Below are 97531 nucleotides of genomic sequence, written 5' to 3' on the forward strand. Positions count from 1 at the left end.
ATTCGGGCTCGTGTTGCCACCTTAATCCTTCCAGATATCCAATACAGGCTTCCTGAGTTGAAAATCTCGTAAATACTTCACTTACATTCATTTGCATAAATATACAAAAATTAAATGTCTATTCATGGGCTATTACTCTCTTGAGAGGGGTCGGGGGTGTGTCATTTAAAACTACACCGCCCAAAACTTTGCTTCGGCCCATAAAAAAGAACAAGCGGTTAAAAAGAGCAGGAAAAACCAAATTTTTGGTACGGGTTGTGTTATTGCCTGTTCTTTTTGTTGTACGTGGGTGTAATTTAGCAAATTTTTGTTCGCGTAACTGTTTGTAACAAAAATCTTATGGAGGTTTTTGATGTTTTTCCAATCATTTTCGCCATAAACATAAACATCGTTCATTTTGGCATCGCCGTTGGCCACTTTTTGCCACCCGGATCTGCCCGGCCAAAACTTTGCCTGCCATAAAAAAGGTATCTCAGCGTTTTGAGCAAAGGCCGGTTGCAGGTCATTCAGTTTTACAGAATCGGGGGCTGATGCGCTTAAAACCTGCAGCGTGGTTTCATGGTTGGTCTGTGGGATGTCCGTTATCAAGCTCAATGACTTTTGAACAGCCGCCTTCCGTGCCGCTTTGTTGATGAGTAAACTCCAGTATGCTGTATAATCGTTTTCATCCCCGCCCAGCATCCAGTTATATGTATTACCAAGCGCACTGAAAACCAATTTCCCGGCACCCGAAAGCGTGCTGCTCACCAATGCTTTACTTTGCCCATCGCTTACCAAAACCTGTGTGCCTTGCTTGTATACAATGCCAACGGGGTCGATCTTCAATTTTTCGGTGGCCGCGGTTTGCCCGGATATTTGCAATGCCGCCGCGTTTTGGGTTTGCCCCGATGTTTTAACCAGCGGGAAACTGCTTTGAAACCAGGAGGTGGTCTTAGCCGCGCTATCCGCCCGCACAATAAGCCCTAAACCCGATTGCGTAACCTGCTGTTTTAAAGCCAATGCCTCGGGAACTAATAATGCCTGTAAGGCCGATGCATCGCTCACCACCACATCAAAGTTTTGCAGCGTGCCTGTGCCGAGGTTAGTTAATGGGATTTGTTTGGCATTAACCGCCTCCGTACTGAACTTATCTTTACTGATGGCCGTGCGGGTATAAACCGTATAACCATTCGCACTAAGCCAGTTCTTTAAAAAACGGTTCTCAAAATCGGGCGAGGAGGAAAGTATCAAAACTCTGACCGGCTTAACCGCTTCAATATGCAAAGGCAAAGCGTTGTTTTCAATGGTGTCTTTCCCATCGGTTACTATCAAATTATAAACTACATTGCCGGTAGTTTTCGGAATGGTATGCAATTCAAAATCGCCGTTTGTTTTTTGGGTGATGGAATCGAGCGTTACGTTCAAACCTTTTAACAGGATGGTGTAGGTTTTACCATCTGGGTTGTTAAACTTGCCCTGTACTTTTAAGCTTTCACCCGCTTTCAGATCGCCGTTCCAGCTGACTGAACTTAGCCCTGCGGGTTTTGCAGGTCGATTGAAAAGCACCGGCATATTTAACCGTTTCAATCCATCCTCATCCAATCCATAACCCAAAACCTGTATTTGCGTTAACTGCGGGTAGCCTGTTTTTATCAGCGAAAGCGTTTGGAGCAATATTGCTTTTGGATACTCCTTTTTCATCGCTGCCGAAGCCGTAAATACGGGCACATCGGGATATTTTTTTAAGCTATCCGTACTAAAACCATCCGTAAGCAAAATACCGCGATGGTTGTCGGCCACGGTTTGGTTAGTTTTATACATCAACGGCAGTATGATACAAGCCAGTGCCGAAACAGCAACCACCACGGCAATTACCCGTAACAGCATGTGCGTTTTGTTCTCGCGCTGGTACTCTTTCCAAGCCGAAAAGAGGAGCAACAAAACACAAATACCTATCACCAAAATATTCCAACTCATTTGTTCAGGTTTTTGTAATACTGTTGCGCCAGGCCCATATCGGCTTGTGTTGCGTTGGCCTTAGGCATGGGTTTAGCGGCTTGCAGGGTAAATTGTATGGCTTTCTCTACACGACCGATATCGGCGGCCTGTACCTGCTTTGGCGATGCCAGTATACGCCGCATCGCGCTTACCGAACTGATATACTCAGCCGGTTGCGCCGTGGCACGACTGCTCAATTGCTGCTCAGCCAGTTGAAGCGCATGCAATGAAGCGCCGTTCATTATTGCCCCGCTTTTTAACTGCTCCAAAACGGGCACGGCGTTTTGCATGGCCTGGTAGGGGTTATCGGCACCCTTCATGGTATAGTGCACGTCCGGCTCAACAATTTTTTTCAGCTCGCCGCTTAAGCGTTTTTCCATTTTCAGGGGCGGCGGGTTATAGCTGGTCTTGGCCACATACGAGCGCGATTTTTGTTGCAGGTCTTTCAACAAGCGCAAGGCCTTGTACTCAAACGGTAGGGCATCCTGTGGCTTGTACATGCGCAGGTGCAATTCGGCGTTCCACATTTCGGTGAGGGTAGCCTTGAGCTGGGCTTTTATCGCCGGTTCGAACAAGCCCGCGTCTTCCGCATTATCGTGCTTGTCGGTGTACTCGTCCATGATCTTGTTGATATTGCTGAAATCCTTCGGGTCCGACACGCCGTTTTGCTCCGGTCCGCCGATGTTCGATTCCGATTCCTCGCCCAAAAACTTGCCGTAACGCAGGCGCAACAGTTTCTGGTCCACCCCCAGGTCATTGCTCAGCCCGTTAAACTTTTCAGCGCTGATGGTATCTTTTTCTTTCAGTAAATGCTCCGAATCGATAATAATTTGCCGCTCGCTGCGGAAGAACTCGGGCTTCAGATCGGTACCGGCTACAATGCCGTTCATGCTCAGCAGGGCGGCGGTATCCTGTATGGTAACGGTATAAGCGTCGGTACGGCTTTGCTGGTTATGGTTATCGGTAGCTAAAATATAGAAGTACAGTTCATCGCCCGGCTCCATATCCAAAGCTTTCAGGTCGACCAATTTTTGCAGATCGTATTTGGGCTTGCGCTCGTTAAACGAATTGGAGAATTGCAGCTTATACTCTTTAAACTTCACCGCTTCGCCGCTGCCTTTGGCTACGGTGGCCATCAGCAAGGCATTGCTCACACCATAATCGTCGCTAACCTGCGTGGTAATGTTTACCTGTGGCTTTTCGCCTGCATCAATAAAAGTATAAGGTTTGGGTGTGATGATGCGGATGACCGGCGGCGCGTCCTTAATCACCTCCACCTGGTACAAATCAGATAGTTTGCCATCGATAGCCACCTGGTAAAAGCCGGGTTTGCTGATGGTTTCCCGACCTGTAAAACCGGTATGGTCGCCGTTTGGTGATAAACGGATATTTTCCGTCTCGTTAAATAATAACGAAACCTGCTTTACCGCGATATTGGTTTTGATATCCCATTTTACCTCGCTGCCTTCTTCCACATTCAGGGTGAACTGGCTTTGTTCCCTTTTTGCCTTGCCTGTATAGGCAGGAGGGGTAATGCTGATGCGCTGCGATTCAATTTCCGGCAGTACCTTTTCGGGAATGGTTTTAACAGTGCTATCAGTCCGATGTGTAGCTATTTTTGATGGGAAATCCAATGATATCCCGCTTTTCGCGATGGCAAAACTTACTCCCAGCAGCAGTACCAGTATAATGCCCGACTGCCGCAAATGTTTGCTGATTTGTTTGGGCTGTTCGTTCAAATGTAATAGTGCCGTTTCAACTTTGGCTACCTGAAAGCGTTCCAACAAGTTGAGTTCATCGTAAGGTTTTAAAACCAGGTCGCAGCTTTCTTCCAGTTGCGGGTAGTAAAGGTTAAGTAGTGAAGATACCTTGTTATCGGTAATTTTCCAGGGTTTGCGGATATAGAGCAATGCGGCGAGGCTTATCACAAACAACACCATCGCGCAAAGCAAATTAATGATGCTGAATGCCAACGACGCAATGGCGAGCGCAAGTAAGATACATGCCGCTACCTCATAGGCCATCCAGCGTCTGCGCAATATCCGGAGTTGTGTGATGCCGCTATCCATTCGCCAAAATAGTTTTCCGATGGGCCAGCCACCGTTCTGTTAAAAACACCAATACCAAAACCATCCATATATAACGCGACAAGTCCACCTCATCTGATAAGCCTGACAAATTTGCCTCATTGGTCTTCGCCATCAAAGGCATTATCTGCGCCACATCCATTACACGTTTATCGTTACGGATGCTTATCGCTGATGGCTCGTGATCGGTCATCAAACCTAACAGCATTCGCGGAAAATTATCGTTCCAAACCAAATCGCCCCATTGCGGGTCGAAGCGGGTGTAAAAACGGTAAAGCGTAAAATCTTTATCTTTTTCGGCACTCAAAACCGCATGTCCGTAACCATCGCGCCAAACCAGGCCGGCATCGCTTTTTGGCGAAGTTATTAATAGGTGCAGGGGTACCTGCCCGTCTTGCCGGCCAATGTCAAATCCATCGCCAACGCTCATCCAGGTGGCTACGTTTTGCGCTTTCCCGGTTTGGTAAATGAACAGGTTTTTAGCGATATCCGTTGCCGCTTTGATGACCGGCCTCCGGGCCAGCCAAAACATCCAATCCTGTTTTTGTTTTAGCCGGATAACATCGTTGTAATTGAGCAGTTGCACTTTTGCATGCAGCATAGGTGCTATCGCTTTTAAAGCCGCGTTCAAATACGCTGCATCGGGCTGGCCGGCATCGGCTATCATCGCTATCCGTAAAACAGAAGTGTCGGCAGTAACCACACGTTCGGGATCGCTTTTTAAATGGGCAACCACATCGCCACCCCGCACGATAAGGGTATTAACCATTCCAAAACCCGAGCCCGGTTGCATAGTCAGTACCGAATACGCTGTACCACGCTCATTGCTCGTGCCTTTCAATACTTTGATGTTATCATCATTGGCTATCCAGGCCTTTTCAAGCCATTCGCTGTCGAAGTCGCCGGGGGTATAGGTTTGCCAGTTGAGGTTAAGGGCCACCATTGGTTTGCTTCCGCTGAAATGCGTCAGGGTGTTTTCGGTAAATAAGCTGACAGGCAGCTTTGACGGCACCTTGCCATTGAGTTGTGATAACAGATCCCAATAATTCGTGATGGTGGTATCGGTAACTTTAGCAGTGTCCTTTACAACATCCATCCATTCCGCCTTTGCAAAACCCTTGTCAAAATAATGGAACTCATAACCTGCGGCGGTTAACGAGTCGACAGGCTTTTTATAAATCTTATAAGCCTCTTTAAAACTTTGTTTAGGAATAAGTACCCAACCTTTTACTTTGCCATCGGCAGGTTTTGTCCAAAAGGGCATGGCCAACAAAGCGGCCAATACTATCAATATCAAACAACGCAAAGCCAGTAACAACAGATCCAACAACCTAAAACTACGACTGCTTTGCCGCGATGCCTCACCCATGAGCGCGATACTCCCCACCTTCAGGGTTTTCCCCTGTTTAATGTTCCACAGGTGTATCACCACCGGTATCAATACCGCGGCAATTGCTGTGAGCCATATGGGGGTGAGGAAGTGCATTTAGTATTGCGATTTGAGTATTGCGTATTGCGGTTTTTTCATGTGTTTTCTTGATTCTCGGATCTTGATTCTTGACTCTTTCTTAAAATCCTTTATTCCGTTGCACCAAAAACTCGCGCAAAACTTCGTCCAATGGTTGGGCGGTACTCAGCATTTTGTAAACGATGTGTTTGCCCAACAAAGCCATGCGCAGGCCTGCGATGTGCTGCTCCAATGTTTCCTGGTATTGTTTTTTTGCCTGCGGGCTGATGGGAATGGTTTGCCCGGTCTCCAGATCTTCCAAAGTAGAGTAGCCCTTAAAATCAAAATCCAACTCGTTTTGTCCCATTAAATGGAAAACAATCACCTCGTGTTTTAAAGCCGCCAGCGTGTCCAACAGTTTTACAATCTCGCCGCCGTTCTGGTACATATCGGTAATAAATATCAACAGCTCCTTGCGCCCGTTACCGGCGAACAGTTCTTTATAATGTATGGGCTTGGTAAACGTACCAGCAGGTTCAATTTGCTGCAGGTTATAATACAGCCGCTGCAAATGCTGCGGGTCGAGCCTTGAGGGCAACGAGAACAAACCCCCGTCCTGGAACACGTTCAAGGCTATCGCATCGCCCTGCAAATTGGCCAAATAAGCTAACGACGCCGTTAAAAACCGCGCGTAATCAATCTTTTTTACCCCGCCGTCGTCATGGTTCATGGATGCGCTGGCATCTACCAAAAAGCGCACGGATATACTGGTCTCAATTTCCGATTCGCGGATATAATACCGGTCGCTACGGGCAAACATGCGCCAGTCGAGCCAGCGCAGGTCGTCGCCGGGCTGGTAGCTGCGGTACTGGCTAAACTCGAGGCCGGGCCCCTTTACCGTACTTTTGTTATACCCGTTCATAAAGCCATCAATAACCGTTTTCGCCACCAGGGGCAAATCTTTAATGGTCATTAAAACTTTAGGATCAAGCACTTCGTTTAGATTTGAGATGTTAGATGTGAGTATTTAGATTTAAATTATCCATTAAAAGTCTCCCCTTCCGGGGGAGATTTAGAGGGGGCTTATATTTTCGGTCGCTCAATTACCTTAACCAACTCCGCCGTCACCTTATCCGATGTTATCCCTTCGGCCTCGGCTTTAAAGTTGGTGAGTATACGGTGCCTTAATACAGGCGTAGCCATGGCGTGTATATCTTCCATCAAAACAGCATACCTGCCTTTTAGCAAAGCACGTGCCTTGGCGGTGAGTATCAATGCCTGCCCCGCGCGCGGACCGGCACCCCAGCGCACCCATTCCTTTACGTACGATACGGTAGTGGTATCGGGACGTGTGGCGCGTATCATGCTGCTCACATATTTGATCAGGTCTTCGCTGATGCTTACCTGCCGTACCAGGGCCTGCGCCTGCTGTATCTCTTCGCCATTGATGATGGCATTGATGGCCGCCTTTTTTGTACCTGTGGTGCGGTTCAATACTTCAAATTCCTCGGCCTCGGTAGGGTAGCCTATTTTTATCAGGAGTAAAAAACGGTCTAACTGCGCTTCGGGCAAGGGGTATGTGCCGGCCTGCTCTATCGGGTTTTGGGTCGCGAGGATAAAGAAGGGCTTATCCAACGGGTACGTTTGCCCGCCGTAAGTTACCTCGAACTCCTGCATAGCCTCCAGCAATGCCGACTGTGTTTTTGGCGGTGTACGGTTAATCTCGTCGGCCAAAATAATATTCGCGAAAAGCGGGCCCTTGTTGAACTTGAAAAAACGCTTGCCGGTGACATGGTCTTCCTCCAATATCTCGGTACCTACAATGTCGGTCGGCATCAAATCGGGCGTAAATTGTATGCGCCTGAAAGCCAGGTGCAGCGCCTGCGACATGGTTTTAACGATCAACGTTTTGGCCAAACCCGGTACACCTTCCAACAGGCAATGGCCACCGGCTAAAAAGGCTACCAGTAATTCGTCGAGTATCTCGTCCTGCCCCACAATTACTTTTTGTATCTCGGTTTTGAGCGAGGGTAGTTTGGCGAGGAGTGTTTTTATATCGGTTTCGGTGAGTTCGGTAGTAGTAGCCATTAATTTTGTTTTGTGATAGTAACGTTTCAGAACACAATATATAGCGGTTTAGCGTAACACGCAATATTTTCGCAATATTTGCAGTAAAGTATCCAAATCTTTACAAGATAGATACAATTTCCCGCATTTGGCTTAAAATTTTGTACTACTTTAGGAGTTTACAACACATGGCACAAGGCGCAAAATTCACTTTTACCAGGTTAAGCTACCACAGCGGCGATTGGGATACCGACCAACGTATGCCCGCCAATATGCTCAACTCACTGCTCGAATACACCACCATCCCTTTCGACCCGCACGAAAAGGTGGTCGCCCTGAGCAGCAACGATATTTTTTCGGCCCCGTTTTGTTACCTGAGCGGGCATAAATTAGTTCAGTTTGATACTGTGGAACGCGCCAACTTTAAAAAGTACGTGCAAAACGGCGGTTTTGTTTTTGTGGACGATTGCAACCATGATATCGACGGGCTGTTCGCCAAATCGTTCGAGGCGCAGATGGATGCTTTGTTCGGTACCAACTCGCTAAAAAAGATACCCAATAATCACCCGATATATAATTGCTTCTTTAAATTTGATAAAGGTCCGCCGAATACGGTATTCGAACTGAACGGCTGGGGCGACGACCTGATACACGATTACCTGAAAGCTTACGAAGTAAACGGCCGCATTGCCGTGCTGTATAGCAACAAAGATTACGGCTGCGAGTGGGACTACGATTTTAGGAACAAGCGCTTTTTAGCCGAAGACAATACCAAATTCGCGGTGAACATTGTGGTGTACGCTATGGGGAGTTAAAATTTAAACACACTCGATATGAAAAGAACACTGACCTTGTTTTTATCAGGCATAATTGCGCTGAACACATTAGGCCAAACCAAATCTTCCACCTTACCACCCGCCCTGGCATCCATCAAAGATGCCGACCTGAAAAAAGACATTTTTGAACTGGCCAGCGATGCCTTTCGCGGCCGTCGTGCCGGAACCATTGACGAGATGCGTGCCGCCGTTTGGGTGGCCCAAAAAGCACAGGAAGCGGGATTGAAACCTGCCGGTGCCGATGGTACTTATTTCCAGTTTTATAATATTCGTCGCACGGTTACTTCGGCAAAAAGTTATTTCAGCATTGGTAACCAGTCCCTGGTACTATGGAAACAGTTTTGGCTCACCCAACCTATGGATGCGCACCTTGACGGCCCTGTGCAATGGCTCACATCAATGGCCGATACCACAATGGATTTGAAAGGTAAAATAGTAGCCGTAAAAATTACCGCGCCAAAACCATTGCCCGCCGCCGGAATGAGTTTGTGGGGTTTCAGGTACACGTCTTCGGCCATACGCCAGCAAAGCGCCGCCTTGCGCCGCAGAGGTGTTACCGCCATTATTTTTGTCGCCGACGATGTGGTCGAAAGCTCGCTGGCCTTTATCGGGCATAATTATGAGTCGGGTTTATATGTATTGGATGGTACCCCTGCAGCAAATAACGCCCGCTTTCAACCTTTGCCGGTTATTATGGTAAAGGGCGATATGGCAGCTGCCCTGCAACAAGCGGGCGCGAGCATTAAAGCCGACTTTAGGGCCGAAACTTTTCTATACCCATCGGTTAATGTAATTGCAAAAGCCGTTGGCACCGACCCTAAACTGAAAGATGAATATGTGCTGTACAGCGGCCACCACGACCATGATGGCGTGGGCAACCCCGTAGCGCAGGATTCGATATGGAACGGTGCCGATGATAATGCTTCGGTAACAGTAGGCATGTTGGCTATCGGGCGGGCATGGACAGCTAAGCCCGGCAAACGCTCGGCCCTGTTTGTTTGGCATGGTGCAGAAGAGCGCGGCTTGTTAGGCTCGCGCTGGTATGCAGCTCACCCAACGGTCGGCAAGCAAAGCATTGTCGCCGTTTTAAACGGCGATATGATAGGGCGCAACAGTGTCGATTCGGCAGCATTGCTGGGTACCACGGCGCATAAAAACTCAACTGCGCTCGTTGATATGGCGATGAAAGCCAATGCTGATCTGACAAAATTCAAGGTCGATTTTTCGTGGGATGACCCTAAACAGCCCGAAGGATGGTATTTCCGCAGCGACCACCTGCCTTATGCGCAGGCAGGCATCCCTGCTATATTTTTTACCTCGCTGCTGCACCCCGATTACCATACCCCTAAGGATGAACCCGACCGTATCAACATCGCCAAACTGGCAAAAATGACGAAGTGGATGTATGTTACCGGCTGGCTGGTATCGCAAACCGAAACACGGCCGGCTTTGGATACGAAGCCATAAAAACGAAGAAGCCCTGATAAACATCGGGGCTTTTTCGTTTTAGTTAAATTACATGCTCATCGGGATAATGCTGCGCACCTCAACACTTCCGCCAACTTTTAATACCGGGCAACCTTTGGCCAGTTCAGCAGCCTCTTCAATGGTATCGGTTTTAACAATAATATAACCGCTTACCATTTCTTTCATTTCAACATAAGGGCCGTCGGTTATCACATCGTTGGGTTTTAACACTTTGGCATCAAACCCTAAGCGGTTGCCGGGGCTGGCCAGTTTGTTTTGCGCGGCAATGCTGCCCATCCAATCGCGCCATTGGGTTAAAATGCTTTGCATTTGCTCGGGCGAAAACTGCACATCAGGGTCGTTGGCGTTTCTGAAGATAAAGGTGAATTCGTTCATGGTTCCTAAATTTAAATGGTTTTTTCCTTAATAATGGGCGGGGTATTGATAATTGGACAAGTGGTATAAAAATATTTAAAATAACGTGTAAATGTGCAGGTGTGCGAATGAGAAAAAGTTTGGGCGGCCACAGATTGTAACATTCTGCTACGGCTATCGTCAAACCCATATCCGCAAAAAAAGTATTGACCAACCGAATTTTATATGATGCGACACTTAGCCCTGTTTGTTTTCCTGCTTTGTCTTAACACGAACAAAACCCGGCCGCAAACTGATTTTGATGCTTTCAGCAACCGGTTTGTATCGGGCTACAAGAAGTTGCATTTACCTGCTTTTAGTTTGGGGTATGTGCAAAACCTGCAAAGCATACAGTCTATCGATAGTGTGCGATTACAGCAGGCTTTTTTTGAGCAGGTACAACAGCAGTTGAAAGGTTTCAATCCTGCACAATTAACTGCCCAGCAACAGCAGGATTACCAGCAAATTGCTTACGAGACCGGCCTTAACCTGGAGCGGATAACATTAGAAAAGGAATGGCTGATACAAGCCAATCATCAACCCGGCGACGGGGTTTATACACCATCCCGAACGGAAAACAATGGTACGCATACTTCCTAAAAAAATGGCTGGGTGCCGATGTAACGCCAGACGAGGCATACCAATTCGGCTTGAAGGAAGTAGAACGGGTTAAAGGACATATCGAACAAATACGCATGGGCACCGGCATGGGCAAAACCGCCTTTTACAAGCATTTGAACGATCCGGTATTTTTCACCAATAACCGCGACAGCATACAACAGGCTTTTGAACACACCAAATCGGTTATTTACGCGCACCTGGACAGGCTGTTCAGCCTCCAAAGCATACCCGAATTGACCATCAAACCGGGCGAGAACAAAAACCTGGCACAAACGCCGGGCTATTATGATGGCAAAACCTTTTATTATAACCTGTTCGACCATCCGTACAATAAGCGGCAGTTCGACTGGCTCTTCATCCACGAAGGTGTGCCCGGCCATCATTATATGGAAACACTAAACGAGCGGCACAACAACTCGGAAGTACAAAAACAGTTTTACTATTTAGGATTGAGCGAGGGTTGGGCGGCCTACACAGAGGAACTCGGCAAACAGCTTGGCGTTTATAAAACCCCTTACGACGAGCTGGGCAAATGGGAATGGGATATTGTCCGTTCGGTGCGCGTGCCCATGGAGGTTGGCATCAACTACTATGGCTGGACGGATGAACAAGCCCTTGCCTTTTGGAAAAATAACATCACCGGTCAGGATGATATCGCCATGCGCGAAATAGCGAGGGTAAAACGCTGGCCGGCGCAATCCATCACCTATAAATATGGCGCATTACAAATTATGCAATGGAAAGCCATTTTGCAAAAACGCGAAGGCAGCCTTTTTGATATCAAACACTTTCACGACAGCATATTGCAGCATGGTTCTCTGCCCATATTTATGGTGAAAAAGAATGTATTAGGCTGACGGAAAACCGCCGCGGCTATTTTTTTAACGCCCCTGTATTTGAAGTTGAGTTTATTGTTCCAACCGATATGGTGCCATTTGAATTGGCAGGCAATTTTTTGGCCGAGAACGGATTAGACCCAAACCTGAAAATGATAGAAAAGAAAGGGTTAAAACGGGTAACCTGTTCGTTAAGATCATTTCCTTGCAAACCGGAGTATAACAATTGGCCATTGGTAAACTCACCTTTCAGGTTGGTTACCTGATGTGCCGCCACACCGAAGTTGATACCAATATTTTGGTTGTACAACAGCGAATAACCTGCAATTACTACCGGCGAAATACCTGTAGCGTTACTGCTCAAACTAACACCCAAACCGGCAGTAAAACTGCTGCTCAGCACACCCGAGCTTTTGGTGATATAATGGAAAGCAACCGTAGGTGCATATTGCGCCTGCGATTCGCTCGATCCCGGGGCCACCGTGTAAGTACCCAGCGGTGCACCTTTACTGTCTAAATTTTGCTGAGCGTAATAGGTATGCGGTTTACCAAATACAAAAGGGATATAGGTAAAGCCGTAAACGGTAACAAACTGTCCTTTTTCTTCGGTTTGGATATTGATGGTCCAATCCCTTTTTGTATCAAGGTTTGTTATTGTTAGGGTAAACACCTCATTGTTTAATTTCGAAATGGTGATCGGGTCGGATGTTGTAGCGGTAAGATACTTACCATAAAAATCGCAGTTATTGGTGCGCGCAATGGTCATCAACTGGCCAATTTCAGCTTCTGTTTTGGCATCGTGCAAAGCCTGTTCCAGGCCGGTGCAGGGGTCAATACCTGTAGCCGCAAGGGCTGCCGGTACCGGTAAAGAGCCCGAAAGCTTCAAACTACGGGTTTGGTTTACAGCGTAATGACCGGAAGGTAATAAGTTGTGGATAACGATAACTACAGGTTTATTATTGGGTACCTGATAGGTTGGCGAAATATTGGTGGCCAGATCCAGATAAATGGTATCGACGTTAGAAAGCATTGCCTTTGTCCCTTTTTGGGCATAAGCATTACATGCAAACAGTACAATTAATAAGGTTATAATTTTAGTAAATATTCTTTTCATTTGTAACAGCTTAAGGTTTAAGTATAAACACAAAGTGGTAAAATTAAACTTTTTTACGTATGGTTTCCATTTTCGGTTATAAATATTTTCGATAAGCAACCTTTTTTTTATCGATGCTTACCGTTTTCAATATCATGGGCTATTCCCCTCAGCTGTTCGCGCTCATAATGTCTGGTAAAAAAATTAGTGTTTATAATCAATCATTTATGCTAATTTTAAAATTGCAAAATAAATAGTTCAAACCTTATCGTCTAATAACAGAATGTTTAATACCCTAATAAAATTTGCGCTGAGCTTTCTTTTATTATTCCTGCCCTTTAAGCTGTTATCGCAGATGTTTAGGCCAGACGCCGATTGGCGTTTCGAGAACTTTAACGTGCAAAACCATTTCATCAACAGGGAAATATCCGACATGGCATTTGACAAATATGGATATGTCTGGACCTGCGGCCGGGGCATTCAAAGGTTCGATGGTAACAAAACAAGCTATTTTTACAAGTTCGATATTGCACCCGGGGCGCTGCGAGATAACTACGATGATGTTATTGCCGATAACACAGGGCGCATTTGGGCCTGCGCTGCTGGCTTATGCTATTATGATGATGCAAGCAATAAATTTGTTTACCTGGATGGAGATTCAAAGCACAAAATAGAAAACGCCAATGCATGTCTTGTCCAAAAAAACACGCTGTGGTTTGTCAGCGATTTAGGCTTGGCAAAAGTAGATACACGTACTTTAAAAATAACATTCACCTCCCTGGCAAATATTACCGACCCCTTGGGCACTTATTTGCTCGACGAAAACACGCTGCTTGTTTCAAGTCGCGAAAAGGTTTATATCTATAACATAAAAACAAATACTTACTCAACACGGATCTTAACGTATAAGGGTGGGCTGGTTAAAATATTCGCCGTCAAAAAAAATGCCGACGGTTTTTATTTGGGTACAAATCTGGGGCTGCTCATCAGCAAAAACCTGTCCGATTTTTCTTTGGTAGCGAAAGAAACAGCCGGCGTCGAAATAGACGATTTGACGTTTTTACCGTCCGATAAAAAGGAACAATACCTTTTTATCGCCACAGGCGGAAAAGGTGTATTGGTGTATGATACCGCGCTCAAAAAAATCGAAATCAGTTACACCCATGATGATAACAACCTGTACAGCCTGCCCAGCAACCTCGTCAACAAATTTGTTATCGATAAAGAAAGCCGGTTGTGGATTGCTACGGGTTTAGGTATAAGTATGCTCGATAAGGGGAACCAGCAGTGGAAAATCAGGGCTATTGCCAAAACAAGTACCGATGAGGTAGCTATCAACAAAATTGTAAGGGATAAGTACGACAGCGTAAAAGTTTGGATGGCCACAAACAGCCATAAAATGATGTGTTTTAACTGGGAAACCAAAAAGGTTGACAATATGTTTGCCATTGATAAAAGCCCCGATGTACAACAGATTTATGATTTTGTGCAGACCGATAAAAACAAATGGCTCATTATAACACAAAAAAAGATAGTAGAGTGGAGCGCCACTACGGGTATTTTGCACCAGATGTGGCTGCCTTTGCCCGATTCGACGATATTGAATTATTATATCCACCGAATAATCATGGTGGATGCCGACACCTATTTTATTACAACCAATTTAGGGCTTTTTAAATATCAACTTAGCACCCATAAAGTTGAAGCGGCTTCCGTAAACCGCAGTTCGCCAAAGCCGACCGACCCGCTTAAGTATAATTTGTTAAATGGCTATTATGATAATGGCTCACTTTGGATAGCATCGCGGAATGGCCTCTTTAATTATAACATCGCTGCAAAAAAAACCACATTCTATCGGGATACTGGGGAGTTGCCCCATTACTTCTTTTTTAGTATTGCGCCGGCTGTCAACAATCAAATTGTTTGCGGCGCGGGCAATGGCCTCACCATTTTCAATAAGCAGACCAAAAAATTTACTTTCGTTAACACCATCGCTAATTTATACCGACCCCTTTGCGAAAGCGTTATCACTGTCGATAACATGGTTTGGGCAAATACGGATGCCGGGATACTTACCTATAACCTTGATACACATATATCGTCAAAAGCCGAATATGAAGACCCGCTGATACAAATTTTCCCGGGATCGCCCTTGGCAAAGATTGGAAACGACATTGTATTGGGTTTTAGAAACGGCTTTGCCTATTTTAAGCCGTCAGCAAAAAACACGGCCCTCCCCTCCGATCCGGTAATCGAAAAAGTGAGTATAAACAACCAGCCCGCTCTTCCTTACTATCCCGGCAAAACCGGCAGCAATAAACTGGTTTTAAGCCCTAATAACAATTCGGTGAACATTGCCTTTACCGCGTTTTTATATACCGACCCGGCGCATATTAAATTCAGATATAAGCTAAATACTGCCAATGCAGCATGGCAGTATACCGATCAGGAACGTAACGCCAATTATGCGCAATTGCCACCCGGCGACTATACTTTTTATGTTCAAAGCGGCAATAAAAACGGCCTTTGGAACAATCACATGGCCTCGTTTAGCTTTTTGATTGAACCGCCATACTGGGCTGCGTGGTGGTTTAGGCTGCTGGTAATAGTGGCTATCGGGCTTATTTTATACCAGTTATATAGCTACCGTATAAGGCACCTTTTAGCTATCGAAAGGATAAGGGAAAGGATAGCATCCGATTTTCATGATGATATTGGTTCTGCATTGAGCAGCATTTCTATTTTTAGCGAAGTGGCCGATAAGCAGTTGAGAGAACAAGCGCCGGCCGAAAAAACACGCGAAATCATCAGCCACATCTCGCATTACTCGCGTAGCATGCTGGATGCAATGGACGATATTATTTGGGCGGTAAATCCACAAAACGACCATTTTAACGATTTGGCGGTACGCATGCGCGAGTTTGCCATCCCCTTGCTCGAAGCCGGCAATATCAATTTCGAGATCAATATTCCGGAGGATATCCTCAATACCCGGGTAAAAATGGAGGCCAGAAAAAACATCTTCCTGATCTTTAAGGAATCTATCAACAACATACTTAAACACTCAGGTTGTTCATCTATGAAAGTTAGTGTCAATAAATTGGGCAATAAAATAGAACTTGCCATAAGCGATAACGGAAAAGGCTTTGAAGTTGAAACCCCCAACACCCGCAACGGTTTAAAAAACATGCACAAACGTGTGGCCGAACTTAAGGGTACGCTGAGCATAAAATCGGCACCGGGCGAAGGTACAGAGGTAAGGTTGGTATTCAATATCATATAAACATATTATAGGATAGGCTGATGCACCGCACTATCTTTACAAGCTAAACACACACCAATTTGAGCATCCGGGTTTCCGTATTTGACGATAACAGCGCCTTGCGCGAAAGCTTATACTACCTTATTTCGGGTACGCCGGGTTTTACCATAGCGGGCATTTATCCGGATTGCAACAATGTGTTGGTCAATTTACGAAAAGACCCTGTCGATGTCATCATGATGGATATCGATATGCCCGGTTTAGACGGCATTGAGGCCACAGCGCTCATCAAAAGCCATTTTCCGGACATCAATGTGTTGATCCTCACATCATACGACGACAGCGAAAAAATCTTTGGCGCCCTCCAATCGGGCGCATCAGGCTATTTGCTCAAAAAAACCACGCCTGCCAAGATAATGGAGGCCATTACCGAGGTAAGCCAGGGTGGTGCGCCCATGAACGCCAGTATTGCACGCAAGGTGCTCGATTTTTTCAGCGAAAAGAAAAACATCGCTCAAAACGAATACGACCTCTCGCTGCGCGAAAAAGACGTATTAAAATGCCTTGTACGCGGCGACAGCTATAAAATGATAGCCAGCCACTGCTTTATCAGTATGGGCACGGTTTGTACACATATCAATAGTATTTATAAAAAATTGCACGTCAACTCCAAGTCCGAAGCTGTTGCAAAAGCCATTCACGAGCGTTTGATAAACGACCGGTCTTAAAAAAGCGCTGTCTCAAAAACCATAGACTTCTATTATTGAGTTGCGTTGGATTAATACGCAATTTAGCATCACCGAAAAACGTAAAGTTTATAAGGGCCATCAATTCGGCAAAAAAAGATTAGGCATGAAATCGAACCGTATAAAACTTTTAACAAAACCCGTTCTATCCAATAACCTGCAATTGGCTTTGCAGATTTTGGCTTTGTTCGTGGCTGTTTTATCCACCCTCGTCTACAATATGATCATTATGTTCAACATCATCTTTACCGGTAGATGATATAAAAGCTTTACAACAGGTCCGGCCCAAGCCACGCTGCCATTGGGGAGTGGCAGCGGCGGCACGGCTGACCTGATTGTAATATCTTAAGATGCCGCTGGTTTAGATAGACGCGCGTGTCATTTAAGAATTTTAACGACAAAGCCCCGTAAATTTCTTTACAGGGCTTTTCTATTTTTGCGGAATGGATGGGACTCGAACCCGTCCCCACCATAGTGGGGATGACAGGCATGTATACTAACCAGCTGAACTACCGAAAAACGCTACACAATTTCTATTCGAGAGAATAAGCTTTTCAATTTGAGCATGTGCATACTTCTTCAAGGACCGCTCTCGTATCAAAGCTTCTCGTTTTGTCGGCAATTCTTCAATATAAACAAAAGCCCATGGCATTTTCCTCAACGTGTAAACACACTCCCCGTTGTTGTGCTGCGACAGCCTGTTTATCGGGTTTTCGGAGAAGCCTTTGTAATAGCTGTTGTCAACCTCGCTCTGAATGACATAAACGTAAAACGCCATAATCGAAAAAAGCCTCACTATTGTGAAGCTTTTTTTGCGGAATGGACGGGTCATGAACATCGTTCATAACTGTCTATATTTCACGTATTTATATATTCAAAAAATCAACTACTTTACGAATCACGCAATGGATAAATGATTCTAAATCGTTGAATAAAAATACATAAATTAATAATAATATCAATAATTTTAATTGTAATGTAGTTGTAAACTCACAGTCGTTTCCATAGGCGACGTAGGAAACATCATGGGACCATCTTTTAATTAATAAAAAAGGCGGACTAAGTCTTCATTCTTGAGGAAAATGGTTTATAGGGTTACTTGCTATTAAACTTCCTCAAAGCAATTAAATCTGCTATTTAAGTTATTGATTTAAAACATTTTTCAACAAAAAACACTTATCCATACAGCGTTTACATATTTCAGTAACCTACGCATGTTGCTTATTTATTAAAGGTTGATAATGATTAGGGGGCATGAAAAAAAGCATACTAATAATCGAAGATGATGAAGTGATCAGGGATAGCCTTGCTGAATGCTGGTCCTTGAACGATTTCGCGTGATTACGGCGGATTGGGGTCTGGCGGCAGTGTTACTTGTTCGGGGGCAACTGCCGGACCTGATTATTTGTGATACACAGATGCCGGGCATGAATGGATATGAAGTTTTAAGTTCCTTAAGAGAAAATCTGTTTATCTGTCACATCCCCTTTTTCTCAACTGCAAATTCAGAAAACAGGGAGGCGCAAAAAGCGAAATCCCTTGGTATTCAAAATTACCTGGTCAAGCCATTTGATGGGTTTGAGTTGATGAACTGCGTAGAGAAATGCCTATTAGAGAGCAACCGGAGAGGCCTGTTTTGATGATTAACCCGATAGAAAGTAAACGCATCTGCAAAGCCGCAGGCTTCGCTCTTGATTTTCACCTTTTTACGTGATCATCAACAATCATGATGACAAAATATGAGTGGAAAGTATATCAGGTAAGGGTTTTACTTTTCACTTCAGTTTAATACTTTCCGAAAAATTATAATCGATCAACTATGGAACTTTCTCCGGGTGCACCTCATATCTCTGACCCGAAGTCGGGTGATGGGCAAGGTTCGAAATCTACCTCCTCTGTAGAAACAGTTCAAAAACCGAAAATATCGTCGAATGGGCTTACAACTGCGGAAGCCATTACGCTGCTAAAGAAATATGGCCTAAATGCCATGCCGGATACCAGCGTGCATCCGCTGCGAATGGTACTCCAGAAGTTCTGGGCGCCTGTTCCCTGGATGCTCGAAGCGGCCATCATCCTTGAAATGGTCCTCGGTAAATATGTAGAGGCTTCGATCATAGCCACGCTCCTACTGTTCAATGCTGTCCTTGGCTGGTTCCAGGAAAGCCGTGCACAAGCTACGCTCACGGCATTAAAATCCCGTCTTGCTCTTACTGCATCCGTCAGGCGTGACGGTATTTGGAAAACGTTGGCCGCAACGGAATTGGTTCCGGGCGATGTGGTTAAACTCTCGCTCGGCGGTGTTGTGGCAGCAGATGTAACCCTAACCGGCGGTGAAATATTACTTGACCAATCTATGCTTACCGGCGAATCCGTACCTATCGAAGCAAGCAAAGGCTTTCAGACGTATGCCGGGGCGCTGGTTCGGCGCGGTGAAGCCGAGGCAGAAGTTACGGCAACAGGCGCTAATACTAAATTTGGCCGGACGGCTGAACTTGTCCAAACAGCCCATGTTGAAAGTACCCAACAGAAGGCTGTACTAATTGTGGTGCGTAATCTGGCGTTCTTTAATGGCTTCATGATCGTTGTTTTGATAACCTATTCATGGTTTCTCAAAATGCCGGCGGCAGGGATCGTACCCCTTGTTTTAACGGCTATACTGGCGTCAATCCCTGTTGCCCTGCCAGCCACTTTCACCCTGGCCGCCGCGATAGGCGGAAGCGCACTTGGAAAGCTGGGTGTTCTGCCGACCCGACTTTCCGCAGTGGATGAAGCAGCATCCATAGTGGTTTTATGCGTCGACAAGACCGGTACCTTAACCCAAAATGCGCTGACGGTGACAGTGGTTCGCCCAATGTCCGGTTTCGATGAAGCGCATGTTCTGGCATTGGCTGCCTTGGCGAGTTCTGATAGCGGGCAGGACCCGGTGGAGGTCGCTATCCGTGCAGCAGCAGTAAGTGAAAAGGTGACAGATCCGCCGAAACTGGTGGCATTCACCCCATTTGATCCGGCAAAAAAAATGGCGGAGGCGACCGCTACAGATTTAACAGGGACACTGCAACATATTCTGAAAGGTGCCTATGACACCATTGCCGCGCTTGCCAAGCCTTCACCGGACGCGACAAAGGCAGCAAAGGAACTGGAGGCACAAGGTTATCGTGTAATGGCTGTAGCCACCGGTGTTCCGGCGGAGATAAGACTAGCCGGACTCATCGCCCTTAGTGATCCGCCGCGCAAGGACTCAGCAGCGCTTGTTATTGAACTTGACAGACTTTGTATTCGCACCGTGATGGTAACGGGCGATGCACCGGCTACAGCGGCCATAGTGGCAAAGGCCGTCGGTCTTCATGGCTCGGTATGTCCGCCCGGACCAATTCCTGATCGGGTTACCCCGGACCAATATGCAGTTTTCGCCGGGGTACTGCCGGAGGATAAATACAAACTCGTTAAGGCTTTTCAAAAAGGCGGCCACATCGTAGGTATGTGCGGTGACGGGGCAAATGACGCTCCTGCCTTACGCCAGGCGCAAATGGGTATTGCTGTTTCTACTGCAACCGACGTTGCCAAATCAGCTGCAGGCATGGTACTGACCGAACCGGGCCTTTCGGGCATCGTTGCCGCAGTCAAAGAGGGGCGAACTACGTTTCAACGGATATTAAGCTACACCTTAAACTCCATTACCAAAAAGACGGTGCAGGTACTTTTCCTGACCATAGGGCTGGTTATGACCGGCCATGCGATTTTGACACCGCTACTAATGGTTATTATAATGATCACAGGTGACTTCCTTGGTATGTCATTAACCACAGACCATGTGCAGCCTTCCCCCGCCCCGAATGCCTGGCGTATTAGCAACCTTACTATCGCTGGCGTTACGATGGGGTTAGGGGAACTAGTGTTTAGTCTATCTGTTTTAGCTTTTGGGATCTACGGGATGAAGTTCAGCACCGGGGAGCTTCAGACACTGGCTTTCGTGATTATCGTGTCCGGCAACCAGGCCACAACTTATACCAACCGTGAGCGTCGGCATCTTTGGTCTTCACGACCAAGCAACTGGCTGATTTTTTCGTCTATAACGGATTTGGTGATCGCGTCGGCACTGGCCATCGGAGGCTTTGCAATGCAGCCTTTATCAGGACTGATGGTAGCCGGCACATTCGCCGCTGCAGTAATATTTGCATTCTTACTGGACTTGGTGAAGGTTCCGGTTTTTCGACGGCTTAGTATTACCTGATGATGTTTGTTTGAACATCCACATGTTTTCAACCTAAATATACAATGGAGTTGCATCTATTCATAATAAAACTGTTTAATAGCCTGATTTTCAATCGATGCAGGTTTATATGATGATATGCGTAACTTTAGAGACTCAATTGCCAATTACGTAATATATCATGCCCGGAGATCATAAAATTGTCGCAAGACTGGTAAAAGCCGGAAAGGAATACAAAATGGGTGATACAATCATCACGGCGTTACAGGCTTCCTCTGTCGATTTAAGGTCAGGTGAACTTACGCTCATTATTGGGCCTTCTGGTTCGGGAAAAACGACATTACTCTCCTTGTTTGGCTGTGTTATCTATCCAAGTTTTGGGGAAGTGTGGATCAACGACATCAATGTCAGTCAGCTTAGTGAAAATAAGCTGGCAAAGATCCGGCTGGAAAAGATCGGTTTTGTTTTTCAAAAATTCAACTTAATCGCTCCGCTAACCGCCCTTGAAAATGTAATGATGCCTTTGCAATTGCAAGGCGTTGCTGACAAGGTAGCAAAACAAAAAGCAACCGACGCACTTGTCAAAGTAGGTATGGGCGACCGCTTGAAAAATCTCTCCAATGATCTAAGTGGTGGTCAGCAGCAACGGGTTGCCATAGCCAGAGCTTTAGTAACTAATCCCGAAATAATGCTGTGTGATGAGCCTACTGCATCTCTTGACATCAAAAGCGTAAGTATTGTGATGGACGAACTGAGAACGCTGGCGAAACAAGGTAAGGCGGTTGCCGTGGTAACCCATGATACCCGCCTCAGACCATTCGCAGACCGTATTGTTTATGTTACCGATGGTGCAGTAAGCGATAAACCTATAGAAGAAGAAATAGAACCCCACTAAAATCAGGATATGAAACAGCTTTTTTATTGTTTTACGGTGTTACTTGCGTTGGCCGGATGTTCGGGTAGTCCGAATGACAAAACAACTACTAACGCACCGCCTAAAGCTAGCGTGGCCATAACCCAGGTAGTTGGTATTGGCAAGATCGTTCCGGAACGTGACATCATTCAGCTTTCATCACCAGTAAATGGCATTGTTGAACATATTTATAAAAATGAAAATGACTCTGTTAGTGCCGGGGAGACTGTATTGGAGTTGCAGCATGCGGTTGAAAGCGCGCAGGTAAATCAGCTTTCAAGCGAGGTGAATACGCAGTATGACCAGATAAAAGCAGACAATGCTGCTGTTGAAGAATACCAAGCAAAGTACAATAACAGTGTATTGGAATTACAGCGGCTGCAAAGGTTGCTAGCTAAAGGTGCAGAAACACAACAAGCGGTAGATGACGCTAACACCAGCGTAAAGGGCTTTCAGTCGAACCTTAGCCGTTTGCAGGCTAATGCCCAGGTTTCCAAGAGTAAATTAACAGAGACAAAAGCAGCCCTTGAAGTGTCCAGACAGCAATTGGACCAGAAGATCATTAAATCTCCCGTGAAGGGGAAAATACTTGAAATAAGCACCCTCGTCGGCAGTGCTGTGAATACGCAAACCCCATTCGTCCAAATTAGCCCGCAGGGCAAAACCATAGCCGACTGCGAGATCGATGAATTATTTGCTGATAAGATCAGCAACGGCCTAAGGGCATGGGTGCGGAACACCGGATCATTGGACACTTTAGCAACAGGGACCGTTTATTTTACTTCGGGTTTCCTGAAAAAGAAATCACTTTTTACCGACCAGGCCGGCGAAAAGGAAGACAGGCGGGTTAGGGAAATAAAAATAGTGCTGGATAAGCCTGAAAAGCTATTGCTTAATGCAAGGGTTGAATGTGTGATTGATATTTCGACTAACCAAAAGAGATAATAAAATGCTTAAGACCGCCTGGGAGTTTATCAGATTTGACAAAGCGAAGAGTATCGGCGTGATCGTTGGTATTTTGATCAGCACTTTTTTGATCGGGCAGCAACTGGGCGTATTCTTTTTTTTAACCGGCTTAATGGGATCGCTTGCCACTAACGTTAAGGCGGATATTTGGGTGGTTGACAGCAAAACGGACGATGTGAACCAGTTGGGCAAGTTGGATATCCGTACCCTAAGGGCGGTGCAGGGACTCAGCGGAGTGAAGGAAGCTTTCCCCATATTAATCACCGGGGCATCGTGTAACTATAATAATGGCACCAGTGGTGCTATCACGTTGATTGGCGTTGACATATCCAAATTAAACACCGTATTAGATTCCAGTAAGATCATTGCCGGTAAACCTGCCGACCTGCAAATGGATGGTGCCGTAAGTGCTGAATTTTTTGAGAAGAAAAATATCGGCGATAACATCAATCTCGGAACCGATTTTGAGATCAACGGCAAACGCGCCTTTTTTGCGCTGCAGACTAAAGGATTCCGTGGGTTTGGCAGCAGTATTTCCGTTACTACCATTGAACGCGCCCGGTTTTATTCCAACCAATCGGTTAATAGCGTTAGCGCCGTTTTAGTCAAGCTGCTACCGGGTGCCAATGCCGATGACGTTGTTGCCAGGATAAATAGTACCATTAGCGGCGTGCGTGCCTGGCCTTCGCAAGCGTTAGCTAAATCAACCATCGAAAAAATTCTAGGCTCAAGCGGTATCGCGTTAAGCACCGGCACCCTGATTGTTTTCGCGCTGATAGCCGGGTTTTTTATCATCGGATTAACTATGTATTCTTCTGCGCTTGACCGCCTCAAAGATTACGGCACATTAAAAGCTATTGGTGCAGGTAACGGGTATATCAGGCGGCTGATATTAACGCAGGCTATGTTTTTTGCTATTGCCGGGTTTGTTATCGGTATGCTTTTGCTCGAAGGGTTTCGTATGGGCGTCGCGAAATCCGGCCTAATATTCAGTTTTTCACCGTTGGTCATATCAGGCATGTTTTTAACAATTGCTTTAATTGCTTTGGGCGGAGCATCATTTGCATTACGAAGGATTAGCAGTGTTGAACCGGCGTCTGTTTTTAATTGATCAATAAAAAACTAATATGATCCGTTCAACCAAATTTCTGCTAAAAGTGGTAAGTAATCTAAAAAAACAATTAACAGGTTTTGCTATTATCCTGCTATTGTTGCGTTCCACTATTCCCGCGTTTGCGCAAACTACCGTTTCGTTGCGGCAGGCTATTTCCAGCGCCCTAGCCAACAGAAAAAACATCCAGGCAGGTAAAATGGACCTGACGATTCGGAAACTGCAAACAGAAGCCCTGCTCAAAAAGTACTGGCCGCAAGTATCGGTTGAATATAATTATCTGTACAATCCCATTTTACAGACATCGATTTTACCGATTGGTATTTTCAATCCTGCTTACCCTGTTGATGCAACGAAAAGCATACAGTTTGGTACAAAATGGTCGCAGGCCGCTGGTGTTACCGTAGTACAGCCTTTGCTGGATGTTTCCATATCCAGGCAAAAAAGTGAATCAGAACTTCAGGAACGAATCGCAGTAGCATCACAGTTGCAATCAGAATATGAATTGGTTTACGATGTGGCCCAGGCCTATGCCAATATTGGTTTGCAGCAGGAACAGATTGGAGTAGCCATTGCAGATACCGCCAGAACATGGATAAGTTATCAGTTGCAGAAAAACAAATTTTTAGCAAAACGACTGCTAAAATCGGACCTCAATACCGCCCTGATTAATCATCACAATACCCTGCAAAAGTTAGCAGATGCCGTATCGCAGTTGGTTGAAAATAAAGTGTACCTCTTGTTCCTGATCGGGCAAGATGATGTTGCCCATGCGGACATCGCTATCGACATGAGTTTATTCAAAAACAATAACGCGGAACGATTAGCCCTCGTCCCCATGAACGACTCTATACCTGAATTACAGCAACTGGCTTTACAGAGCAAACTTGCCGCTTTGCAGGCAGAGACAGAAAAAGCTAAATATTTACCAACCATCAGCATGAAAGGATTTTTAGGTGCTAATCAATATACCAACCAGTTTAGCCCAATAGCGGCAAATTCGTGGTTTGGTTTGAGTTATGTGGGCCTGGATGTGAAACTGCCGCTGCTTATTGGCGAAGACAAACAAAATAAATTACAGCAACTAAAATTACAATCGTACCAGTACAATGACCAGCGCGATGATAAATATGCCGGGTACGTTAAAGATGCTGTAACGGCAAAAATAAAAACCGACCGTTTGCTGGCACAACTAAAAACGCTGAATGAAAATATATCGCTGTCAAAGGAAACCATTCAAATCATGCAGGACAGGTTTGATGAAGGCCAGGAGACGGCATCAACTTTAAATACGGAGGAAGTAAGCCTCGAAAGTATTTTGGCAAACTACGCGCTCGGGGAAAAACAATTGTGGATTTTTCAACTGGATTACCTGAAGGCGACAGGCAGATTGAATAAATTATGGCAATAACGTAAAAAAACCTACGAAGCAAACCTCTCAACGGGAGTTATCTTTAATTCTTTCTTTACATTGTGGCGAGGTATACGAACAATGAAATATGCCAGTTTTATCCTGGTTCAGTTGTTTAAATAATTGATCAGCAGTTTTCAGTCTTATTATGCGCAACCCGGGAAATTGATAAGTTTTCTGGCAATTTATTTGTGAAATAACATAACGTTGTTTTAGCGAAAAAGCAACAATATTGAATTAGCACAAGCGTCCATAAGTAGACCTGGTAATTATAACAATCATCATTGATAGCCCATTAGGTGAACATTCTTGGAGATAACTGCGGCGAAAGGCAACAATGCCATTAAATACTTGGCAATAAATAGTAGATAAGTAGCGCACTTATAATCAGGATACCAAGTGTGAGCAATAGTAACAACAAGAAAGATGGGTGATAGTTGTGATCCTGCAACTGCCGCTCTGTCCGCTTGTATCGGAAGAAGGCAAGAAGTGCCATTATTGCGCCTGTCGCCACTAAAAATATGCCGATCTCTGCGGAATAGCCCTTTCCTGGTAAAATAGCTTTCCCTGCTAAAACGATGGAAATTTGTTTGATGAACAAGGCGAACTTAACCACGACAAAGCCGAATGCCATTAACGCAATGCTGGTTCTTATCCAGGCTAAAAAAGTTCTTTCGTTGGCTAAATGATCACTTGGATTATTTAATAGCTTATTTAGTTTGTCGGGATGCATGATTTTTATAAACAAACTACGTTTTTACAATTTTTTTCTATTTGCTGACTAGTGCTTTCAAAACACGCTATGGTTTAGTTCTCTAAATGCTATTGCACAATCCGATGACTTGTTTTACTGAATTTCGTTTTAAGTAAATCAATTAAAGTCTTCATTTTGATGGCGAAGAAGAACGTCAACAGTGATAGAAAGATCAGACCTCCAAGTACGAACCATGTTCTATAGTCCCCAGGTAATATGGGTGTATGCGCGCCCGGAAGATCAATGTAAACAACTTGTCTTACAAAGCCGGATTCGCCTTTATAAGGGTCGTTATCTTCCACCGCCGCCGTTGTTACCGGCAGCTGTGCCACGGCGTTTTTACTTTCCGATCGGATATAGCCGATGATATTTCTGATGTCCTGATCGCTCAGATTCGGGTGGTTTGGCATCACCGTTTGGTTGAATTGGTTAAACAGGCGTACAGCGGATGTGTCGCCGCTTTTGATCACCGTTTGCGAAGCATGAACAAAGCTGATAATCCAGGCTTCGCTGTGACGGTCGAAAACATTGCGCAGTGCGGGCCCAACAACTTGCGTTTGAATAGCATGGCAGGAAGTACAATTCTGCTGAAATACCGCTTTCCCTTCAATATTATCAGGATCGGCAGCATGGCTAACCCTGGCTAACGAAACCAGGATAATTACACTTAAAATGGTTTTTTTCATGTGGGTGTTTTATTTGTTTGGAGGGCTCACTTTTAACCTGCTGATATCCGTTATCAACCTGCTTATTTCATCTTCGTCCGTACCGTCGTAGTAGCCCCTTATATGGTTTTGACGATCTACCAGTACAATTTTATCACTATGGATGAAATCACCCTCGCCGCCATCGCCATCAGTAGCAGTAATAAATAACCCGTTACGTGCAAACCTGTAAAGTTCAGGTTTACTTCCGGTGCCCAGTTGCCACTGCTGCAAATCAATGCTATGCTTTACAGCATATTTTTTCAGCTTAGTGGGTGTGTCGTGGTAGGGATCTACGGTAAACGACAACAGGCGTACTTGTTTATCATTCGGAAAAGCTTGCTGGATAAGCCGCATACCGGCCATCATTTTAGGACATATGGTCGGGCAGGAAGTAAAGAAGTAATTCACCACCCAAACCTTTTCCTTTACAAAGCTTCCTTTAAGCGCACTGCTATCCGTATTCAGAAAGGCAAAGTCCGGCACAGTAAGGTGCGGCACATCAGCATCTTCGATTGAAGTTCCGCTGTGATAATAAGGTAGTCCTTCAATATTGTTCTCGTACCACCGCATCGCTGTGAATACGAGAAGGGGCACAATAATTATCAAAGAAAAAAATAAAATGATTGCCTTTCGGTTTACCTGTTTCATAACAGCTATATTGTGGTCATATTAATGGTCGTCGCCTGATTTGAGCAAATTTTGCGGACTATCCGGCTGAAATTTATTAGGGACTGCTTTTGAGTATTTGAAAACACTGATCAGTGCTGGCACATAGGTGGTCATTACCAGTACCACCATTAAAATAAGCCAGGGCTTCATGGTCAATAACAGTGGCATATCTTTTTCCTCATGCAATTCCTCCGATTCAGGTAAAATCAGCTGAGGTTCGTTCACACGTTTTCCTATGGCTGTCGCAAAAAATACGATGAAGTAAATAATTGCAGCAGCACCCATGATGATGCCGCCAACCAGGGTCGTCGTGGTAGTCGGTACAAAATGCTGGTTGAACTGCGGGCTAGCCGGATTAGTGTAAGATAATCCTAGGTTCGTCCTGCGGGGTTCGCCCATTAAGCCACCAGACATCAATCCATGGGACAGGAATGCGATCCCCACCATCCAGATATAAGGTACCATCACCGCAAACGTTTTAAACTTCAATGCCTTTCCGGAAACGGAACTGTACATGTACAAACTCATACCCAGGATCACCAGGATCACGGGGCCTGCAACGGTCATGTGAAAATGACCGGGTACCCAGTCTGTATTGTGAACCAGCTGATTTAATGTATAGGAGGCATTTACGATGCCGGATAATCCACCGAAAATGAATAGGATAAGGCCACATATAAAGTAACCGAAAAGGTAGTTATCAACTTCAAAATAAGGTTGTTTCCACATCCAGCTAAAAACACCTTTCGCGCCCCGTTTCCTTGCGCCATATTCTAAAGAGGCCGCAACGGTAAAGGCTGTCATAAAGCTGGGAATAGCGACGGCATAAGTTAAAAGGCTTGCCCAAAGCTTTGTACCCGGTGTAAAAACCGGTTCGCTGAACTGGTGATGAACACCTACGGGCATCGATAAGATCAGGAACAGTAAAAAAGCGAGCCTTCCCGCATTACCGGAATAAAGTTTGCTGCCTGCTACTTTGGGTAATATGGTGTAATAAGCTACGTAAGCGGGCAACAGCCAGAAATAGACCAATGGGTGCCCGAACATCCAGAACAGCATACGGGTGAGGGGAACATTGATGCTGTCTGTCCAGCCTAACGACCAGGGGGTTAGAATAACCAGGGTTTCGTAGGCAACAGGCAGCGTGCTGATCAGCCAGATGGAAAAATTAACAAAAGTTCCAAGAACTGCCAATGGCATTTTGGACTTCGGATTTTCCTTTTTCCAGTCATACCATATTTTGGTCCAGCCGAAAAAGGCAATCCAGCTACCGACAATAAGCAAGGCGGTACCCACGTAAAAAAAAGGGGAGGCTTTTAAAGGGGCGTAAAAAGTATATAATGCCTGGGCTTTCCCGGTTGCCATAGCAACCAGATCCAATAAGGTACCGGTCACCATCAATCCCATCGAAATCTGGTAAGACAATTTCGGCGGTTCCCGTTTTAAATAGTAGGCAATGGTGACGTGCCCGAAAACAACGGCAAAAAACGTGGTCAGCACGATAGCATTTATAACACCATGCATGGTTAAACCCTGGTAATAATTGATACCTGCAACCGATGACTGGTGAATAACGCCTGCCCTGTAAATCGTTTGCATTACGCCATTGTAGCACCCCAGTATAAAGAGTGTCATGGGCATTAGTAAGCCGGTCAATATCACCGTCCTGTATGGTTTGCTAATGTTCATCTTAATAATATTTTTTAGGCGTAATGATAATCTTGCCCATCATGTACTGATGTCCGGCACCGCAATATTCATGACAGACTACGCGGTAAACACCGGCATCTTCAAAAGTGACGGAGGTCTTCGTGATCGCCCCGGGTACGGCCATCAGATTGACACCTTTTTTTACGATATTGAACCCATGAACTACGTCGTCCGAAGTAAGGTACAGGTCGATGGTGGATCCTTCGGGAAACGTTAAGTCCTGCGGCATAAATCCCCACATTTTCGCTACAGCATAAACTTCATAGGTTTTGTCATCCAGCTTTTTCACATGTGGAACCTTATAAGTGCCTGAATAGGTCACACAGGCAGGCACATCAATATTCCGGCTGAAGTCGTTATAAAGAATTGCGAAGAAAAAAACGGATAGTAAAAGGCCCGCAAGCACGATTACCCTGATCTCATATTTATTCATTGCGATAGATTAATAGTGTCTTTCTAACTGAAGATTATAAAGACTAAACCAGATCAGTGCGGTAAGCGCCAGTAAGAGTGTGATAAAAACAATGGTACCAACAGGCACGAAATGTTCTTCTTTTTCCTTGAGCTGTTCTTCGTCCATAGTTATAATTATAAGGCAAAAGTAAAATGCCTCATTTATGAAGAGTATTGTTAGTAAGTAAAGCTATACTGCCACAGGGCTTTAGCGCATAATGCTTATCATAGTAATTTCATATACGTCGTAAATTAAATTGGAACACAGAATGAAATAATGAGTCTAATAATCGCAGAAATACTTGACGCGTTCAAAGTTCACCGTATAAGAGTATTTAATGTTACATTATATTAGTTAAAGCTTACATAATTCACACCCTGCAAAGGGTATTTCAGTTTTTTATACAACACCAAATAGTAGCTTTGATAACGTTTGTATGCCAGCTATAACTAAGGAATGCGTCAGATATGAAACTTAGTTATCAAAATCCAGTTTAGTGATTATTATCTGGTTTCCTAGTACTAATCCTAAAAGGATAGTATAAAGGGCAAAAGCTTATGAAGCTGGTTAAAATAAAGATAGCGGCGAAGACAAAGAGAATTATCGCTAATGTGCCCGACACCACGCCAGTATAATACAAAACCGCAATTAAGATAGCCGCGAGGATTCGTAATGAACGGTCAAGAGTACCCATATTCTTTTTCATATCGTTAATTTTTTATTAAAATTACCAGATATAAAAGAGCTTTTCGGTAACAAATGTTACATACAGAAGTAATGTACCTTTTTAAGAATGCTTAGTGCGCATTATTAGATCGATTACTATCTAAAACATTCAAGAATCGAAATCACGCAGTAATTTGATTTCATTGCGGTACAATAAAATCTTACCATTATTTTCTAAGATTTTCAGTAGTCTTGATACCACAACTCTTGAAGTCGCCAGTTCATCAGCAATCTGATAATGTGAAGCCTTGATAACGCTTGAGCCGGAAAGACGTTGTTTTTCTTTCAGGTAAGCAATCAGCCGGTCATCCAGTTTATGGAAAGCTATGCTTTCAATTGATTTCAACAGTTCGGAAAAACGCTCCGCAAAACTGCGCATAATGTAATTTTTCCAGCTTGGGAATTTATGCAGCCATTCGTCCAGTTTATTGTGCGGAATAGCGATGATGTCTACGTCCCCCTCCGCAATCGCTCTCACATCGCTTTTCTTTTCTTCCAGGCAGCAGCTGTAAGCCATGGAACAGGTCTCGTTATTTGAAAGGTAATAGAGAAGGATTTCTTTTCCATTTTCTTCCTTTTTCAGTACTTTCAAGGTTCCCTTGATCACCAATGGCATCATTCGGATATATTTGCCGTAATCCATGATGATGTCGCCTTCTTTAAAATGCTTTAGCTCACCAAAATGTTTAATCTCTTCGATCAATGCAGGCTCAAAATCAAAACCGAGATTAACTAAGTTATCCATAACGCTAAGTTAACAGTATTTCAGGTAATAGTAATGATTAGTGTCAAACGTTATGTACTGTGGCGCGGTAATTAGATTAATTGCCTTAAAGATGGCAAAAACCTTCCGGTATGCTTAATGTAATCGCTGTAGCCTGCAAAGCGCTTTTTCAATAGCTTTTCCTCATAATTCGATTTAAAATAGAATAACAGGAACAATGCCAGCGTCACCAGTAACCGGAAAGCATCCGCAGAATTGAGGCTATATCCTGCAGCCGCGAGCAAAATTCCGCCATAAATAGGATGACGCATATACCTGTAAACACCGTTAGTGATTAAGTGACTATCTTGAGATGGGGTAGGAAACGGGGATAAGTTCACGTTTAACTGAAGCGTGGCAAGGATTAGGATTATAAATCCTGTTATCTTAAGGGATAAACCGACCCCACGCCAAAATGTATTGAGATCTATCTTTATCGCTAACGGGGAAAGGATATAAATAAGAAATAGAAGTAGTTGTATCCCTACAAATACCAAGTCTTTAGATTTGATGGACTTAAACATGCTTACTTCTAATATTACAGATATTTTAAAGCACCCGTGAAAATTTTAAATCTGTCACCGACTTTTATCAATGACAGATATACGCAGAACTCAAGGACTATTTTACAAACTGGCTGACATTGTTCCAGGTCCCACCATTGATCACATTGGCAAACCCATTTTGTTCAAGGATCGTTTTTGCCTGGCTGCTTCTGCCGCCACTTTGACAGAAAACAATGATATTTTTCTTGTTTTTGAATTTAGAAAGTTGTGAACTGACTTTATCCAATGGAATATTTACCGAGCCTTTTACGTTCCCGCCAGCGAATTCACCGGGTGAGCGTACATCCACTAAAAATGCTCCTTGTTTAATGATGTCTGTTAAATCGACTTTTGGCGTACTGCCAAATAATTTTTCAAAAATGCTCATTTTATGTTATTTTAAATCTTTTTAAAGGCGGCAGAAAGCCGCATAAAGTGTAATTATTTGATCTCTTCGTAACTGATATCCTCGCTGACTACAGCAGTCTTTTTTAAAGGAATATAACACCCGCCAGCACCGCAGCAGCCAACATTGAAAAGGGCCATCCCGATAAAAAACAGGCCACCCAAGCCTATCAAAGGATCTCCTGAATTAACCGCTTCGAAAACAATTACAGCTCCAATAATTAGTCGTACTATTCGCGAAAAGTTCCAGTTACTCAATATGTTCGTTTTCATTTTGCTGAGATTATATTACCAGGCTTGATTGAAGATCTGCCTGCTGAAACAAATATAAATCCTATTATCTGCGACTTTGGTAACAAAGGTTACATATGAAAAGAGCAGCCATCGGCTGCTCTGGTTTAAATAGCGTCTGAATGGTCTAACACCGATTTATTTCATGATTGAGGTAATACTTTTTCAATAGCCAATGACTTGGTACAGAAAAACCAATCGTAACACGTCATCTCTTCCGTGTGATCCATCCGCTCCTTTGCTGCACCACAGGAACCTGCGGTCGGAACGATGACATCATCTCCGGGCCGCCAGTCTGCCGGTGTCGCGATGTTATGACTGTCCGCAGTTTGCATGGCGATCAGCGCCCTCTTTAATTCATCGAAGTTCCTGCCCATGGATAGGGGATAATAAATCATCGCTCTGATCAAGCCTTTCGGATCAATAAAGAAAACAGCTCGTACCGCTTTAGTCGAACTTTCACCGGGTTGGATCATTTCGTATTTATGCGCTATTTCCATAGTAATGTCTTCAATAAGAGGAAATTTGACCTCCATGTTTTTCATTCCTTTAAATTCGATCTTGTCTTTGATCGTTCGCAGCCAGGCGATATGACTATAAAGCCCATCGATTGATAGTCCCACCAGCTGACAATTCAGCGCGTTAAACTCCGGTTCCATCTTCGCGAATGTCATGAACTCCGAGGTGCACACCGGTGTGAAATCAGCCGGGTGGCTAAACAGGATCACCCATTTGCCTTTATAATCGGATGGGAAATTTATGTCACCCTGGGTCGTTACCGCCTAAAATTCGGGTGCCTGATCGCCAATTCTCGGCATTGATATTACTTGTTCTGCTGTTTCCATTTTATGTTATCCGTGTATTATTAAATTACTACCCTTTTAGGCATTTAACAATGATGTTGAATCATGTTATATATGATTTGGGTCACAGCCGTCGCCGTTTATAAACCCGTGCACCGTCACGCAGAGTTACCGATTAAGGACAACTTTAAATTACGGCCTGTTTATGCGATGCACTAAATTTTAACACCAGCAAACCGAATGATATCAGCTTTCCCTTCGTGGTATTTTCCCTCGTTCAAACTGGTTTGCAAAAGCTCCGCAAATTCTATTCTCAGACCCTTGAAATCTTCCCGAAGCATCTTTTCCGTATAAAGCATCCCGATGTCCTTCGGCCCGCCAGAGCTATTATGGAGTTGAGTCGGGTTGAAAGCTTCAAGGATCAACCTCCCGCCCGGTTTCAGCCAAGCCACAGACTGTTGATGCAACGGCTTGCGCACATCCGGCGGCAAATGCGCATAAATCAATGCCACAACGTCTGCACTATCATTGGCATAGCTTACTGAAACCGCATCTTCGATGATATAATTAATCTCAACACCGCTTTTTTCTGCCAGTTTCATCGCCTTTGTCTTACCTTTTTCGCTGGAGTCAAACGCATAAACGTTCCATCCGCTTTTCGCGGCAAATACTCCATTTCTGCCCTCTCCGTCACAAGGCAGAATGATTGTTCCGGCTTTAAGTGAGTTGAGCTGTTCAGCGAAGAAAACATTAGGCTCTTCCCCATACGCATAATCGCTGTCTACATATCGCTTGTTCCAATATTCGCTCATCATTGTTAAATTTAATAACTAGTTTCATCCATTTTTACCTTGCCACGAAATGTCCAGAATACAAAGATCGTATAGGCCGCAACCAGCGGCACGCCTATCGCCGCGATAATCAGCATAATGCCTAATGATTTTTGTGACGAAGCGCCATTGTAGATCGTAATGTTGTATGCAGGGTTAATCGTAGAAAGTACAATATTTGGAAATAGATTAATCGTTACAGTGATCAGCAATAAAGCGGATGTTAAAGCAGAAGAAAGAAACGCCCGGAAAAAAACGCCCTTTTCCAATAACCTCCGTGTATTAATGATCGTCAGAATCGTCAGCAAAGGAATTAAAAACAGGTATGGATGCGTACGGAACTTTTCAGCCGTATGAGGCAGGTAGATCAGTGTCGCCATGGTTAAGGCAACATAGGAGATCACAAAAAAGCGGCTGGTATTCTTCGCCAATACCCTTAACTTAGTGTGTAACCTTTTTTCTGTTTTCATGATCAGGTAGGTTGCGCCGTGCATCATAAATAAGGCAACAACGGTAACCCCGGTGATCAAAGCATAGGGGTTCAGCAAGTTGAAAAACCCGCCTACGTATTCAAAATCTTTGTTGATGGGAATACCCTGCATGACATTGCCTAAAACAACGCCGAGTAACAGAGCTATCGTAATGCTGGCAACAGAATAAATGATATCCCAGGTCTTTCGCCACCAAAGCATCGTTTCCTTGCTCCGGAACTCTATCGCAATCGCCCGAAGGATCAGCACGGTCAGGAACAGCATAAAAGGAATGTAGAATGCTGAAAATATAGTGGCATATACTTCCGGAAACCCGGCAAATAACGCCCCGCCGCCGATCACCAGCCACACTTCATTGCCATCCCATACCGGCCCGATGGCATTTAACGCGATCCTCCGGCTTTCGTCTTTTTTAAAAAATAAATGCAGTGCCCCTGCACCTAAATCAAACCCATCCAATATCGCATAGCCTGTAAAAACTGCGCCGACTACCAAAAACCACCAGGTTGGGTAATCAATTCCTAAAAATGTCTGCATGTTAGTTCAGGGTTTGGTCGTGAATAGTTTCAATTATTGGAACAGGTTCCGCTTCGCTGAAACCATATTTGATCTTTTTGTTCAGCAGGTAAATAAACAGCGCAAAAAGCAGGACATAAACAGTAGTGAACAGGATCAGGGAAAATAATACCTGATCGGCCCTTACCGCTTTGGATAAGGCATCACTGGTTCTGAGCAATCCGTATACCACCCAGGGCTGCCTGCCCATTTCGGCAGAGAACCAGCCCATCTGGTTGCCAAGCTGTGGCAATAATACGGAGTAGGAAAATATGGCCATCAGCCATTTATACTGAAAAAGCTTACCACGCCACCACAGAAAAACCGCGAAGAGCGTTAATCCAATTATGGTTACTCCAATAGCGATCATTAAATGGTAAACCTGGAAAATGGCATTGATCTGCTTAGGCCGGTCATTAACCGCAAAAGCATTTAAGCCTTTAACCGGTGTCGTGAAATTCTGATAAAGTAAAAAAGTCAGCCCGCCCGGAATTTTCAAACCGCTTACTGTCTTCTTATCCTGGTTAACAACCCCGAATAAATACATATCGGCAACTTTAAGGCTGTCATAATGCCCTTCAAACGCCGCCAATTTTGCGGGCTGATTTTTGGAGACACCATCTGCCGAATTATGCCCGGTTACCAACTGCAGCAGTCCGGAAATGGTAGCAACAATAAGTGCCAGCTTAAAAGCTTTCTTTGAAATTTCTTCGTGCCTGTTTTTAAGCAGGTAATAAGCGTGAACGCTCAGCACGAGGAATGACCCGGCCAGAAATGCGCCAACCAAAACATGAGAGAGCCTGTCCATGGAGGAAGGATTGAAAACCATCGCCCAGAAATCGGTGACTTCTGCTCTCACCTTCATGCCATGTCCGACCAGATGAAAACCTGCCGGGGTTTGCTGCCAGGAGTTAGCCACTACGATCCAGATCGCGGAAAACATAGATCCCAGGGCTACCATGATCGTGGAGAAAAAATGCACTTTAGGAGATACCCTGTTCCAACCGAATAATAATAATCCGAGGAACCCGCTTTCCAGTGCAAAAGCGAATATGCCCTCGGCAGCAAGCGCGCTACCGAAGATATCTCCGACATACCTGGAGTAGGTTGCCCAGTTGGTACCAAACTCAAATTCCATTACGATACCTGTGGCCACACCGATCCCAAATATCAGGGCGAATATTTTGATCCAGAACTTGGTCATCGTTTCATAGATCTTCTTCCCCGTTTTCAGGTACATACCCTCCATGACCACGAGCATTACGCCAAGGCCGATGCTCAGGGGCGGATAGATATAGTGAAAGCTCACAGTAAAAGCGAACTGTATGCGGCTTAAAATTTCGACATCCATATCAATTGTTATTAATTAGCATTTTTAATATTCAGGAATGGCCTTTAGCCACGATCCTGATAATTTTCCAGTTCAGGATCATAAACCTGATTAGCTGAAAAGGTATAAACCTGCGCCAGAAAAGAGTCGTGTTAGTTGGTGTAGGCGGATAATACTGTTCAGAGTATTTATCAATTACAAGGCGGTTTTCCATGATTGATTTTTCTAAAGTTAACTATTTATTCGGGTATCATCCACCAGAAGGGCTTTCCTTTGGCTTTGTATAAAAACATATAATGCATCAGCCATTTCAGCCAGTGTCCGGCCAGGCCGGGTTCTCCCATGGTGGTATTGATATCTCTTCCCCATTCCGGAAACTTGTCCCAGTCAGGCACAACCGGGCTCACCGTCATCGTAGCCGCAGTTCCCTTACTCATACCGTAGCCTGCCGAGACGATACAGGCCGCGCCCATTTTCCCCATGGAAGCTTTGTGTTTGATTTCTGGATTCCCGGTTTTTATCCAGTTAACAATATTTTCAGCCGTAACCTTACCCATCACACCCGAAGGCATACCCGTGCGGGGAGCTGTTGCATAAATAGCGGTCCCATTCTTATTGGTCATCGGTTTAGAAATAGAATGCGGCGGCGCAAAAGCGATACCCGGCGCAAAAATATTAGGGTAGGAAGGATTCTGATAAGTTTGCGGCCAGTCCGCTACAGACCATTCTTCAAATGGCCTCGGGGTATAGTCAGCATCTACTTTCATTAACCCGTTCGGTGCGAATAATTTCGCGGAGATGTCCGTCCCTTGTTTGTCAAATGCCTGAAATCCATGCCCTGCGAATCCCGGGATGAGCATGGCAAAGTCGTAGGCTTGTTCTAAATATTCGCCGTCGAGGTTTTCATAGTAGATCTTTTGGGCATCTATCTTTTTAACGCCCGCCCTTTTGATCCATTTAATATTCCTTTCCACGAAGTAGGATTCCGCAAATAATTTGGTATTGGAAATGAAGCCTCCTTTTTTGATAAAAGCCCCGCCCATACCGAAATCACCCAGTTCATATTCATTGGTGATCCAGACGACTTCTGCAAGGTCCTGCAGCCCCCTTCTTTTGATCTCGAAATCGACATTTAAAATATATTCAAAAGCGGCTCCCTGGCAGGTGGCGGTAGGGTGGCCGGTGCCGATCACAAACGTTTGTTTCTGGCCGTTTTGCATCTTTTCCAGTTTCTCCTTAAATAATTCCCAGGCCTCCGTTGCGTGAGAGAATGTACAAACTGATGCGATATTTCCTTCGCCCGGATGAAGCCCCTCCGTAGCCTCGAAATTAAGCTTCGGCCCCGTTGCATTGATCAGGAAATCATACGGAACTTTTTGGGTCTGCCCCGATCTATCCGGCGTGGTAAAACTGACCTCTACATAGCCTGAATTTATTTCAGCATCTCCCTCAGGATAAAACCGCTGTGCTTTTGCCTGCAAAAATTCAACGCCCCATTTTTTATACAATGGTTTCAGATCAAATTTGATCTCGTCGGCGGTCATTCTGCCGACACCCACCCATATATTAGAGGGTATCCACTGATAGATGCTTGAAGGTGATATGACGGTCACCTGGTGTTCCTTCGTTAAATACCTTTGCAGATATGACGCGGCAGTATGCCCTGCGACACCTGCTCCTAAAACGACTATTCGTGCCATGATTGAATTAAAATAAGGTTGTGCTTATGTTTTCGATAAGCGTTTTTTACAATGTAAAGTTAAAGGTGTCCGACAACTTACTTCGTTACATTTGTTACATTCAAAAGCCCCTTTTGATAAAAGAAAGCACATTTGCTTGGTTGATGCATCGATTAATAATTCATTTTACTAGCGCAGGTTAGAAATTATAGTTTCAGAACCCTTGCTTAGTTCAGGATGATAATGCAGTCCTGGTGTCAGCCAGTGCAGCAAGATAACCCTGGAATACCTTAAATTGAACGGTGCCAGTATGCCGACAACGCCTAATAAGACAGCCGTATAAACCCAGGGGTTGTCACTGCCGGTTAGTATTGATGTTCCGATTGCTAAAGTGACCAGTTCTGCCACAATGAATGCGTAACTCACATACATCGCTCCGTAAAAATAGCCGGGCTCCCTTTCATAGGTCATGCCGCAATGCGGGCAGTTCGTCAGCATTTTTTGTCCGCTTAGGCTATACATCGGGTTTGCATAAATATTCCCAACCCAGCACTTCGGACATTTGGCATTAACTATCGCCGGCCACATGGTTAATTCTTTTTTTACTACTTTTTTCATCTTTATTGAGTTTCCCTGTAATTAGATAGTTATACCTTTTTCATCGTTACAGGTATGCCACAAGCTATACCCACCGGAAAGATTGTAAACATGGTCGTATCCCCGCTGTTTCAGTATCCTTTGCGCGAGGTATCCCCGAAGACCCGCCTCGCAATAAATAAAAAGCGTTCCTGTTGTAGGTATTTCATCCAGTCGCCCCCTGATCTCATCTATAGGGATATTTATCGCGTTCCCTATTCTCCCTTCCTGATATTCTGCGGCACTCCGCACGTCGATCAGCAAATCACCATCGCCGATCTTAGCCAGCTCATCCCAGTAAAATACATTTAGCTTTTCTGTCAGGATATTTTCCGCAACAAAACCAGCCATATTAACCGGATCTTTTGCGGACGAATAGGGCGGCGCATAAGCGTGTTCGAATTCTGCCATGTCCTCAATAGTTCCATTATGTTTGATAATGCCCGCCAGGATATCCAGGCGTTTGTCCGCCCCATCGTAGCCCGCTACCTGTGCGCTTAATAATTGCCCGTTATCCGGGGAAAAGGCGATCTGTATGGTCATTTTTTCTACATTGGGATAATACCCGGCATGTGATCCGCCACTGGTTGTGGAAACGATATGTGGAATGCCCGCTGCTTTCAAATTTTTGGAGGCGACACCGGAGGTGCCTACAGTCATATCAAAGACCTTTACAATTGCGGTGTTAATAGCGCCTTTATAGGTTTGTTTATTTCCGAAAACGATATTATTAGCGCAGATACGCCCCTGCTTATTAGCAGGCCCTGCCAGGTAAGTGATCATCGGAAGGCCTGTTACCGGGTTGTTGAATTCGATGGCATCACCCACCGCGTAAATATGCGGATCTGAAGTTTGCAGGAATTCGTTAACTTTTATTCCACGTGTATCCCCGATTTTCAGTCCGGCCATAACCGCCAGCCGCGTATCCGGCTTAACGCCAATTGATAAAATAACGATATCCGCCTCCAGAGCGGCTCCCGTATTTAAGAGTACGGCGAGGCCGGTGCCCTCGCTTTCGAATCCCGAAACAGCCGTGTTAAGAACGAGGTTTACACCTTTAGCGCGTATATGCTGCTGAATCAGTGCAGCAATTGGGAAATCTAAAGGAGTCAGTATTTGCGGGGCCATTTCGACAACAGCAACCTCCATACCAATGGCATGAAGGTTCTCTGCCATTTCCAGCCCAATGAACCCGGCACCGATAATCACGGCTCTTTTTGTTCGTTTTTCGATGATGTAGGCCTTAATATAATCTGTATCCGTTACATTTCGCAGTGTAAAGATACCGGCGGTCGTAATGCCAGGAAGCGGCGGCCGTAAAGGTTCAGCCCCCGGAGAAAGCACCAGCTTATCGTAATGTTCGTCATAAACTTCTCCTGTAACCAGGTTTTTAGCCGTTACGGTTTTATATGCCGAATTGATTGCAGTAACCTCCGAAAGAACCCTAACATCGATTTGAAAGCGCTGACGAAACGAGGCTGCCGTTTGAACGAGTAACTTGTTCCTATCCTTGATCACCTGTCCAATATAGTAAGGCAATCCGCAGTTCGCATAAGAAATATGTTCTCCCTTTTCAAAAATGATAATCTCTGCATGTTCGTCAAGCCTTCTTAGTCTTGCTGCTGTACTTGCGCCGCCGGCAACTCCGCCTATAATGATGTATTTCATCTCTTATTTCCTTTGGTTTAATCTGCTTCGTGCAGGTTAAATTCATGAAACAAAAGTCCTTTTTTTTAAAAGCCGGAACGGTTACAAAAGTTACATTCAGTTAAATTTCAGGAGTATTCAAATCAATGATATCAGAATAACTGTCAATTTTTTACACCTGCTGCTTTTAGGATAAGTTCAAGAGGACAAAATCTGGTAAAAGCAGATTGCAGCAGATTAACACCTACAAATACACCCAGCCAAAGCCAGTTGATATTTATGGTGTAAGCCAAAACTAAACTGGTTAAAACGATTGTGCCTGCAACGGCACGAACTATTCTTTCTTTCATGTTCTTAGTTTAAATAGCCTGTTCGACAGGCATAATGAATGCTCTTACCGGAAAATCTTTCTTAATAGATATATTATTAGCCTTTATAAGTTCTAAACCGTGAACGGCGTTTTCAGAGGGAGTAAATGTGAAAATCATCATCGATTCCGCAAGCTCTCCGCCGCTGGCAAACCAGTCCTCCAGATGATTTGATTGATTACCGGTGCGATGACCTGTAATTTCATTGGTGCTGAATACGTCGATATTAGCTTGCTTAAATATCCGGGCAACATCAGCAAGGTGTTCTTTCAGGCAGGTTACGATCAGTAATTTCATATTTCTGATTTTTTAGGATTAATATTTGTTTTGCACATCATTTTAAAGTAAAGCAAAGGCACTACTATCAGCGTCAGGAAAGTGGAGGTGATGGTACCGCCCATTAGCGAGATAGCAAGCCCCTGGAATATCGGGTCGAACAAAATGATCACTGCCCCTAAAGCAACAGCGCCCGCAGTCAATAAGATGGGCGTAGTTCTTACTGCTCCGGCCTCAATAATGGCTTGTTTTAACGGGATACCTTCATCCAGCCTGATATTAATAAAGTCAATGAGCAAGATAGAGTTACGCACCATTACCCCGGCCAGCGCAATAAAGCCGATCATGGACGTAGCTGTAAAGTAGGCATGCAGCATCCAGTGGCCCAACACGATACCTATAAGGGAAAGCGGTATGGCAGCCAGCATTACCAGCGGCACGGTAAAATTCTGGAACCAGCCCACGATCAGGATATAGATCATAATGATCACCACAGCGAAAGCGATACCCAAATCGCGGAATACCTCAAAAGTGATCTGCCATTCCCCATCCCATTTCAGGCTGTAATTGTCTTCCAGTTCCGGTTGATGCGTGTATTCTTCTTTCAGCGAAAACCCTTTTGGAACTGTTACCACACCTAAGTGATCTGAAACATCAGATATAGCATAAGACGGGCTTTCCAGGTTACCGGCCATATCGCCCAGCACGTACACTACTTCTTTTTGATTTTTACGGTAAATACTTTGGGGCTTGATCCGGCGCGTTACTGTTACCAGATCCTTAATAGGTACTGCGTTACCCGACATCCCGATCACTTTTAAATTCAGCACATCGTCAATACTGCTTTTATCCGCATCGCTCAATTGTAGTTTAATCGCCGTTTGATTATAGGCGGCGGGTTGTGAAATATTACCAACAGGCATCCCAGATAATGCTGCGTTTATGGTTGCTGCGATTTGCACCGTAGCGATACCATAGCGCATCGCTTTTTCCTTATTTACTTCTATATGGTATTCCGGCTGGTCGTCTTCCACCATCCAGTCCACGTCCACAACGTTGGATGTTTTGTTCATCAGGTTTTTTACCTGCCGTGCCACTTTGATCTGCTCCTGGTAATCCGGGCCGTAAATTTCTGCTACTAAAGTGGAGAGTACCGGCGGGCCAGGCGGGACTTCCACAATCTTCACATTGGCATTATACTTTCTGGCAATTTCCTGGATCGGGCCGCGCATATCTTTGGCGATGCCGTGGCTTTGGATACTCCGGTCTTTTTTGTCTAACAGGTTAACCTGTATATCGGCTACATTATCTCCGCGGCGCAAATCGTAATGACGAACCAACCCGTTAAAACTGATAGGGGCCGAAGTACCGATATAGGTTTCATAATTCCTTACGAGTGCCTGGCCGGATATATACGAACCGATATCTTTAGCCACCGCCTGGGTCTTTTCCAGCGTGGTGCCTTCAGGCATATCAATCACCACCTGGAACTCGTTCTTGTTATCAAAAGGCAGCATTTTAACGGCCACAGTTTTAGTATAAAACATGGAAAGTGAAGCAAACAGAATAGCCACGATGCTCAGGATAAATGTCCAGCGTTTCCACCGGCTTTCCAGTAAGGGCTGGATGGACGAACGGTATATTTTATAGATCCGTGTTTCTTCCAGCAGTTTCGGTTTGGTTTCGTCGTGATCGACACCATGATTTTCTTTTTCACGTAGGAAAATATAGCCAAGGTAAGGCGTTAATGTTAAGGCTACGATAAGCGACAGGATCATGGCGATAGATGCGCCTATAGGCATCGGGCTCATATAAGGCCCCATCATACCGGACACAAATGCCATCGGTAATACAGCTGCAATTACCGTGAATGTCGCCAGGATGGTTGGGTTACCTACCTCGTTAATGGCATAGATCGCGGCTTGTAATGGTGGCAGCTTTTTCATTTTAAAATGCCGGTGCATGTTCTCAGCAATGATAATCGAATCATCCACCACTATACCGGTAATAAACACCAGTGCAAACAGCGTAATCCGATTAAGGGTGTAGTCCATGAAATAGTAGGCAAACAAGGTAAGTGCAAACGTCACCGGCACCGATAAAAACACCACCAGGCCACCTCGCCAGCCCATGGCTAGCATCACGAATACCGTTACGACCACAATGGCGATGAACAAGTGGAACAATAATTCGCCCACTTTGTCCGACGCACTTTCACCATAATTACGGGTAACAGTTAAATGAACGTCGTTTGGTAAAAGCCCATTCTTCAAGTGCTCCACTTTATTTAGAATCTGCTCCGATAACTTCATCGCATCCGCACCTTTCTTTTTAGCAATGGAAAGGGTTATTGCCGGGTAGTTCGATTTGAAGTTGTGCGCATTTGCTGCGTCAGCTTTTCCGTAACCAAATAACACGTATTGGTTCGGCGTTTCGGCACCTTCATCCACTTTCGCGATCTGTTTCAGATAAACAGGCTGCTGCTGATTAATGCCCACCACCAAGTTGCCGACATCGTCTGCAGAGGTGAGGAAGTTCCCGGTCTCTACGGAAAATGCTGTATCTTTCTGTAGTAAGGTCCCGCCAGGCAATTGCATATTACTGCCCTGAATCTGTTTACTGAGCGATAAAAAGTCTACATGGTTTTCAGCCATCTTATTTTTATCCAGCAATACTTTTACCTCGCGGTTACGGCCACCAATGATGTTGACATCCGATACATCATTTATCTTTTTTACTTCGTTAGCCAGTTCCTGGCCTATCTGTTTTAGTTGGTAATCATCGTATTTATCGCTCCAAAGGGTTAAGCCCAATACCGGCACATCATCGATGGCGCGGGTTTTGATCAATGGCAGCGTAATGCCCTGCGGCATTTTATCCATATTTTTCATCAGCTCACTGTATAGCTTCACCAACGACCGTTCTACGTCTTCACCTACCTTAAACTGTACGATCACCATAGCCTGCCCCTGCATAGAGGTGGAGTACACATATTCCACTCCCTTTATATTGGAGATCATTTTTTCGATCGGTGCAGAAACCTTGGTTTCTACATCCTTAGGCGACGCGCCGGGATACCCGATAAAAATATCGGCCATGGGTACCTTTATCTGTGGTTCTTCCTCGCGCGGAATTAAAAAAGTGCTGTAACCACCGATAAGTAAAAAGGCGATCATCAACAGTATCGTTAATTTCGATTGTATAAATGCCTTGGCTATATTTCCTGCAAATCCGTCTTTCATGTCAATTATTTTATTTTAACAGCTACGCCGTTGTATAATCTGCCTTCTGCGCTCAAAATAAACTGTTCATTTGCGGCGAGGCCGCTCAATACTTCTACGTGGTTGCCCTGAATTCTGCCCAGCCTTACCCAGCGAAGTAAAGCGGTATGGTTACTGCCGATGGTGTACAGACCGGTTAACTGGTCCTTATATTCAATTGCCGATATTGGCACCATTACTTGTGCATTATCCGTATTGGTTTGCTTTTGCTGTTTTAGAGGAATCATTACATTCGCGTACATTCCGGCGAATAGCCCCCGCTTTTCGTCATCCGGGACATGAACTTTGATCAGATATTGTCCGCCGCTCTGCGCCGAGGAGGGATCGATCTGTGCTATTTGGCCACTGATCGTTTTATGGATTGCATCGATATTTATAATCACGGGTGAACCTTCTTGAATTAAGCTGATCTCGCTTTCCGGAACGGATGCGCTTACCTGATAGCTACCACTCTGTTCAATGGTGAGTAGCGGCATTCCGGGATTCGCCATGCTACCTGCATCCATCATTTTTTGGGTAACGGTACCAGCAAATGGCGCAGTCAAATTAGTATAACTGAGCATCGCGTTTACTTCGTTCCGTTGTTGTTTGGCAGCTTCGAGGCCGGATTTGGCGGATTGGTATTGCAGGGTTATATTATCCAGTTCTTTGGCAGAGGCGCTTTGCTGCTTGTATAAAACTGTGAAACGATCATAGTCCTTTTGAGCACTCTTTAAAGCAGCTTCCGCTTGGGCGATCATCGCGTCTGTTTGCGCTCTTTTCGCAAGGATATCATCATTGCTGATTGTTGCCAGTAATTGTCCTTTGTTTACCCGGTCGCCCACTTTAACGTTGATCTTGGTGATATACCCCATTACACGTGTGCTTATGTTAGCGGTCTGGCTAGCTTCTACCTGTCCGCTTACGGTTAAACCTTGTTTACCATCAGTGCCTGGCTGGCTGACCGTAACCAATACCGCGGTATTAATACCGGTTTGCGTTTCTTTTTTTTCATTGGAAGAACAGGAACTGATGATCAGTATCCCTAAAACGGAAAGTATTAGTAAAGTCCTCTTATTGTGAATATATTGTCTCATTTTCAAATCTTTTATTTGGTTGTTGTTGCGGTTAATAATTGAATATAGGCCCTCGTTACATTGGCTGTAAACTGTGCCTGGGCAAGCGAAAATTTCAGTTGGGATAGCTGCGTATCAGCTGTTAACACATCTGTTGTATTGACAAGGCCTTGCTGGTAACGGTTTTGTAATATCCGTAGCGCTTCGCTAGCCTGATCAATGGCCGCTTCGTCCTGACTAATCTCGAATCGGGCATCGGAAAGGTCGCGATAGGCTTTATCCAGTTCCATTTGGCACTGCTCTTTTTGCTGGGCTAACTGAACAGTCAACTTGTCCCGCTCCAACTTTTGCGAAGCGATCACGTGTTTGGTTTTGTTTCCGTTAAACACGTTCCATGACAATTGTACGCCGATCAGATAAGCATTAGCACCAAACCCTGTTAAATGGCCGTCGTTATATTGAAAATTCCCGAATGCATTCAGCTTAGGCAGGTAGCCCATCTGGCTCGATTTGATCATCAAACTAGACGCGTCAATTGCCTTTTGCATAGCCATAAAATCTGAACGGTTAGCGTAAACCTTATATGTGCTGTCGGTTACGGTTAAGTCTTTTGGGATTAAATCACTGGGCTTGTATATGGTGCCCGTCGGTTGCCCCATCAACACACCGAGGTAATCTGATGCGTTACGGATGCTGCTCTTGGCTTTAGCAAGGTTACTTTCTACCAATGTAACATGCACCTGGGCATTCAATAAATCTGACTTTTGAATTAAGCCCTGTTTAAAATGGTTATCAGTGAAAGTATAAACTGCCTTAGCGGTTTGGTCCGCCTCCGATAAAACCTTTACCGCGTCGTAAGCCAACTGCAACTGCAGGTAGGCCTTTTTGACTTCAAAGTTCATGTATTCTTGTGTACGCTGCATTTTATACTGGTAAACTTCGGTTTGCTTCTCCGCGCCTTTACGCATATACAACATATCGATATTAAGTAAAGGCTGCTTCACCTCAAGTTGTGCCATGTAATCAGGCGTTGCCGAAGGATGATTTAATAAGGCAGGATTAAAGTCATTTTGCGTGATGGTCCCTTGTTGCAATTTAAAGCCGAAAGCGTTAAGCGGGTTATTGGTACTCATCGCTATATAGGACAGATCGGCCTGGGGGAGGAAGATAGCATCCGTTTGCCTGTAATTGGCCGCAGCGATACCTCCGTCCAACTTGGCCAACTGGATATTCTTATTGTTGGCTAAAACAGCCGATAGTGCGTCACTAAGACTTAAGTTTTTCGTGTTTTCCTGCGCATGAGCTGTCGATAGCGCAACGACGCTTGCTATTACAGGTAACAACAATAATTTAAAAAAACGCTTTGTGATTTTCATTTAATTTTTATTTGAAACAAAAGTAGTCTCAGCAAAAAAGTTAAACGGTAACATTTGTTACCTAGGGAGCGGCCTCGGTAAACTTTAAAAATGAAAAATCCTACGCACTCGCCGCCCAGAAACTTCAACCTAAATATTCAAAATGTGTATTTGGAAGAAAATATAAAATGATCCTATATGAAGATGAAAAATTCGCCGATACTCATGTTTGCAATAACTCGAAAAGGCGGTCAATGACAAGGACACCTCTTAAATTTTTGGTATTGAAAATATCTACTGTAAGATTAGTGAGTATTACGAGGCTAATAATCATCTTGATAAAGCGATTGAATTTTGGGAAAAGGCGGTCGTCCTTAATCCTAAAGTCGGTATCTCGCGTAAGCTGGAAAACCTAAAAAAGAAGGCCGTTTATAAAGATAAATGATAACCAATTCGGTTTGAAGGGCATTATTTTATCAGTATTTCCTGCTCTAAGCCTTTTTTATATTGATGTATAAAACTAATCAATTCATGAATTTTTGGCTCCGTAACGAGCTTCAGGTCAAAATTGATCTTCTGACCGTCGTATAATTTTCGGTTTCCCCATGTCTTGATCGACAATTCAATATGATCAGGTACGAAGAATGTTGATCGTGATCCCAAATGACGCTTATATTCATTTAGATAAATACCAATTCCAGCAAAGTCAAAATCACCGTAGTGCAAATAAGGGTTTTCAATAGCTTGCAGCCATTTTATCAGGTCTTTACTTTGATTTAGGGGATACCGGCAAACAAATAATGGACGGATATTTTCAAATAAATGCCTTTGCTTAGCTATTTGGCTAAAATTTTCAGAATTTTCAACACCCACTATGGTTAAGCCGGGATGTGGCACAAAATGCTTGGTATCATGTATAAATTGAAATGTTCCGGCAGGGGGATTAATTTTGATGTTCTCTCCGTTCAGTGTTGCTCCGACAGGTTCATAACAATTTACAAGAAACCCTGTAAAAGTCCTTACTTTTTTTGCTTTTGAATTAGTAGCAGCCTGAATTAAATCTGCCCTTGTGATAATGTCCTGGCTTAATGTGTTGACATAATGCTCCAGGTTTGTTATTGAAAAACGATTTGATAAAAATGCGTTCAGCGATTCGACCTTCGGAACATAAAGCAGACTTCTTGTACGGCCAGACCTTATGTCAGCAAGGATACCTTCCATCAATAATTCAGCTACCAGCGAGCCTTTTAATTTGCTTGCAGGTATTTTTTCACCTTTAGACAATTGTAAAAATATATTGGCTAATGATTTGCTTAAAACCATGTTTTAATTGTTAGTGATTAGCTTTTTCACAGTAGTCACATTTTTATTGTTTTTAGCCAATAAATAGGTATGCCTGTAATCGACAGCATTATACGATGTTGGCGAACTGTTAATTAACAAAATATTTCGGTCATTGGCGAATTTCAATATGCCCTTCACATTGTTCGGATGAAGTTTACCAATTTCATCCATCATGCAATGCAGGCGAAAATCTTTAAATCTTTTTGATGCACTTTCTTTGAAAACATTTAAAAGCATAATGTTGATCATTGCCTTGACCAATATATCTGTCCCCTCAGATCCAACGTTTGTCAGCTTTTCAACCCACCCGCTATCATTGTCATTTTCTACGACTTTAAATTGCAATTCAAACGTATCGGACAAATTGATCTCCTTTAGTTTGGATGAGGCAATCTCACTTGCGAAGTTCTTGAGGTACCCTACTGCTTTTTTATTGATTTGTTCTGTTTCGTTTCCGCTGAAAAGGTTTGACTTACCTAAAGACAGCGCGTGTTCATCATTGAACTTTCTGATTTCGCTCAAGAGCATCACAATTTTATTTGCACTTGGCGATAAACGCAGATTAATGCTTTTAATGACTCCGGCAAAATTGCGCTCCTCAAAATCCTTATTGATGTCCGAAATAACTTTTTGTATCGTTGCCTCCTTTGAAACAAGATCCGTGGTTTCTTTGCCAATCTGGAAGATTAAACTGGCAAAACGTTCATTAGTCCGTTTTTCAAATTCCGATATTTTGTCTTCCTCCAGAAACTCCTTTAAATTTTCGGCAAAAAGGAAAAAGTCGTTGGTCTCAATAAGATTGGTTTTAAACCCAAAGATATTTGCCAACGAAAAATGGCTCAAAAATTTTTGTATGGATGTGCGCAAGTCGTCAAGTTTGTCCCTTACTGAAAAGCTCTTGTCATTAATTTCATCGATCAAATCCTTAAGCCGCCTTGTGGTTCTAACGGATTCAGATACAATAAGAGCAGCAGGATCAAGTTTTGAAAAAACTTCCGTTTGGCTGAAATGGTCAAATGCAAGGATATCTTCTTCAATTTTTCTTTGAGAAGCATCCAGTTCTGCGATGATATGGTTCAATTTGATCACCAACTCCTGAAGCTTGCCTTTAGCGATTTCGTGACGTTGCCTTTCTGTGGCCAACTGGTTCTCATAAATCTTTTTATCTGACTTAAATTTGTCAATCAGGTCAAACAACTCACGTTTATCCTTGCCATATTCAGAAACCGTTTGCCTGTTATTTTCGATAAACTGCAGCTCCTCAACTATCGCGACAAATTCTGTGTCAATTGCGTTGAGCCGCATGGTGTCTGCGCCGGCATGTTCCAGGGCTTTACTGGCCTGCAGATGAAGGTCATTAATGCGGGATTGCACCTGTATATCTTCGGATTTAATGTCTTCAGATAGCTTATTCAAAGTCTCTTGCAAGCTGGTATTCTCTTTGGAAATTTTGTTATCCCGCTCTTTCTTTTTTACTTCCACCTGGTTCCTAACCTGATTTGTTAGAACCCTTAGCTGCTCATCGGCCGCTTGCTTCTCTTCTTTTGCAACCTCAATTTCCAGTTTTATCGATCTTATTGCCGCATTTTTTTCTTCTATGGCTTTACGGTGATTATCATCAAGCTGCACTGTCTTTTGATCCTTTGCGGAAATGGCCTTCTGCGAATCATATTCTTTAAGTGCAATTAAGTCCTTTAACGATTTTATTTGAGGCTGGTATTTCTTTTTACACCTATCCTGTTCCTTTACCCTATCTTCTCCTAAAGTTCTAACCGTTGCTTCCGATTTCTTTATCTGGTCCTCATACTTCCGTACTTCCTTTTCATAATCAGCGATTGTTTTAACAGAGGTGCTTATTTCTTTCAGGTCAATTTCGAGACCATAGAAATTAGTCGATCCGCCCGTTGTATTTTGCGGAGATAAACCAGTATGGAATAACACCTGTTCCTGGTTAATCACCTTTCCTATAGTTTTTTCCCACCCAGGCTTATTTTCATTGAGCCAATCAAAAAGCGAATTTTTTCGGTTATTAATCAGTGTGTTTATTTGCTCAATGCTTTTTTTAGCACTTAAAATCGCTTCCTCAAGTCGTGCGCAGGTATGATTATATTCGTTGTCAAACTTTGCAAGATCAAAATCCCATTGCTTTTGTATCGATTCTAATTGTTTTTTAGATCCTGCTATTTCGATACCAGCAGCGTGTATCACCCGGTTAGCTTCGCTTATACTATTTTTACACTCTTCTATTTCCCTTTCATACCAGCGTTCTAATTCAACTTCACGTTTCCTGATTTCCAACTTATGGAGATTTGATGTCTTGATTGAAATAAGCTCCTGCGCGTTTGCTTTCGTGTCTGTGTTTTCCTTTTCAATCTCCGCGATCAATTCGTCACACTGGAGACCAATCACTTCTTTACTTTTATAAAAAACTTCCCTGCTGTTATTTTTTTCAGCATTTTTTAAATTAGTAAAGTCGTTCAAATGATTTTTATTTTGACCAATTAAGGCATCAAACTTGGCCGTTATCTCTGTAAAACGGGCGGTTAGCAGCGCCTGCTCTTTTTGTAATTTCTCTTTCCTGCTTTCCCATTCTGATCGCTTATTGACCCGTTCTATTAGTTGATGGATATTTATACGTTCGTATCCTTCGGATTTTTGCTTTGCCTCATTCAATTTTCCAGTCAGTAGGGTAATTTCTTTTACGATTTTTTCCTTTTTGTCTTCAAACCGCTGATCTGCTTCTGACACCTTTTTATTGGCTGCGCTTAACTTTTCATTTTCGTTTTCAAGTTGCTTCATTATTCCTGGCAATGCCTTTTCGAAGAACGCGTGGTTGGTGATCAGTTGTGTTGCAACAATTGACTTTTCTTTTTCCAAAAAGCAAATTTCCGTGTACGATTTGGAGATAGCATCTGCGATCAGCCGAACTACGACTTCGCCAGAGCGATTCTTATTGCTCCATTTGCTTATATCATCCAGTTGGACTTCAAAGTCTTTAAGGTGAAGTTCATATTGGTCCAGGTCAATTTTTACGTCCTCTTCATTCAGGGACATGATGATTGTCTGTTTAATAAATTCTGCTTCCAGCTTTGAATTCAAAAATACATTCTGGATAGTTCTGGGCAGGTTTTGATACTGCCTGCTTTCAATCAAAGCATACTTACGAAATTCCGCATTAAGGCCTTTGTTATTGCCATATAGAATGTCCCGGTATTCTTCATACCGTTCAATTTTCCGTGTGTAGATATTTGTCCCGGAAAAAGTCCCCCTGATTTGCTCCCAGGACATTGCTTTGTTCTCGGGATTGATATAATTTTCTTTCTTGTATGGACCCTCTATAAAACGAAAAGCAACGCGGCCCTGGGACTTAAATGCCAGGACACAAAAGGGGCCGGATTCTCTTGCGACTTCATAAACGATGAAAGAGTTTCCGTAGGGGAAGTAATACTCGTCGAACGTACGCTTGCCTTTTTCAATTCCCAATTTAAGTTTATCGGCATTATAGAAAAATAGTATCGCCCGAAGTGTAGTGCTTTTGCCCACCCCCTGGGTTCCAATAAAATGAACGTTGCCATCTATGCTTATATCGGCATAAGAGATACCCGCACTGTTTATAAAAACGATCTTATTCAGGTATCTCATGCTGTATATCTTCAGGTATGTCTATGTTCAGTATCAACTTTTCCAGGTACGTAAATGAAGCCAGGGTTTTATATTCATGTACGATGATATTTTCTAATTCGATAAAGTTATCCTTCTCCAAAATATCTAACACCTTGTCGATAATTTCTGAATGCTTTTCCTTTCCAGGCGTGTACTTTTTTAGACCTTCTAACTTATTTTTCAAATCTGCGTCAACGCTTAACCTTACCAACAAGTCAGAAGGCTTGAATCGAAATCCTGACCCGAAACTATTTTCAAACGTTTTTAGAAAATCAACAATATCAATCCATTTCATGGCAATTTCCAGTTTACGTTCCATTTCCGCGCGGCTTTCGGACCGCGCAAAGTAGTAGTATTCATCACCTTCTTCCAGGATCAGGTTAATACCCATGAAATAATCACAATAAGAATCATAATCCTGGCTGATTGCCGAGTAAAGTTTGCGCACGGATTCTCTACTGCTGTTGGAACAAATAAATTGGCCCTTATTCAGTATTTCAAAAACCTCTGCTGACTGTTTGGGTATTTCCTGCATGTTATAACGGATAAATCAATAAATATTCTGTGTTCTGCCGGGTTTGATAGTCCCCGGTCAACCTGAACTGCAGGTCATATTGCGAAATAAGCTGGCAATAAATGGTAAGGCATTCCTCAAAGGATACCGGTTTGCCAAAATCGTAGGTCTGTAGAAAATCGAACAGGTTGTTACTTCCGGCAAGGAAACTATTTTTAACCGCCTCAAGATTTATTTGTTCCACCTCTTCAATATCAAGTTGCAAATAGTCTGATAAATTATTATCAGAAAGCTGAATGACAGAACGGTTGCCGGTCTTGTTTCTGCTCACAACTTTTTTTATGGCATCGAGTGCTTCATCATCGCTTTGCAACTGATCTAAAGAAAGCTTCAGGGGGTAGGCTGGATTAGGCTCATAAACCAGTGCATGGTCTGTCAACAAAAGTTTGACGATGTTCGTCTTGCTTTTTAATTCGAATTGGTCTTTTAAATATTTTAATTGCCTGATTTTTTCCAATAGCCCGCTTTGATATTTTAAGCGGTTCAAAAACTCTATAATTTGCTTTTGTATATCAATTAAATTATGGCGGCAAAAATTAAGCTGCCCCCGCAACGCGTTAATGATCCTTTGCAATTCTTCATCTGAAGCGGTTTTGAAAAAAGTCTGCTCCTCATCACCAGCTACCAGATTATCCGTTAGTGAGACGAGGGTTGTAATGTCATTTCGCTTGAGGTCAAGGTGCTCCAGCTTGGCCTTCTTTATTTTATAATTTGGTTCATTCTTAAACGTATTATCGATGTTACGTTTAAGGTCAACGACATTTCTTATGGCAATAATCCCCGTTTTTCTTAAGGCACTTTTAACCTGTCTCAGATAATTATACTTCCGGCTTTCACTATTTTCCTTCAGGTAATAAATGATATTTTGCTTTATGGTTTGGAGATTCTCCGAGATGTAGGAAACATTTATTTCTTCATTTACTTCTAATATCTGTTCAAAAAATTGAAGGAACTGATCGTCAAGCTCCAAATAGGCCCCATTTTCCCTAAGCACCGCGAATTCAAGCAATAGCCGAAGTTTATCCTCATTGTAATCCAAGACTTCTAAGGCATCGTCATATTTATAGGACAAGACTTTGCGCTTCTCAAATATTTCCGTGATGAGCTTTTGTTCCCGGCTTAGCACCAATAGTAATTCACGTATAGATGAAAATGTTTTCAAATTGCTATTTCCTTATATTACAATTGATTACTTTATAGAGGTTTTAAAAGAAGGCTAATTTATTTAGTTTTCGGTTCCTTTTATAATATTTTATCTGTTAGTGTTAAGTCTTTTTCATTTTAGCGTAAACTACTTATCCGAGTAAGGAAAATAAATTTATGAAAATAGTTGTTTACAAAAAACAGTTTTTGTATATTTGTCTACACCGAAACAGAAAGAAAACCAATGGAACAAACATTTGCCACCAACCTCACGCGCGCAAGACTGCTAAGAGGTCTATCAATGGAAGAACTGGCATCTATGGCAAATTGCTCTAAGCAGGCGATCAGTCACTACGAAAGTGGATTGAGGAGGCCCGACAGCAGTATGCAATTATCCATAGCCGATGCCTTAGAAAAAGACATTGACTATTTTTACAATGATGCGAACGTAGCATTTAACCTGCACAATGTTAATTACAGGGAGGGTATGCTGTTAAGCCCTGCTCAAAGAAGTAAAGTTGAAGAACTTGCCAGCGCCCGATTGAATGATTATCTGGAATTGGAACGTATCGCCAAAGAACTGGTTGCGTTTCAAAATCCGCTGGAAGACATCATTATCAACAATACGTTTGAAGCGGAAAAAGCCGCGAAGCAGCTACGGAAAAAATGGAAACTTGGAGAGGAACCGATCTATAATATTTCCGGCTTTCTGGAGAAAAAAGGAATCAGGATCTTAAAAATTGATTTTGGTTTCCACTACAGCCATGAGGGCTTGTCCGGGTGGGCAGAAGAAAAAAGAGTGCCTGTTATTATTCTTAATGCCAGGCAGCAAGATTTGGCAAGGGTTAGATTTACGATCCTGCATGAACTCGGGCATTTACTGTTAGAAATTCAAGAGAGCCTGGATATGGATGATATTGAACGTATTTGCGATGCTTTTGCTGGTGCTGTATTATTACCTGCTGAAATATTGGAACAGGAGTTTGGCAAAAATAGGACGGCTATCTCCATGCCGGAATTACGACGGATAAAGGAAATCTATGGTATTTCTATTAAAGCGATAATGGTCAGAGCCAGGGTAACAAAATTAATTACTTACGAATCCTATCAAAAATGGCTTACCGCGGATTATCCTGACGCTGCATATGGGCAGTATAATGGTACGGAAGAACCTCAGAAATTCCTGCAAATGCTTTACCGTTGCCTAAGTGAAAAGAAAATAGGATTTGATAAGGCCGCTAAACTTTCAGGCTGGGATGAAGCTGAATTTAGGCAAATTTATAAACAACAAGTAGAGTTTTAAGATGAACAATATCGTTATAACAGAGATTCAACTGGCCGCAACTTTTTACAGGTCAGGGCTACTTAAATATTTTAACAGTGATGAATTAGCATTTCACATTACGGACATCTGTTATAAGCATAAGATATTAGCAATCAATAACGATAGGTTGACGGCGCAAAAGATGGTTGACGCCGGCTTGCTTAAAGTTGTGACCCTGGATGAAAGCCAGATGGGCGAAGTAGACCGGCTTCATCATTTTTACAAACCGCAGTTTATTGTTAAAACAGTAACTGCACTTGTATTAGCGCAGCAAACTGGCTACAAGCTGTTAAGCCAGGATGATCTGCTCAGGGAGACGGCAGCACACGATTTTAAAATCAGGGCTATTAATAAAGGATGGCTTATTGAAATTTTAGTAAACGAAATCAGTATGATGGGAGAAACGATAGATGTAGACTTAGTAAAGCAAATTATATAAAAAAAAGCCACGGCAGAAATTACCATGACTTTGTTAATTCGATTAAGACCAAAGCTTTACAGGCTCTTGACTTAGGTAAGAATGTTCTTGCACTTCAAACTTACCTTCTTTTTCGCAATTCTGCAAATCCTCTGAGTGTTTTCAACCGAATAAGGCATAAAAATGCCTATTTGAGCGTGTATGGTTGAATTTAAAATTAAAAAAAAGTAAAAAAGCAATTTTCATTTCCTGGTAATACCAGCCTGCGCTACAAAAATGATATGTAGGGCCTTATTCACTTTTTAAATTTTAATAATATTATCATGTCAAATGAAAATAAAGGGGGAGCGCTTACCCCAAAATTAGCGCAAGCTTTGCAATTTTTTATAGAGGGTAAACAGTTTGAAACCTTCCATCAGTACCTGACAGGGGCTCAGTTAAAAGAGCTGGCCAGTATCCCACTGGCAGTTAATTTGTACTTAGCAGTGCAAGCGGGTTATGAGCCTGAATTGATCGGTAATGAAAAAGAAGTTGATCTTGCCCGTAAGGATATAGAGCAATTCTTTGTCAAAGACAAGCTTAAATTTACCATCAATAGCGAACCCTTTACCTGGTACGAACAATATATTTCCGGCAAGCAAATTCGCGTCTTGGGTAAAATTGCAGCGGCGGATGAGATATTTTTGCAAGTTCCGCCGCCTTATCATAATGAACTCATCACTGACGATAGGGAGGTCGATTTGGCGCTGCCGGGCAAAGAGAGTTTTATATCAAAAGCGCAACCGTTCGAGGTTACGCTGATTGTTAATGGGCAACCTAAAAAATGGAAAGAGAAAACCATCTCTTATGACCAGGTGGTGATTTTGGCTAAGCAGGATGACCCCTCCACCGGGGAAAAGGCCTATACTATTACGTACTTTGATGGGCCACCGCAAAACCCTAAAGGGGAATTAGCTAAGAGTCAGATTGTTTTTGTAATTAATGAAATGATATTCAATGCAACAGCAACTGATAAGTCTTAACCCTGATTTGAAGCAACTCAGGGATGAGGGGTATGAAATTGAAATAATTGGTGGATACGTATGTATCCACCACATACCTTATGTAAATAGCAAGAAGGAAGTGAAATATGGTAAACTGATCACGGATATTACCTTAATTACACCAACTCTTGCAGATAAGCCGAAAGACCACACGGCTTTTTTTGTAGGTGAACAGCCTTGCCATCTAACGGGTGAATCGATGTCCGAAATAATTAATCTTGCGATACAGAATAAACCCTTGACAGAAAAAATCATCGGGAACTTTTACCTGTCAAGCAAGCCCAAAAGTGGCAATTACGCTAACTTTTATGATAAGTTCTCGCGTTACATCTCGTTAATCTCCGTAGCGGCCAGGGCCATTGAGCCGATAGCTACAGCGCGTACTTACAAACCGATGAGCGATGATGAGGAGAATAGTGTCTTTCAGTATTATGATACCAACTCAAGCCGGGCAAACATCATGCAGTTAAACGCTAAGTTTAAAACACAAAAGATCGGGATTATAGGCCTCGGTGGCACCGGTTCGTACATTCTGGATTTTATGGCGAAGACCTGTGTGGCAGAGATACATCCGTTTGATGGCGATGACCTAAAGGTGCATAATGCTTTTCGAATGCCGGGCGCGGCATCGGCAGATGATTTGCAGGCCAGAATGAAAAAAGTCGATTATTTCGAAGCTTTATATTCAAAAATGCACAAGGGAATTAAGCCGCACGCCGTTTACATTACGGAGGAGAATAAACACCTGCTCATAGGCTTGTCGTTTGTATTCATTTGCGTTGACAAAAATAGTGTGAGAAATGCGATCATTCAAATCCTGCTGGCGATGAATATTCCGTTTATTGATGTGGGCATGGGTGTAAGGGTGATCGGTGATAAATTGACAGGTATGACAAGGACGACTGTAGGAACACCTGAAAAAAATGAACATTTAGCCAACAGAATCTCAACCGAAGATACGGACGATAACGATTACACGACCAATGTGCAAATTGCAGAATTAAACGCATTTAATGCCATTTCAGCAGTGATCAAGTGGAAGAAAATGGTTGGGTTTTACCAGGATTTGCGCCATGAATACCATTCAACTTATTCTTTAAATGTAGGAGAGATCATCAATGAAGAAACTAAGGCATGAGTTTGTGCAGTATATGCCTGAACAACCGGAGGAAGGTGTTATTTATATCTCCATGAAATACCGACTGGCCGTACACCAATGTGTGTGCGGCTGCGGTAATAAAGTGATCACGCCTTTTTCTCCTACGGATTGGGAATTGCGCTTTTATGGCGATAGCATATCATTAAAGCCCTCTATCGGAAATTGGAATTTCGACTGCAAATCACATTACTGGATAGTAAAAAATCAGATCAGATTTGCAGGGCGCTGGAGTGAACAGCAAATCAATGATGGTAGAAAACGGGACAAAAAACGCAAGGGCAATTTTTACGCCGATGATACAGCAATAAAACCAGTGGAGGTGATTGTAACACAGCCTGTTGTTAAATCCGGATGGAAGTTGAAAAGGCTGAAATCATTCTTTAGCTTTTTATCATAAAGTAATTAAAAATACGGAAAGGAGGTATATAAGATGAGCAAAATAACAGTGAAAGTAAATAAAAGTGCCGTTACCGGTAAATTTGTTTCTAATCAACAGGTCAAAAGTAGTCCTAAAACGACCTACGTGCAAACCGTTAACAAATCCAGGTAATTGAATTATTAACAATTCTTAAATAGCTATAGCGCCATGCTATGGCTATTTTTATATATTATAAAATAGGTGGTGTAATTCCACAAACTTAAACTCATCTGATGGCAAAACATGATGGGACAGGAAATGACTGGCAGAAATTTTTTGAAAGCCTTTACGATAAGATGGATGTGCATTGATGGCAGTATCCGCTTCTGTTAATACGTTAGTCAGGCTTTTGTTTTTTACAAAAGTAATCATGATGCCGTAGTTCTCCCGCCAGGTTAGGTAGCCTAATAACTGATCAATAGTTTCTCCGTATAATTTCTGCCCGCCCCATATTTTGCATTCGCACACCAGGATATTCCCTTTGGCAATATTTAGATAAATATCAGATTTGCCTTTGGCGTTAAACGTCTCACCTGTTGCTTTACCTTGAAAGACGGTGTTCAGTCCGACCAGTAAGATATTACGAAAATCATTTTCACCGCTATTCTCAAACGATGCGGGCGTTTTCTCAAACTGGCTTCCCTGGTTGTCGAGGATGTGTATAATGGCCAGTACATCCTCTCTTTTTATGCTATAATTTTCGGGCTGGGTGGGGTTCGGTTTTACTTTCTGCACGAGGGGTTGCGTATCCAATTGAATACGTTTAACAACGTCGTCGTCTTTCTTTTTTATCGGGATGCCTATTTGTTTAAACAGCGAATTATATTTTTCTTTATCGGCCGTTAACTTGGTTTTTCGGCCCTCTATTAACGCCTTGATTTTCTGCAATAACATCGCATTTTCAGTTGTAACTTCAGTTTCAATGATATGGATGTGATTGTAAACATATTGCTTTAACCTTTGCACCTCGTTAATAACCCAAGTGTCGTCCCGGTTAAAGGCATATCCTTTTATGTCGATAGTAAACTCAGCGGTATTTCGTTTCCAATTTACTGCTTTTGTACTTCCACCCAATGAAAACGTTGATGGCCGCATATTTAACAAAGCAGAAAGATGGGCATTATGCACTATAGGAATGGTAACATGGATCGATTCATATTCGTAAGGCAGGTCACCTTCATCCCGGTAAGAGTCTTCGCGCTGGTCAGCCCGTATAATCCTTACCTCATTTTTTTGTTCAAGTGTTTCAGTTCTTTCCAGATCTATTTTTACGGGATCGTAGTGTTTATTTGAATAGTAGTAATCCGCTAATTCTTCTGTAGTCGTTCCGATAATGGTGGAATCAGGCTCTTTTAAAATTTGAAGCTTTATGTCTTCAAGAATCTTATTGTATGCATCGGAAAATGATGCTCTTATTGTATACATATCATAGTCAAATGAGCCGGTATGAGCCGATAATACCCGATAATGAGCTAATAGTTTATAAAATGTTATAATTAGTTCCAGGCCCTGCACCCTGTTTTTCAATCAATTTCTTTTCAACTAACTCAGCCAATATTCGTTTCATGGTTGGGCTGGAAATATCCAGTTTCTTAGCGATCTCGCTCGATTTAATGCCGGGATTACTTTCAATAATAACCAATACGGCTGCGTCTCTTTTGGTAATGCTTTTTCCCACCCCATGAGTGCTTAATTTGGTCAACAAGGAAGTCTGTATGTTTTTTAAGGAATTCAGGAAAAATAGTACCCAAGGCGTTATATCTTCGCCGGGCCGTTGTGCCTGGCAGCTTCTAAGTACACGGTAATATTCTGTTTTTTGGCTTTCGATCTCGTGTTCTAAACTTACATATTGAATCCACTCGTAGCCATATTTACGCAATAACAATGTTGCCAATAACCGGCTTAAACGCCCGTTGCCATCCTGGAAGGGATGTATCGTTACAAACTCGTAGCTGAATAAAGCGCATTTAATTAATGGATGCGCAGTATTATCTTTATCATGCCATTCCACTAATGCACGCATTGCTTCCTCTGTGGCAAAGCCGGGTTCCGCAGTTTGGAAAATGATTTGCGTTGTTCCATCCGGCATGTTGGCTTGAACCGCATTGCTGGCTTGCTTGTAATCCCCTTTATGCCATTGATCTTTTTCACTATACCGCATCAATTGATTGTGCAGGTTTTTCAATCCATTTTCTGAAATCTGAATGTCGCTATAATGTTCACCGATTAAATCCAGCACTTCAAAATAACCCACTACTTCCTGCTGGTCTCTTTCCTGTAGTTTTGATATATCGATATTTTTTAAAAGCACGTCAACCTCAGCATCGCTTAGTTTAGAGCCTTCGATCCTTGTTGATGCACCCACACTTCTTACCGTTGCGATAGACTTTAATTCTTTTAAACTTTGGCCCTCCCTACGCTCTATGGCAGTCCAGGCTGCATCGAACCGGTCAATTTCGCTTAATAGGGTGATTAATTCCCAATTTAAATCAAGGTTTAAAGTATGGACGCTTACGTTACTCATGAATCAAAGGTACAAAATAACTAAAACAAAATGATCCGATATGAGCCGATAATATCCGATAATGAGCCGTTACAATAAAGGATTTTAATAGCAGGTCCGGTTTCACAATCAGTCATGAACTTGGTCATTACAAATTGACGCAGTCGCAATATTCGATTAGAGATTCTTAATGTTAATCCTAAGAAAAATATACCATTTAGGATTAAAAGTTCGCAGCTTTCGAATCGGCGTTTACAAGAAGATTCGACTAAAGTTTTTCTATAGTTTTTTGCTCCTCGTCAGAAAACCTAACGTGTTTCGACAAATCTTTCACCATATTCCTGGCGAAAACAGCACCGGGTGATCCACTTTTCATTACGTCATCATCGCCTAAGGCAACCTGCTCCCCGTAGATTGCTTTCTTTAAATCCCTCCGGTGATTAACTTCTTCCATTTTACCCTTCAATTTTTCAACCAGAGTAAAGTCAGGTTCGCCATTTTGTACCAGGTCAGCAAAATCTTTATAAGGCGCAAGGCTTACATTGATTACCTTTTGCATTACTTCTCCCCATTGCAGTACTTCCCGAACAGAAAACTCCTTATTGTTTTGCGACTGCATTTCCATCACCATCGCCAGGAACATTTCCGGTGTTCCGTTCCAACCGGGTTTAAACTTGAATAGCTTCTGAAAAAATGAAAATAATCCCATCTCTTTTTATTTAAGGTAATTATCCTTTGTTATGTAAATATAAGTATTGCAAGTATTGTTTGCTCCCTGTCAACTTCACTTTCCCAAAACAACTATGGCACCCCCTTCGGGCCGGGCTATTCGCTGTATCTGCTTCGCAGGATGCCGCTGCTATCCCTGTTGCAATTAATGCAAAAGCACTTTTGCTTTGCGCAAGAGCTTTTGCAACGGGTTAAATATAAAAAAACGGCAACATGGACAGCATTTGTTGACCACGCTCCATTTCATTCGCCGGGTCAAGCTGCATTTGCCACATCACCGTATTTTATGAATTATAAGTTTGAATATAAAGTGCGATAAATGTTGCGGGTTACTTCCTGCTATTCTTTTTGAGATAGGATTCCACATCCTTTGGGGAGTTGCCCACCGCATTAACAGCCGCTTTCAATTTAGCTTTGGTGACATCAAACTTATCAGCCCAGGCCCTTAAATCCTTGTCGTCGTTCATATTGATTACTTCAGTAATACCGCTGCCGATTGTTTGAGTACGTTCCATAATCCTAAATCTAATAACCGTGTTTTCGTAAAAATGGAACATTCCCCAACCGCCAGCCTGCCATATTAATTGGTTCAATTTACAAATATCCGCGTGAATAAAATCTCATTTATTTCTTCCGGCAAAGGTGAGTTTTCTTAACTGACAGAGGTCCTTATCGCCTTTGGCTCCAATGGCATTTTATTATTTAATCAATGAATATTTTTAGTCGAAACGGGTAAAAAGCGCAGCTAAAATCAAGCCCGGAAATGTCGTTGGGTTCGCAAAAGACTTCGGCATAATGAAAAGCTCGTATCCTCGCTTTTCACCCTTCGGGACTTATTCCGATTCCTTTTGCCCGGCTGCCGGGCTTTAAGATTTGCTTTCTTTTTTCCCTTTTTCTTTTAAAAATAATCAATCAGGGCAAGGCGGCGAAAGGAAAAGCAAACAAATAATTATTCATTAAAAATTTTAAAAATTATGTTATTCACAGGAAGACTAACCGCAAAAGCAGAAGTTAAAGCGGTAAAAGGGGACAAACAGGTAATCAATTTTACCGTAGCCATTAACCAAAAATGGAAAAACAAAGCGGGAGAAAAAAAGGAAAAAACCGCATTCGTTGACTGCGCTTACTGGCGCAATTCAGGTATTGCCGAATACCTCACCAAAGGCGCGGTAGTGGAAATTTCTGGATGGATGGAAGCGCAGGGCTACCAAAGCAAAAGCGATGGTATCAAAGCAAGGCTGAATTGTACTTGCGATACTATAAAGCTTTTTTCCCTGACCGCTAAAAGCGAAAAGGCAACAGATACCAAAACCAAAAAAAAGGTAACAGCAGGCGCAGGCAACCAGCCCGATGAAGACGACCTCCCATTTTAATTCCAACCATCCAAATTTTTAACCATCAAATTTTAATAACATGGCACACGACTTAAATTTCAACAACGCAACTCAATCATACAGTTTTTTCAGCGTAAAAGAAAAAGCATGGCACGGGTTAGGCAAAATAGTAGAGCAATACCCAACAAGCGCAGAGGCGATAAAATTCGCAGGGCTTGACTACACCGTAGAAAAACGCCCTTTATTTACCTATGACAGCGAGAACCATACAGGCGACCCTGAAACGGATTTATTGATACCCGAAATCGAAGTGCCTAACTACTTCGCTACCATCCGCACCGATACCGAACAGGTGTTAGGGGTAGTCGGCAAAGACTACGAAATCGTACAGAACATCAACGCATTTGAATTTTTCGATGCTATCGTAGGTGGCGGGGATGGTATCCTATACGAAACCGCAGGGGCTTTAGGCAAAGGCGAGCGCATTTTTATTACCGCCAAACTGCCCGGCTACATCCGTGTAGGCAAAGACGATTTTATCGAACAATATTTAATGCTCACCACTTCGCACGATGGTTTCGGCAGTATCACCGCAGCATTTACCCCCGTGCGTGTGGTTTGTCGCAACACGCTAAATGCAGCTATGCGCAATCATAGCAATGCCATTAAAATACGCCATACCGCCTCGGCAAACGACCGCCTTAAACAAGCCCATACCCTAATAGGTATCAGCTCCAATCTTGGCGCAGAACTACAAGGCATATTTAACCAATGGTCACAGGTACGCATTACCGACAAAGAGATCAAAAAGCTGATACAAATTGCAATGGCTCCTAACAGCGAAGTACTAAAAAACCTTGAAGCTGGCAAAGACGATGAACTGTCAACTACCTATACCAACATGGTAGATAAAGTGTACGAGTACGCTTTAAGCAGTCCGAGCCAACAAATGGAAACCACCGCAGGAACTGTATTTGGCGCATACAATGCCGTAACTGGCTACTTTCAAAATGTACGCAATTACAAGGACGATGAAGCCAAATTCAAATCCATCATCGAGGGTACAGCCAAACAAAGGGCACAGACCGCCTTCGACCTCTGCCGTAATTTTTCAGCCATTGGCGCAAACGCATTAATCCTTAACTAACCAAAATGGGGGAGCAATCCCCCTTATTAAAACTTAGGAAACATGACACGTTCAAATCTTTATATCACACTCAGCAACGGCGATGCAATAACCTGCGTTGCCGACAGCAGCAGCGCACCCGAACAGGGTTATATCGTTGAAAACTTAATCATCCCGCTTTTATCATTTTCCAATGCTGAACATGAACTGGCTTTGCTCAAAGAACATTGCACCATGAACGACCAACGGATAAATGCCGACTACCGCTATGAAATCGACCTGCAAAAGGAAACGGTAGCATTTTACGATGAACTGTATTTTTTTAAAATAGGTGTCTTTCGCAAAGGGGAAAACCTTACCCGCAGGTATATCGCATACCTTGAAAAAATCCAAAATCAAATCGTAAAGGATATGTTCAAAGGCTATTCCAACAAGGCGCTCATTCAAAGGGCAAACAGCCTGCCCGACTTTAAATGGGATGACGAGGGCGTAGAGTTACGACAAAGAAGCCTGCTATCCAACGGCGCATTCATTTATACCATGCGGGGCAATTCTTTAATCATTCTTAAAGACAACTAAAATCCGAAGCCATGAAACAAATAACATTGAAACTATACAGCTTTAACGAACTGGACAAGGAAGCCAAAAGTAAAGCACTAACCACCCATCGCGATTTGAATGTAAACTTTGATTGGTGGGATGATGAATTTGAGGATTTTATTGAACTGTGTTCCCGTATAGGCATTGCCGTTATCAAAGATAAAATCAAATTCAGGGGCTTTTATTCACAGGGGGACGGTAGCGGGTTTTCGGCTAAAGTGGATATACTTAAACTGATAACCGCCATAGAAAACCAGTCCTGGAAAGATTATGCTCCCCTACAGGAATTTACATTTACCGCCCCCGACATTGACCGCAAGGTATTACCGCTATTGGCAAAGGATATATTACCCAATGAACCGCAGATTATCAGCAGGTCACAGCAATACGGCGTAGTCGTAGACTTGGGTATCTACGTGGTTAATGAGGATGGCAGGGAACACGATAACGTTTTTGAGGAACTGGATAAACTCGAAGAATGGCTACGTAAAATTGCCGAAACTCTTAATCACTACCTATACAAAACCCTTGAAAATCAATACGATTTTCTATGCAGTGACACCGCCATAAAGGAAAGCATTCTAAACATGGAATACCTCTTTACCGCAGATGGCAGGTCTGCGAACCATCTGGAGCAATTAACAAAAAGAAAAACACATTAATCTTAAAAATCATGACCACTAACTTTTTTCAAAATATAGCAAACCTTAACGTTCCCGGCATTTGGAGAATAGGGATTAGCACAGACGAAAACGGCAACGTCAAAATAACAGGCTTGTTTAACATCCATAACAACGGCACACAAGCTGCCAAAGTCGTACCGCCCTTTATTATCAGCGGGACAGCTGAGGAAATGGATAATTGCTTTTTTGACACCATCACCAAACCCGTACAGGAAACAGCCGGGGTTTTTCATAACATGGAAGATTACCGTAAGGGATTGGATAAGGCAAAAAACTTATCCAAAGCATCCACCACCAAACAAACAGCCACCACGAGCGGAAAAAGCCCCGATTATGAAATGCCCGACCCGAAAGCTGAAAAGAAAAAGGCATACGATGCGACCCTGAAAACCATAGGCGAGTTACAGGCAGATTGTAAATACGAAGAAGCCATAGAACTTTTACCAACCGCTGAGGATTACCCCGAAAAGGAAACGGAACTCAAAAACCTACGAACCGAACTCAACCGCAAAAAGGAACAGTTAGCCCAAATCAAATTATTCTAACCTCTAAAACGACAAGATTATGTTTAGCGACTTATTACCACGGGTTTTTATCCATAAGGAGAACGGGCAGGAAATCACCCTGACCGACCCCGATATAAACCTTAGCCCCGAGGAGGTATGCGATTTTTACAGCACCCTCTATGCCATACTCACCACCGCCAAAATAGTCGGGCCTGAGTTTAAGAGCGACAAAGCCGAATACCAGTTTGTCACCACTTTAGGAACAAAAGGATAACCATGAAAGACACATCAAAGGCAGGCTTTATCAGCCTGCCTAAATCAAAAAGACAATGCAAACTATACCATCAATTAGGAAAATTCGCAGAAAGCCTCAACCAGTTGCCCGACACGCAGGCGGTACTAAAGGACAGGGCAAAATCAGCCCCCTTGCCTCATGTACCAATGGTTTTTTAAACCATAGCTTTTTGCCCCTTTGCCAAAAGGAAACCAAACTGCCTGAAAGGGAAACTGCGGAAACTGCTTATTTTAAATCGGTTGCCGACCTTTGCAAAATTCACGGTTTACAGCCCTTAGACACAGCGCATTTGCCCTATCCCTATAATATCCTGTTAAGCCATAGGGACATTGAAAAAAAACTGAACAGGTTACCCTACGATACTGAACTGTTTATCACCCGGAGCCAATCGGAAAGGACGATTGCGTTAACTACCAAACAGGTGTACGAGGTCGGTAACACGCTTTACTATATCCCCGTTATACCGCTTTTCCGCTTTTTGAAGCATAAGGAAAACAAAGCGAGTGGTAAGCTATTGCTTGCCGTTATGTCTTACCTGTACAGGGAAGCGGGCATCCCGTATTACAGGGACGAGGGCAATTTTATGTATGATAATTACGAAATAAACAAGGAGTATTTTTTGGAGTGCCTGAACGAATCGCCCGATGAATACGAGGAAGATATATCCGACATCATCAGGAATGAACTATGCGGGGATATTATGCAACGCAAAATCTATAACCGTTACCATCTTGACAATTTTGCTAAAACCATTGAGCGTTTTAAACCTCAAAATGCCTTTGACGAAGAATGTTTATTAATCGCTAAAGACGCTTTAGCCCTGTACCTTGAATTTCCGAACAGTTCCGTTTTTCAGCATCTTGAAGAACCCGAAGATACAGACGAAATTCCCACGCCAGAAACATACATTTCCTTTATAGGGGACGGAAAAGGCTGGGTTTATGAAAACGTTGAACGCTACATAAATGACTACTTAGGAAATTTCGCTGAAATGGCTTTGCCGACCCGAATACAGCTATTTGACGGCACAACGACCGAAGCAGAAACGCTTGAATTTGAATACCGCCTTTTTGAATTGATAGCAGACCTTTGCAATATTTTATTTGAGTTACCATGAGAGAGAATATAACCCAACAGTTCGGGCATTTATACGAACCATTAAAAGCGCTGCTAATTTACAGGAACAGCGAAAAGAAAAACATTTACGTGGAAGCATTTGATATGGATCGGGACGGTAGGCCGATTAACGCCCATCCCTTAACCATGCAGGAAAGTATCTCCTTAGCCAAAGCCTTAGATACTTCCGAGGATTTGCAGACCAGCTTTTTAGACCCGACAGGCTTAATGCCAAAAAACGTATTGTACATCAACCGGGGGCGCAATGCCTACGCCCTGTGGCATACCCCGACACAAAAAGTAAGGCTGTTATTTAAAGACGGCTTATCCATCCCCAATGGGGAAGCCTATGTACCGCCGATGGTATGGAAAGCCCAACGTAATGCCTTGTATGTTTATGCGCTGAAAAACGATGAACCATTAACCCTTACTACCACGTTGAGCCAGGCGCCGTACTTTAATATTTACGGGGACGGAAAGGTTTGCCTCGGTAACGTCAGCATCCAAATCCCAAAGGATTGCGGGTTGGAAGAATTTATGCGCCTGTGGCAGATTTACTTTTTCAACAGCTTTTTCAGCCATACGCTTGGTGGTGCAAGCCCTGTAAAGGGCAACATCGTACAGCTTTGGCAAAAACTGGTAAACACCGATGAACCGTTTCCTTTAGAAAAATTGAACCCGATTAAATCAACAATTAAAGACCTGATAAAATGAAAACTTTACCCGCCATACACTTTACGGATACCGCCTTGCTTGACCCCACCAACCCTATAACCGTTAACCTCATAGGCGCAGGCGGTACGGGACACCGTATGCTAACCGAACTGGTCAGGATGCACATATCGTTACAGGCATTCGGAAAGCCCGGACTGCAGGTTAATCTCTTCGATGATGATATAATTACCGAAGCGAACAGGGGCAGGCAAATGTTTGCCCAAACAGAAATCGGGCATTTTAAATCGGTTATCCTAATAAACCGTATCAACCGCTTTAATGGTACGAACTGGAAAGCCGTACCCGAACGCTTCAGCACAAAAACCCTGCACCTGTTACCCAATACAGGCAAAGCAAATATTTATATTAGCTGCGTGGATACTGCAAGCGCAAGATTTGATATTGCTGGCGCATTGAGAAAGGTTTGCAGGGACAGCCGTAACGACCGCGCCAAGCCTTTCTACTGGATGGACTTGGGCAACAGCCGTTTTACAGGGCAATTGGTATTATCTACCCTCGATGAAATCAAACAACCCGAATCGGAACGCTTCAGGCCAGTAGCCAGCCTGCCAAAGGTAACCGATGAATTTAAGGACTTGTTAGAGGAAGTGGACGACAAAGATGAGCCGAGTTGCTCCCAGGCCGAAGCCCTCAGAAAACAGGATTTATATATCAATACAGCTTTAGCCGTTTACGGTGCGGAACTGCTATGGCAGTTACTAAGCGATGGCATGATAGAACATCGGGGCTTATTCCTGAACATTAAAAAGTTTAAAACCACACCGCTCAAAATAGTTTAATACTATCTGCTATGAAATCATCATGAGCCTAATTTTTCCACCGATATTAGGCTCATGATAGCTTCATCACCATTAAAAAAAATACTTGGATGAAAATTATTGATTTGGACGGCAGGGAAATCGAAGTGACGGACTTGGACCTGGCAATCATGCAGGCGGATGATTATCGCTATTACAGGGTTAACGAACCAACAGAAATGCACCTGCATTTATATGACTATTGGGAAGATTTTTATCAAAAGTTGTTGTTACTGGATAAAGAGATAAAAGAATGATTAATTATGTGAAAGGCATCCTGCTGGAAAGTCCAGCGGTCGCGCTCGTCAACACCGTGAATACGGTTGGGGTGATGGGTAAAGGGATTGCCCTGCAATTCAAAAAGGCTTTTCCGCATAATTTTGAAGTATACAGGGAAGCTTCCCGTACAGGGCAGGTTAACATCGGTAAAATTTTGGCGGTCACAGACCGCAACTTATTATACGGAGATAAATTGATCCTCAATTTGCCGACCAAAACACATTGGCGATTGCCGTCTGAATACGATTATATAGCAGCTGGGTTGGTCGTATTAAGAAACTATCTATTAACTCATCACGTAGCAAGTGTTGCCATTCCTGCGCTTGGCTGCGGAAACGGGGGGCTGGATTGGTTGAAAGTAAAACTAATGATAGAAGATGCGTTAGGTAATATAGAAATTCCCGTTTGGGTCTATGAGCCTTGACCGCATACCCGGTGCGCCGGAACCGCCACATGCTCCTGTCCTCGCAAGAGGCGGTTCCGGCAGTTAAGGCTGCTTGATTTGAACAAAATCTAACCCTGCCCCGCATACCTTATATTTTCTTCAAAACAAGCGGTGTTATTTTTCCGGGTTTTTGCGGCCTTGGGTTATCCTAACGTTTATTTGGTGCCCCATTTCTTCACACGTTTCAGGATTGCATGTGCCGGGAGGCGGTCATTATTGGACATCAGCTTTTCGAGCTTTCTTTGAAGCCGTAATTTCGGGAATCAGTTCCAGCGCAACGATTTAGGCTAAAACCCAGATCAGGCCGTGTACACACAGCCATTTTTTCTCACAGTGCTTTCTTAACTTGTTGTCGCCGGAGATGACCAGACAGGCTGATTGCCGCGCATAATAAATAGGGTACGGTCGGCTGCTTCAGCCCGGTAAGAAATTCAAGCGTTATGTTTATGCCTATACCGTACCCCGGGTCGCTGAATGGCTGGTTTATTATCAATTGTACCTGGTCACTGGCAACAAATGGGAAGGGGCGGAATCTCCTGGCCATTTTATAGAAGCTCCCATCAATGTGATTATGAATGAATCTGCTCAGGTGTAAAACGGGTAATTAAGCCGCATACTGACATAATTAAAGCGATTTTAAGTGCTCTATGACTTAATCATAAAAAGATTGTAAAGCCGTCTTTTTTTGCGGTTTAAGTGGGTATTTTTGAAATATGAATACCGATAGTCTTTTTCCAAATTTGACCATTGTCAACCTCTTAAATGACTTTCATCAAAACGAGTTTGATGTTTCCACCATTGATAGCTACATGGTCAGCTACCATGCCTTCCTGAATTATTTTAAAATTATTGCTGATAGAAAAGGAGAAATAAGGAAAGATGACCTAATAATTGGTATTAATTTCACCTACGGATGGATGCCAACCATTTTCAGTTTTAAAAATGATGATTTTGACTATCCGCTTCACATACTTAACCAGGTACAGCAGGGCGCAATTATTGGAATCAAGGAGTTTAATGCTCTTAAGTCGTTGTTCAACAATTCAATAGTCGGAACATCAAAGCTATTGCATTTCATTAATCCGGAGCAATATGCAATATGGGACAGCCGTGTTTGTCGGTTCGCGACAGGCCGTAATAATGTGTACCAATCACAAGTGAATAACACAGAGTATTTCAACCGATATTTGAATTTAAGCAGATTGCTGTCATCCGAACCCCTATTTGAATATGAGATATATCAGCCATTTTGCAAAAAATTAAATGAATATCAACAAAAGACTATTCCTGTTACTCCTTTACGGGTTCTTGAACTTTTACTTTTCTTAATGGATATTAAAAAATATGGTCGAAATAATAAAGCAACAGCGGTGGTTGAATAAGTGAATACTATCAGACTTTTGCAGTATTTGACTTATTTAAATACTTTGCATAACCTTATCTTTAACCAATGAAACAAGAAGCCCGCCTAAAAAAATGGGACGAACTTATTAGGCAGAAGCGCTATCCTGGGATCCAAAATTTTTGCGCATTGTCAGGTGCGGAAAGAACTGTTTCAGATCGGACTCTTGAATCTGATATTCGAGAACTCAAAAGGATTTTAGCATCTAAATATACCTCCTTAGAATCGGCTCAGCTTTTGAAATATAGTAGAAGCCGTGGAGGTTATTATTACCCTGAATCCATCAGCGCCTTTACTGAAATCGATTCGCGCGACATTCGGAATCTACAGGAATTAAGCCGTAGCTTAAGCGGATTTACCCATTTATTTGTCACCAATGAAGCTAAAAATGCGTTCTACAAATTAAAAGCCATAGCTAAACTTGAAGAAAGTACTAAGGGGCAGGATGCACTCTGGAATCCTGTTATCTATACAAAGGAAGGGGCGCGTGACGGACAAGATTTTTTCGACGAGATCATTCATTCAATTGAAGATTTATGTGCTATAACGCTTCAATATCGGGCATTTGGAAAAAAACAATTAAAAAAACACTTAGTCTTGCCGTTAGTAATCAAGGAGTGGCAAAATGCTTGGTATTTATTAGCCTGTCCGTTACCTGACCCGGAGATAAAAAGGCTTAGGTTGAAAAAAGACGAACTCCAACTCTTTGCACTGAACAGGATACAACATATTAGCAGAGAATCTATTTCGCTCAGACCAAAAATCGTCAATCTGGGGGAATTTAACCCTGCAACCTACTTTCAAAATAGTTTTGGGGTGTTCCGTGAAAATTTAAGTACGTCAGAAAACCAGCCTGAAATTTTAAAACTTATGCTGGACACCGCTGATGCGTGGATGTACGATTATATAAAACGCACCCCTATCCATCCGACCGTCCATATTCTTAGTGATGACCCCGAAAAGAATTATTTGCGATTTACGATGGATTTAGAATGGAGTCCTGAACTGGAGGCTTTTTTACTTCAGTTCTCACCGATGCTCAAGCTTAAGGGAACTGTAAAAGCGGTAAAAAAATTTAGGGAGCGGCTGAAGCGTATCCAAGATTCTTATTCAGATTTAAACTAAGTAGCTAACCCGTGGTTTTTTGCGGTTAACAATAACAGTTTTGTAATATGGAAAAAACAGAAGCCCTGAATAAGTTAACTTGCTATGTCGCACAGGCGCAATTGTGGCATAAGTTACGTTTAACACATACCGATGATCAACTCAACGATCTATTGTTGCAAATTATTATAATTGAAGAGGAGCTATTGGCTTTTTATGGGCTTCCCAATACGCTCCATTATAATGAATACTTTCAGTTACTGGCATTAAAAGATGATTTTATATTAGCCGATGCTAAACAGCTAATTTCCGAATTAGAGGAAGCGGCGGCTACATTCTTAAGTAGCCCTGTTATCACCGATGTAGAATTACTGAGGCAAGCTTTTGAAAATAAAACAATCATTGAAAATGTTTTGCCAGCAACCCGGCTAAAGCTAAAACCGGAGCCTTATTTTGATTACGTTTACGAAACTAAATTTTTAAAAGGACTTACAGAACCCCAGGTAATGCTTACAGATTTTCAGATCGTAGCTGAAAATGGCCTGGGACAAAAATTGACTGATTTAAGCATAAATCAGGATTTGTGTTCTGACGATTATGAGTCATTGCACACTTTTAATTTACAGTTTACAGAAGATTTTATTCTAAATTATCAAGATTATAAAAATCGAATTATGGTTCAATAGTCATTGATTAACCTTATCCAACTTAGATGAAACAAACCCTAAATGATGTACACCAACAATTCGCGGAATTCTTTCCGGGAAAAGTTTTGGCGCCTTTTGTATATCTCTTATCCAAGAAATTGAGTGAAGGCCATATTTGTCTGAATATTGATCTGTTAGCCGACGAACTGGAAGGATTGCCTGTCAATTATCAAAAAATAATTGAAAATGACAGCGAAAAGCTCGTTTATGAGCAGTTGGTTACTGATGAAAATGGTCGACAACCTTTTATCTTACATAATAGACGATTGTACTTTGAACGATATTTTGCTTACGAAACAAAAATCCTGAATGGAATCCTGACCTTAATAAAAAATGGAAAACCGTTAATAGATGATCGATGTGCTACACTACTTGCTAATTGTGAGCTTATCAATGACCTTTTCAAAGGCAACTTTTCGCAAGATGAGATAGATTGGCAAATGGCTGGTGTTCTGGTGGGTGTAATTAATAATTTTACCATAATTACGGGCGGGCCAGGAACAGGTAAGACCACAACATTGGCAAAGTTGCTTGCAGTTCTTTTCACCATTGAGCCTAATATAAGAGTTGCGCTTGCCGCCCCTACCGGTAAAGCCGCTATGCGGATGGCAGAATCATTACAAAGTGCCAGAATTGACGCTCCGGAATCAGTGGTCAATCGAATAAAAGCATTAGAACCGGTGACGTTACATCGATTGCTCAAATCCGTTCCCAATTCAACCCAGTTTCGACACAATGCAGAGAATCCGTTAGCTGAAGACGTAATCGTAATTGATGAAGCTTCAATGGTAGATGTTGCGCTTTTTGCAAAGCTAATGGAAGCGGTTGGGGCACATACCCGACTAATATTTCTCGGTGATAAAAATCAACTGGCATCTGTTGAAGCAGGCAGTATGCTTGGCGATTTATGCCAATTCGAACCAATTATTAATACGGTTCCTCAAGAAACAGAAATTGTTTTAAATGCTGTTTTAAAATTGCCATCTGCTAAGCAGTTGCACCCATTAGCAGGACACATTATCGAACTGAAGAAAAGCCATCGTTTTTCGGACACTTCTGAGATCGGAAATTTAAGTCGTGCTATTTTAGCGGGCCAAATTGAAGCAATAAAACCAGGAAGCGATGTAGCCATTGATCATAATTTTAATGATCATTTATTGGCCGCTTTTTTTGCAGGTTTTGAAACCTATATCAATGAAGGTGATATTACACAAGCACTTCAAAAACTTAATTCTCAAAGAATATTGTGTGCAGTTTGGGAAGGCGAACAAGGCGTAACGCATTTAAATACCCTGGTTGAAGAATACCTTAAGAGCAAGAAGTTAATTCGCATCACTTCTGATTTTTATGAGAACAGGCCTATTATGGTTTCGCGAAATTATTATGATCTGGGATTATTCAATGGTGATACAGGAATTATTCGACCCGATGAAAACGGCAATTTAAAAGCCTGGTTTTCTGATGGTAAAGGAGGAGTCCGCGATGTACTCCCACATTACATTAGCGAAGTTCAAACGGTATTTGCAATGACCATCCATAAAAGCCAAGGTTCGGAATATGACCGGGTGCTAATACTACTACCTGAAAAGGGTGGTGAAAGGCTGCTAACACGCGAATTGCTATACACCGCCGTAACGCGAGCGAAAAATAGCGTAACAATACAAGCCAGTCATGAAGTCATGCGAACAACGGTTATTACTTCAGTGCAACGAGCATCAGGAATCTTTGAACGATTTATTCAATCATCGTCTACAAACCTAAATTTACAATAACAGCTATGGCATTATTTCTCAAAGTCTCTAACTCACTGGAAAAGCTTGCCTTGCGTATCTCATCAGATATGCGTGATTTTCCCGGTGGCGTTTTTCAACCAGACTTTATCATTACGCAAACTTCCGGAATGAATAATTGGCTAAGGATACGTATTGCGGAACATAACGGAATAACAGCTAATATTCGTTTTTTAAAACCAAACGACATTATTTATCAAATCTATTTCAGGCTTGACGGACCTAAAGAAAGAGTGCTGGCAGCAGATAATTTACAATGGGTGCTTTTTACTGAACTTGATGATGTAGCTTTCAAGCGCCGGTATCCGGTTATTGCAGGTTATTATAAGAATAACGATGAAGTGAAACGCCTCGGGCTTGCCCGTAAGGTAGGCGATCTGTTTGACCAATATCAAATATATCGACCTGATATGATCAGAGAATGGAACGCATTGGAGTTATCAAACGATTCTGTCACCTGGCAAGCCTGGCTTTGGATTAAAACGAAAGAATCGCTGGGTTCCCGTATACCTGATAAAACGCTCATTGCAGATTTTGTGATAAACGCATTGAAGGAACCGGAAAATCAAAATAAAATAAGGGAAAGATTACCTCGTATACATTTATTTGGCATTTCCATTCTTACAGCTTTTCACATTGACTTATTTAGACAATTAGGTGAACACATAGATATATGTTTCTACCTTTTGAATCCTGCCCCGCAACTTTATTGGTATGAGGATAGAAGTCCTTCGCAAATAGCCCGTTGGATGAAGCGTTCCGCTATTAATGGCAAGTTTGCGCCGCCAGTTGAAGGGAATACGCTGTTAACAAACTGGGGCAAAGTTATTCGGGACACCTTCAGTTTGCTTTTTAAGCACGAGGAATTGCTGGATAGGTATGATGACAGCGAAGTCGAACTCCCTGTTCCGGATACACTACTTAAAAAAATTCAGTTTGACCTTTTTAACAATGCTATCGAGGAAGACCGTCAAATAATAACTGTGAATGATCTTAAGGACGGTTCTCTAAGTTTCCATGCCTGCTATACACCGGCACGCGAAGTAGAAGTTTTTTATAATTATTTAGTAAGACAAGTTGAAACGGGTAAAATCACTTCTCCGAGGGATATTGTCGTCATGGTTAATGATATAGATGCCTATGCGCCTTATATCCGCGCTGTATTAAAATCGGCCCCTTATTCATTTCCTTTTATTATCGCAGATGAGCATATTTCTGTAAACGAAGGTTTTTTCAATTCACTTCAAGCTATTATGAACTTAAATTCAGATGAGTTTAAGGCCGAAGAAATACTGCAACTTTTAGAACTTGGGTATATACGACAACGTTTCGGTATTACAAATGTAGATTTGATAAGACAAGCGGTCAATACTGCTAACATCCGGTTCGGAATATCTGGCAGCGAATTAGATGAGTCAGTTACATTAAGTTGGGAAAATGGATTAAAACGTATAATGTACGGCATTTGTATGAGTGATCCGGTCGAATATCTCGGAGACGGATATGGTTTTTATCCCTTGGACCTTGCGGAGGGACCATCTGCACTGGAGCTAGTTAAATTCACGCATTTTATTCAGGTGCTGATTTCAGTTTGTAGCGAACAGGAGCAAAACAGGACTCTTGCTGAATGGAGCCAATACCTGGAAGATAGTGTAAGACGATTACTATTTACAGGAGCAAATGATGATGATGCTGATTACCTTCTGTTTCGGGACTATCTGGAACGTTTAAACCTTATTTCGGAGACTATGGGCGAAAAAGTTAGTTTCAATGTATTTCGACAAAGTTTTATCAACGAAATGGAAGGAGAAACGCGCCCAGGTAACTTTATTTCGGGTGGAATTACTTTTTGTTCATTGATTCCAATGCGCAGTATCCCTTTTAAAACAGTCGCGATACTGGGTTTAAACTATGATAAGTTCCCCCGAAAAGAATCGCCTGTAACCTTTGATCTGATGAAAGCGCAACCCAAGCCGGGCGATAGAGATGTACGCGAAAACGACAAGCACTTATTTTTAGAAACCGTTCTTTCGGCGAAGGAAAGATTATATATCAGCTATATAGGCAGAAATTCTAAAGACAATACTGTCCAACCTCCTTCGGCATTGATCGACGAATTACTGGATTATATTACTGACGAGCCCACGTCGATGGTCACACTACATCCCCTTCATAGTTTTAGTTCAAAATATTCAGAAACGGGCAATGACCTTTATACATACCTGACAGACCAGGAACTGTCAATACCTGCTTTAGATAAGACGGAAGTCAAGATGCTTGATTTTGCCGATATTAATATTGACAGCTTTATCGCTTTTTTTAAAAATCCGTTTAAAGCATATTACAATAAAATACTTGGCATTTATTACCGTGAAGAGGCGCTATTGCTTGGTGACACCGAGATATTTGAACAGGATAAGCTTCAGGAGTGGAATCTGAAAAAAGATCTGCTTTTCCTGGATGATGCCTTGTTGCCCAACTATCGTAACAAAGGGGTAAAAACAGGCATTCTGCCATTAAAAAACATGGCTGATCTCGTTTTGGAAAAGACCTATACCAGTATAAGCGAAGTCAAAGAATTAGTTCAGGAATGTGTCGGTGACAGCCTGCCAAGAAAGCAGCAGGTGGAAATTGTAATAGGTGATTCAATCATAAACGGAACTATATTTCCTGTATACGATCACGTATTAATGATTGCTTCGTTTTCAAAGAACGAAGCAAAATATTGCCTTGAAGCATATGTCCTTCATTTACTTGCGACCGCTGCCGAACTTGAGCTGGAAACGCATTATATCTCGGCAATAACGCTTGAAAAAGTAGTACTACCATCTTTAACAAAAGAGATCGCATTCGAGAAATTAAAAGTCTTTCTTGATCTTTATAAGCGTGGGCATAAAGAACCGCTTGTTTTCTCTCCGGATTTCAGGTTAGACATGAGTAAACTTGACAGTTTAACGCACGAAAAGTTCCTTGCACAGTTGAAAAAGGCTACCGATGAACGAGGGTGGTTAAACGACGCGTATATTTTAAAAGAATACGAGAACGGATTTTTTGAGAGCACCGAATGTTATGAGGCTTGCAAATTAAATACACGGGACATTTACGAACCAGTTTACCAAATATTTAATCGTTAATATTTATGGATCAAATGAAAAACTTTGTCGCTTCCGATGTGCCCCTGGAAGGCAGTAACCTGATCGAAGCAAGCGCCGGTACAGGAAAGACCTATTCTATTGCAATATTATTGCTTAGGTTATTGCTGGAAAAGCAACTTGCACTTAAAGAGGTGTTGATGGTAACTTTCACTAAGGCTGCTGTTGCTGAATTAGAAGAACGGATTCGTTTGTTTGTCCGTATAGCAGCTAAAGCCGCCAATGGTATTCCAATTAAGGATACTACAATTTTGCAGTTGGTCAATAAAGCAATAGAAAAGCAAGGTGAGAGCAATGTAAAGGAAGTGTTGACGCAGGCAGTATTGCTTTTGGATGATACCTCAGTAATGACCATACACAGTTTTTGCCAGCAGACATTGAATGAATTTGCTTTTGAAACCGGCCAATTATTTGGCTGTGAAACTTTAAAAGACTCGGGGCCATTGCTCGACGACGAAATAAATAAATTCTGGCGAGCACATGTGACGAGTATTCCATTAAAGCTACTTAATATATTAATTGATAATGGATTATCGAGAGCAAACTTCTCAGAGGTGCTGAATGGCCATTACGGAGGTAAGCGGTATATTGCCTATTTTCCGGACGCGCATTACGCACTTTCATCCGATCTCCTTGAAAATGAATGGATAGACATTGAAAAAATTCTCTCGGAAGCAGACGGATGCGTCAAAACGCTTCATACGCGAATTATAAATGATGAAGGCAATTTGCGGGCTGCAACTGCGGCGAACCGATATGCGCACACTGCACTCTCACACTTGCTCGATAGTCCAGAAGAATTTATCAAGCAGATCAAGGCCAAAAGAAATTCAGGTTACATCAACACGCTGTATGGACACTTGCTGGTGGCGTGTGATGAGATCGACGAAATAATGAGCAGAGTCGGTGAAAAAGCAAATAAGATCATCAGTACGCTTTATTGTATGAGCATCAGAGAGGCATCCATCAATATTCAAGCTTATAAAAACAGAAACAGTGTGTTATCCTTTGACGACATGATCATCAATTTACATACTGCCACCGTCAAAGATTATAATGAGCAACTCCTGCAATCTTTACGAGCAAAATACAAGGCTGTTTTTGTCGATGAGTTTCAAGATACCGATAAATTGCAATACGAAATTTTCGAACAAGTTTTCGGACAAACAAATATCCTGTTTTACATTGGCGACCCGAAACAATCCATTTACGCCTGGAGAAAAGCAGACATTAATACCTATTTGAAAGCAGCGACTACTGTAGCAAACAACTACAGTATGAATATCAATTACCGATCTTGCCCTGCATACATTCATTCAATGAATGTTTTTTTTCAACCGGTAGATGGGTTTGATACATTTGCTTTCGGGGGCCAGGAAAATTCGTTTGGCTACATCCCGGTCGATGCACCATCCACAAAAACTGTTCACCCTCTCCTCAGAGAAAGTGCCCCCGAAGCTCCTATTTTATTATTTGAATGTCCCACTAATGATAGCATCGCCGCAGCAGTCGCTAAACAAGTACTGGCACTTCTGGAAGATAGAAGCTATCAATTGGAAGTCAATGGTGAACACAGAGCGGTTAAGCCATCAGACATTGGAATACTGGTTAGAAAAAATAAACAGGGGAAACTTATAAAGAATGCGCTTGCAGCAGTTCGTATTCCCGCTGTGACCATTGACGATAGTAAGATATTAAAATCAAACGAGGCTACGGCATTACTTTATCTGCTTCAAGCTTTTGAAGATAAAAATCGTGGCTCGATCAACAAAGCATTACTATCACCGTTCACTGGATTTGACCGGGATCAAATATTGCTACTTAACGATGATCAACAACAGGAGCGATTCAAAATTTACAGTGTACTTTGGGATCAACAGGGTATTTATGTAAGCTTTGCAGCATTTTTAAGAGATTATAAGGTAAGGTCTGTATTACTTAACCATTCACATGGCGAACGTGTATTAACTAACCTGATGCAATTGGTTGAAATATTACACAAGACACAAACCGCAAATAAATTAAATAACGGTGAGCTCATCGCGTGGTTGCAGAAAGCGACTGAAGGTATGGATGTTCAGGGTGACGAGTTTGAGCAACGGATCGAAAGTGATGAAGAAGCAGTGAGAATTATCACCATCCATAAAAGTAAAGGTTTAGAATATAATATAGTCTTCGCCCCGTTTTTAGATATGTTACCGGAAGGCGTTGGTGATTTTTGCAGTTTCCGGGATAGGGATAGTGGAGAGTATTTGTTTGCCCATCATAATCAACTAAGCGACGAACAATCGGCATTGCTTTCCGAACAACTCGAACAGGAAAATAGACGCATGATTTATGTCGCAGTTACCAGGGCTGTTTATAAATGCTATATCTATAAAAACACTGCCTCATATTACAATAACTCAAGTTTAAAAACTTTTATAGCCGGATTAAAGACACTTGAAGCTGAAAACGAATTGATTCAATTTGCTGATCACACAGCTATACCAAGCCATTCCAAATATTCTGGAAAGCTGGAATGGAAACCATTAAAGCACATGGAACCCGCTCAATTTCAACTTAGCGATCAAAACTGGCATAAGCTGAGCTACACCTTTTTGTCTAGAAAGCAACCTTTTATAATAAAAGAAAATAATAATAATGCTGTCGGAGAATATGAATCATTCATATTTAAACAGTTACCCAAGAGCATCGTAACGGGCCACTTACTTCATTATATTTTAGAGAATATTGATTTCACCAAATCGACAAACTGGGAAAAAGTTATTGATATGGGTATCAGACGTTTTATGCCAGCTACTGGAGATACTTATTCCAAAATGCTTTTTGTGATGCTAGAGCACATCGTGAATGCAGAGATAAATATTGACGGGACAACATTTGCTCTTGTTGACGTTGCCAGGAATAAACGAATCAGTGAATTTGAATTTGATTTCAACGTCGGCAGTTTTGTAAATACGGCAATCGAAGAACTTTCAGATAATGAGGCAAAGTTTTTAGTCGGCTACGAAGAGCAGCTTGAAGGAATGATGAATGGTAAAATAGATCTGATCTTTGAATATGCCGGCAAATATTATATTTTGGATTGGAAATCAAATTTTCTAGGTGACTCATTAAGCTGGTATAATACCAACTCCTTGCGAAACACGATGAATGACGGAAATTATCATCTACAATATTTGATTTATACATTGGCATTGAAGAAGTATCTTACCGTAAAACTACAGGGGTTCGATTATGAATCACAGTTTGGAGGTGTAGCATATATGTTCTTACGGGGTCTTAGAAAAAATCAGGAAAGTGGAATATTTTCCTGTGTACCGCCATTGGAACAAATTGAAAAATTGGAGAATATATTAATAGGTGCCGAAACGTTAATGGGATAAATAAGAGAAATGGATCTAAATTCAGTAAAAGACTTAAAATGGCTGCGAAATTATGATTTACTTCTTGCCTTTAGACATGAACGCAATAAATGGCCGGCACAGGAACGAGCAAATCCTGATTCGGAAGAAAGTAAACTCGGCAATTTTGCATTTACACAACGGAAGAAATTCCGTGAAGATTCCCTCGAAGATTGGCAATTTGAAAAATTACTGGAACTTGGGTTCAATTTTGAAGGAAAAACTGACAACTGGTTCGAACGGTTTAGCGTGGTAAAGGCTTTGCTTTATGAGAAAGGTTCCGTGTCTCCTGGGATTATTGGCGATACGTATTATGCGTGGCTAAGGCATAACTGGATTAGATTTCAGGAAGGTGGTTTGAATAGAAGGCAAGCTTCGGCTATTGAAAGCCTTCAGCTACAGACATATTTCCCAACTTGGGAAGAAGATTTTGAAAAGGTTCGCCAATGGGTTCAGGCACATAAAAAACTACCCACTCGAAGTTCTTACAGCGATGGACATTCCTGGTTGATGAGCCAGCGGGCGACCTTTAAAAAAAATAGGCTTTCTCCGGTTCAAATAGATTTACTTCTTAAAATAGGTTTTGAATTAGAGCCAAAAGAGTTTGAACGTGATGCTGAAATTTGGAAAAATAGATTAGGTGAATATATCTCCTACATGATTGCTAAAACGGAAGGTAAGATAAGCAAATACCCGACATCGGTATATAACTGGGTTCAAGATCAACGAGCGGTTTTTAAAAGAGGAAAAAGCAACCGAAAGCCACTTGATGATTGGAAAGTGGAAGCACTTAATGCCGTTGGTTTCAAGTGGAGTCATAAGGAGGTAATTGAAGATGAGTGGAATGACCAATATGCACGGTTACGGATTTTTTTATTTGATAATTGTTTGGAGGATCTTATCAACGAAAGCGGAAGAACTTCTACTAATTACAATTGGCTTCAAAATCAATTAAAAAAATTTCGTGTTGGAAATTATCCCCCCAATCATGAAGCCCGCCTGCGACTTTTAGGATTTAATTTCAAAGGAAGAGGTGCTATGAGTTCATTCGATTCTAATTGGAAGCAGATGGTAGCGGCATCTCTTGGATACATAAGTCAAGCCGATTTTGATGACCAGCTTTCTTATCTGACGATGCTTGGACCGACAGATGTGTCTATTGATACTTTCAGAAGAGTAGAACATCATGGGCTTCAAAAAGCATTATTTAATGCCGGTCAAACCTTTGAATGCGCTTTCTGTGGCTCTTACTTTCCGCGTGGACTAATGGTCGCTGCCCATATTAAACCACGGGCGCTATGCCAACATCAGGAACGTCTTGATTTAAATGTAGTCGTGCCTGCTTGCAAATTCGGATGCGACGAATTATTTGAACGGGGATACATTTCTGTTCAAGATGGTATTATATTAGCGAGAAATGACTTACCATCAACTCCTGCTGTAACCGATTATATAAATAGGCTTTCTGGAAGGACTACCCCCTATTTTCAAGAAAGACGACGAAAATATTTTGAAGCACATTACCAACATCACAACCTAAAGACATGAAAGCAGGATTAGGATGGATCGATTTCTCCGAAGATCATCGTAACCGTGTGTTTTCGGTTATAGAAATGCTAAATGAAGGTGGTACTGTCGACGAGCTTGGGATTGGAGTAATGCGAGATGCCATTGCCGATTACTTATTTCCAGGGGTATCTACAATTCAAACCCGACCGAAGTATTTTATTTTGATCCCGCAACTCATACAGACCTACATAAAAGATTACCAGGCGAAACTTCCCTTGCAAAGACTGTCAGTTTGGTTTATTAAATACGAACATCAATTGATGCACCAACTAGCGCGTAGCTACAATTACCAAGACAACAACGGTGTAATTGGAATCAACGTGGCAAAGAATGACAAGCAACTGGTAAGAACGGCATCCTCAGTTTATTGGAACGGGATTCGCAAACACAACATCGTCGATACTAATTATTCGCTCAACGAATACCTTGCGAAAAATAACCTCGAGGGCATGTCAAGGAATAATATGAGCGGCGACCAATTTGACGATGACGAAGGGCTGGCGGAGTTGGCTACGTTTAAATTGAACTTGCCTTTATTCGAAGAAACTGAAAAAATCACAATGGACCTAACGGCCGCGGAAGCTCGATACTTGCGGGATCAGTTTCGTGACAATTCCTCCGGTAAAAAAGAGCCCGATAATTTGTTGGGGCAATTAATGATCCATAGGGAATTGGCGGTTAACGCCGTGGCAACAAAGGACTTTTCGACATTTGCAGAATATCTACTTTCATCGGGGAAACTACCGGCGACAACCGCGCGGTTTCTCAAGCTTGCTGTCAAATTTGAATTTATTACTCACGGCGCACATATCCGTTATAATATGATGCTGCATCAACAGGCAGGAGTTATTGATTATTCCAATGAATGGACCCTTTGGCTGAAGCAATTAAATGATAGTCAATACCTGGCAGAAGAATTTGACCTTGATTTTCTGTTGCTGGAGATTGCACCGCAAACAAATCCACAAACAAAGATTTTTCTTAAAAATTGGTATCACGGGATCAATGAGGTTGTACCTGATATCAACAGACTGGATAAATTGGTAAGGCAACAAGAGGAAAACAATAAAAAAGGAAGAGCAAAGCTGGGTAATAAATCGGGTGAATATAAAAAATGGGTCGGCATTGAAACGTTAAGTTTTAGGTTTTCTCAAGTGAGAGCTATAGTTAATGATATTTATAAACCGTTAGAAGATGCTGGATTTTAAACAAAACCGCCTGACCTATCGTGAGTTGTTGGCGCCACCAGAGGGTTATACATTGACTCGGGCCGTCGGTACTACTTATTCTCTTGATCTTTACGCGCTCCTAGCCGTTCCAGTAGCACTATTCTATCAACAATCATTACAAGATAATTTCAAACCGGAACGCTATGAGGTTCTTGAAGCGATCAGGAAAAGCCGCGAAAGAGTAACCTTATTTTGCCAGCGGGGCAAGATAAATTTACCAGAGGGGTTTACTAGCTTACTTTCATTAATAGAACAGCGTATTGTTGAAGTTCAACCATATGAGATTCATAGCTCTTTTCACCCTAAAATTTGGGTGCTTCGGTTTGAAAAGAAAAAACAAGTTTATTATCGGTTGGCGGTTTTAAGCCGTAATTTGACTTTTGACCGCTCTTGGGATATTGCGACATTTATTGATGGTAAACCAAGTCGCGAGAATTCTGCAAATGGAAAGTTTTTAGGGGACTTCTTAAGTTATTTGTTCAAGAGTACTAAAACAGAAACTGACGCACGTTTCATTAGGGATCTGTCTAAAATAGAGTTCAACGTGCCCGAGGGGTTTCAATCTCCGGAATTGTTCCCTATTGTTGGAAAGAAACAGTCGACAGGTTTTGCAAATCCGGTACTGTCATGTTCTTATCAGAAATTACTGGTAATGACGCCATTTTCAGACGCCGATACGATTGCCGAATTGAAAAAGAACAACAAACATATTACTTTATTATCACGCAAAGACGACCTTGACGCCATGCCTCCGGCTACCTTCAATGATATGGACGTTTTCTATTTTAACGAAGTAATCCGCGACGCCGAAAGGACAATGGACAGCGAAGGTGGCCGGGTCCTCTCCCAGGACTTGCATGCTAAACTATTTATTGGTGCCAACAAAAGGAAAACTGAATGGCTTTTGGGTTCGGCTAACGGAACAAGTGCTGCGATGTCGAAGAATGTGGAATTTATGGTCAAATTCGCTGCGAAGTCGAGCCAGGCAAGTTTTGATGTAATAAAGAATGCGCTCACGAATCAAGATCTGGGTATATTCAGGCCTTATATACCAGGTAATGAATTTATTGAACCAAGAGATAAAAGAAAAGAATACTTTTTAAGAAAGATAACCTTTCAGCTGGGCGAATCTGTATTTAAAGCTTCAGTCAGGCAGCGAAACGACCAAGATACTTTCGACCTGCAACTGGAGGTCGATCTCGGTCACATTCAATCTATTGACGGCCTTGTTTTGAACGTCTCATTACTTAACCGCGTAGATGCCCTTCGGGAATTGCATGCCGGTAAAGAAAATTCCCTGATATTCGAAAATATTGCATTGACGCGGCTTTCCTGTTTTGTAGCACTGGGCATTGAAATCGACGGTATTATGGAAAGTAGATTGGTTTTTAAAGCGGAACTCGCCGGTATGCCCTTAAACAGGGAAGACGCTATTTTCAGCGACCTGATTAACAATAAAAAGTCTTTTTATCAGTACCTCCAATTCATTTTAGAGCCGGATGGGTATGATGGCTTGCTCGAAATCATTAGGGAAGATATTGAAAAAAAAGCTTCAGGTATATCCGTTGGAGCAGAATTAAGTCTACCCATCTACGAAAATCTGTTGATTGCCGCATCGCGTTCGCGCTTCAAACTAACAGAAATCAATCAAATAATGATTAGACTGGAAAAGTTGAATAGCAATGTTGTGGCTGATTTTAAACCAATATGGGACATATTTAAAAAATTCGCCGATGATTGACAAAATAAATTGTTTGGTAGAGGAAAACCACCGCACGTTAAAAGATTTTCAGGAGGCAACGGTAAATTATGTAATCAGGCAGTTTTATGAAAAACATAAGAAAAAAATACTCGTGGCAGATGAAGTTGGGTTAGGAAAAACAATGGTTGCCAAAGGTGTAGTCCTGCGTTCGTTACAGCGATATGCATCCAAAGGTGAGCCCTTCCATGTCGTTTACATTTGTTCAAACCAAGTACTTGCGCAACAGAACATGAGTACACTGAATGTGTTCGGTGACAAGAATGATACGTTTTCCCGCTTGACTTACCTTGCCTTGAAAAGAGAGCCTGGACCAAACATGTTGCGCCTAAGTTCACTTACGCCATCGACATCTTTCAAGCTAACTAGAAGCGTTGGCGATAAAAAGGAAAGGGCAATTTTGCTGGCCCTGCTTTGTTCGTACGAACACTTCAATAACAACAGGGTGGTACTAATAAAGATATTCCGTGGTAAAAAGCATGTTGGACTGGCCGGGTGGAACAATCTGGCCCTTGATTTTATCGAGCACAGGGAAAACAAATTAAGGCCCGGAGCAGCCAAAAAATTTAAAGCACACCTTTTAACAACAATTTGCTCAGCGAAGCATTTTCCTTTGATCACTACTTATATCGGTTTAAAGGGTGAAACAAATATCTGGCGGGCCCTGGAAAGACTAGTCGGGCGGCTTGAAAATGACGGAACCAAAGACCCTTTGGATTTCGCAAATGAACTGATCCGGGCACTTCGTTTTGAACTTACAAATATCTGCACCGAATTTCTTGACGCGAATCTTTTTATTCTTGATGAATTTCAGCGTTTCAAGGAGCTTTTAAATCATGATGACCAGACTGAAGCAGCAAAAATCGCCAGGAAGGTTCTGGCTGATGAAAACACGATGGCGTTATTGCTTTCTGCAACGCCTTTTAAATCCTTTACGACAAAGTTGGAAGAGTTGGCCAACGAGAATCACTTTGACGAATTTCGAAAACTGGTTTTATTCCTTGGTGGGACAAAGGGAAATAGTCTATGGTCAACGATAAAACAGGATCAGGAAGCTTTTTTTGAAATGCTTCGATTCCCTCGCCAGGCCATTGAAGAGATGACGACTGCCATCGACATTAAAAATAGATTACAAGCCGGGCTTAAGCAGATAATGAGTCGAAACGAAAGGATGAGCGTCGCCAAAGGACTTGAAAATATGGTTATTTCTGCCGGCATTGGCTTCTTGCCGATTATCAGGGAGGATATAGAAAATTTTATTGCGATTGATCAGGTAACAGAAGAACTTAAGAAACTGGCGGTTAGGAAAAGATTTTCGGGGTCCACGATGGAATTTGCCAAATCTACGCCATACCCATTGTCCTTTTTGCGGGCCTATAAACTAAGGGAGACGATTGATCTTTTCAAGGATAACAAGACCGTAAAATCTTTATTAAAAAAAAAGGGCACCTTTATTGATTTTGGGAAAATTGACCGATACGAGCCGCTTAGCACCGACGATGGGAAACCCAGTTTTCCTAACGGTAAATTGCGCGCACTTACCGCTGAATGTTTTGACAATAATGGGCATGCATTATTATGGGTGCCGCCATCCAAACCCTACTACAAGCCCTTTGGTGCATATGCAAAAAGCGAACGTTTTTCAAAGGTACTAGTGTTCTCAGGCTGGAAAATGGTGCCGAGGGCGGTGTCAGCGTTATTATCTTATGAATCTGAAAGGCGTGTTGTACGTCAGGAATTACCAGGAAAAAAAATCAACAAACAGAAGAAAAAGTATTTTACAGAGCATGGCAAACGACAACGAGCGCTACTCGTTTTTAATTCCGGCGATGGTAAATTCCATATGACTAACGTTTGCTTAACTTATCCTTGCTCCTGGCTGGTAAAATTTCTTGAAAGTCAAGTGTTTTTCAACAAAGATGGGCAGCGATATGCTGTCGTGAAGAAAAGTCTATCGATAAAATTGGAAACAGCCGTTCGAAAGCTAAATTTAGAAGAAAAATACGCTAATTTATCTACGGTCGATGTTAAATGGTATTGGGTTCTCCCCGCTTTATTGGATAGACTGAATGGCGAAGGATATATTTTACAGGATATTTTAAGTAAGGAAGTTGGCGCTAAGCAGCAACACTATCTGTTCCTTCAAAGGTACTTAACAGAGATCATTAAAGAAACTCATGACGATCTCGGAATATTTCCATCCGGCTTATTCGACACGCTGGCTGAAATTGCCCTTTGCAGTCCCGCGAACGTGGCGTTGAGAGCCTTTGGAATTTACTTTAAGGATGAAATCCGGGAGCGTTGTAACCGAGCGTATGATGTAGCAGATGCTTTTGTAGGATTGTTCAATAAACCCGAATCTATCGCAATCGTAAAAAATAACGGTTTGGGGTTGACTTACTGGCGGCAGGTATTGAACTATTGTGCTTCAGGAAACCTTGCCGGTATGTTGGAGGAATTTGTTTACTTATTAAAATCTCATGAAGGAACAAAAACGATGGATAAAGCAACGATAGCAATTGTCGATGTCTTATCTGTAAGGAATTCCAGTATTCAAGTAGATGACAGTAATACATTTTATCAAGGAAAAAGCAGAGAAATGCGATGCCATTTTGCAGTAAGTTACGGGGATCAGAAAATTGGAACTGATGCCGGAGATAACCGTATGATTAGTATAAGAGAAGTATTTAACTCACCATTCCGGCCATTTGTACTGACTTCAACCTCAATCGGGCAGGAAGGCTTAGATTTCCATTATTATTGTAGAAAGATATTCCATTGGAACCTGCCGCATAATCCAATTGACATTGAACAGCGAGAAGGACGGATAAACCGTTATAAAGCACTAGCAATTCGACAAAGCCTGGCAGAAAAGTTATCGCTGAATGATTTAGCTTCAAGAGGGGGTGCTCTATGGGACGCCATATTTGAACTGGCAGTAGAGCGAATGAAATCGCCTGGTGACTCCGACCTCGTACCCTTTTGGTATTTAAATGATGGGAAATATAAGATAGAACGTTTTGTGCCAATCCATCAATTGAGCAGGGATGTTGCCAAATATGATGCTGCAAAAGAAACACTCGCACTTTATCGTCTTACCTTTGGACAGCCAAGGCAGGAGGAACTAGTGGAAGCTTTTCGAAATGCAGAATTAACTGAAGAAGAAATTATCGAAATTCGCAAGTCACTTTTGATTGACTTAAGTCCAATGATAACATAATCATCCCATATTTTCTGACAGTAAAACCGTGCTTTCAACAATTTCGAGCATATCATAAATGCCTGTTTCCAACGCTCCTCTTTTTAACAGTCGTGCTCGAAAGCTATCAGTAAGATCAGCGACGTAAACATCGTATTTGAATTGTTTACTGATATAGTAAACAATATAAATAAGTTTCTTACCTGTTCCTTTATACCGTAAATCTTCTGGCAGATATATATTTGGAATAAAAACCTGTCGACGCTGGTGATTGAAGCCTATTCTGATAATTCCACAACGATCTCCAGGCCTCTCTTTACTTTCAGCATTAAGTTCAATAAATTCATAATTCGATGCTGAAAACTCATATTTTTCACCATAAAGGCTCACTAATACTTGTTCAATATAGCTTTGAAGATCATCTTCGATGTTACGTATCATAAGTGTACAGAATTATCCTTTGAATCTTTGTAAAATTAAAAGAAGCGCTCATCATTCCAATCAATACATTTTAAAAAATTCGACTACATTTGAATAGGGTATAAATTATAAAATTCTAAACCTGTTGAATGACTGCTTTTAACCAAATACTTGATAAATACCGTAAAATTTCATTCTCAGAACGTGATAAGGGTGATCGTTTTGAACGCTTGATGCAAGCGTATTTACAAACTGATCCGCGATATGCATATCGTTTTAAAAAAGTTTGGCTGTGGAATGAATTTCCTGGTAGAAAAGATTTTGGCGGCAATGATACAGGGATTGACCTTGTAGCACAAACCATAGAGGGAGATTATTGGGCTATACAGTGTAAATGTTATGCTGAAGGCTCAACTATTGATAAGCCCGCCATAGACGGCTTTTTATCAACCTCAAGCAGGCACTTCAAAAATGACGATTTAAAAACCGTTGGTTTTTCGCATAGGCTTTGGATTGAAACGACAGGCAAGAAATGGGGAAGCAACGCTGAGGAAGCGATTAAAAATCAACATCCCCCATTTACAAGGTTAAATCTTCTTGAATTACAGGAAGCAAAAGTTGATTGGGAAAAGCTGGAAGACGGGGTTCATGGAGAAAGTTCGCGAACCAGGAAGAAAACCATAAGACAGCACCAAAAATCTGCATTGGAAAAAACCAATGAAGTATTCAAAACCTCTGATCGCGGAAAGCTTATTATGGCTTGCGGTACCGGGAAAACTTTTACTTCGCTTCGGATTGCTGAAAATGAAACTGGCGGGAAAGGGCTAATTTTATTTTTAGTTCCATCAATCGCCTTGTTGGGACAATCACTTGATGAATGGACAACTGAAGCAAATGAGCCTTTAAATGCTATATGTATATGCTCCGACCCTGAAATCACAAAGAAAAAGACAAAAAATCAGGATACCGAAAATTTCAGCGTGGTCGATCTTGCTTTACCAGCCTCTACCAATGTAGCTGATATTATATCTCAATTCAAACACTTTCAGTCGAGCGCACATTCCGGCATGACAGTGGTTTTTTCTACTTATCAATCAATAGAGGTCATTGCCAGGGCACAGAAAGAATTATTGAAGCAGAATCTCGGTATTGGCGAGTTTGATTTAATAATCTGTGACGAAGCACATCGCACCACTGGTGTTGCTTTAGCTGGTGAAGATGAATCAGCCTTTACAAAGGTTCACGATAATTCATTCATACAAGCAAAAAAACGTTTGTATATGACCGCAACACCACGTTTGTATAGTGATGATACCAAAAGCAAAGCTGCGCAAGCGGATGCTATTTTATGTTCAATGGATGATACGGCACTTTACGGCGACGAAATTTATAGAATAGGATTTGGTGAAGCTGTTAGCCTGGGGCTATTGACGGACTACAAGGTTTTGATATTAACCCTCAGTGATAAGGATGTTCCACCGGCTGTTCAAAAAATGATTTCGGACGACCAGAGTGAAATTAATGCCGATGATGCTTCAAAACTAATTGGATGTATTAACGCCCTTTCGAAACAGATTTTAGGTGATGCTGGAATTTTAGAAGCCAACGATCCTGATCCAATGCGCAGGGCCGTTGCCTTTTGTTCAAGTATCGCCGCCTCAAAGAAAATAACGCAAACTTACAATACAGCGACAGAAGCGTACATAAACTCATTACCGGCAGATAAAAAGGAAAGCATGGTTTCAGTTTCTGCCCAACATATTGATGGCACCATGTCGGCGCCTGAAAGAAATGATTTGTTAGGTTGGCTAAAGGCCGAAACTGAAGATAATGAATGCAGGGTACTAACGAATGTCCGTTGTTTAAGTGAGGGTGTCGATGTTCCATCTCTTGACGCTGTAATGTTTCTTTCTGCACGTAATTCACAGGTAGATGTTGTTCAATCTGTTGGCAGGGTGATGAGGTTATCGCCAGGGACAAAAAAGAAATACGGGTATATAATTATTCCGGTGGTTGTCCCGTCAAATATTGAGGCCGATAAGGCATTAGATGACAATGAGCGGTACAAAGTAGTATGGACTGTGTTAAACGCGCTTAGAGCGCATGACGACCGTTTTAATGCGACTGTAAATAAAATTGAGTTAAACAAATCGCGCCCGGAACAGATTTTAGTGGGGCGTCCCGAAACTTCTTTCGAAAATGGCGAACCGGTTTCTGGTTCGACCGGGGAGAATACCAGCGCAAATAATGAAATAAGAAATCAACTTGCATTACAATTTGAACAATTGCAGCACGTGGTATTTGCACGTATGGTTCAAAAGGTAGGCAACAGACTTTATTGGGAACAGTGGGCCAAAAGTGTAGCTGAAATTGCTGAACGACAAGTTATACGCATTACCAGACTGATAAAAGAAGACACGAAGCATCAAGAGGCTTTTGCTGATTTTTTAAATGGGCTGCAAAAAAACATAAACCCGTCTATTACCCAAGAACAGGCAATTGAGATGCTTTCACAGCATCTCATCACCAAGCCTGTTTTTGAGGCGTTATTTGATGGCTATTCATTTGTTAAAAACAATCCTATATCTGTTTCGATGCAGTCTATGATCGATTTACTCGAAGAACAGGCTATAGAAAAAGACACCGAAACGTTACAAAAATTTTACGACTCAGTACGGTTAAAGGCTCAGGGAATAGACAACGCTGAAGGTAAGCAACGCATAATAATTGAGTTGTATGACAAATTTTTTAAGACCGCTTTTCCAAAAATGGTAGAGCAGTTAGGAATTGTTTATACTCCGGTTGAGGTAGTCGATTTTATCATACACTCTGTAAACGATGTCTTAAAAAAGGAATTTCAGCGCGGATTAGGCGATGAAAATATACATATTCTTGACCCTTTTACGGGAACAGGCACTTTTATCACAAGATTATTGCAAAGTGGGCTAATTGATAAAAAACAGCTTGAACGAAAATACACAAATGAAATATTTGCAAATGAGATTGTCTTACTTGCGTATTATATAGCCGCAGTAAATATTGAAAATGCTTACCATGATGCCATCGGCGAAACCGAATATAAGGCTTTCGAGGGCATCTGTTTAACAGATACTTTTCAGTTAGGCGAAATGGATGGGAATTACAAACTTCACAAGGATATGTTCCCTCAAAATTCAGAACGTGTTACAAGACAAAAAAGTGCTCCTCTACGTGTTATTATGGGCAACCCCCCATATTCCGTAGGTCAGAAATCGGCCAATGACAACGCGCAAAACCAAAGTTATCCTAAGTTAGATGCAAAAATTGCATCCACTTACGCAAAGGAATCTTCCGCCGGCCTTAATAAATCACTGTACGACGCATATATAAAAGCGTTTCTTTGGAGTAGCGAAAGATTAGATGCCAAACATGGGGGTATCATTTGCTTTGTATCTAATGGTGCATGGATAGATAGTAATAGTACTGATGGTTTTCGTAAGTGCATAGAGAAAGAATTTTCATCTATCTACATATTTAATTTGCGGGGTAATCAGCGAACAAGCGGTGAACTTTCGAGAAAAGAAGGGGGTAAAATATTTGGCTCCGGTTCACGAACACCGATTGCAATCACTTTGTTAGTTAAAAACCCCTCATCTGCTGTTCAAAATGCAAAAATTCATTATTATGATATTGGCGATTATTTAAATCGGGAAGAAAAATTGAACATTTTAAAAAAGTTCGTTTCTGTCGAAAATGAAAGCATATCGTGGAGAACATTATTACCCAACGCACATGGCGATTGGTTAAGTCAACGCAATGAGGGCTTTAATAATTTCGTTTCACTTGAACCGGAAAAGAAATTCGATTTAAAAACTCAATCGATTTTCAATACTTACGCCATCGGGGTAGCCACAGCTCGCGATGCGTGGGCTTATAATTTTTCAGAAAAACAAGTTGAAGGTAATATGCAACGAATGATTGCATTTTATGATCAACAAAATGACGAATTTAATATAGCAAAGAAAGCACAACCCGGCCTTAAAGTAGAAGATTTCATTACCTATGATGCAACAAAAATTAGCTGGACAAGAGCATTAAGAAGAGATGTTGAAAACGGAATTGCCCATAAATATCTAAATAATAAAATGAGGGTTGCTATTTATAGACCCTTCACTAAACAAATACTTTATTTTGATAAACCATTTATAGAAAGTCCAGGATTAAGCTCATTGATCTTTCCCAATGCGGAATTAAAAAATTTAGTAATTACAATTCCCGGCAACGGAAGTGTTAAAGATTTCTATGCGTTGATTACCGACTGTATTCGGGACAACGATACTTATGGAGGCACTCAATGCTTCCCTCTTTATTATTATGAGGAACGACAAAAGCAAAGTCCCGGCCTGTTCGACACAGATGGCAAAAGTGAATATATTCGGCGCGATGCTATAAGTGATTTTATTTTAAACCAAGCGAGACTTATTTATGGTAAGACCGTAACAAAGGAGGATGTCTTTTATTTTGTATATGGCTTTCTGCACAGTCCAGATTATCGTCAACAGTTTGCAAATGATTTAAAAAAAATGCTGCCTCGATTACCGCTATTGGACGATGTGCGTGACTTTTGGAAATTCTGCAAAGCTGGGCGTGAATTAGCAGAATTACACATCAATTATGAAACCGTTCCAGCTTATGAAGATTTATTTGTAACAGGAATAGAGAGTGACTTTTTCAATGTGGAAAAAATGCGTTTCCCTAAGAAAGACCAAAAGGATACTATTTTGTTCAACAGCAAAATCACCATATCAAATATACCGGCCAAAGCTTATGATTATGTTGTGAACGGCAAAAGCGCCATTGAGTGGATCATGGAGCGCTATCAGATTACAACCCATAAGGAAAGTGGAATAAAGAACAATCCTAATGATTGGGCGATTGAAGTTGGTAAGACTCGCTATATTTTAGATTTGCTACTAAGCATTATTAATGTAAGCGCCCAGACAGTAGATATTGTGAACTCCCTACCGAAAATAAATTTTGAGTAAACTTATATCTTAAATAAACGATTTGCAATTATGGCAACCGATATTAATATTCAGAGCCTATTTCCGGCGATTAGGAACCAACAAGTTGCTAAACCTATTAACGATGTTTTCAACACGACTTTTATAGGGATTGATTTCGGAACCTCTACCACGGTCGTTTCGGTAGCTGCAATTGATAAAGAAACGAAGACTATAAAAACTGACCCAATTTGGCTTAATCAAAAATTAGCAGATGGAGCGATAATGTCTTCAGAAAAGATACCTACTGTGATTGCTTGGTATAACCAACAATTACTTGTCGGTAAAGGCGCGGCAGATTTAAAGCACGAATTGAAAAAAGGTGTTAATGTTTGGTATTCGTTCAAAATGGAACTCGGCGAAGATCTTGGTTCTAAATATTTCAACAGTGAGTTAGACCGGAATAGCGATTTTCCAATTTTGAACCCTAAAGATGCGGCAAAGGTTTTTTTTCAATACTTAAAGGCTCAAATAGACCGATATGTAACTAAGCACAATTTATCAAGCCATTTACAATTTGCGGTAAGCATTCCAGCTTCATTTGAGGCAAATCAAAGAAAGGAATTAATATTTGCACTTGAGCAAAATGGTATTTCCATAAATAAACAATCATTGATTGATGAGCCGAATGCTGCTTTTTTAAGTTATGTGCAGGTTTCATCAGATGAAAATTGCCCGTTAAGAATACCTGACGGGGATAATCCAAAAATTTTAGTATTTGATTTTGGTGCAGGCACTTGTGATGTTTCGATCCTTGAATTAGGAAAAGACCTCCAGGGTATATATTCTAAAAATCTTTCTATTTCTAAATTTGAGAAATTGGGAGGTGATGATATTGACAGATACATAGCCATCGAATATTTGTTCCCCCAACTGTTAAAAGAGAGTAATCAGCAATTGCAAGACTTCAGGACTCCGGAAAAAAACCGGTTAGTCAATCAACTTTTAAAAGCGGCGGAACAATTAAAAATCCTCATTTGTGAATCTATAGCGTTACAAATGACCAATAAAATATTGCCAGCAAATGCCACCAGCAAAGACTTTATATCATTAGGTTATAAAATAGAAATCGATTCAAGAAAAGGTCACCTTACCCTTACCGAACCGAGGCTTTCATATGCCGAGTTTAATGATACGATGAAGGCGTTTTTAAAGGCTCCTTCATTACATCCAACAAGGACGAAAACTGTTCAGGAAGAGTTTACGACGATTTTCAACCCGATTCAAACGGCACTGAAAAAAGCATCATTAATAAAAAACGAAATTGATTATGTGCTATTTATTGGAGGTAGTTCGAAAAATCCATATGTACAATCCGCATTAAAGGAATATTTCAAGGAGTCCGATTTATTGATACCCCGGGATTTACAAACACATGTCTCTGCAGGAGCCGCTATTCATTCTATAGTATATAATGGCTTTGGCAAAAACATTATACAGCCTATAACAAGTGAGCCCTTTGTTTTAATAACAAAAGATGAGACGGCAAAAGTTATTTTAAAAGCGGGCACACATATTCCTTGTGATTTAATTATTATCGATGATTTAGTTACAACTCTGGATGGTCAACCCGCAATTGAATTACCCCTATGCTTAGGTAATGTCAATAAGTTGCTTTTTAATATTAAAATTGTTTGCAGCGATCCTAAAGGTTTCAAAAAGAACACCCCGGTTCGCTTAGAATTAGAAATAACTACTGATAAAATTTTACTTGCCCGCGCGACTGCTGTGGGACAATCCGTATTTGTCGAACCTATCAATCCTTTCGCTAATAAAGAGTTGACCTCTGAACAACGGATGGTCCTAAAAGCTGAGAGACAAGCAAATATCGATGCTGAGCAAAACGGCGGAAAGCCAACCAAGGAAAGTTTAAATATGCTTTATAAAGCATATGAAAAAACAGAGAATTTTCTTAGAGCTGCTGAGACACTGGAATTGATCAATGAATTGTATCCAAGTATTCATAATTTAAATCAAATTGGCGTACTTTATTCCAGTGCAGGTTATGATGATAAAGCACTGGAATTTTACGGACAGGGTTATGAGAAAAATAAAAACGCTACAACTGCTTTCAATTTCGCATATAAGCATAAGGATAAAGACGACGTCAAGTTCAAAGAAATACTGGAAGAATCTCTACGATTAGACCCCGATAAACCACACACATTATACGAATTGGGTAAGGTGTTAAAAAAGGATAATCCCGACAGGGGAAAAGAAATGATAAAGAAAGCCTTTGACACTTGGAAAATAAAGTTTGAAACTAACAATATGTCCGACAGCGATTATAGTTGGCTTTCTTCTGCCGCTGATGAGTTGGGAATGCGCGATTTTGCACAGCAAGTAAGAGAATCGAAACCAAAATTTAACGCTGAAAAATTATTCAATTCTGAAAACTTGACTGCAACTTTTAAAGAAGCGGGACTAACTAAAGCTAAACTATAAATCATATCACTATGGCATGGATGATTCGCGAAGACCAATTAGACCCTGATCAAAAGGAGTTTATAAATGTTGAGTCAAAAAAATCAGGGAATATTTGGGTGAAAGGATTTGCTGGTAGTGGAAAGTCCATCCTACTTGTTCATTCACTCAAAAGCGTTCTTGAGAAAGAGCCGCAAGCAAAAATAGCTGTTGTGGTTTATACTCATTCCTTAATTGACATGTTTAAAACCGGTATGCGAGAACTGAATTTACCTTCAAACATACCCGTAATGACGTACATTGAATTTGTCGATAAAAATTCAATGAGGTATGACTATATCTTTTGTGATGAGGTACAAGACCTTCCTTCTCGTGTTTTACATGCGATGAAAAACCGGGCAACAAAAGTGATAGTTGCTGGTGATTCTAATCAGTCCATTTACGATACAGATCCCCGATGGCAAGAACCAGTCGTTGACCCAAGTCAGGTTGGTGACATCATCAATGCAAGGGCGTTTTCTCTTAACGTCATTCATCGACTCACAAGAAGTATAATTTCTGCGGTTCAAAAACTACTTCCGTCAATGAATATATGGGGAGCCAAAAGAGATTTAACTAAGCAAGATGTGGATATACGCTTGTGCGAAGCATCAAGCGAAATTGAGGAGGTCAAATATATTTACCAGGAAGTGAATAAGGGCACTGCCGTCGGTGACACTTGCGCTATTCTTTTTCCTTCTAATGCAATGATTTCCAAATTCGTTGATTTGGTGCTAAGTGCACATAATAAATCAATATGGAATGAAAAGAAGAATAATTATGGTAAACCGGATTATGGAGATTTAAACCGCCATTTTAAATCACAAGGATTGAAACTTCAATTTATAGGTAGTGGCTACGGATCATTAAATTCCGCAGGGCAAAATAAAGATGCTATCATAATGACTTATCATAGCTCTAAGGGGTTAGATTTTGATAATGTTTTCTTGCCATTTTTAAACAATAACTTCTTTCTACATAGCCGAAATGCTGAAACGGTTTTCATGGTTGCGTTGACAAGAAGCAAAAAAAACTTATATATCAGCTACTTTGGCTACACACACAATTTGGTAGACAAATTTAAAAATGACTGTACTGAAATTTCGATTTCTGATATTTTCAGTCAGAAAGCACCGAACAGAACAAACAATAATTTTGATTTTTAAAAAAAAGAGATGCAATTTTTCTTGGCCCCAATTTTAAGGTATCAATTTAATCTGTTTTATAGGTTTAGCTATACCTACATTCCATCCGAACAAT

General features: G+C 42.1%; 83 protein-coding genes and 1 pseudogene. 43 read left to right on the forward strand and 41 right to left on the reverse strand.

Features of this window, described 5'->3' with window-relative positions:
• Window positions 1-171: 171 nt before the first annotated feature.
• The 5 genes from QZX97_RS05095 to QZX97_RS05115 all read right to left on the reverse strand — a co-directional run bounded on the left by QZX97_RS05095 (window position 172) and on the right by QZX97_RS05115 (window position 7599).
• The gene (locus tag QZX97_RS05095; RefSeq protein ID WP_295664300.1) at window positions 172-1956 is read right to left on the reverse strand and encodes a hypothetical protein; all 1785 of its coding nucleotides are present in this window, start codon (window positions 1954-1956) and stop codon (window positions 172-174) included.
• On the reverse strand, window positions 1953-4046 hold the full coding sequence (locus QZX97_RS05100; protein WP_295651252.1) for a DUF4175 family protein: 2094 nt from the start codon (window positions 4044-4046) through the stop codon (window positions 1953-1955). The genes QZX97_RS05095 and QZX97_RS05100 overlap by 4 nt, the downstream gene beginning before the upstream one ends.
• Window positions 4039-5550, reverse strand: a complete 1512-nt coding sequence (locus tag QZX97_RS05105; protein WP_295651256.1) for a BatA domain-containing protein — start codon at window positions 5548-5550, stop codon at window positions 4039-4041. The genes QZX97_RS05100 and QZX97_RS05105 overlap by 8 nt, the downstream gene beginning before the upstream one ends.
• An 82-nt stretch (window positions 5551-5632) precedes the next feature.
• Window positions 5633-6505 carry a DUF58 domain-containing protein gene (locus QZX97_RS05110; RefSeq protein ID WP_295651259.1) on the reverse strand — a complete coding sequence of 291 codons (873 nt, stop codon included), beginning with the start codon at window positions 6503-6505 and terminating at the stop codon, window positions 5633-5635.
• Window positions 6506-6594: 89 nt separating this feature from the next.
• Window positions 6595-7599: a MoxR family ATPase gene (locus QZX97_RS05115; protein ID WP_295651262.1), complete on the reverse strand. Its 1005-nt coding sequence runs from the start codon at window positions 7597-7599 to the stop codon at window positions 6595-6597.
• Between the two features lie 167 nt (window positions 7600-7766).
• Here QZX97_RS05115 and QZX97_RS05120 point away from each other — a divergent pair, with 167 nt between their 5' ends.
• Together QZX97_RS05120 and QZX97_RS05125 are read left to right on the forward strand one after the other, a co-directional pair.
• Entirely contained in the window at window positions 7767-8393 is a 627-nt protein-coding gene (locus QZX97_RS05120) for a DUF4159 domain-containing protein (RefSeq protein WP_295651265.1), read from the forward strand.
• A gap of 18 nt (window positions 8394-8411) precedes the next feature.
• The gene (locus tag QZX97_RS05125) at window positions 8412-9881 is read left to right on the forward strand and encodes a M28 family peptidase (RefSeq protein ID WP_295651268.1); all 1470 of its coding nucleotides are present in this window, start codon (window positions 8412-8414) and stop codon (window positions 9879-9881) included.
• A 48-nt stretch (window positions 9882-9929) separates the two neighbouring features.
• Here the strand turns inward: QZX97_RS05125 and QZX97_RS05130 are convergent, their stop codons facing one another.
• Window positions 9930-10277, reverse strand: coding sequence for a YciI family protein (locus QZX97_RS05130; RefSeq protein ID WP_295651270.1), 348 nt, complete (start codon window positions 10275-10277; stop codon window positions 9930-9932).
• Window positions 10278-10481: 204 nt separating this feature from the next.
• Between QZX97_RS05130 and QZX97_RS05135 the strand changes: the two genes are divergently transcribed.
• Window positions 10482-10895, forward strand: a complete 414-nt coding sequence (locus QZX97_RS05135) for a hypothetical protein (RefSeq protein ID WP_295651273.1) — start codon at window positions 10482-10484, stop codon at window positions 10893-10895.
• The gene (locus QZX97_RS05140) at window positions 10811-11773 is read left to right on the forward strand and encodes a DUF885 domain-containing protein (RefSeq protein WP_295651277.1); all 963 of its coding nucleotides are present in this window, start codon (window positions 10811-10813) and stop codon (window positions 11771-11773) included. Before QZX97_RS05135 ends, QZX97_RS05140 begins: the two co-directional genes overlap by 85 nt.
• Window positions 11774-11789: 16 nt before the next feature.
• On the opposite strand, the gene QZX97_RS05145 is transcribed toward QZX97_RS05140, so the two are convergent.
• A complete protein-coding gene (locus QZX97_RS05145) occupies window positions 11790-12866 on the reverse strand; it encodes a hypothetical protein (RefSeq protein ID WP_295664303.1) in 1077 nt (358 codons plus the stop codon).
• Window positions 12867-13200: 334 nt separating this feature from the next.
• Here QZX97_RS05145 and QZX97_RS05150 point away from each other — a divergent pair, with 334 nt between their 5' ends.
• From QZX97_RS05150 to QZX97_RS05160, 3 genes are all read left to right on the forward strand, one after another.
• The gene (locus tag QZX97_RS05150) at window positions 13201-16128 is read left to right on the forward strand and encodes a triple tyrosine motif-containing protein (RefSeq protein ID WP_295664306.1); all 2928 of its coding nucleotides are present in this window, start codon (window positions 13201-13203) and stop codon (window positions 16126-16128) included.
• 59 nt (window positions 16129-16187) lie between these two features.
• The gene (locus QZX97_RS05155; protein ID WP_295651285.1) at window positions 16188-16835 is read left to right on the forward strand and encodes a response regulator transcription factor; all 648 of its coding nucleotides are present in this window, start codon (window positions 16188-16190) and stop codon (window positions 16833-16835) included.
• A gap of 124 nt (window positions 16836-16959) precedes the next feature.
• The gene (locus QZX97_RS05160; RefSeq protein WP_295651286.1) at window positions 16960-17112 is read left to right on the forward strand and encodes a hypothetical protein; all 153 of its coding nucleotides are present in this window, start codon (window positions 16960-16962) and stop codon (window positions 17110-17112) included.
• A 237-nt stretch (window positions 17113-17349) separates the two neighbouring features.
• Here QZX97_RS05160 and QZX97_RS19065 read toward each other — a convergent pair whose 3' ends face one another.
• Window positions 17350-17691 carry a GIY-YIG nuclease family protein gene (locus QZX97_RS19065; RefSeq protein ID WP_363151965.1) on the reverse strand — a complete coding sequence of 114 codons (342 nt, stop codon included), beginning with the start codon at window positions 17689-17691 and terminating at the stop codon, window positions 17350-17352.
• Window positions 17692-18166: 475 nt separating this feature from the next.
• On the opposite strand from QZX97_RS19065, the gene QZX97_RS05165 reads away from it, so the two are divergent.
• The 6 genes from QZX97_RS05165 to QZX97_RS05190 all read left to right on the forward strand — a co-directional run bounded on the left by QZX97_RS05165 (window position 18167) and on the right by QZX97_RS05190 (window position 25464).
• The gene (locus QZX97_RS05165; RefSeq protein ID WP_295664309.1) at window positions 18167-18493 is read left to right on the forward strand and encodes a response regulator; all 327 of its coding nucleotides are present in this window, start codon (window positions 18167-18169) and stop codon (window positions 18491-18493) included.
• 179 nt (window positions 18494-18672) lie between these two features.
• The gene (locus tag QZX97_RS05170) at window positions 18673-21084 is read left to right on the forward strand and encodes an HAD-IC family P-type ATPase (RefSeq protein WP_295664312.1); all 2412 of its coding nucleotides are present in this window, start codon (window positions 18673-18675) and stop codon (window positions 21082-21084) included.
• 160 nt (window positions 21085-21244) lie between these two features.
• A complete protein-coding gene (locus tag QZX97_RS05175) occupies window positions 21245-21958 on the forward strand; it encodes an ABC transporter ATP-binding protein (RefSeq protein WP_295664315.1) in 714 nt (237 codons plus the stop codon).
• Window positions 21959-21967: 9 nt separating this feature from the next.
• A complete protein-coding gene (locus QZX97_RS05180) occupies window positions 21968-22921 on the forward strand; it encodes an HlyD family efflux transporter periplasmic adaptor subunit (protein ID WP_295664318.1) in 954 nt (317 codons plus the stop codon).
• Between the two features lie 4 nt (window positions 22922-22925).
• Window positions 22926-24053, forward strand: a complete 1128-nt coding sequence (locus tag QZX97_RS05185) for an ABC transporter permease (RefSeq protein ID WP_295664321.1) — start codon at window positions 22926-22928, stop codon at window positions 24051-24053.
• Window positions 24054-24069: 16 nt separating this feature from the next.
• Window positions 24070-25464 carry a TolC family protein gene (locus QZX97_RS05190; protein WP_295664324.1) on the forward strand — a complete coding sequence of 465 codons (1395 nt, stop codon included), beginning with the start codon at window positions 24070-24072 and terminating at the stop codon, window positions 25462-25464.
• Between the two features lie 343 nt (window positions 25465-25807).
• On the opposite strand, the gene QZX97_RS05195 is transcribed toward QZX97_RS05190, so the two are convergent.
• From QZX97_RS05195 to QZX97_RS05330, 28 genes and pseudogenes are all read right to left on the reverse strand, one after another.
• Entirely contained in the window at window positions 25808-26197 is a 390-nt protein-coding gene (locus QZX97_RS05195) for a DUF202 domain-containing protein (RefSeq protein WP_295664326.1), read from the reverse strand.
• 89 nt (window positions 26198-26286) lie between these two features.
• Entirely contained in the window at window positions 26287-26904 is a 618-nt protein-coding gene (locus QZX97_RS05200; protein ID WP_295664328.1) for a cytochrome c, read from the reverse strand.
• A 9-nt stretch (window positions 26905-26913) separates the two neighbouring features.
• Entirely contained in the window at window positions 26914-27495 is a 582-nt protein-coding gene (locus QZX97_RS05205; protein ID WP_295664330.1) for an SCO family protein, read from the reverse strand.
• Between the two features lie 99 nt (window positions 27496-27594).
• Entirely contained in the window at window positions 27595-29283 is a 1689-nt protein-coding gene (locus QZX97_RS05210) for a cbb3-type cytochrome c oxidase subunit I (RefSeq protein WP_295664332.1), read from the reverse strand.
• A gap of 1 nt (window position 29284) precedes the next feature.
• The gene (locus QZX97_RS05215) at window positions 29285-29593 is read right to left on the reverse strand and encodes a hypothetical protein (RefSeq protein WP_295664334.1); all 309 of its coding nucleotides are present in this window, start codon (window positions 29591-29593) and stop codon (window positions 29285-29287) included.
• Window positions 29594-29746: 153 nt separating this feature from the next.
• Entirely contained in the window at window positions 29747-29884 is a 138-nt protein-coding gene (locus QZX97_RS05220; RefSeq protein ID WP_295664336.1) for a hypothetical protein, read from the reverse strand.
• A gap of 367 nt (window positions 29885-30251) precedes the next feature.
• Window positions 30252-30464, reverse strand: coding sequence for a DUF2892 domain-containing protein (locus QZX97_RS05225; RefSeq protein ID WP_363151971.1), 213 nt, complete (start codon window positions 30462-30464; stop codon window positions 30252-30254).
• A gap of 129 nt (window positions 30465-30593) precedes the next feature.
• Complete coding sequence (locus QZX97_RS05230; RefSeq protein WP_295664338.1) at window positions 30594-31229, reverse strand: Crp/Fnr family transcriptional regulator; 636 nt, start codon at window positions 31227-31229, stop codon at window positions 30594-30596.
• Between the two features lie 71 nt (window positions 31230-31300).
• Complete coding sequence (locus tag QZX97_RS05235; protein WP_295664340.1) at window positions 31301-31771, reverse strand: isoprenylcysteine carboxylmethyltransferase family protein; 471 nt, start codon at window positions 31769-31771, stop codon at window positions 31301-31303.
• A gap of 97 nt (window positions 31772-31868) precedes the next feature.
• Window positions 31869-32180 carry a rhodanese-like domain-containing protein gene (locus tag QZX97_RS05240; RefSeq protein ID WP_295664342.1) on the reverse strand — a complete coding sequence of 104 codons (312 nt, stop codon included), beginning with the start codon at window positions 32178-32180 and terminating at the stop codon, window positions 31869-31871.
• A 53-nt stretch (window positions 32181-32233) separates the two neighbouring features.
• Window positions 32234-32470 (reverse strand): hypothetical protein, encoded by a 237-nt coding sequence (locus QZX97_RS05245; protein WP_295664343.1) that lies wholly within the window; start codon window positions 32468-32470, stop codon window positions 32234-32236.
• Window positions 32471-32631: 161 nt separating this feature from the next.
• Window positions 32632-33255: pseudogene (locus QZX97_RS05250) on the reverse strand (peroxiredoxin); the annotation flags it as partial.
• 251 nt (window positions 33256-33506) lie between these two features.
• Window positions 33507-34106 (reverse strand): class I SAM-dependent methyltransferase, encoded by a 600-nt coding sequence (locus tag QZX97_RS05255; protein ID WP_295664344.1) that lies wholly within the window; start codon window positions 34104-34106, stop codon window positions 33507-33509.
• Window positions 34107-34114: 8 nt separating this feature from the next.
• The gene (gene cydB, locus QZX97_RS05260; RefSeq protein WP_295664346.1) at window positions 34115-35149 is read right to left on the reverse strand and encodes a cytochrome d ubiquinol oxidase subunit II; all 1035 of its coding nucleotides are present in this window, start codon (window positions 35147-35149) and stop codon (window positions 34115-34117) included.
• Between the two features lies 1 nt (window position 35150).
• On the reverse strand, window positions 35151-36518 hold the full coding sequence (locus QZX97_RS05265; protein ID WP_295664347.1) for a cytochrome ubiquinol oxidase subunit I: 1368 nt from the start codon (window positions 36516-36518) through the stop codon (window positions 35151-35153).
• A 31-nt stretch (window positions 36519-36549) separates the two neighbouring features.
• Entirely contained in the window at window positions 36550-36711 is a 162-nt protein-coding gene (locus QZX97_RS05270; RefSeq protein ID WP_295664348.1) for a hypothetical protein, read from the reverse strand.
• A gap of 25 nt (window positions 36712-36736) precedes the next feature.
• Entirely contained in the window at window positions 36737-38197 is a 1461-nt protein-coding gene (locus QZX97_RS05275) for an FAD-dependent oxidoreductase (protein ID WP_295664349.1), read from the reverse strand.
• A 168-nt stretch (window positions 38198-38365) separates the two neighbouring features.
• Complete coding sequence (locus QZX97_RS05280) at window positions 38366-38794, reverse strand: DUF983 domain-containing protein (protein WP_295664350.1); 429 nt, start codon at window positions 38792-38794, stop codon at window positions 38366-38368.
• 21 nt (window positions 38795-38815) lie between these two features.
• The gene (locus tag QZX97_RS05285) at window positions 38816-40480 is read right to left on the reverse strand and encodes an FAD-dependent oxidoreductase (protein WP_295664351.1); all 1665 of its coding nucleotides are present in this window, start codon (window positions 40478-40480) and stop codon (window positions 38816-38818) included.
• Between the two features lie 143 nt (window positions 40481-40623).
• Window positions 40624-40809, reverse strand: coding sequence for a DUF2892 domain-containing protein (locus tag QZX97_RS05290; protein WP_295664352.1), 186 nt, complete (start codon window positions 40807-40809; stop codon window positions 40624-40626).
• Between the two features lie 9 nt (window positions 40810-40818).
• Window positions 40819-41124 carry a hypothetical protein gene (locus tag QZX97_RS05295; RefSeq protein WP_295664354.1) on the reverse strand — a complete coding sequence of 102 codons (306 nt, stop codon included), beginning with the start codon at window positions 41122-41124 and terminating at the stop codon, window positions 40819-40821.
• Window positions 41121-44345: an efflux RND transporter permease subunit gene (locus QZX97_RS05300; protein ID WP_295664356.1), complete on the reverse strand. Its 3225-nt coding sequence runs from the start codon at window positions 44343-44345 to the stop codon at window positions 41121-41123. Before QZX97_RS05300 ends, QZX97_RS05295 begins: the two co-directional genes overlap by 4 nt.
• Window positions 44346-44350: 5 nt before the next feature.
• Entirely contained in the window at window positions 44351-45460 is a 1110-nt protein-coding gene (locus QZX97_RS05305) for an efflux RND transporter periplasmic adaptor subunit (RefSeq protein WP_295664358.1), read from the reverse strand.
• A gap of 11 nt (window positions 45461-45471) precedes the next feature.
• Entirely contained in the window at window positions 45472-46815 is a 1344-nt protein-coding gene (locus QZX97_RS05310; protein ID WP_295664360.1) for a TolC family protein, read from the reverse strand.
• 447 nt (window positions 46816-47262) lie between these two features.
• The gene (locus tag QZX97_RS05315) at window positions 47263-48117 is read right to left on the reverse strand and encodes a hypothetical protein (protein ID WP_295664362.1); all 855 of its coding nucleotides are present in this window, start codon (window positions 48115-48117) and stop codon (window positions 47263-47265) included.
• 3 nt (window positions 48118-48120) lie between these two features.
• Complete coding sequence (locus tag QZX97_RS05320; RefSeq protein WP_295664364.1) at window positions 48121-51780, reverse strand: ATP-binding protein; 3660 nt, start codon at window positions 51778-51780, stop codon at window positions 48121-48123.
• Window positions 51764-52192 (reverse strand): hypothetical protein, encoded by a 429-nt coding sequence (locus QZX97_RS05325; RefSeq protein WP_295664366.1) that lies wholly within the window; start codon window positions 52190-52192, stop codon window positions 51764-51766. The genes QZX97_RS05320 and QZX97_RS05325 overlap by 17 nt, the downstream gene beginning before the upstream one ends.
• Before the next feature lie 145 nt (window positions 52193-52337).
• A complete protein-coding gene (locus tag QZX97_RS05330) occupies window positions 52338-53537 on the reverse strand; it encodes a hypothetical protein (protein WP_295664368.1) in 1200 nt (399 codons plus the stop codon).
• Between the two features lie 225 nt (window positions 53538-53762).
• On the opposite strand from QZX97_RS05330, the gene QZX97_RS05335 reads away from it, so the two are divergent.
• From QZX97_RS05335 to QZX97_RS05355, 5 genes are all read left to right on the forward strand, one after another.
• Window positions 53763-54821, forward strand: coding sequence for an ImmA/IrrE family metallo-endopeptidase (locus QZX97_RS05335; RefSeq protein WP_200066555.1), 1059 nt, complete (start codon window positions 53763-53765; stop codon window positions 54819-54821).
• Window position 54822: 1 nt separating this feature from the next.
• On the forward strand, window positions 54823-55281 hold the full coding sequence (locus tag QZX97_RS05340) for a hypothetical protein (protein WP_295664372.1): 459 nt from the start codon (window positions 54823-54825) through the stop codon (window positions 55279-55281).
• A gap of 302 nt (window positions 55282-55583) precedes the next feature.
• Window positions 55584-56282: a multiubiquitin domain-containing protein gene (locus QZX97_RS05345; protein ID WP_295664375.1), complete on the forward strand. Its 699-nt coding sequence runs from the start codon at window positions 55584-55586 to the stop codon at window positions 56280-56282.
• Window positions 56257-57441: a ThiF family adenylyltransferase gene (locus QZX97_RS05350; RefSeq protein ID WP_295664377.1), complete on the forward strand. Its 1185-nt coding sequence runs from the start codon at window positions 56257-56259 to the stop codon at window positions 57439-57441. The genes QZX97_RS05345 and QZX97_RS05350 overlap by 26 nt, the downstream gene beginning before the upstream one ends.
• Window positions 57422-57859 (forward strand): DUF6527 family protein, encoded by a 438-nt coding sequence (locus QZX97_RS05355; RefSeq protein ID WP_295664379.1) that lies wholly within the window; start codon window positions 57422-57424, stop codon window positions 57857-57859. The genes QZX97_RS05350 and QZX97_RS05355 overlap by 20 nt, the downstream gene beginning before the upstream one ends.
• A gap of 204 nt (window positions 57860-58063) precedes the next feature.
• On the opposite strand, the gene QZX97_RS05360 is transcribed toward QZX97_RS05355, so the two are convergent.
• The 4 genes from QZX97_RS05360 to QZX97_RS05375 all read right to left on the reverse strand — a co-directional run bounded on the left by QZX97_RS05360 (window position 58064) and on the right by QZX97_RS05375 (window position 61627).
• Window positions 58064-59305 carry a hypothetical protein gene (locus QZX97_RS05360; protein WP_295664381.1) on the reverse strand — a complete coding sequence of 414 codons (1242 nt, stop codon included), beginning with the start codon at window positions 59303-59305 and terminating at the stop codon, window positions 58064-58066.
• 55 nt (window positions 59306-59360) lie between these two features.
• Window positions 59361-60404 carry a Fic family protein gene (locus QZX97_RS05365; RefSeq protein ID WP_295664383.1) on the reverse strand — a complete coding sequence of 348 codons (1044 nt, stop codon included), beginning with the start codon at window positions 60402-60404 and terminating at the stop codon, window positions 59361-59363.
• 247 nt (window positions 60405-60651) lie between these two features.
• Complete coding sequence (locus tag QZX97_RS05370; protein ID WP_295664385.1) at window positions 60652-61092, reverse strand: hypothetical protein; 441 nt, start codon at window positions 61090-61092, stop codon at window positions 60652-60654.
• Between the two features lie 349 nt (window positions 61093-61441).
• Window positions 61442-61627 carry a DUF3606 domain-containing protein gene (locus QZX97_RS05375; protein WP_295664387.1) on the reverse strand — a complete coding sequence of 62 codons (186 nt, stop codon included), beginning with the start codon at window positions 61625-61627 and terminating at the stop codon, window positions 61442-61444.
• Window positions 61628-62086: 459 nt separating this feature from the next.
• On the opposite strand from QZX97_RS05375, the gene ssb reads away from it, so the two are divergent.
• The 22 genes from ssb (at window position 62087) to QZX97_RS05485 (ending at window position 88367) form a co-directional block, all read left to right on the forward strand.
• Window positions 62087-62485, forward strand: a complete 399-nt coding sequence (ssb, locus tag QZX97_RS05380) for a single-stranded DNA-binding protein (RefSeq protein WP_295664390.1) — start codon at window positions 62087-62089, stop codon at window positions 62483-62485.
• A 40-nt stretch (window positions 62486-62525) separates the two neighbouring features.
• Complete coding sequence (locus QZX97_RS05385; protein WP_295664392.1) at window positions 62526-63593, forward strand: DUF932 domain-containing protein; 1068 nt, start codon at window positions 62526-62528, stop codon at window positions 63591-63593.
• Between the two features lie 42 nt (window positions 63594-63635).
• The gene (locus tag QZX97_RS05390; RefSeq protein ID WP_295664394.1) at window positions 63636-64151 is read left to right on the forward strand and encodes a hypothetical protein; all 516 of its coding nucleotides are present in this window, start codon (window positions 63636-63638) and stop codon (window positions 64149-64151) included.
• Window positions 64152-64162: 11 nt separating this feature from the next.
• A complete protein-coding gene (locus tag QZX97_RS05395) occupies window positions 64163-64834 on the forward strand; it encodes a hypothetical protein (RefSeq protein WP_295664396.1) in 672 nt (223 codons plus the stop codon).
• Between the two features lie 11 nt (window positions 64835-64845).
• A complete protein-coding gene (locus QZX97_RS05400; RefSeq protein WP_200066568.1) occupies window positions 64846-65400 on the forward strand; it encodes a PRTRC system protein E in 555 nt (184 codons plus the stop codon).
• A gap of 19 nt (window positions 65401-65419) precedes the next feature.
• Window positions 65420-65635 carry a PRTRC system protein C gene (locus QZX97_RS05405; protein WP_295664399.1) on the forward strand — a complete coding sequence of 72 codons (216 nt, stop codon included), beginning with the start codon at window positions 65420-65422 and terminating at the stop codon, window positions 65633-65635.
• A gap of 2 nt (window positions 65636-65637) precedes the next feature.
• Window positions 65638-65814, forward strand: a complete 177-nt coding sequence (locus tag QZX97_RS05410) for a hypothetical protein (protein ID WP_295664401.1) — start codon at window positions 65638-65640, stop codon at window positions 65812-65814.
• 11 nt (window positions 65815-65825) lie between these two features.
• The gene (locus QZX97_RS05415; RefSeq protein ID WP_295664403.1) at window positions 65826-66773 is read left to right on the forward strand and encodes a hypothetical protein; all 948 of its coding nucleotides are present in this window, start codon (window positions 65826-65828) and stop codon (window positions 66771-66773) included.
• Window positions 66770-67486, forward strand: a complete 717-nt coding sequence (locus QZX97_RS05420) for a PRTRC system protein B (protein WP_295664405.1) — start codon at window positions 66770-66772, stop codon at window positions 67484-67486. The genes QZX97_RS05415 and QZX97_RS05420 overlap by 4 nt, the downstream gene beginning before the upstream one ends.
• Window positions 67483-68286 carry a PRTRC system ThiF family protein gene (locus QZX97_RS05425; RefSeq protein WP_295664407.1) on the forward strand — a complete coding sequence of 268 codons (804 nt, stop codon included), beginning with the start codon at window positions 67483-67485 and terminating at the stop codon, window positions 68284-68286. The genes QZX97_RS05420 and QZX97_RS05425 overlap by 4 nt, the downstream gene beginning before the upstream one ends.
• Window positions 68287-68375: 89 nt before the next feature.
• Window positions 68376-68561 carry a 3-isopropylmalate dehydratase gene (locus QZX97_RS05430; RefSeq protein WP_295664409.1) on the forward strand — a complete coding sequence of 62 codons (186 nt, stop codon included), beginning with the start codon at window positions 68376-68378 and terminating at the stop codon, window positions 68559-68561.
• An 8-nt stretch (window positions 68562-68569) separates the two neighbouring features.
• On the forward strand, window positions 68570-69007 hold the full coding sequence (locus QZX97_RS05435) for a macro domain-containing protein (RefSeq protein ID WP_295664412.1): 438 nt from the start codon (window positions 68570-68572) through the stop codon (window positions 69005-69007).
• A 734-nt stretch (window positions 69008-69741) separates the two neighbouring features.
• Window positions 69742-70410 carry a hypothetical protein gene (locus QZX97_RS05440; protein ID WP_295664414.1) on the forward strand — a complete coding sequence of 223 codons (669 nt, stop codon included), beginning with the start codon at window positions 69742-69744 and terminating at the stop codon, window positions 70408-70410.
• Between the two features lie 68 nt (window positions 70411-70478).
• Window positions 70479-71555 carry a WYL domain-containing protein gene (locus QZX97_RS05445; protein ID WP_295664416.1) on the forward strand — a complete coding sequence of 359 codons (1077 nt, stop codon included), beginning with the start codon at window positions 70479-70481 and terminating at the stop codon, window positions 71553-71555.
• A gap of 47 nt (window positions 71556-71602) precedes the next feature.
• On the forward strand, window positions 71603-72220 hold the full coding sequence (locus QZX97_RS05450) for a hypothetical protein (RefSeq protein ID WP_295664418.1): 618 nt from the start codon (window positions 71603-71605) through the stop codon (window positions 72218-72220).
• 26 nt (window positions 72221-72246) lie between these two features.
• A complete protein-coding gene (gene recD, locus QZX97_RS05455) occupies window positions 72247-74013 on the forward strand; it encodes an exodeoxyribonuclease V subunit alpha (protein WP_295664420.1) in 1767 nt (588 codons plus the stop codon).
• A 5-nt stretch (window positions 74014-74018) separates the two neighbouring features.
• Window positions 74019-77165 carry an exodeoxyribonuclease V subunit gamma gene (gene recC / locus QZX97_RS05460; RefSeq protein ID WP_295664422.1) on the forward strand — a complete coding sequence of 1049 codons (3147 nt, stop codon included), beginning with the start codon at window positions 74019-74021 and terminating at the stop codon, window positions 77163-77165.
• Between the two features lie 5 nt (window positions 77166-77170).
• Entirely contained in the window at window positions 77171-80572 is a 3402-nt protein-coding gene (locus QZX97_RS05465) for a UvrD-helicase domain-containing protein (protein WP_295664424.1), read from the forward strand.
• A gap of 9 nt (window positions 80573-80581) precedes the next feature.
• Window positions 80582-82138, forward strand: coding sequence for a Helicase associated domain protein (locus QZX97_RS05470; RefSeq protein ID WP_295664426.1), 1557 nt, complete (start codon window positions 80582-80584; stop codon window positions 82136-82138).
• Window positions 82135-83367: a DUF6361 family protein gene (locus QZX97_RS05475; protein ID WP_295664429.1), complete on the forward strand. Its 1233-nt coding sequence runs from the start codon at window positions 82135-82137 to the stop codon at window positions 83365-83367. The genes QZX97_RS05470 and QZX97_RS05475 overlap by 4 nt, the downstream gene beginning before the upstream one ends.
• Window positions 83354-85129 (forward strand): phospholipase D family protein, encoded by a 1776-nt coding sequence (locus tag QZX97_RS05480; RefSeq protein WP_295664431.1) that lies wholly within the window; start codon window positions 83354-83356, stop codon window positions 85127-85129. The genes QZX97_RS05475 and QZX97_RS05480 overlap by 14 nt, the downstream gene beginning before the upstream one ends.
• Entirely contained in the window at window positions 85071-88367 is a 3297-nt protein-coding gene (locus tag QZX97_RS05485) for a DEAD/DEAH box helicase family protein (protein WP_295664433.1), read from the forward strand. Before QZX97_RS05480 ends, QZX97_RS05485 begins: the two co-directional genes overlap by 59 nt.
• On the opposite strand, the gene QZX97_RS05490 is transcribed toward QZX97_RS05485, so the two are convergent.
• Window positions 88368-88787 carry a hypothetical protein gene (locus QZX97_RS05490; RefSeq protein ID WP_295664435.1) on the reverse strand — a complete coding sequence of 140 codons (420 nt, stop codon included), beginning with the start codon at window positions 88785-88787 and terminating at the stop codon, window positions 88368-88370.
• Window positions 88788-88915: 128 nt separating this feature from the next.
• Between QZX97_RS05490 and QZX97_RS05495 the strand changes: the two genes are divergently transcribed.
• From QZX97_RS05495 to QZX97_RS05505, 3 genes are read left to right on the forward strand one after another with little or no spacing between them, the layout of a single operon-like run.
• The gene (locus tag QZX97_RS05495; protein ID WP_295664437.1) at window positions 88916-93790 is read left to right on the forward strand and encodes a type ISP restriction/modification enzyme; all 4875 of its coding nucleotides are present in this window, start codon (window positions 88916-88918) and stop codon (window positions 93788-93790) included.
• A gap of 30 nt (window positions 93791-93820) precedes the next feature.
• Complete coding sequence (locus QZX97_RS05500) at window positions 93821-96253, forward strand: Hsp70 family protein (RefSeq protein ID WP_295664439.1); 2433 nt, start codon at window positions 93821-93823, stop codon at window positions 96251-96253.
• An 11-nt stretch (window positions 96254-96264) separates the two neighbouring features.
• A complete protein-coding gene (locus tag QZX97_RS05505; protein WP_295664441.1) occupies window positions 96265-97437 on the forward strand; it encodes a 3'-5' exonuclease in 1173 nt (390 codons plus the stop codon).
• Window positions 97438-97531 lie beyond the last annotated feature (94 nt).

Source organism: uncultured Mucilaginibacter sp., assembly GCF_903893715.1.
Taxonomy (GTDB): domain Bacteria; phylum Bacteroidota; class Bacteroidia; order Sphingobacteriales; family Sphingobacteriaceae; genus Mucilaginibacter.

Excerpts from the sequence above, each read along its gene's own strand:
- QZX97_RS05095 (WP_295664300.1), bottom strand. The coding sequence starts at position 1,956 with ATGAGTTGGAATATTTTGGTGATAGGTATTTGTGTTTTGTTGCTCCTC.
- QZX97_RS05100 (WP_295651252.1), bottom strand. The coding sequence starts at position 4,046 with ATGGATAGCGGCATCACACAACTCCGGATATTGCGCAGACGCTGGATG.
- QZX97_RS05105 (WP_295651256.1), bottom strand. The coding sequence starts at position 5,550 with ATGCACTTCCTCACCCCCATATGGCTCACAGCAATTGCCGCGGTATTG.
- QZX97_RS05115 (WP_295651262.1), bottom strand. The coding sequence starts at position 7,599 with ATGGCTACTACTACCGAACTCACCGAAACCGATATAAAAACACTCCTC.
- QZX97_RS05120 (WP_295651265.1), top strand. The coding sequence starts at position 7,767 with ATGGCACAAGGCGCAAAATTCACTTTTACCAGGTTAAGCTACCACAGC.
- QZX97_RS05125 (WP_295651268.1), top strand. The coding sequence starts at position 8,412 with ATGAAAAGAACACTGACCTTGTTTTTATCAGGCATAATTGCGCTGAAC.
- QZX97_RS05130 (WP_295651270.1), bottom strand. The coding sequence starts at position 10,277 with ATGAACGAATTCACCTTTATCTTCAGAAACGCCAACGACCCTGATGTG.
- QZX97_RS05135 (WP_295651273.1), top strand. The coding sequence starts at position 10,482 with ATGATGCGACACTTAGCCCTGTTTGTTTTCCTGCTTTGTCTTAACACG.
- QZX97_RS05140 (WP_295651277.1), top strand. The coding sequence starts at position 10,811 with ATGGCTGATACAAGCCAATCATCAACCCGGCGACGGGGTTTATACACC.
- QZX97_RS05145 (WP_295664303.1), bottom strand. The coding sequence starts at position 12,866 with ATGAAAAGAATATTTACTAAAATTATAACCTTATTAATTGTACTGTTT.
- QZX97_RS05150 (WP_295664306.1), top strand. The coding sequence starts at position 13,201 with ATGTTTAGGCCAGACGCCGATTGGCGTTTCGAGAACTTTAACGTGCAA.
- QZX97_RS05160 (WP_295651286.1), top strand. The coding sequence starts at position 16,960 with ATGAAATCGAACCGTATAAAACTTTTAACAAAACCCGTTCTATCCAAT.
- QZX97_RS19065 (WP_363151965.1), bottom strand. The coding sequence starts at position 17,691 with ATGTTCATGACCCGTCCATTCCGCAAAAAAAGCTTCACAATAGTGAGG.
- QZX97_RS05165 (WP_295664309.1), top strand. The coding sequence starts at position 18,167 with ATGCTGGTCCTTGAACGATTTCGCGTGATTACGGCGGATTGGGGTCTG.
- QZX97_RS05170 (WP_295664312.1), top strand. The coding sequence starts at position 18,673 with ATGGAACTTTCTCCGGGTGCACCTCATATCTCTGACCCGAAGTCGGGT.
- QZX97_RS05175 (WP_295664315.1), top strand. The coding sequence starts at position 21,245 with ATGCCCGGAGATCATAAAATTGTCGCAAGACTGGTAAAAGCCGGAAAG.
- QZX97_RS05180 (WP_295664318.1), top strand. The coding sequence starts at position 21,968 with ATGAAACAGCTTTTTTATTGTTTTACGGTGTTACTTGCGTTGGCCGGA.
- QZX97_RS05185 (WP_295664321.1), top strand. The coding sequence starts at position 22,926 with ATGCTTAAGACCGCCTGGGAGTTTATCAGATTTGACAAAGCGAAGAGT.
- QZX97_RS05190 (WP_295664324.1), top strand. The coding sequence starts at position 24,070 with ATGATCCGTTCAACCAAATTTCTGCTAAAAGTGGTAAGTAATCTAAAA.
- QZX97_RS05195 (WP_295664326.1), bottom strand. The coding sequence starts at position 26,197 with ATGCATCCCGACAAACTAAATAAGCTATTAAATAATCCAAGTGATCAT.
- QZX97_RS05200 (WP_295664328.1), bottom strand. The coding sequence starts at position 26,904 with ATGAAAAAAACCATTTTAAGTGTAATTATCCTGGTTTCGTTAGCCAGG.
- QZX97_RS05205 (WP_295664330.1), bottom strand. The coding sequence starts at position 27,495 with ATGCGGTGGTACGAGAACAATATTGAAGGACTACCTTATTATCACAGC.
- QZX97_RS05210 (WP_295664332.1), bottom strand. The coding sequence starts at position 29,283 with ATGAACATTAGCAAACCATACAGGACGGTGATATTGACCGGCTTACTA.
- QZX97_RS05220 (WP_295664336.1), bottom strand. The coding sequence starts at position 29,884 with ATGGACGAAGAACAGCTCAAGGAAAAAGAAGAACATTTCGTGCCTGTT.
- QZX97_RS05225 (WP_363151971.1), bottom strand. The coding sequence starts at position 30,464 with ATGAAAAAGAATATGGGTACTCTTGACCGTTCATTACGAATCCTCGCG.
- QZX97_RS05230 (WP_295664338.1), bottom strand. The coding sequence starts at position 31,229 with ATGGATAACTTAGTTAATCTCGGTTTTGATTTTGAGCCTGCATTGATC.
- QZX97_RS05235 (WP_295664340.1), bottom strand. The coding sequence starts at position 31,771 with ATGTTTAAGTCCATCAAATCTAAAGACTTGGTATTTGTAGGGATACAA.
- QZX97_RS05240 (WP_295664342.1), bottom strand. The coding sequence starts at position 32,180 with ATGAGCATTTTTGAAAAATTATTTGGCAGTACGCCAAAAGTCGATTTA.
- QZX97_RS05245 (WP_295664343.1), bottom strand. The coding sequence starts at position 32,470 with ATGAAAACGAACATATTGAGTAACTGGAACTTTTCGCGAATAGTACGA.
- QZX97_RS05255 (WP_295664344.1), bottom strand. The coding sequence starts at position 34,106 with ATGATGAGCGAATATTGGAACAAGCGATATGTAGACAGCGATTATGCG.
- cydB (WP_295664346.1), bottom strand. The coding sequence starts at position 35,149 with ATGCAGACATTTTTAGGAATTGATTACCCAACCTGGTGGTTTTTGGTA.
- QZX97_RS05265 (WP_295664347.1), bottom strand. The coding sequence starts at position 36,518 with ATGGATGTCGAAATTTTAAGCCGCATACAGTTCGCTTTTACTGTGAGC.
- QZX97_RS05270 (WP_295664348.1), bottom strand. The coding sequence starts at position 36,711 with ATGGAAAACCGCCTTGTAATTGATAAATACTCTGAACAGTATTATCCG.
- QZX97_RS05275 (WP_295664349.1), bottom strand. The coding sequence starts at position 38,197 with ATGGCACGAATAGTCGTTTTAGGAGCAGGTGTCGCAGGGCATACTGCC.
- QZX97_RS05280 (WP_295664350.1), bottom strand. The coding sequence starts at position 38,794 with ATGAAAAAAGTAGTAAAAAAAGAATTAACCATGTGGCCGGCGATAGTT.
- QZX97_RS05285 (WP_295664351.1), bottom strand. The coding sequence starts at position 40,480 with ATGAAATACATCATTATAGGCGGAGTTGCCGGCGGCGCAAGTACAGCA.
- QZX97_RS05290 (WP_295664352.1), bottom strand. The coding sequence starts at position 40,809 with ATGAAAGAAAGAATAGTTCGTGCCGTTGCAGGCACAATCGTTTTAACC.
- QZX97_RS05295 (WP_295664354.1), bottom strand. The coding sequence starts at position 41,124 with ATGAAATTACTGATCGTAACCTGCCTGAAAGAACACCTTGCTGATGTT.
- QZX97_RS05300 (WP_295664356.1), bottom strand. The coding sequence starts at position 44,345 with ATGAAAGACGGATTTGCAGGAAATATAGCCAAGGCATTTATACAATCG.
- QZX97_RS05305 (WP_295664358.1), bottom strand. The coding sequence starts at position 45,460 with ATGAGACAATATATTCACAATAAGAGGACTTTACTAATACTTTCCGTT.
- QZX97_RS05310 (WP_295664360.1), bottom strand. The coding sequence starts at position 46,815 with ATGAAAATCACAAAGCGTTTTTTTAAATTATTGTTGTTACCTGTAATA.
- QZX97_RS05315 (WP_295664362.1), bottom strand. The coding sequence starts at position 48,117 with ATGGTTTTAAGCAAATCATTAGCCAATATATTTTTACAATTGTCTAAA.
- QZX97_RS05320 (WP_295664364.1), bottom strand. The coding sequence starts at position 51,780 with ATGAGATACCTGAATAAGATCGTTTTTATAAACAGTGCGGGTATCTCT.
- QZX97_RS05325 (WP_295664366.1), bottom strand. The coding sequence starts at position 52,192 with ATGGGTATTAACCTGATCCTGGAAGAAGGTGATGAATACTACTACTTT.
- QZX97_RS05335 (WP_200066555.1), top strand. The coding sequence starts at position 53,763 with ATGGAACAAACATTTGCCACCAACCTCACGCGCGCAAGACTGCTAAGA.
- QZX97_RS05340 (WP_295664372.1), top strand. The coding sequence starts at position 54,823 with ATGAACAATATCGTTATAACAGAGATTCAACTGGCCGCAACTTTTTAC.
- QZX97_RS05345 (WP_295664375.1), top strand. The coding sequence starts at position 55,584 with ATGTCAAATGAAAATAAAGGGGGAGCGCTTACCCCAAAATTAGCGCAA.
- QZX97_RS05350 (WP_295664377.1), top strand. The coding sequence starts at position 56,257 with ATGCAACAGCAACTGATAAGTCTTAACCCTGATTTGAAGCAACTCAGG.
- QZX97_RS05355 (WP_295664379.1), top strand. The coding sequence starts at position 57,422 with ATGAAGAAACTAAGGCATGAGTTTGTGCAGTATATGCCTGAACAACCG.
- QZX97_RS05360 (WP_295664381.1), bottom strand. The coding sequence starts at position 59,305 with ATGTATACAATAAGAGCATCATTTTCCGATGCATACAATAAGATTCTT.
- QZX97_RS05365 (WP_295664383.1), bottom strand. The coding sequence starts at position 60,404 with ATGAGTAACGTAAGCGTCCATACTTTAAACCTTGATTTAAATTGGGAA.
- QZX97_RS05370 (WP_295664385.1), bottom strand. The coding sequence starts at position 61,092 with ATGGGATTATTTTCATTTTTTCAGAAGCTATTCAAGTTTAAACCCGGT.
- QZX97_RS05375 (WP_295664387.1), bottom strand. The coding sequence starts at position 61,627 with ATGGAACGTACTCAAACAATCGGCAGCGGTATTACTGAAGTAATCAAT.
- ssb (WP_295664390.1), top strand. The coding sequence starts at position 62,087 with ATGTTATTCACAGGAAGACTAACCGCAAAAGCAGAAGTTAAAGCGGTA.
- QZX97_RS05385 (WP_295664392.1), top strand. The coding sequence starts at position 62,526 with ATGGCACACGACTTAAATTTCAACAACGCAACTCAATCATACAGTTTT.
- QZX97_RS05390 (WP_295664394.1), top strand. The coding sequence starts at position 63,636 with ATGACACGTTCAAATCTTTATATCACACTCAGCAACGGCGATGCAATA.
- QZX97_RS05395 (WP_295664396.1), top strand. The coding sequence starts at position 64,163 with ATGAAACAAATAACATTGAAACTATACAGCTTTAACGAACTGGACAAG.
- QZX97_RS05400 (WP_200066568.1), top strand. The coding sequence starts at position 64,846 with ATGACCACTAACTTTTTTCAAAATATAGCAAACCTTAACGTTCCCGGC.
- QZX97_RS05405 (WP_295664399.1), top strand. The coding sequence starts at position 65,420 with ATGTTTAGCGACTTATTACCACGGGTTTTTATCCATAAGGAGAACGGG.
- QZX97_RS05410 (WP_295664401.1), top strand. The coding sequence starts at position 65,638 with ATGAAAGACACATCAAAGGCAGGCTTTATCAGCCTGCCTAAATCAAAA.
- QZX97_RS05420 (WP_295664405.1), top strand. The coding sequence starts at position 66,770 with ATGAGAGAGAATATAACCCAACAGTTCGGGCATTTATACGAACCATTA.
- QZX97_RS05425 (WP_295664407.1), top strand. The coding sequence starts at position 67,483 with ATGAAAACTTTACCCGCCATACACTTTACGGATACCGCCTTGCTTGAC.
- QZX97_RS05430 (WP_295664409.1), top strand. The coding sequence starts at position 68,376 with ATGAAAATTATTGATTTGGACGGCAGGGAAATCGAAGTGACGGACTTG.
- QZX97_RS05440 (WP_295664414.1), top strand. The coding sequence starts at position 69,742 with ATGAATACCGATAGTCTTTTTCCAAATTTGACCATTGTCAACCTCTTA.
- QZX97_RS05445 (WP_295664416.1), top strand. The coding sequence starts at position 70,479 with ATGAAACAAGAAGCCCGCCTAAAAAAATGGGACGAACTTATTAGGCAG.
- QZX97_RS05450 (WP_295664418.1), top strand. The coding sequence starts at position 71,603 with ATGGAAAAAACAGAAGCCCTGAATAAGTTAACTTGCTATGTCGCACAG.
- recD (WP_295664420.1), top strand. The coding sequence starts at position 72,247 with ATGAAACAAACCCTAAATGATGTACACCAACAATTCGCGGAATTCTTT.
- recC (WP_295664422.1), top strand. The coding sequence starts at position 74,019 with ATGGCATTATTTCTCAAAGTCTCTAACTCACTGGAAAAGCTTGCCTTG.
- QZX97_RS05465 (WP_295664424.1), top strand. The coding sequence starts at position 77,171 with ATGGATCAAATGAAAAACTTTGTCGCTTCCGATGTGCCCCTGGAAGGC.
- QZX97_RS05470 (WP_295664426.1), top strand. The coding sequence starts at position 80,582 with ATGGATCTAAATTCAGTAAAAGACTTAAAATGGCTGCGAAATTATGAT.
- QZX97_RS05475 (WP_295664429.1), top strand. The coding sequence starts at position 82,135 with ATGAAAGCAGGATTAGGATGGATCGATTTCTCCGAAGATCATCGTAAC.
- QZX97_RS05480 (WP_295664431.1), top strand. The coding sequence starts at position 83,354 with ATGCTGGATTTTAAACAAAACCGCCTGACCTATCGTGAGTTGTTGGCG.
- QZX97_RS05485 (WP_295664433.1), top strand. The coding sequence starts at position 85,071 with ATGTTGTGGCTGATTTTAAACCAATATGGGACATATTTAAAAAATTCG.
- QZX97_RS05490 (WP_295664435.1), bottom strand. The coding sequence starts at position 88,787 with ATGATACGTAACATCGAAGATGATCTTCAAAGCTATATTGAACAAGTA.
- QZX97_RS05495 (WP_295664437.1), top strand. The coding sequence starts at position 88,916 with ATGACTGCTTTTAACCAAATACTTGATAAATACCGTAAAATTTCATTC.
- QZX97_RS05500 (WP_295664439.1), top strand. The coding sequence starts at position 93,821 with ATGGCAACCGATATTAATATTCAGAGCCTATTTCCGGCGATTAGGAAC.
- QZX97_RS05505 (WP_295664441.1), top strand. The coding sequence starts at position 96,265 with ATGGCATGGATGATTCGCGAAGACCAATTAGACCCTGATCAAAAGGAG.